The organism is Pseudomonas paraversuta (genome assembly GCF_904067025.1).
GTDB lineage: Bacteria > Pseudomonadota > Gammaproteobacteria > Pseudomonadales > Pseudomonadaceae > Aquipseudomonas > Aquipseudomonas paraversuta.
On the sequence record NZ_CAJFDA010000001.1, the window covers coordinates 4,691,545 to 4,806,887 of the forward strand.

Below are 115,343 nucleotides of genomic sequence, written 5' to 3' on the forward strand. Positions count from 1 at the left end.
TTGAAGATGTCTTCAAGCTCTGAAGGGTCGATGCCCGCCCCCCGGTCCATCACACTCAGCACCACATACGGCGCACTGGTGTCGCCGGAGACGTAGGCGGCCACTTCCACGTTATCCCCCGCATGGTGCAAGGCATTGCCGATCAGGTTATTGAGCAAGCGCTTCATCGAGACCCGACGCAGCGCAAACGGCTGAATCGGCTGCAGGCGCAAACTCACTTGATGTTCGTTCTGGTTGTAAGGCGCCACGACTTCGCGAATCAGTTCACACAAATCGACCTCTTCGACCGGCTCATCGCGCCCGTCACGGATAAAGGCCAGGAACTGATCAAGAATCGCGTCCATATCTTCAATGTCGCGCACCATGTCGTCGGACAGGTCGCTGTGGTTGCCCATCAGCTCCAGAGACAGGCGCAAGCGGGTCAACGGCGTTCGCAGGTCGTGGGACACCCCGGCGAGCATCAGTTCGCGTTCACGGCCAGCCTGCTCCACATCTTCTGCCATTTGATTGAAGGCGCTGTACACCTCGGTCATTTCGCTCGGTGTATCACTGATCGGCAGCCGTACACTGCGCCCCTGCCCCAGTTGCCGGGCGGCATAAACCAGACGCTTGAGCGGCTGGTTGAGCTGACTGACGAATATCCATGCCGACGCCGTCGATAACAGGCCGATGGCCAGGAACCAGCCCAGCACACTCCAGATTTTCTGTCCGCGTAACGGATGCGGGTACAGCGGCACTTTCAGCCAGCCATCGCCAAGGCTCGGGGCACGTACCCACAACGCGGGCGGCGCATGCATGCGCAAGCGAACTTCGGTATCGGCACCCAGCTCTGCCTGCATCTGGCGCTCATAAATCTCACTGTACGGCCAGTGCTGCTCGCCTTCAGGTACGCCACCGCCGACCACCCGGATCAAACCGGCCGCATCGGCAATTTTTTCGCGATTTTCTTCATCGGCTGCCCAATAAGCGCGCAGGGTCAAAGCCACGCCATGGCTGTACTGGCGGTCGACCAGCATGTCTTCGTTCATCAGCAGATAAACCAGGGTCAGGGCCTTGGAGAACAGTACGACAATGAGGACCAGCCACAGGGTGCGGGAGAAAAAACTTTGGGGGAACCACAGAGGGGTTTTCATAGACAGCCGTCTTAACACTTTGCAGGAGCGAGTTGTGAGGCTCGCAAAATTTGGAATCGCGAGCCTTCGGGCATCCGGGTACCGGAAAGGCTCGCTCCTACAAATGATCCGTCACTTGGTCGCGTTGCCGTCCGGCACGAACACATAGCCTACGCCCCAGACAGTCTGGATATAGCGCGGTTTGGACGGGTCAGGTTCGATCATGCGGCGCAAGCGGGAAATCTGAACGTCGATGGAACGCTCCAGGGCATCCCATTCACGGCCACGGGCCAGGTTCATCAGCTTGTCGCGGGTCAACGGCTCGCGGGCATGCATGACCAGCGCTTTAAGCACGGCGAACTCGCCGGTGGTGAGCATGTGAACTTCATCGCCACGCTTGAGCTCGCGGGTTGCCAGCGACAACTCGTAATCACCGAAGGTAACGCTTTCGTCTTCGCTGCCCGGTGCACCCGGTACCGGCGCTGCCTGACGACGCAATACCGCACGCACCCGCGCCATCAGCTCGTCAGGGTTGAACGGCTTGGCCAGATAATCGTCCGCGCCCAGTTCCAGGCCCTTGATGCGGCTCAGTTCGTCACCTTTGGCGGTCAGCATGATGATCGGCACACGGTTGCCCGCAGCACGCAGGCGGCGGCAAGCGGACAGCCCGTCTTCACCGGGCAGCATCAGGTCCAGCACCACCAGGTTGAATACCTCGCGGGCCAGCAAACGGTCCATTTGTTCCACGTTCGGCACAGCGCGGGCGCGATAGCCCTTGCTGACGAAGAAACGTTCCAGCAGGCTGCTCAGCCCCGGATCGTCGTCAACGATGAGAATTTTTTCGCCTTCTGCCGCTTGTGCAATGCTGCTCATTAGATGCTCCTGTGATCTCGGCGCGCATTATGGCTTAGCTGCTGTCATGCGCATGGAGTGCATTGTTAGCAGATTTTTCCTCCGCGAACAGCACGCAGACCAATGTGCGCCGTAGCGTAGCCCCCTGAATTCGGGAACGCTGGTTATAATGCGCCGCCTTTTGTGTCGGGCAACCTTGGATTTTCAAAGATCGCGCCAGAATTTATTTTTTCAAGTCCTGGCGTAATGTGCTGATTTCGCGGGTCAACAGGCCGCCCTTTTGGCCCAGGCAGCGGCCCCGTTAAGGTCGCTCAACCAGCCTCGCAAGCCAAGAAACCCGGGCATGCGAGCCTGCTTCACAATTTGTCAGGTGGTTTTATGGACAGCATCAACAGCCGCATCGCCGAAGAACTTGGCGTGCGCCCGCAGCAGGTCGAAGCGGCCGTCGCGCTTCTGGATGAAGGCTCCACCGTACCCTTCATTTCCCGCTACCGTAAGGAAGTGACCGGCAGCCTGGATGACACCCAGTTACGTCATCTGGAAGAACGCCTGCGCTACCTGCGTGAACTCGACGAACGGCGTATCAGCATCCTCGCCAGCATCGAAGAACAAGGCAAATTAACCCCGGAACTGGCCCGCGACATCAAACTCGCCGAGACCAAGACCCGCCTTGAAGACCTGTACCTGCCGTACAAACAGAAGCGCCGCACCAAGGGTCAGATCGCTCTGGAAGCGGGCCTGGGTGAACTGGCAGACGGTCTGTTCAACGACCCGACACAAACCCCTGAAATCGAAGCAGCACGTTTTGTCGATGCCGAAAAAGGCGTGGCAGACGTCAAGGCAGCACTCGACGGCGCCAAGTACATCCTCATGGAGCGCTTCGCCGAAGACGCCAGCCTGCTGGATAAACTGCGCAGTTTCCTGAAACAGGAAGCGATCCTCAGCGCCCGGGTGATTCCCGGCAAAGAAGAGGAAGGCGCCAAGTTCCGCGATTACTTCGAACACGACGAGCCGCTCAAAAGCATGCCGTCGCACCGCGCGCTGGCGATTTTCCGTGGCCGCAACGAAGGCATTCTCAGCTCCTCGCTTAAAGTCGGCGAAGAGCTGCCGGGCACCATGCACCCCGGCGAAATGATGATCAGCGAGCGTTTCGGCCTGCAAAACCAGAACCGCCCGGCTGACAAATGGCTGGGCGAAGTGGTGCGCTGGACCTGGAAGGTCAAGCTTTACACCCACCTTGAAACAGACTTGCTGGGTGAGTTGCGCGACGGGGCAGAAACCGAAGCCATCAACGTGTTCGCCCACAACCTGCATGACTTGCTGCTGGCCGCACCTGCCGGCCCGCGCGCAACCCTGGGCCTGGACCCGGGCCTGCGTACCGGCTGCAAGATTGCCGTGGTCGATGCCACCGGCAAAATGCTCGAATACGCCACCGTGTACCCGCACGTGCCGCACAACAAGTGGGATCAAACCATCGCCGTCATGGCCGCCCTGTGCGCCAAGCACTCGGTCGAACTGATCGCCATCGGTAACGGTACCGCCAGCCGCGAAAGCGACAAGCTGGTGATTGACCTGATCAAAAAATACCCGGCTCTGAAAGTCACCAAAGTGATGGTGTCTGAAGCCGGTGCTTCGGTGTACTCGGCGTCAGAACTGGCCGCCAAGGAATTCCCCGACCTCGACGTATCGATCCGTGGCGCGGTGTCGATTGCCCGCCGCCTGCAGGATCCGCTGGCAGAGCTGGTGAAAATCGATCCTAAATCCATCGGTGTCGGCCAGTACCAGCACGACGTATCCCAGCTCAAGCTGGCACGCGGCCTGGACGCCGTGGTTGAAGACTGCGTAAACGCCGTGGGCGTTGACGTGAACACCGCATCGGTGGCGCTGCTGGCCCGCATCTCGGGGCTCAATGCCACACTGGCGCAAAACATCGTCAGCCATCGCGATGAAAACGGCGCGTTCAAAACCCGCGCGGCACTGAAAAAAGTCAGCCGTCTGGGCGAAAAAACCTTCGAACAGGCTGCCGGTTTCCTGCGGGTAATGAATGGCGACAACCCGCTGGACGCTTCTGCGGTTCACCCCGAGGCCTACCCGCTGGTCAAGCGCATTGCCTCGGACACCGAGCGCGACATTCGCTCGCTGATCGGCGACGCGAGCTTTCTCAAGCGTCTTGATCCGAAGAAATTCACTGACGAAACCTTCGGCCTGCCGACCGTCACCGACATTCTCCAGGAGCTGGAGAAACCTGGCCGCGATCCGCGTCCCGAGTTCAAGACTGCCGAGTTCCAGGAAGGCGTCGAAGACCTCAAGGACCTGCAACTGGGGATGATTCTGGAAGGCGTGGTGACCAACGTGACCAACTTCGGTGCCTTCGTCGATATCGGCGTCCATCAGGACGGCCTGGTGCATATTTCGGCCCTGTCCGAGAAATTCATCAAGGACCCGCGTGAAGCCGTAAAAGCCGGTGACGTGGTCAAGGTCAAGGTCATGGAAATCGACATTCCACGTAAACGCGTGGGTCTGTCGATGCGCATGAGCGACACCCCCGGCGAGAAGATCGACGGGGCTCGTGGCGCGCGTCCGGGTTCGGCACCGCGCCAGCAAAACACTGCGCCGCGTAAGGAAACCGTGGCTGCGGCCCCGGCCAATAACGCGATGGCATCGCTGTTTGCCAACGCCAAACAGCTGAAAAAACGCCCATGACGCTCCCCGACGGCCTGACCCAAAGCGCCTTCAGCGAGCTGATCGGTTGCCGCGTGCAGTCGGTGCAAGACGGTATTGCGCAGGTTGCACTAAGCCTGGAACCGCAACTGCGCAACCGGGGCGGCAAACTGCACGGCGGGGTTTTGTTCAGCCTGGTGGATATCAGCATGGGGCTGGCGTGTTCCAGCGTCCATGGCTTTGACCAGCAGAGCGTGACCATCGAGTGCAAAATCAACTACATCCGGGCAGTGTCCGAAGGCGAAGTACTGTGCATCGCCAAAGTCATTCACCCCGGAAGGCGCACCCTGGTCGTCGAGGCAGACGTGCTGCAAGGCGACAAACTGGTGGCGAAAGCCCAAGGCACCTTTGCCGTCCTGTAGCCGCCGGCAGGTGAATTGAGTTAATTTCGGCGCTGCAAGGGGCAACAGGCCCTGATGCAGTGCCGGAATTCGCTTGAAGCGCCGGGACCGAAACAAAGACGGGCGACACATTACAAGCCAGGCGACAACGCCAGTTTCAACTTCACCCTTGTAGACCGTCCTGACCACCCCCATATTGGGGCGACTGACGCGTGAAGGAATCCAACTTGAGCCAACTTCTCAACCGCCGCCTGGCTCTGCTCAGCGAGCGCGCTAACCTCTCACTGCTGGAGCAGTGCCTGCACGGTATCGAGCGCGAATGCCTGCGCGTTACGGCCAATGCCCGCCTGGCGCAGACCCCGCACCCCGAAGAACTGGGCTCGGCACTGACCAACGATCAAATCACCACCGACTATTCCGAGTCGCTGCTGGAGTTCATCACCCCGGCCCTGCCTGATCCGGCAGAGACGCTGGCCAGCCTCGACAAGATTCACCGTTTTGCCTACAGCAAACTCGGCAACGAGTACCTGTGGAGTCCTTCGATGCCGTGCCCGTTGCCGGCCGAAGAAGATATTCCGATTGCCTACTACGGCACCTCCAACATCGGACAGCTCAAGTACGTGTACCGCAAGGGCCTGGCCCTGCGTTACGGCAAGACCATGCAGTGCATCGCCGGCATTCATTACAACTTCTCTCTGCCTGAAACACTGTGGCCGGTGCTGATGAAGGATGAAGGCTTTGTTGGCACCGATCGCGACTACCAGTCCAACGCCTACATCGCGTTGATTCGTAATTTCCGTCGTTACAACTGGCTGCTGATGTACCTGTTTGGCGCTTCCCCTGCGCTGGATGCGGGTTTCCTGCGCGGCCGTTCCCATCAGCTGGAACAGCTGGATGCCGATACGCTGTACCTGCCCTACGCCACCAGCCTGCGCATGAGCGACCTGGGTTACCAGAGCAACGCCCAGGCCGGCCTGACGCCATGCTACAACGACCTCAACAGCTACACCGACAGCCTGCGCAAAGCTGTGGCCACGCCTTACGCGCCCTATGTCGAGATCGGCACCCACAAAGATGGCGAATGGGTGCAGCTCAATACCAACATCCTGCAAATCGAAAACGAGTACTACTCCAACATCCGCCCCAAGCGCGTGACCTACACCGGCGAACGGCCGATTCAGGCCCTGGTGTCACGTGGCGTGCAGTATGTTGAAGTGCGCTTGCTCGACATCAACCCGTTCCTGCCCGTGGGCATCGATTTGCCTGAAGCACGTTTTCTGGATGCGTTTCTGCTGTATTGCGCGTTCCAGGAAAGCCCGCAATTCGACAATACGACCTGCAGTGATTGCTCATCGAACTTCCTCAGCGTGGTCAAGGAAGGTCGCCGTCCGGGCCTGCAATTGCAGCGCAATGGCCAGCCGGTCGACATGAAGGAATGGGCGGCAGAACTGCTGGAACAGATCGCGCCACTGGCCGCACTGCTCGATGCAAGCCATGGCGGCGACGCCCACAGCAAGGCGCTGGACGAACAGCTGGCGAAGGTCAATGACGTGTCACTGACGCCTTCAGCCAAAGTCCTGGCCAGCATGATCGAGCACAAGGAAAGCTTCTCCCAGTTCTCGATGCGCCAAAGCCTGGCCCATGCCGAGTTCTTCCGTAACGAACCGCTGAGTGCTGAAGATCAGGCTGCATTCGAAGAAAAGGCCCGCAGTTCGCTGGTACAGCAAACCGAACTGGAACAGAACGAAGTCGGGGATTTTGATTTGTTCGTCGCCTCGTATCAGGCGAGCATTCTGGCAATCAGTAACTAAAAACCCTTACCCGACCCTGTCCTTTGAGACGGGGCCGGGGTGAGGGAGCGCGGGTTACAGCGCCTTCTCGAATATCTTGGAATTACGCTGAAAGTTGTACAGCGACGCACGCGCTGCCGGCAGTCGCTCGACGCTGCTCGGCTCAAAGCCACGTTCGCGGAACCAGTGGGCCGTGCGGGTGGTCAGCACGAACAGGGTTTTTAGCCCCTGGGCCCGGGCACGGTTTTCGATGCGTTCCAGCAGCTCGTCACCACGACGGCCATGGCGATACTCAGGATTCACCGCCAGACACGCCAGCTCCCCCGCATCCGAATCGGCAATCTGATACAGCGCCGCACAGGCGATGATCATGCCTTCACGCTCAACCACACTGAACTGCTCGATCTCGCGCTCCAGCACTTCGCGCGAGCGGCGTACCAGAATGCCCTGCTCTTCCAGCGGGCTGATCAGGTCGAGCAAACCACCCACGTCTTCAATCGCCGCTTCGCGGGTCACTTCGAATTGTTCCTGGGCCACCAGCGTACCGCCGCCGTGACGGGTAAACAGTTCGGTCAGCAACGCGCCATCTTCGGCGTAGCTGACGATATGGCTACGGGCCACGCCGCCACTGCAGGCCTCGGCAGCCGCCTCCAGCAGTTCGGCCTGGTAATCGCTACCCAGACGCTTCATGTGCGCCGGTACCTGTTGCGGACGCAACTCACGGACCAGATGCCCGGTCTCGTCGAGCAGGCCCGATTCGGCACCGAACAACAGCAGCTTGTCAGCCCCCAGGTCGATAGCGGCGCGGGTAGCGACGTCTTCGCAAGCCAGGTTGAAAATCTCCCCTGTCGGCGAGTAGCCCAACGGTGACAACAGCACGATCGAGCGCTCGTCCAGCAGGCGGTTGATGCCCTTGCGGTCGACCCGGCGCACTTCGCCGGTGTGATGATAATCCACACCCTCGAGCACACCGATCGGGCGCGCCGTGACCAGGTTGCCGCTCGCCACCCGCAGGCGTGAACCCTGCATCGGCGAAGAGGCCATGTCCATCGACAGGCGCGCTTCAATGGCAATTCGCAGCTGGCCGACGGCGTCGATTACACACTCCAGGGTCGGCGCATCGGTAATGCGCATGCCTTGGTGGTAACGCGGCACCAGGCCACGGGCTTCAAGCCGGCTTTCGATTTGCGGGCGCGAGCCATGGACCAGCACCAGCCGCACGCCAAGGCTGTGCAACAGCACCAGGTCGTGAACTATGTTGCCAAAATTGGAATGCGCCACACCGTCGCCGGGGAGCATGACGACGAATGTGCAGTCGCGGTGAGCATTGATGTAAGGGGAAGCATGACGCAGCCAGTTAACGTAATCGTGCATAACCAGAGCCTGTAAAAAAATGAGCAGCCTGAAAAGGGCAAAAACAGCGAACGCACAACGGGCTGGTGGTTATCGTCGAAACATACTTGGCAACACGCGTGTTCTCCTTGTGTATGGAAATGGCGAGAAGCTGGCTTGCCAGCTCCCACCTTTTTGCTAGGTCAGGCAATAGTGTCCGATCAGCTGACTCAATAGACGAACTGTCGGCTGCAAACGTGACATTTCCAGGTGTTCTCCCGGTTGATGGGCGCAGGCGATGTCGCCGGGGTCCAGCACTATGGTTTCGCAGCCAAGTTGCTGAAGATAAGGCGCTTCGGTACCAAACGCCACTGCTTGCGCGCGATGCCCGGTGAGGCGCTCGGCTACCCGCACCAATTCAGCGTCGGCAGCCTGTTCAAATGGCGGCACACCACCGGCAATCGGCGCGAAGTCGATCTGCACTTGATGCCGCTCCGCCAAAGGCTGCAGCTTGCTGCGAATGATTGCCCGCAGCTCGTTCGGGTTCATGCCCGGTAAAGGCCGCAGGTCAAACTCCAGCGAACACTGACCGCAAATCCGGTTGGGATTGTCGCCACCGTGAATGCAGCCAAAGTTCAGGGTCGGTTGCGGCACGCTGAACTGCGGGTTGCGAAACTCGTTGAGCCATTGCTGGCGCAGGCCTTTAAGCTCGCTGATGGCATCGTGCATGGCTTCCAGCGCACTGTGGCCTAGGGCAGGGTCCGATGAATGGCCGCTGCGCCCCAGAATATCGATGCGTTCCATCATCACGCCCTTGTGCATGCGGATCGGCTTGAGCCCGGTAGGCTCCCCGATCACGGCAGCGCGCCCGAGGGGACGTCCGGCTTCGACCAATGCCCGGGCGCCTGCCATCGACGTTTCTTCGTCGCACGTGACCAAAATCAGCAGTGGCTGTTTGAACGGCTGATCAAGCAGCGGACGCACAGCCTCGATCACCAGCGCAAAAAAACCTTTCATGTCACAACTGCCAAGGCCTACCCAGCGATTGTCGACTTCCGTCAGCTTCAGTGGATCGGTCTGCCACAACGCTTCGTCGTAGGGCACGGTGTCGCTATGCCCCGCCAGTACCAGCCCGCCGGGGCCGCTGCCAAAGCTGGCGAGCAAATTGAACTTGCCCGGATTGACCTGCTGGATATCGCAGTTGAAACCCAGCTCGGCGAGCCAGGTCGCCAGCAAGTCGATCACCCCTCGATTGGATTGATCCAGATGGGGCTGGGTGCAACTGACCGACGCGGTGCCGATCAAGGCAGCGAACTGCTCTTTCATGGAAGGTAAAGGCATGCGCTGACTTCCTGTTGGCTGGGCGAGGCCCATCATAGAGCCATCCAGCAGGCAGAATAAACCCGTGCGACGCGCCGGGGCGGCTTGTCCTGTACACTGCACGGCCTTGGCAGCCACACTTTTCCCGGCTGCGCACCGATCCTGGATTTTCCGGCCATGCAAAAAGAAACTGAAATCAAACTCCGCGTCAGCCGCGAAACCCTCGCCGCCTTGCGCGAGCACCCACTGCTGAAAAAGCGCAACAAAAGTGGCTGGGAAAGCCGTGAGTTGTTGAACCAGTACTTCGACACGCCTGAGCGCGACCTGGCCAAGGCCAAGGTTGCCCTGCGCCTGCGCCGTGATGGCGAAGAAGTTATCCAGACCCTCAAGACCCGCGGCCAGAGCATTGCCGGGCTGTCGGAGCGTAACGAATACGACTGGAAGCTGGCGAAAGCCAAGCTCGACACCAAAAAACTCGACGGCGAATGCTGGCCCGAAGAGTTGGCCGAGCTGGACAAGAAAACCCTGAAACCGATCTTCACCACAGATTTTGTCCGCGAACGCGCTGAAATTTCCTGGGGCCGCGGCAAAGCCAAAGTCGTGATCGAAGCGGCGCTGGACTTCGGCCATGTGATTGCCGGCAAGCAGAAAGAAGAAATCTGCGAGCTGGAACTCGAACTGCGCGAAGGCGAGCCGGCTGCATTGCTGGAACTGGCAGCCGAGCTGGCCGAGAAGCTGGCCCTGATGCCATGCGACATCAGCAAGGCAGAACGCGGCTATCGCCTGTTCGACGCCAACAGCTATGCCGTCAGCCTGCCGGCACCTGTTCTGACCCCGCAAACACCGCTGGACGACGCCTTTGCTGCGCTGGCCTGGCACCTGTTGGGCAGCAGCCAGCGTCTGGCCGAGCAGTACCGTTTCAATGGCCACTGGCGTTTGCTGCAAGACTGGGTTCAGCAACTGACTGACCTGCGGGCACTGGTCAGCAGCCTGGGTCAGGCCGCACCACGTCAGTCCACCAGCGCGTTGCGTGCCGAACTCGATGCCTTGCTTGAAGACTGGCGCCCGCTGGTACAAATCGGCCAGGACGACGAAGACGTGCGTAAAGCCGCGCCGGAGCAGTTCCTGGAAGAGCTGGAAGATCCACGCTGGGGTCAGTTCTCGCTGAACACCTCGCGCTGGTTGATGGCCCGCAGCTGGACCATTGATCGCGGCACAACCCGTGGCAATCGCCAGGGTGCTGCGCAGCTGGCCAGCTGGTTGCCGCGTCTGCTGTCGGACGAAGCCATCGCCCTGCGTCTGAACCGCTACCAGCAACAACCCGAAGATCTGGCCGAGCAACTGCCACGCATCGAACGGATTCAGGCATGGCTGCGCCTGGCGCGTAACGTGCTGGAAATCCCGGAAATCGATCGTTTGTACGGCGAAATGAACAAACTGCAGGAACTGGCCAACCAGCCAATCTCTGAAGATGCCGAGAGCAACGACTTGCTGCTCAACGCTCGCAAGCAGCAAGCGATTGCGGTGTACCAGAACCGCGCCTGGAAAACCCTGCTGCGCGGCTAAGTACCCGGCCTCTGCAGGAGCGAGCTTGCTCGCTCCTGCAGCTGCAGCCCTACTTCGTGCCTTTGGGCATGTCCGCGTCAGGGGTACGCCAGATCAACCGTGTGGTGTCATAGCCCTGTTGTTGAGCCTTGTTCAGCAACTCCTCACGGGTTTGCTGATCGATCTGCGGCTTGCGTGACAGCAGCCACAAATAACGCCGGTCCGGATTACCCACCAGCGCCGTGCTGTAGCCATCCCCCAGGTACAACACCCAGTAATCGCCCTTGGTCACCCCCGGCAGCAGGGATGACACCCAGTTGTCGAACTCGACCCACAGCTTGTCGGTTTTCCCCGCAACCTGGGGCGTCGCTGTGCCCGTGGCTTCTTCCCACTTGCCTTCTGCAGTCCGGCAACGGTTCAGTACTGCAACGTTACCGTCCGGCTTGAGACTGTAGTGCGCCTCGGATTGTGCACAGTTGCGCTGGAAGAACATCGGCAACCTTGCCTGTTCGTACCAGGTGCCCTGATAACGCTTGAGATCGACGCTTTCGACGGTTTTGGGGGCCAGCGAATCAGTGTCGGAAGTGGCGCATCCGGCCAACAGCAGCGCAGCGCCGAGCGAAGCTAAAAGACCTTTCATCGCAAACGCTCCTTAGTCCTTACTTCAGACCCTGACCCGAGAAGATCAGTACTTTATCGCCCGCATATTGCACGCTGATAAAGCTGGTCTTGTCACCCCAGGTGCAGCTCGACATACCCAGTGCACCGGAACAATCGGTCGGGCTACCCAAGAGTTTTTCGACCTCGGCCTTGGTCATGCCGGCCGACAGTTTTGCGTAATTTTCCTGATTGACCTTGCTGCATGCCGCCAGCAAAACGCAGAACGACAACATCGCCAAAGAACGCAACTTCATGGAAAAGCTCCTGATTGAGAAAGTCGGCCGAGCCGCCTGATGCAAGCTTAGAAGAGAAAAGTTCGGGGTGGTTCCCGGAGGGCGGGGGATTTGTTCCAGGGCCGGAAACAACTGTAGGAGCGAGCTTGCTCGCGAGCTGTTTTGAAAAGCTCGCGAGCAGGCTCGCTCCTACAGGAGGGTAACGCGGGGTTTTACTTGGCGTGGTACGAGGTCACGCGCGCCACTTCTTCTTTCGAACCCAGGAACACTGCTACACGCTGGTGCAGGCCTTCCGGCTGGATGTCGAGGATGCGCTGGTGGCCGTCAGTGGACGCACCACCCGCCTGCTCCACCAGGAACGACATCGGGTTGGCTTCGTACATCAGACGCAATTTACCCGGCTTGGACGGCTCGCGGCTGTCGCGCGGGTACATGAACAGACCGCCACGGGTCAGGATCCGGTGTACGTCGGCAACCATCGCGGCAACCCAGCGCATGTTGTAGTTCTTTTCCAGCGGCCCTTCTTCGCCAGCCAGCAACTCGTCGACGTAGCGCTGTACCGGAGCTTCCCAGTGACGCTGGTTGGACATGTTGATGGCGAATTCCTGAGTGGTTTCAGGAATGGTGATGTCTTCGTGGGTCAGCACGAAGCTGCCCATTTCGCGATCCAGAGTGAAGCCTTTGACGCCGTCACCCAGGGTCAGTACCAGCATGGTCTGAGGGCCGTAAATGGCATAACCGGCCGCTACCTGTTGTGTACCTGGCTGCAGGAAGGCCTTTTCATTCAAAGGCTCGTTCTGGGTCAGATATTCGTTCGGGCAACGCAGTACCGAGAAGATAGTGCCGACCGGCGCGTTGATGTCGATGTTCGACGAACCGTCCAGCGGGTCGAAAACCAGCAGGTAGGCGCCTTTCGGGTATTTGCCCGGAATCTGGTAGGCATTGTCCATTTCTTCGGACGCCATGCCGGCCAGGTGACCGCCCCATTCGTTGGCTTCGAGCAGGATTTCGTTGGAAATCACGTCGAGTTTCTTCTGCACTTCACCTTGTACGTTTTCAGTGCCCATGCTGCCCAGAACACCACCCAGGGCGCCTTTGGACACGGCGTGGTTGATCTCTTTGCAAGCACGCGCCACCACTTCGATGAGGAAACGCAAATCAGCAGGAGTGTTGTTGCTGCGGGTCTGCTCGATCAAATAGCGACTCAGGGTAACGCGGGACATGTAAGGCTCCGAACAATGGGGAGGGGGCGAAAAACCCGCGCAGTTTAACGCGTGTTGCCGTGCAAATCTTCTAATCAGACTCAGAACCGGCCGAGCGGGTTCAGCTGAATCCTTAAATCAGGCAAAAATCTGTAGCCGCTGCCGCAGGCTGCGATACGTCCCGCAGGGGCCTGGCTCTTGAAAGCACGGGCCCGGCGGTCTCGATCGCAGCCTGCGGCAGCGACTGCAAGCGCTCTACATGGCTTTCCAGATTTCAGTCGCATACTCACGAATGGTCCGGTCCGAGGAGAACCAGCCCATGCGCGCCGTGTTCAGTACCGCCTTGCGCCACCAGGCGTCCGTGTCATGCCACAGGGTTTCGACCCGCATCTGGGCCGCCCAGTACGCATCGAAATCGGCACAGACCAGAAACCGGTCGTAATCAATCAGCGAATCGACAAAACCGGTGTATCGCGCCGGGTCATCGTGGGAGAAGACCCCGCCACGTATGGCCTGCAATACATCATCAAGTCGATGTGAGGCTGCAATATCGGGCCCGGCGTGAAACTCGCCATTACGCTTGCGGGCTTCGACCTGCTCCGCACTGAGGCCGAAAATAAACATGTTATCGGCCCCCACCCGTTCGCACATTTCCACGTTGGCTCCGTCCATGGTGCCGATGGTCAGCGCCCCGTTGAGACCGAACTTCATATTGCTGGTGCCCGATGCCTCATAGCCCGCAGTGGATATCTGCTCGGACAAGTCAGCTGCCGGAATGATGCTCTCGGCCAGGCTGACGTTGTAGTTGGGGATAAATACCACTTTGAGCAGGCCGCGCACGGTCGGGTCGTTGTTCACAGTACGGGCAATATCATTGGCCAGTTTAATGATGAGCTTGGCCTGCTCATAACTGGCCGCCGCCTTGCCCGCGAAAATCTTGACCCGGGGTACCCAGTGGTTGCCCGGTTCGGCACGAATGGCCTGGTACAGCGCAACGGTGTGCAACAGGTTGAGCAGTTGGCGCTTGTACTCGTGAATCCGTTTGACCTGCACATCGAACATCGCTTCAGGATTGACCACCACCCCCAGCCGCTCATATATGAGCGCTGCCAACGTGCATTTGCTTTGCAGACGCTGCTCGGCGAATTGCTTGCGAAAATCTGCGCGCTCGGCAAAAGGCTCCAGCTTGATCAGCTTGTGCTCGGTTTCATCGAGGACATCAGGCCCCAGCGCGTTAACCAGCATCACGGTCAATGGCGGATTGGCCTGAAACAGCCAGCGGCGGAAGGTAACGCCATTGGTCTTGTTGTTGATCCGGTCCGGGTAAAGCTTGTGCAACTCGGAGAACACCGTGCTGCGCATCAACTGCGTGTGCAGTCCGGAAACGCCGTTGACACTGTGGGAACCGAGAAACGCCAGATTGCCCATCCGCACCCGGCGGCCATGCTCTTCTTCAATCAGGGACACGGCACGCAGCACATCGAAATCATGCACCCCCTGGTTGCGCAGTGAGTCGATGTGATAGCCGTTGATCAAGTAGATGATCTGCATATGACGCGGCAACATGCGCTCCATCAACCCCACGGGCCAGGTTTCAAGCGCTTCGGGGAGCAGGGTGTGATTGGTGTACGACAAGGTATCGACGGTGACTTTCCAGGCCGTCGGCCACTCGATGCCGTGTTCATCAACCAGGATGCGCATCAGTTCCGCAACGGCGATCGAGGGATGGGTGTCGTTGAGCTGGATGGAAACATGCTCGGCCAGATTCAGCAGCGTGTCGTGAACGTGCAGGTGTCTGCGCAACAGATCCTGCAGCGAAGCCGAGACAAAGAAAAACTCCTGGCGCAAGCGCAGCTCCTGCCCGGCCTCGTTGCTGTCTGCCGGATACAGCACACGGGAGATGCTTTCGGCACGCACCACCTCGGCCACTGCACCCAAATGGTCACCGGCGTTGAAACGCCCCAGGTTCAAGTCATGCAGGGCCCTGGCCCGCCACAGGCGCAAGGTGTTGACACTGGCACCGCGCCAGCCGACGACGGGTGTGTCATAGGCGATGGCCCGCACCGTCTCGCTGGGCTCCCACACCTGGCGTGACTGGCCGTGTTCATCCTGCCGGGTTTCAACCGCTCCGCCAAAACCTATCAAGTACGTCACTTCGGCGCGCTCAAACTCCCACGGGTTGCCGAAGTCCAGCCAGTTCTCGGTTTGCTCTTGCTGCCAGCCGTCGACGATGCTCTGGCGGAACAGTCCGTGTTCATAACGGATGCCGTAGCCGTGGGCGGCAACGCTCAGGGTGGACATGCTTTCCATGAAACAGGCAGCCAGCCGACCCAGCCCGCCGTTGCCAAGCGCCGCATCGGGCTCCAGCAGGCGGATACGTTCCAGATCGACCCCAAGCCCGGTCATCGCCTCACGCGCCACCTCCAGCAGCCCCAGATTGTTCAGGCTGTCATAAAGCAGGCGACCGATCAGAAACTCCAGCGACAGGTAATACACCCGCTTCTGATCCTTGCGATAAATCTGCCGCGTGTGGTCCATCCAGTGCTCGACCATATGGTCGCGGGCAGCCAGTGCAATGGCTTCAAACCAGTCATGGTCAAACGCGTGTTCCGGGTCCTTGCCCACCGCGTAAGTCAGTTTGGCTACTACGGCGGCCCGAAAAGCCGCCACCTGTGCGTCACGAACAAGCGGTTCCTGGGGCATCGATACAACCTCGAGCGAGATGGAGCGATTTGAAGAACGGGTGGATTCAGCCTAGACCTTTCGACAGGAACTAAACGCTTTGATTCGGGCTTTTATGGCGGTTTCCATAAAAAAAACTGACGAAATGAACATTGCCCCAAAACGATGCGCATACGAGAAAGGGCGCCTTAAAACATGGCCCTGATCGAAAAACCGGCAAATGGTTGTTCACAGATTCACCAACCCCGGTATGATCGCGCGCCCTGATGCACGCCGGAAAACAAGCCTGATGAAGTCCAACCTGATCGCCGCCGCGGAAATCGACCGTATCGATACCTGGGCCAAATACTCCGCGCCCATGTGCGGCTCCTGCATTTCCAGCTGCTGCACGCTGCCGGTGGAGGTCAAGATCAAAGACCTGATCCGTATCGGCATCGTCGATGAGTTCGAGATGGGCGATCCGCCGAAGAACATCGCCAAGCGCCTGCAGAAAGAAGGGATCGTGGAGCGCTTCAACCAGAAGTCCGGGATTTTCACCCTGCAGCGCATGAGCAATAACGACTGCCTGTACCTGGATCGCAAGTCGCGCATGTGCACCATTTACGAGAAGCGCCCGGACACTTGCCGCAATCACCCGCGGATAGGCCCGCGCCCGGGTTATTGCGCCTATGTGCCCAAAGCGGTTGAACGCAAAAACAGCAGCGAGAAGCTGATGGTGTTTTAACCCGAAGGGGCGGCTTGCGGCGATGATAATCCTGCAACCTGCCCCATCGCTGGCAAGCCAGCTCCCACAAGGCCTGCACTGCACCCATTACCTGTGGGAGCCGGCTTGCCGGCGATGATGATCCTGCAACCTGCCCCACCCCTGGCCTGCACTGCACCTACTATCTGTGGGAGCCGGCTTGCCGGCGATGCTTACCCTGCAACCCGCCCCATCCCTGGCCTGCACTGCACCCAATATCTGTGGGAGCCGGCTTGCCGGCGATGCTGACCCTGCAACCCGCCCCATCGCTGGCAAGCCAGCTCCCACAAAGCCTGCACTGCACCCAATATCTGTGGGAGCCGGCTTGCCGGCGATGCTGACTCTGCAACCCGCCCCATCCCTGGCAAGCCAGCTCCCACAAGGCCTGCACTGCACCCAATACCTGTGGGAGCCGGCTTGCCGGCGATGCTGACCCTGCAACCTGCCCCATCCCTGGCAAGCCAGCTCCCATAAGGCCTGCACTGCACCCATTACCTGTGGGAGCCGGCTGCCAGCGATGCTGACCCGGCAACCCGCCCCATCGCTGGCAAGCCAGCTCCCACAAGGCCTGCACTGCACCCAATACCTATGGGAGCCGGCTTGCCGGCGATGCTGACCCTGCAACCTGCCCTGGCCGGCGATGCTGACCCTGCAACCCGCCCCATCCCTGGCAAGCCAGCTCCCATAAGGCCTGCACTGCACCCATTACCTGTGGGAGCCGGCTGCCGGCGATGCTGACCCTGCAACCCGCCCCATCGCTGGCAAGCCAGCTCCCACAAGGCCTGCACTGCACCCAATACCTGTGGGAGCCGGCTTGCCGGCGATGCTGACCCTGCAACCCGCCCCATCCCTGGCAAGCCAGCTCCCACAAGGCCTGCACTGCACCCACTATCTGGGGGAGCCGGCTTGCCGGCGATGCTGACTCTGCAACCCGCCCCATCCCTGGCAAGCCAGCTCCCACAAGGCCTGCACTGCACCCATTACCTGTGGGAGCCGGCTGCCGGCGATGCTGACTCTGCAACCCGCCCCATCCCTGGCCTGCGCTGCACCCATTACCTGTGGGAGCCGGCTTGCCGGCGATGATGATCCTGCAACCCGCCCCATCCCTGGCCTGTGCTGCACCCATTACCTGTGGGAGCCGGCTTGCCGGCGATGCTGACCCTGCAACCCGCCCCATCCCTGGCCTGCGCTGCACTCAAATCCCGGACACAAAAAAACGCCCCCGACCGCAAGGCCGGGGGCGTTTTTTATTCAGCTAAATAAATAGCTTATTTGCTGCTTTTCTTGCTGGCGCGGGTACGCTCGCTTTCGCCCAGGATCTTCTTACGAAGACGGATGGACTTAGGAGTCACTTCGCACAATTCGTCTTCTTGAACGAATTCCAGAGCTTGCTCCAGGGTGAAGCGGATAGGCGGAACCAAAGCGATGGTTTCGTCTTTACCCGAAGCACGCATGTTGTCGAGCTTCTTGCCTTTGGTTGGGTTAACGCCCAGGTCGTTGTCGCGGCTGTTGATGCCGACGATTTGACCTTCGTACACGTCTTCACCGTGACCCAGGAACAGTTTTCCGCGAGCCTGCAGGGTTTCCAGCGAGTAAGTCAGAGCCTTACCGGTAGCAACCGAAACCAGAACGCCGTTCTGACGGCCGGACATGTCGCCCGACTTCATCACGTCGTAACGGTCGAAGATCGAGGTCAGGATGCCAGCGCCCGAAGTCAGAGTCAGGAACTCGTTACGGAAACCGATCAGGCCACGTGCAGGGATGTTGTATTCAAGACGAACACGGCCCTTGCCATCCGGAACCATGTTGGTCAGATCGCCTTTACGGATACCGATCTGTTCCATGATTGCGCCCTGCGATTCTTCCGGCAGGTCGATGGTTACGTTTTCGTACGGTTCGTGCTTAACGCCGTCAACCATGCGGATGATTACTTCCGGACGACCAACACCCATTTCGAAGCCTTCGCGACGCATGGTTTCGATCAGTACCGACAAGTGCAGCTCACCACGACCCGACACTTTGAACTTGTCAGCGGTGTCGCCTTCTTCAACGCGCAGAGCAACGTTGTAGAGCAGTTCTTTGTCCAGACGTTCCTTGATGTTACGGCTGGTTACGAACTTGCCTTCACGGCCGCAGAACGGCGAGTCGTTAACCTGGAAGGTCATCGAAACGGTAGGTTCGTCAACAGTCAGCGGCTTCATCGCTTCGACGTTCAGTGGGTCGCACAGAGTGTCGGAGATGAACAGCTGGTCGAAGCCGCTGATGCAGACGATGTCGCCGGCAGCTGCTTCTTCAACGTCGATACGGTGCAGACCGTGGTGACCCATCAGCTTCAGGATACGACCGTTACGGCGCTTGCCGTCAGCATCGATAGCCACAACCTGGGTGTTCGGCTTGACGCGACCACGAGCGATACGGCCAACGCCGATGATGCCCAGGAAGCTGTTGTAGTCCAGTGCCGAGATTTGCATCTGGAAAGGACCGTCACGGTCAACTTTTGGAGCCGGAACGTGGTCAACAATCGCCTGGTACAGCGGGGTCATGTCTTCAGCCATGTCGGTGTGGTCAAGACCAGCAATACCGTTCAGGGCAGAGGCGTAAACCACTTTGAAGTCCAGCTGTTCTTCGGTAGCACCCAGGTTGTCGAACAGGTCGAAGATTTGATCCAGAACCCAGTCCGGACGCGCGCCTGGACGGTCAACCTTGTTGATAACCACGATTGGACGCAGGCCGGCTTCGAAAGCCTTCTTGGTCACGAAACGGGTTTGCGGCATAGGGCCGTCTTGAGCGTCAACCAGCAGCAGAACGGAGTCAACCATCGACATCACGCGCTCTACTTCACCGCCGAAGTCGGCGTGGCCCGGGGTATCCACGATGTTGATGTGGTAGCCGTTCCAGTTGATAGCGGTGTTCTTGGCAAGAATGGTAATGCCGCGCTCTTTTTCCTGGTCGTTGGAGTCCATCACGCGCTCGTCGTTGAGCTCGCCGCGTTCCAGAGTGCCGGATTGACGCAAGAGTTTGTCTACCAGGGTGGTTTTACCGTGGTCAACGTGAGCAATGATGGCGATGTTACGTAGATTTTCGATCACTTGTGTATCTCGATCAGAGGATTCGGTGTGCTGACAGGTCGTGGCAGCGATTAACAGTAGAGTCAGGTCAAGCCGTTACAACTTGACCTCGGCGTCGGGGGGCCGGTGACGCAGGCCACAGGCATACAGCCCCGGGCTCTTAGCTCGGTCGATAAACGCGCACATTGGCATGCCCCTCACTGAGCAAATGGTGAGCATGCAGGCGACTCATCACGCCTTTGTCGCAATACAACAGGTACTGACGGGTGTCATCCAGTTCCTTGAAGCGGCTGTTCAAAGCATAAAACGGCAACGCTTGTACTTCGATGCCAGCCAGTTCCAGCGGTTGATCTTCCTGAGCATCCGGGTGACGGATGTCAATCACGATCTGGCCCGCCAGCACTTCGCTGACTTCTTCGACTTGCAAGTCCTGGCCCAACTCATCGATCACCCGATCAATCGGCACCAGTTTGGCCCGCTCCAGCGCACGCTCGAGCACGGCCATATCGAACTGTTGTTCTTCGTACTCCACGCGGTTGCGTTTGGCGTGGGTCTTGGGGTTGACCGAAATCACCCCGCAATATTCAGGCATGTGCTTGGCAAAATCGGCCGTACCGATTTCAACCGCCTGATCAATGATGTCCTGCTTGTGGCTAGCGATCAGCGGACGCAGAACCAATTTGTCAGTAGCCGAGTCGATCAGCGACAAATTGGGCAGGGTCTGGCTCGAAACCTGGGAAATCGCTTCACCGGTAACCAGCACTTCGATATCGAGCCGCTCAGCGATACGGGTTGCAGCGCGCAACATCATACGCTTCAAAATGACGCCCATATGACTGTTATCGACTTTGCCGAGAATTTCCCCCAAAACTTCTTCGAAAGGAACGCTGACAAACAGCACGCGCTGGGAGCTGCCGTACTTCTTCCATATATAGTGCGCGACTTCCATCACGCCCAGTTCGTGGGCACGCCCGCCGAGGTTGAAGAAGCAAAAGTGGCTCATCAGGCCGCGGCGCATGATCTGGTAGGCGGCAACGGTGGAGTCGAAACCACCGGACATCAACACCAGGGTCTGCTCCAGCGAGCCCAGCGGGAAACCGCCGATGCTGTCGTGCTGGCTGTGAATCACAAACAACCGTTGGTCGCGAATTTCGAAGCGGACTTCGATTTCCGGTTTTTTCAGGTCGATTCCTGCCGCACCGCATTCACGACGCAGCTTGCTGCCGACGTATTTCTCGATTTCCATCGAGGTAAACGGGTGCTTGCCGCCGCGCTTGCAGCGCACGGAAAAAATCTTGCCTGCCAGCGCATCGCCGAAGTGCAGTTTGCACTTCTCGACCACGTCATCGAAGTCACCCAACGGGTACTCGTCGACCTGCAGGAAATGCGTGATGCCCGGCATGCAGCTCAGGCGCGCAGTCATCTCCTTCAAGGCTTTGGGGTCGGTCACGCGCGTTTGCAGCTCGATGTTGTCCCACACGCCCGTCACCACCACAGCCGGGTCCAGATCGCGGAGCACAGCGCGGATGTTTTTAGCCAATTGGCGGACGAAACGCATCCGAACCGGACGGCTCTTAATAGTGATTTCGGGGAAGACTTTAACGATTAGTTTCATGAAAACAGCGCGCGAGCAGCCTGCCAAAAAAGGGGGGCGCGGATTATAGCGGAAATTGCTCAAGGTTTAACCAGTTATCGTACAAACGGTTTTCGATGCACCAAAACAGGTCAAAAGCGTCGGTTTTCGCTTCATTTGAGTGCGGCAAGACGCCTTAATCGGTAGTCTGCGGCCCTTATCTGCTTGAGATTGGGGCATTACGCCCAAGTCGGGGCACTGGCATGCAATTTGCTCCCTTGTGAGGCAGGTTGCCTTGGCAGAGTATTCGCGCCGGCATCAACCACCTTTAACGGGCTCTCCACTACCTAGCCCGAAGCCACCCCGGAGGACACTATGTCGAAGTCGGTTCAACTCATCAAAGATCATGACGTCAAGTGGATTGATCTGCGCTTCACTGACACTAAAGGCACTCAGCACCACGTGACCATGCCGGCCCGTGATGCGCTGGATGAAAACTTCTTCACCGACGGCAAAATGTTCGACGGCTCCTCCATTGCTGGCTGGAAAGGCATCGAAGCGTCCGACATGATTCTGCTGCCGGACGACAGCACTGCCGTTCTGGACCCGTTCACCGAACAGCCAACCCTGATTCTGGTGTGCGACATCATCGAACCCTCGACCATGCAAGGCTACGATCGCGACCCGCGCGCCATCGCCACCCGTGCCGAGGAATACCTGAAGTCCACCGGTATCGGCGACACCGTATTTGTAGGTCCGGAGCCAGAGTTCTTCATCTTCGACGAAGTGAAGTTCAAGTCCGACATCTCCGGTTCCATGTTCAAGATCTACTCCGAACAAGGTTCGTGGATGTCCGACCAGGACGTGGAAGGCGGCAACCGTGGCCACCGTCCAGGTATCAAGGGCGGCTACTTCCCGGTTCCTCCGTTCGACCACGACCACGAAATCCGTACCTCCATGTGCAACGCCATGGAAGAAATGGGCCTGGTCATCGAAGTGCACCACCACGAAGTGGCAACTGCCGGCCAGAACGAAATCGGCGTGCAGTTCAACACCCTGGTGAAAAAGGCTGACGAAGTTCAGACCCTGAAGTACTGCGTACACAACGTGGCAGACGCCTACGGCCGTACCGCTACTTTCATGCCCAAGCCTCTGTACGGCGATAACGGCTCGGGTATGCACGTTCACATGTCCATCTCCAAAGATGGCAAGAACACCTTCGCAGGCGAAGGTTATGCCGGCCTGTCCGACACCGCCCTGTACTTCATCGGCGGCATCATCAAGCACGGTAAGGCCCTGAACGGCTTCACCAACCCGGCCACCAACTCCTACAAGCGTCTGGTACCAGGCTTCGAAGCTCCGGTAATGCTGGCCTACTCGGCTCGCAACCGTTCCGCTTCGATCCGTATTCCTTACGTGTCGAGCCCTAAGGCGCGCCGTATCGAAGCACGTTTCCCGGACCCGGCAGCCAACCCGTACCTGTGCTTCGCAGCACTGATGATGGCTGGCCTGGACGGTATCCAGAACAAGATCCACCCGGGCGACGCAGCTGACAAAAACCTGTACGACTTGCCGCCTGAAGAGGCCAAAGAGATCCCGCAGGTTTGTGGCAGCCTGAAAGAAGCCCTGGAAGAGCTGGATAAAGGTCGTGCGTTCCTGACCAAAGGCGGCGTTTTCAGCGACGACTTCATCGACGCTTACATCGCACTGAAAAGCGAAGAAGAAATCAAGGTTCGCACCTTCGTACACCCACTGGAATACGAGCTGTACTACAGCTGCTGATCCAGCAACGCCTGCCCGTGCAGGCGTTACCAAGAGGCCTCCTTCGGGAGGCCTTTTTTATGCCCGGCACTTTATCCCTGGCCGATTGCGCGACCACAAAAATTCCGACAGGAACGGCTGCCATTGACCCGGCCGAGAAAGGCCCCGCCCTACATTAAAGCCATCAGCACTGCCCCAGAATGACCGCCTTTTCTTCCCACGGGATGGCGGCCTGCGATGATGCCGAAAGTACTGTTGCTGCTTGTTTTTGCCCACCCGGCTGGCGCGCAGGTCTATCGCCAGGCCCCCGACAACGCCAGCTTGATCTTCAGCAACGTACCCCTGGCAGGAGTCCAGGCAGAGCCGATATCCGTGCAACCCGCAAACCGGATCGCAGCATTCAAGTATTCGTCGACCTTGATCCCCTCCTCCATGCTGTTGCCCGAACAAGCGCCCGGGCCAGCGATCAAACCTGATCGCGACCCGCATCGTCAGGCGGTACAAGACCGTCTCGCAGAGAACTGAATCTATTCAGCAAATCTGCACTATATTGGTGCAACAACAGAGCGAAGACACACTTGCCAGCCCAATTTGGTTCAAAACGACTCACTCCAAGCGCATAAACGCCATCTAAAAGGGCTGCAACCCCCTATTTCAGGCGAATAACGCTTCTTTTCGGAGCCTTGGTTTGTTTTTTGCATTTTCCTAGTCTCAGCGCCTCACCCGCGCATGCAATCCGGGATCGGCCCATGACCATCAGTGATGCCCTGCACCGACTGCTACTCGATAATCTGACCACAGCCACACTGCTGCTCAATGCCGACCTGCGTCTTGAGTACATGAACCCGGCGGCGGAAATGCTGCTGGCCATCAGTGGCCAACGCAGTCATGGGCAATTCATCAGTGAACTGTTCACTGAGTCCACCGAAGCCTTGCACTCGCTGCGCCAGGCGGTTGAGCAAGCGCACCCGTTCACCAAGCGCGAAGCCATGCTGACTTCGCTCACCGGCCAGAACCTGACGGTGGACTACGCCGTGACCCCGATCCTGAGCCACGGCAGCACCATGTTGCTGCTTGAAGTGCACCCCCGCGACCGGCTGCTGCGCATCACCAAGGAAGAAGCCCAGCTGTCCAAGCAGGAAACCAGCAAGATGCTGGTGCGCGGCCTGGCCCATGAAATCAAGAATCCGCTGGGCGGCATTCGCGGGGCGGCCCAGTTGCTGGCCCGCCAGCTACCCGATGAAAGCCTGCGGGACTACACCAACGTCATCATCGAAGAAGCCGATCGCCTGCGTAATCTGGTAGATCGCATGCTGGGCTCCAACAAGCTGCCATCGCTGGCCATGACCAATGTGCATGAAGTGCTGGAGCGGGTGTGCAATCTGGTCGAGGCCGAAACACAGGGCAGCATCACGCTGGTGCGCGACTACGACCCGAGCCTGCCCGACCTGCTGATCGACCGTGAACAGATGATTCAGGCAGTACTCAATATTGTACGTAACGCCATGCAGGCCATTGGCAGCCAGAACGAGCTGCGCCTGGGCCGCATCAGCCTGCGTACCCGGGCCATGCGCCAGTTCACCATCGGCCATATCCGCCATCGACTGGTGACCAAAATCGAAATTATCGACAACGGCCCGGGCATCCCCCCCGAGCTGCAAGACACTCTGTTCTTTCCAATGGTCAGCGGCCGCCCTGACGGCACCGGGCTCGGACTGGCCATTACCCAGAACATCATCAGTCAGCACCAGGGATTGATCGAGTGTGAGAGCCACCCCGGCCACACACTCTTCTCGATCTTTCTACCACTGGAACAAGGAGCCGCATCGACATGAGCCGAAGTGAAACCGTGTGGATCGTCGACGACGACCGTTCTATCCGTTGGGTCCTGGAAAAAGCCTTGCAACAGGAAGGCATGACCACACAAAGTTTCGACAGCGCCGACGGGGTGATGAGCCGCCTCGCCCGCCAGCAGCCCGACGTGATCATTTCGGACATTCGCATGCCCGGCGCCAGCGGTCTGGACTTGCTGGCCAAGATTCGCGAACAGCACCCCCGCCTGCCCGTGATTATCATGACCGCCCACTCCGACCTCGACAGTGCGGTGGCGTCCTATCAGGGCGGCGCGTTCGAATACCTGCCCAAGCCGTTCGACGTCGACGAAGCCGTGTCCCTGGTCAAGCGTGCCAACCAGCACGCCCAGGAACAACAAGGCCTGGCCGTCCCTCCAGCGCTGGCACGCACGCCGGAAATCATCGGTGAAGCCCCGGCGATGCAAGAGGTGTTTCGCGCCATTGGCCGGCTTAGCCACTCCAACATCACGGTGTTGATCAATGGCGAGTCGGGCACCGGTAAAGAGCTGGTGGCCCACGCCCTGCATCGCCATAGTCCGCGCGCAGCATCGCCTTTTATTGCGTTGAATATGGCGGCCATCCCCAAGGACCTGATGGAGTCCGAGCTGTTCGGCCACGAGAAAGGTGCCTTCACCGGAGCCGCCAACCTGCGGCGCGGCCGGTTCGAGCAAGCCGATGGCGGAACCCTGTTTCTGGACGAAATCGGCGACATGCCCGCCGACACCCAAACGCGCCTGCTGCGGGTCTTGGCCGATGGCGAGTTCTACCGGGTCGGCGGTCATACGCCGGTCAAGGTCGATGTGCGGATCATTGCCGCCACCCACCAGAACCTCGAAACCCTGGTCCAGGCCGGCAAGTTCCGTGAAGACCTGTTCCACCGTCTGAACGTGATCCGCATTCATATCCCGCGCCTGTCGGACCGTCGCGAGGATATCCCGACCCTGACCCGCCACTTTCTCAGCAGCGCCGCGCAAGAGCTGTCTGTCGAGCCCAAGCTGCTCAAGGCCGAGACCGAGCAATACCTGAAAAACCTGCCATGGCCGGGCAACGTGCGCCAGCTGGAGAACACCTGCCGCTGGATCACGGTGATGGCCTCGGGCCGCGAAGTGCATATCAGCGACTTGCCACCCGAGCTGCTGAACCTGCAGCAGGACACGTCGCCGGTCACCAACTGGGAACAGGCCCTGCGTCAGTGGGCTGATCAGGCGCTGGGCCGGGGTCAGTCCAACCTGCTCGACAGTGCCGTGCCGACGTTTGAACGGATCATGATCGAGACCGCCCTCAAGCACACCGCAGGCCGTCGTCGCGATGCAGCCGTGCTGCTGGGCTGGGGCCGCAACACCCTGACCCGCAAGATCAAGGAGCTGGGGATGAAGATTGATAGCGACGAGGATGACAGCGACGAGGCATGACTCGGCGGCGCGATGATGGGGGAGCCGGCTGGCCAGCGATGGCACCCCTGTGATCGGCCTGAACGATCGCGAGCAAGCTCGCTCCTGCAGGACCGCACCAGCTTCAGGCAACACGCACTATTTGTGTGCACAGCTCTGGATCAATGGTTACAGCAACATCGACAACCCAAAACAGCAGTCCCAGAAAAGCCCCGGATTCCGGGGCTTTTGCATATCAAGGAAAAAAATCAGGCAGAAAAACCAGAACTGGCATGCACCCTGCAATAACCCTGATAACGCTTTAGGGGACCTTGATACAGGCAGGTCAAGACTCCCCACTTTTACACCCGCAGCCTTGATGCCTTATGCATCGAGGCGCACAACGATTTTGGGGAACCGGTACAGGCAGGCCGCAATTCCCTCTTTTATTACTCCCGCAGGTTTACCTGCAGTCGCCAGCGCCCGTCCCGGGACGCTCCGGCCCAGTCGCCCTGCAGCGCACGGGCCGCCACCAAGGTCAGCAGCAACCCGCCATCGGTATGCCGTAGCCGCCAGTTCACCACCTTGTCACCCAGCTTTAACTGGCCGTTCTGCGGCTTGCCCCTGGCATCGAACAGCAACCCCAGCGTGCCATCAACCAGCTCGCCATGCAGCTTGGGCTCATCGCTGAACCACACCACCAGCGCACCGGGCAACACCTCCACTTGCTGCAGCTCAACCGGCACAGGCGCGGTCAAACGCCCGATCATCATGCCCACCATTACACCGACTATCACCAAAGAACCTAAAACCCGTGGCCATAGTTTCGGCCGCGGGTCTTCTTCAGGCGTAGAATGCTGCCTATCTTTAAGTTCGGAGCCGTGCATGTTTCACGTCATCCTTTTTCAACCAGAAATTCCGCCGAATACCGGCAACATTATCAGGCTGTGCGCCAACAGCGGCTGCCACCTGCATTTGATCGAGCCTATCGGTTTTGAGCTGGACGACAAGCGCTTGCGCCGGGCCGGGCTCGATTACCACGAGTACGCGCCGCTCAAGCGCCATGCCGATCTGGCCAGTTGCCTCGAAAGCCTGGGCCATCCGCGACTGTTCGCCTTTACCACCAAAGGTTCACGGCCGTTCCACGACGCCCGGTTTGCCGAAGGTGATGCCTTTATCTTCGGCCCGGAAAGCCGGGGCCTGCCGCCAGAAGTGCTGGATGCGCTGGACGGCGACCACCGCCTGCGTCTACCGATGCGTGAAGGTTGCCGCAGCCTGAACCTGTCCAACACCGTGGCCGTGGCTGTGTACGAGGCCTGGCGCCAGCTGGACTTCAAGTAGTACGCAAAAAAACCTGTAGGAGCGAGCTTGCTCGCGAGCTTTTCCATGCGCCAACAGCTCGCGAGCAAGCTCGCTCCTACAGGTTGCCTTTGGACAAGGGCAATAAAAAAGCGCCATCAAGGCGCTTTTTTATTGGGCATCGACTGTTTATTGAACAGTCGGGCTGCCTTCTTCCTGCATGCGCTGCAATTCTTGCGCGTACAGGGCATCGAAGTTCACCGGAGCCAGCATCAACGCCGGGAACGAGCCACGGGTAACCAGGCTGTCCAGGGTTTCACGGGCGTACGGGAACAGGATGTTCGGGCAGAACGCGCCCAGAGTGTGGTTCATCGACGCCGGATCAAGGTTTTTGATCAGGAAGATGCCAGCCTGCTGAACTTCAGCAATGAACGCCACTTCGTCACCGTTTTTCACGGTAACCGACAAGGTCAGGACCACTTCGTGGAAGTCGCCTTCCAGCGGCTTTTGACGGGTGTTCAGATCCAGGCCAACGCTCGGCTCCCACTGCTGACGGAAGATCGCCGGGCTTTTAGGGGCCTCGAACGACAGGTCGCGCACGTAGATACGCTGCAGGGAAAATTGTGGAGCGGTGTCTTCATCGCTAACAGCAGCGGTGTTCTGTTGGTCAGTCATCACAGATCCTTGTTGATCTTGGGGCTTATAGAGAATGAGAGTCAGACGTTCAGCAGCGCATCCAATTTACCTGCGCGCTCCAGGGCAAACAGGTCATCGCATCCGCCAACGTGTTTCTCGCCAATCCAGATTTGCGGCACCGACGTACGACCTGCCTTCTGAGCCATTTCGGCCCGTACTTGAGGCTTGCCGTCGACCTTGATTTCTTCAAAGGCTACACCCTTGTTTTCAAGCAAAGCCTTGGCTCGGATGCAGTAAGGGCAATAATCGCTGGAGTAAACGGTGACCTTGGACATTTTTACTTCACCACTGGCAGGTTGTCGGCGCGCCAGCTGCCAATGCCGCCGGACAGTTTGGCAGCGTTGTAGCCGGCCTTGAGCAGCTCACGGGCGTGGGAGCCTGAATGCTGGCCCTGGGCATCAACCAGGATAATGGTCTTGCCCTTGTGCTTGTCCAGCTCGGCAATGCGCGCCATCAACTTGTCTTGCGGAATATTCAGCGAACCCACGATGTGGCCGGCGGCAAAGTCTTTTACCGGGCGAATATCAATCACCACGCCTTCGTCGCGATTGACCAGACCGGTCAGTTCGCCCGTGCTGATGCTGCGCCCGCCTCGGCTCATCTCGTGGGCGATCAACAGCGCCAACAGGATGACAAACGCGCCTACAAGCAGGTAGTGAGAAGTCGCAAATGCAATCAGGTGCTCAACCATCAGAAGGTTCCAGGGTCGTAAAATGTGGGCCAGTATACACAGCCGCCTTGGTCGGCCAAACCCCGCCCGGCGGTGACGTCACATGAACTTCGCTTTAAACTGCGCGTCTTCTTCACACCTTCCAATAAACCAGCCACAAGTGGGATCTATGACTACCACGCCTAAACCTTTGGTCCTGATCATCCTGGATGGCTTCGGTCACAGTGAAAGCCACAAGGGCAACGCCGTCTATGCGGCCAAAAAACCGGTGCTCGACCGTCTTTGCGCGAGCATGCCAAACGGCCTGATTTCAGGCTCGGGCATGGATGTCGGTCTGCCAGACGGCCAAATGGGCAACTCCGAGGTTGGCCACATGAACCTCGGCGCCGGCCGCGTGGTGTATCAGGATTTCACCCGCGTCACCAAGTCGATCCGCGACGGTGAGTTCTTCGAGAACCCGACCATTTGCGCCGCGGTCGACAAAGCCGTGGCTGCAGACAAGGCCGTGCACATCATGGGCCTGCTGTCCGAAGGCGGCGTTCACAGCCACCAGGACCACCTCGTGGCAATGGCCGAACTGGCTTTCAAGCGCGGCGCCGAAAAAATCTACCTGCACGCGTTTCTCGATGGTCGCGACACTCCGCCAAAAAGTGCAGGTTCGTCCATCGAACTGCTGGACACGGCCTTCAAGGCCCTGGGCAAAGGCCGTATCGCCAGCCTGATCGGGCGCTACTTCGCCATGGACCGCGACAACCGCTGGGACCGCGTATCCCAGGCCTACAACCTGATTGTCGACGGCAAGGGCGAGTTCAACGCCGCCACCGCCCAGGAGGGCCTGGAAGCTGCCTACGCCCGTGGCGAGAGCGACGAATTCGTCAAAGCCACCACCATTGGTGAGCCGGTCAAGGTCGAAGACGGCGACGCCGTGGTCTTCATGAACTTCCGTGCCGACCGGGCCCGCGAACTGACCCGCGTATTCGTTGAAGACGATTTCAAGGAATTCGAACGTGCACGCCAGCCGAAACTGGCCGGCTTCGTGATGCTGACCCAATACGCCGCCAGCATCCCGGCGCCTAGCGCATTTGCTCCCGGCAGCCTGGAAAACGTACTCGGCGACTATCTGGCGAAAAACGGCAAAACCCAGCTGCGCATTGCCGAAACCGAAAAATACGCCCACGTGACCTTCTTCTTCTCCGGTGGCCGCGAAGAACCGTTCCCGGGTGAAGAGCGCATTCTGATCCCGTCGCCGAAAGTGGCGACCTACGACCTGCAACCGGAAATGAGCGCACCCGAAGTCACCGACAGGATCGTCGATGCCATCGAGCACCAGCGTTACGACGTGATTGTCGTTAACTACGCCAACGGCGACATGGTCGGCCACAGCGGTGTATTCGATGCTGCGGTCAAGGCTGTTGAATGCCTGGATGCCTGTGTCGGCCGCATCGTCGAAGCGCTGGACAAGGTCGGTGGCGAAGCCCTGATCACCGCCGACCACGGCAACGTGGAGCAGATGTCCGACGACACCACTGGCCAGGCGCACACCGCCCACACCTGTGAACCGGTCCCGTTCATCTATGTAGGCAAGCGTGCATTCGAGGTCCGTGAAGGTGGCGTATTGGCCGACGTGGCACCGACCATGCTCAAGCTGCTGGGCCTGGCGCAGCCGCAAGAAATGACCGGCAAGAGCATTTTGCTCGACGCTTAAAGCCATGCACCTGCAGGAGCGAGCTTTCAAGGCTCGCGAGCAAGCTCGCTCCTGCAGGAATTTCGCGTACAGGATCTGCAGCTACTATTTCACTTCCATCCATTTCTTATAGGTAACGATGGCGGGCATACTAGGCCGTCCCGTTCCCCAGGTGTCGCCCGCCCCATGCTTCGCGCCCTTATAGCCCTGACCCTCGCATGCCTGCTCCAACCGGCGTTTGCCGACGAGCGCGCACAAACCCAACAACAGCTGGAAGCTACCCGCCAGGACATTGGCGAGCTAAAAAAACGCCTTGGCCAGCTTCAGCAAGAACAATCCGGCGTGCAAAAAGACCTGCGCGGTACCGAAACCGAAATCGGCAAGCTGGAGAAGCAGGTAGAAACCCTGCAAAAAGAACTAAAAAAGAGTGAAGGCGAGCTGCTGCGCCTAGATAGCGAGAAAAAAAAACTCCACAGCGCAAAACTTGAACAGCAACGCCTGATCGCCATTCAGGCCCGTGCCGCCTATCAGGGCGGACGTCAGGAATACCTGAAGATGCTGCTCAACCAGCAAAACCCCGAGAAGTTCGCCCGAACCCTCACCTATTACGACTACCTGAGCCAGGCCCGCCTGGAGCAGCTCAAGAGTTTCAACGAAACCCTGCGCCAACTGGCCAATGTCGAAGCCGACATCAACTTGCAACAGGCCCAGTTGCTGACCCAGAAAAGCAGCCTCGATGAGCAGCGCGCCGCACTGGATAAAGTCCGTGCAGAGCGCCAGCTAGTGCTGGCCAAACTGAATTCCGACGTTAAAGACCGCGATCAAAAGCTGCAGGCTCGCGAGCAGGATCAGGCCGATCTGGCTAAAGTCCTCAAGACCATTGAAGAGACCCTCGCCCGCCAGGCCCGTGAAGCCGAGGCAGCTCGGCAAAAAGCCCTGATTGCCCAGCAGGAAGCAGAGAAGAAACGTCAACGGGAGGCTGAAGCGGTTGCCACCGACGCCCCGCGCAAACCGGTCAAATCGACGCCGGGCGCCCTGGTTTCGAGTGCCGGTGTGTCCTACGGCGGACCTTTTTCTCAGGCACGGGGCAAACTTCCATGGCCAGTTGATGGTCGATTGCTTGCGCGCTTCGGTGAAAGCCGTGGTGATGATGCCCGTACCAAGTGGGACGGGGTGATGATCAGCGCCGGTGCAGGCACCCCGGTGCATGCGGTACATGGTGGTCGCGTAGTGTTTGCCGACTGGCTGCGCGGCGCCGGCCAGCTGGTGATTCTGGACCACGGCAACGGCTACTTGAGCCTGTATGGCCACAACCAGACACTGCTCAAGTCGGCCGGCGATATCGTTAAAGCCGGAGAGGTGATTTCTACCGTCGGTAACAGCGGTGGTCAGGCGACCCCCGCACTGTATTTTGCTATTCGTCAGCAGGGCCGCCCCAGCGACCCTGCACAATGGTGTCGCGCTCAAGGATGAGCCCATCACTTTTAAAACGTAGGAGTTCGTTCAACATGCAGCATTTGTCCCGCCTCAACTCGCTGGCCCTGATGATCGCTCTGGTGATCGGCTCGCCTCTGGCATTTGCTGCCGAGCCGGCTGCTCATCCGGTGCCTGCCAACAGCGCCAAGGCGCCACTGCCGCTGGACGAGCTGCGCACATTTGCCGAGGTCATGGACCGGATCAAGGCTGCGTATGTTGAACCTGTGGATGACAAGACCCTGCTCGAAAACGCCATCAAGGGCATGCTCAGCAACCTTGACCCGCACTCCGCGTACCTGGGCCCTGAAGACTTCGCCGAACTGCAAGAGAGCACCAGCGGCGAATTCGGCGGGCTTGGCATCGAAGTCGGCTCCGAAGACGGCAATATCAAGATCGTCTCGCCAATCGACGACACCCCGGCGAGCAAGGCCGGGATTCAGGCCGGCGACTTTATCGTCAAGATCAACGGCCAGCCCACCCGTGGCCTGAGCATGACCGAGGCGGTCGACCTGATGCGCGGCAAGATCGGTCAGAAAATCACCCTGACCCTGGTGCGTAATGGCGGCACGCCGTTCGACGTGACCCTGACCCGCGCCAACATTCAGGTCAAAAGCGTCAAGAGCCAGCTGCTTGAAGACGGCTACGGCTATATCCGCATTACCCAGTTCCAGGTCAAGACCGGCGAAGAAGTCGCCGCCGCGCTGTCCAAGCTGCGTCGGGACAACGGCAACAAAAAACTCAAGGGCATCATTCTCGACCTGCGCAACAACCCGGGCGGAGTCCTGCAATCGGCCGTTGAAGTGGTGGATCACTTCATCACCAAGGGCCTGATCGTTTACACCAAAGGCCGCATCGCCAACTCCGAGCTGCGCTTCTCCGCGACCGGCAAAGACCTGAGCGAGGGCGTTCCGCTGGTGGTGTTGATCAACGGCGGCAGCGCCTCGGCATCAGAAATCGTCGCCGGTGCCCTGCAGGACCAGAAACGTGGCGTGGTGATGGGTACCACCAGTTTCGGCAAAGGCTCGGTGCAAACCGTACTGCCACTGAACAATGACCGCGCACTGAAGATCACCACCGCGCTGTACTTCACCCCCAACGGCCGTTCGATCCAGGCCCAGGGCATCGTGCCGGACATCGAAGTCAGCCGCGCCAAGATTACCCGCGAGCAAGACACCGAGTACTACAAAGAGGCCGACCTGCAAGGTCACCTCGGCAACGGTAACGGCGGTGCAGACAAGCCCAGCGGTTCGGGCCCCAAAGCCAAGCCGATGCCGCAGGATGACGACTTCCAGCTGAGCCAGGCCCTGAGCCTGCTCAAAGGCCTGAGCATTACGCGCGGCAACTGAGATGCGTTTTTCGTCGCTGCTTGCCCTGCTCTGCTGCCTGACCGGTGCCGCCCACGCGGCGCCGGCCAGCCCGGCCGCAACACCGCACAAGGCTTACCTGAGCCTGATCATTGATGACCTTGGGCAAAACCTGCCACGGGACCGCCGCGTGCTGGCGTTGCCCGGCCCGGTCACCACCGCCGTGATGCCCGACACCCCCCATGCCGCCGAATTTGCCCGTGAAGCCCACAAGGCCGGCAAGATCGTCATCTTGCACATGCCCATGGACCCGGCGACCGGCCCGTTTGCCTGGCACCCCGACTTGCCGATCGACGAACTGGCAAAGCGCCTCGAGGCTGCCTTCAAGGCCGTGCCCTACACCAGTGGAATCAACAACCACATGGGCAGCCGCATGACCTCACAGCCGCAGGCCATGGCCTGGCTGATGGAAAACCTGCAGCAACGGCACAAGTTCTTCGTCGACAGCCGCACCAGCGCCCAGACGGTCGCCGCGGCCCAGGCGCAGAAGATTGGCCTGGCCAGCGTGTCGCGGGATGTATTTCTGGACGATGTGCGGACCGAAGAGGCGATTGCCGTTCAACTGCAAACTGCGATCAAGCTGGCGCATAAACAAGGATCGGCAGTGATGATCGGTCATCCCTACCCCCAGACCCTTGCCGTACTTGAACGCGAATTGCCCAAGCTCAAGGCCCAGGGCATTGAGTGGATCGATATCAGGCAAATGATCGGCGTGCGCAGCAACAAGGCCATGGCCGGACACGGCAAGGACGGGGTTTACCGCTAAGCCCCCTGCCCTGCCTCCCTACCTCCCTGTAGGAGCGAGCTTGCTCGCGAGCTCTTCAATGCAAAGCTCGCGAGCAAGCTCGCTCCTACAGATCAGATCAGATCAGGGTCAAGGTCAGGTCAGGTCAGGTCAGGTCAGGTCAGGCTCAGAGGTATTTGTCGCTGATCTTGTCGACCACACCTTCGGCCCGCAACTGATCCAGGGCCTTCTGCAACCTGGCCACCACCTCATCCGGCACCTCTTTATTCAACGCCAGATAAAGCTGCGCCTGATTGAAACGCAGTACGGTCTTGAACCCCGAAATACCTACCTGACGCGCCAAAAATCGGCCTGCCGGATCACCTGTGGCCCACAGGTCAATCTGACCGGCCTGCAGCTTTCTGGCGTTGTCCTGATCGCGCAGCACAATCACCGGCGCCATCCCTTTTTCTTCCAGGGCCAGGGCAATGGCATCACCCTTATAGGCGCCTACCTTGTACTGCCGGGCCTGCTCAAGGGAGGTCAGGGTAATAGGGCTATTGGCCCGGGCCAGCAACACCCAGTCATCCGGGCCGATGGGCCCGACCCATTTGAACAAGGCTTCGCGCTCGGGGATCCGGGCCGTGACGAACACGCCATAATCGGGATTATCCAGGGCAAGGTGATAGATGCGCTCCCAGGGGAAACGCAGGGTCATGCTGTAACCGATATCGGCCCGTTTGAAGGTTTCGCGCAGAACTTCGACGGCAATGCCTTCCAGGTTCTGGTTTTGGGCAAAGTTCTTGCCGTTCTTGGCCATGTTGTACGGCGGGAAGTTTTCAGTCAGCAGCACCAGCGAGTAACGCGAAGTATCAGCTGCAAAAACAGCACTCGTCAGGCACAGGGCAGAAGTGGCGAGAGCGAGCAACAAAGGTTTGAACATGACAGACGACCTAAATCCATGGCGTGCCCAAGAGTGCCGTGGGCCCGCCATGCTGTCCAGTGCCTAGCGCACCACAATCCCGCGCTCAGCCATGTAGGCCTTGGCCTCTGGCACGGTGTATTCGCCAAAGTGGAAAATACTCGCCGCCAGTACCGCGCTGGCATGGCCCTCGAGGATGCCGTCCGCCAGGTGCTGCAGGTTGCCGACACCGCCCGAAGCGATCACTGGAATACCCAGCGCATCGCTGATGGCACGGGTCACGCCCAGGTCGAAGCCGCTTTTCATGCCGTCCTGATCCATGCTGGTCAGCAGGATCTCACCGGCCCCCAGGCCTTCCATCTTCATCGCCCACTCGACTGCATCGAGCCCGGTCGGCTTGCGCCCGCCATGGGTGAAGATTTCCCAGCGCGGGGTTTCGCCCGGCAAGGAAACCTTCTTCGCATCAATTGCCACCACGATGCACTGGGAACCAAAATGCTGCGCCGCCTCCCCCACGAACTCGGGGTTGAACACCGCTGCAGTATTGATCGAGACCTTGTCGGCACCGGCATTGAGCAAGTTGCGAATGTCTTGAATGCAACGCACGCCACCGCCCACGGTCAGCGGGATAAACACCTGGCTGGCCATGCGCTCGACGGTATGCAACGTGGTGTCACGGCCGTCGACGCTGGCAGTGATGTCGAGAAAGGTAATCTCGTCGGCACCCTGCTCGTCATAACGACGGGCAATTTCCACCGGGTCACCGGCATCGCGAATGTTCTCGAACTTGACGCCCTTGACGACCCGACCGTTATCCACGTCCAGGCAAGGGATGATGCGTTTGGCCAGCGCCATGCCGTTCTCCTCAGGCCTTGTAGGCGTCGCAGAAGGCTTGCGCCTCAGCCACGTCCAGGGTGCCTTCGTAAATCGCACGGCCGGTGATGGCGCCGACGATACCGGGCGCTTTGGCGTCCATCAGGGCTTTGATATCACCCAGGTTATGGATACCGCCCGAAGCGATCACAGGAATGCTGGTGGCTGCTGCCAGGGCCGCGGTGTAGCTCACGTTGCAGCCCTGCATCATGCCGTCTTTGGCAATGTCGGTATAAACGATGGCCGATACGCCGTCGGCTTCAAAACGCTTGGCCAGGTCGATGACCTGAATGGTGCTCACTTCAGCCCAGCCATCAGTGGCGACGAAGCCGTCCTTGGCGTCCATGCCGACAATGATTTTGCCGGGGAAGGCGCGGCAGGCTTCAGCCACAAACTCAGGGTTCTTCACCGCTTTGGTGCCCAGAATCACGTAGCTGACGCCAGCCTTGACGTAATGCTCGATGGTTTCCAGCGAACGGATGCCGCCACCGATCTGGATCGGCAACTGCGGGTAGCGCCTGGCAATGGCAGTCACCACCTCGCCATTGACCGGCATGCCTTCGAAGGCGCCGTTCAGGTCAACCAGGTGCAGGCGGCGGCAACCGCCCTCTACCCATTTGGCGGCCATGCTCACCGGGTCATCGGAGAACACGGTGGAGTCTTCCATACGGCCCTGGCGCAGACGTACACAGGCACCGTCTTTAAGATCGATAGCGGGGATAATCAGCATGCTTTTTCCTTCGTCAAAAGAGCTGCAAGCGTTGAGCTTGAAGCTGCAAGAAAGAGCGGAGTGCGATCTTGCCCCTAACTTGCAGCTTGAAGCCTGGAACTTGCAACTGACTCAATTCTTTTCGAGTGCCCACAGGTCGCTTTCGATGCTCTCGAACCTCTCTTTGAGGTGCGTCTGCACATCGAAAATCGCGCGATTGTAGTAATGCGGCGCGATTTCGCGGGTGAACAGTTCAAGGATTTCAGCCGCTTCAAATGAACCCAGGTCCAGTTCGAAGCGGTCCTGCATAAAGCGTTTGATCTTGCTGTTGGCTTCGTTCTCTTGCTCGGGGGTGAGCGTGAGAATCGGCGGCTTCTTGCGAGGCGCCATTACCAGCGTCCGTCCCAGGCCGCGAAATTTTCCAGCAGTTGCAAGCCGTGGGTATGGCTCTTCTCTGGATGGAATTGCACCGCGAAACGCGAGCCGTCAGCCAGCGCGGCCGCAAAATCGACGCCGTAGTGCCCGCCACCGACCACCTGGCGAGGATTGCCCGCCGCAATGTAGTAGCTGTGGACGAAATAGAAGCGCGACATGTCAGGGATACCATGCCACAGAGGGTGATCGACCTTCTGCTGCACTTCGTTCCAGCCCATGTGCGGCACCTTGAGGTGCTCGCCGTCTTCGTGCAGATCCTTGCCGAAAAACTTCACCTGACCGGGAAACAGGCCGATGCAATCAACCCCACCGTTCTCTTCGCTGCTGTCGAGCATGGCTTGCATGCCGACGCAAATCCCGAGAAAAGGACGGTCCTGGCTGACTTCACGCACCAGCGAGTCGAAACCCAGGCGACGGATTTCGGCCATGCAATCCCGAATGGCGCCCACACCGGGGAACACCACGCGGTCAGCTTCGCGAATCACATTGGCATCGCTGGTAATCAGTACCTTCCCGGCGCCAACGTGCTCCAGCGCCTTGGCCACCGAGTGCAAGTTACCCATGCCGTAATCGATCACCGCCACTGTCTGCATCAGAGCACGCCCTTGGTCGACGGCATTTGCCCGGCCATACGTTCGTCCAGCGCGACAGCCATGCGCAGCGCGCGGCCGAATGCCTTGAACACGGTTTCGATCTGGTGGTGGGTGTTGGTGCCGCGCAGGTTGTCGATGTGCAGGCTGACGTTGGCGTGGTTCACGAAGCCCTGGAAGAACTCCTGAAACAGATCGACATCGAAGCCGCCCACGGTGGCGCGGGTGTATGGCACGTGCATTTGCAGGCCCGGACGGCCCGAAAAGTCGATGACCACGCGCGACAGCGCTTCGTCCAGCGGCACGTAGGCGTGACCGTAACGGGTCATGCCTTTTTTATCGCCGACGGCCTGGCTGAAGGCCTTGCCCAGGGTAATGCCAACATCCTCGACGGTATGGTGATCGTCGATATGCAGGTCGCCTTTGCACTCGATGTCCAGGTCGATCAGCCCGTGTCGGGCGATCTGGTCGAGCATGTGCTCAAGAAAAGGAACGCCGATATCGAATCGGGCCTTACCGGTACCATCCAAGTTGATCGAGGCTTTGATCTGGGTTTCCAGAGTATCGCGCTCGACTGACGCCTTACGTTCGGCCATCACCAGCTCCGCAAAATCATTGGGCGAAAAAGGTGGCCATTATAGGCACGGGTCAGGCAAACAGAAACATGGAAGGGAATATGACTGACGGACTGAGTCATTCGGTAGGAGCGAGCGTGCTCGCGAGCCCTTTAAAAGCTCGCGAGCACGCTCGCTCCTGCGGGTCAGGCAGCGGTATTAATGGAACAACACCGCAGTCTTCTGCACTGTCACCCACACGCCCCACAGCAGCGGAATGCCCACTGCCAGCCAGGCAGCGATGACCAGCGGCAGACTGCCGGAGGCCGCTTTCCATTCCAGCGAGGTGCTGGCATCGGCTCCCTTGTCGTGCCCCAGCGCCTGTTCGGCCGCCAGTTGCGCGTCAGTCATGAAGTACTTGTCAGCCACCGGGCGTACCAGCAAGTTGCAGATAAAGCCCAGCACCAGCAGACCGGCGAGGATATACAGGGTGATGTCGTAGGCCGCCGCACGCTCGACGCCGATGCTGAGCTGGTACTCACGCAAATAGTTGACCAGCACCGGCCCCAGCACACCTGCCGCAGCCCACGCAGTCAACAGCCGACCGTGAATCGCCCCCACCATCTGCGTACCGAACAGATCCGCCAGGTAAGCCGGCACTGTGGCAAAGCCGCCGCCGTACATCGACAGGATGATGCAGAACGCGGCCACAAACAGTGACACGTTGCCCAGATGGCCCAGGTTCGGAATCAGCGCATACAAGGCAAAACCCAGGGCAAAGAACACAAAGTAGGTGTTTTTACGCCCCAGGTAATCGGAGAACGAAGCCCAGAAGAAGCGCCCGCCAATGTTGAACAGGCTCAACAGACCGGTAAAGCCGGCCGCAATCGCCGCGATTTGCGCCAGCTGCGCCGCATCCAGCTGGCTGAATGTCAGGTCATTACCCAGCAATTTGCCCGCGAACACTTCCTGCAACAACGGCGAAGCCATACCCAGAATGCCGATACCGGCAGACACGTTCAGGCACAGCACCAGCCACACCAGTGCAAACTGCGGGGTTTTCCAGGCAACACTCACATGTACATGGCGCTGGGTAATCATCGCATTGGCGGCTTTTTTCGCCGGCGCAGTCCAGCCCTCAGGCTTCCAGCCGGTAGGCGGCACGCGGTACGACAAGGCGCCACCAATCATGAACACGAAGTAAATCGCGGCCATGACTACAAAGCTCTGCCACACGCCCACGCCGTCCGGGCCGGCAAAATGGCCCATCAGCGCAGCGGCCAACGGCGCGCCCACCATGGCGCCACCGCCAAAACCCATGATCGCCATACCGGTCGCCATGCCGCGCTTGTCCGGGAACCACTTGATCAGCGTCGACACCGGCGAGATATAGCCCAGACCCAGACCGATACCGCCAATTACCCCCGAGCCCAGCCACATCAGCCAGATCTGGTGGGTATAAATGCCCAGTGCGGAAACCAGCAGGCCACCACACCAGCACAATGCCGAAACCACACCGGCCTTGCGCGGCCCGGCATGTTCAAGCCAGCCGCCCCATACAGCTGCCGAGCAGCCGAGGAAGATGAAAAACAGGGTGTAGATCCAGCCGAGCATGGAGATCGGCCAGTCACATTGCGAAGAGAACACCTGGGCGATAAAACTCATGTCCGGCGCACAAGCCACTGGCGCAGTCACGCCCAGGGCTTTGGACAGCGGCAGCCAGAACACGGAAAACCCGTAGGCCATGCCGATACACAAGTGAATGGCCAAGGCGGCCGGCGGAACCAGCCAGCGGTTGAAACCGGGCCTGGCGATGATGCGCTCCTTTGACAGGAACGCAGGCTTTGAGGCAAGACTGCCTTCAGCGGTGCTGGTACTCATTATTGTTTCCCCCATGGATGAAGTGCTCCCCGGACGCGCGGAACCCCCGACTTTGGTGCCCTGCAGCACGAGTCATTTTTTGTAGGATTCATTTCAAGGCGCGACAATGCGCCGCAGAAGGCCCGAAAAACAGCCGAAGATTACCACTTGAACACAGGAAAATGCCCACGCTTATGCCGTGTTTGCTCAGCGGACCGATCCGGCACTATCCACCCCCAGTCGGCCTGCCCGTGACGCTATACTCTGCGACCAACTTTAAAATTTCCCTTCACTCAGACTTACAAGGACTCGCCCATGAAAGCGTTCGGCAAAATCCTGGGTCTGGTGCTTCTCGGATTGTTGCTGATCATCGTGGCTCTGGGCTTTGCTCTGAGCCATCTGTTCGATCCCAACGACTATAAAGACGAGATCCGCCAGATAGCCCGCGACAAAGCCCACATTGAGCTCACGCTCAATGGCGACATCGGCTGGAGCCTCTTCCCCTGGCTCGGTCTGGAGCTGCACGACGCCAGCGTCGCCACCCTGGCGGCACCTGATAAACCTTTTGCCGACCTGCAAATGCTGGGTCTGTCAGTGCGCGTACTGCCACTGCTGCGCAAAGAAGTGCAGATGAGCGATGTGCGGGTCGAAGGCCTGAACCTGCGCCTGACCCGGGACAAGGACGGCCACGGCAACTGGCAGGACATCGGCAAGCCGGCACCTGCGGGCGTGAGTACCGAGACCCCGGTCGCCAGCACTGAAACCGTGAGCAAGCCGGACAGCGTCAGCCAGCCGCTGAAACTGGATATCGACAGCCTGACCGTGAACAACGCCCGGGTTGAGTACAACGATGAGCAAAACGGCCAGCAATTCAGCGCCGAAAGCATCCAGTTGAGTACCGGCCCGGTTCACGAAGCCACCAGCACCCCGGTCAAACTCACTGCGTTTCTGGGCACCAACAAGCCGGTGATGCGGGTCAAAACCGAAGTCGACGGCAAGCTGCGGTTTGACCGTGTGCTCAAGCGCTATCAGATCGAAGACCTGAAAGTGGTGGGCGAAGCCTCAGGCGAGCCGCTGCAAGGCAAGACCATGACCTTCGCTGCCCAAGGGCAGATACTGGTGGATCTGGCAGCCAACGTCGCCGAATGGAGCGGCCTGAAGATATCAGCCAACCAACTGCGCGCCCTGGGTGAACTCAAGGCCAATAATCTGGACAGCACGCCACAGATCAGCGGCGGCGTGTCGATTGCCCAGCTCAACCTGGCCACCTTCCTCGACAGCATCGGCCACACTCTGCCGCCAATGGCACCGGGTAGCCTGAGCAAAGTCGAACTGGTCAGCCGCCTCTCCGGCAGCCCCACCAGCCTGGCCTTCGACGAACTCAACCTGAAAGTCGATGACAGCAGCTTCACCGGCCGTATCGCCATTGAAGACTTCGCCAAACAAGCCCTGCGCATTCAGCTCAAAGGCGACACGTTCGACGCTGATCGCTACCTGCCGCCCAAATCGGCCGAGGCCAGCAGCGCCAGCGCCGCACGTAAAACAGAAGTGCAAGGCAACGAAGCCGGCGCATTGGCCGCATCAGGCGATACGCCATTGCCAGAGGCTCCAACCAAAAGCGGCTGGAGCACGACCAGGATCATTCCTGTCACGCGCCTCAAGACACTGGACCTGGATGCCGATCTCAGCTTTGGCCAGCTGACCGTAACGAAACTGCCGATCCAGAACGCAGCCCTCAAGGTCAGTAGCAAAGACGGCCTGCTCACTCTGCAGAACCTCAGCGGCAACCTCTACAAAGGCACGTTCGCCGCCAACGGCAGCCTCGATGTACGTCCGATGCTGCCACTGGCCAACCTGCAAACCCGGATCAACAACGTACCGGTGGAAAAAATCCTCCAGAGCCAGGGTCAAAAACCGCCGGTGACCGGCCTGTTGACCCTCAACAGCAACGTTACAGGCAGCGGCGACAACCAGAACGCACTGGTTCAAAGCCTCAACGGCACGGCAAGCTTTGTGCTCAACAACGGCGTGCTGCTCAACGCCAACCTTGAACAACAGCTGTGCAAAGGCATCTCCGTGCTTAATCGCAAAACCCTGAGCGGCACGCCACCGGGCAAAGACACTCCGTTCAAGGAACTCAAGGGCAGCCTGGTATTCCGTAACGGCGTGGCCAGCAACCCGGACATGATCGTGCGCATTCCCGGCATGAGCGTAAAAGGTGATGGCGACATCGACCTGCGCGTGCTGGGCATGGATTACCGCATCGGTATCACCATTGAAGGCGACACCCGCGCCATGCCGGACCCGGCGTGTCAGGTCGGCAAGAACTTTGTCGGCATCGAACTGCCATTGCGCTGTCGCGGTCCGCTGGAGCTGGGCGCCAAGGCCTGCCGTCTGGACAAGGAAGGCCTGGGCAAAGTCGCCGCCAAAGTGGCGGGCAATAAAATCAGCGAGAAGCTTGAAGAGAAACTCGGCGACAAGGTCAGCCCGGAACTCAAAAACGCCCTCAAGGGGCTGTTTAACCGATGAGAGACGAGCAATTTTCTGTGGCGGTACTGGACTGGTATGACCGCCACGGCCGCCACGACCTGCCCTGGCAACAGGGCATCACCCCATACCGGGTATGGGTCTCGGAAATCATGCTGCAGCAGACCCAGGTCAGCACTGTGCTCAACTACTTCGACCGGTTCATGGCCTCTCTGCCTACGGTCCAGGCCCTGGCCGCCGCCCCGGAAGACGAAGTGCTGCACCTGTGGACCGGGCTGGGCTACTACACCCGTGCGCGCAATTTGCAGAAGACCGCGAAAATCGTCGTCGCTGAATATGGCGGCGAATTCCCGCGGGATGTCGAAAAACTGGTGGAGCTGCCCGGCATTGGCCTGTCCACTGCCGGTGCGATCGCCAGCCTGAGCATGGGCCTGCGTGCACCGATCCTCGACGGCAACGTCAAGCGGGTGCTGGCGCGCTATACGGCGCAAGAGGGATATCCCGGCGAACCCAAGGTTGCCAAACAGCTGTGGGCCACCGCAGAGCGCTTCACTCCCCAGGACCGGGTCAACGCCTATACCCAGGCGATGATGGACATGGGCGCCACGCTTTGCACTCGCAGCAAGCCCAGCTGCCTGCTGTGCCCCCTCGAAAGCGGCTGTGAAGCGCACTTGCTGGGCCTGGAGACCCGCTACCCGATCCCCAAGCCACGCAAGACCATCCCGCAAAAACGCACCCTGATGCCAATGCTGGCCAATGCCCAGGGGGCGATTCTGCTGTACCGCCGCCCCTCAACCGGGCTGTGGGGCGGACTCTGGAGCCTGCCCGAACTGGATGACCTGAAAGACATCGAACATCTGGCACTGCAGCACGCCCTTACGCTGGGGCTGCAACAGGAACTGCCCGGCCTTACCCACACCTTTAGCCATTTCCAGCTGGCCATCGAACCCTGGCTGGTCCACGTCGAAGAGTCCGGCCATCACGTGGCCGAGGCCGACTGGCTCTGGTATAACCTCGCCACCCCGCCGCGCCTGGGCCTTGCCGCCCCGGTCAAGAAGCTGCTCAAACGCGCAGCCGAGCTATTGAATCCAGGAGAGTCGTCATGACCCGCACCATCATCTGCCGCAAGTACAAAGAAGAATTGCCCGCTCTTGAGCGCGCTCCGTTTCCGGGCGCCAAAGGCCAGGACATTTTCGATCACGTCTCGGCCAAGGCATGGGCAGACTGGCAAAAACACCAAACGCTGCTCATCAACGAGAAGCGTTTGAACATGATGAACGCCGAAGACCGAAAATATTTGCAGGGCGAAATGGATAAGTTCTTCAGCGGCGAGGAATACGCACAAGCTGAAGGCTATGTTCCGCCGACCGAATAATCCCCGGTTTTATTGGGTTTGGCCCGTAAGCGACGGTAATAGTTAAATATTTTTCAAAAAAGTGTTTGACGGATAATCGAAAAAGGCTTCTAATGCGCCCCGTTGCCCAGATAGCTCAGTCGGTAGAGCAGGGGATTGAAAATCCCCGTGTCGGCGGTTCGATTCCGTCTCTGGGCACCACATTCAGCATTGATGTGGTGTTCGCACCACCTCAAAGCAAACAAGAAACCCGCCTAGTGCGGGTTTTTTGTTGGGCGCGATTTATACCCGGTGGCGCCACCTCTCTTGGCGATTGCAAAGAGATGGGGTTCAATCCTCTCCTCAGCCTGCAAAGGACACACGTTCATGGCAACGCCAAAGAAACAGCAAAAGCACGCGCAGCGGGCCAAATCCAAAGCCAAACAGAACCGCGTCGGCAAACCGGCCAAAGCTTCGGCTGCGACCCTGATCGACAATCCGTTCGATGACGTAAAAATCGACCTCAGCACCTTCAACTTCCAGGACATCCTCGACAACGGCTTTGACCCGGCCGATTACGACGATCTGTTCCAGGTCATGAAGGCCGCCGAAGCCATCAGCCTGCAAACCATGTGCACGGTGTTCCTGCAATACCCGGTACTGGAGCTGGTGATCTCGGAAGAGGAAGAAGAACCGGCGACCGACTTCCTGATGGGCCTGCTGATCGAGTACCGGATTGCCATCCATGGCGACGATGAAGACAGTGCCGTGGCCTGGATCGAAACCCCGGCATTCCACAAAGCCTACGTCGAAGCTTCGCGCCTGCTGCAGGAACGCAGCACCCGGAGCGCCCACTGACAGCTGCCCTGCCCCGACCTGTCAGCCGGGCATTCACCGAGCCTGCTGCTGACGGTTACTTGCTGGGCGGTCTTGAATGGCGCCAGCCCGCGGCGGATGCCACGCGCGCCGTCGTCATCATCAACGCCGCCACCTCGGTGCGCTGCAGCTACTACGCGCGCTTTGCCGAGTATCTGTTCAGCCATGGCATGGACGTGATGCTGTTTGACTACCGCGGCATCGGGGCTTCGCGCACAGGATCACTGCGCGGCTTCAAGGCCTCGTGGTCGGACTGGGGATCGCTGGACTTTGAAGCCCTCCTCAAGCGCGCACAGCGCGAATGCCCGGGCCAGCCGATCGATGTGGTCGGTCACAGCTTTGGCGGCTGTGCAGTGGGCCTGGCGGCCTCAGGAGCGGTTATTCGCCACGTAGTGACAGTGGGGGCGCAATTTGCCTGCTGGCGCGACTATGCGCCGGCACAGCGCTGGCAGATGTTCGCCAAGTGGCACGGGGTCATGCCGCTGCTCACCCGGCTCTGCGGCTTTTTCCCCGGTACCCGCCTGGGCTGGCTCGAAGATACCCCGGCAGGTGTGGTGCGGGACTGGGTGACCTGCAGCACGCACTACGGACAACTCCCCAGCGCTCGCCAGCTTGCCACCCTGCCCTTTGCCTCAGTAAGCGCCAGAACCCTCGCCATCAGCCTTAGCGACGATCCGTTCGGCACCGTAGCGGCCATCGAGCGCCTGCTCAGCCATTTCAGCGCCAGCTCCCGCACACATTTGCGCATCAGCCCCGAAGATATCGGTGTAACAGAGATCGGCCATTTCGCGTATTTCCATAGCCGATTCCAGGACAGCCTGTGGCCGATTGCCCTGCAATGGTTACAGGCCGGAGAGTTGGCGGACGATGTACCCGGCGCCATACACCCGCCCCTCCGGACGCAAAAAAACCTGTAGGAGCGAGCTGTTGGCTGATTGAAAAGCTCGCGAGGCAAGCTCGCTCCTACAGCGCCAGCCCCCGCACACATTTGCGCATCAGCCCCGAAGATATCGGCAATGGTTACAGGCCGGAGAGTTGGCGAACGATGTACCCGGCGCCATACACCCGCCCCTCCGGACGCAAAAAAACCTGTAGGAGCGAGCTTGCTCGCGAGCTGTTGGCGGACTGAAAAGCTCGCGAGGCAAGCTCGCTCCTACAGCGCCAGCCCCCGCACACATTTGCGCATCAGCCCCGAAGATATCGGTAATGGTTACAGACAGGAGAGCTGGCGGACGATGTACCCGGCTCCATACACCACCCCTCCGGACGCAAAAAAACCTGTAGGAGCGAGCTTGCCTCGCGAGCTGTTGGCGGATTGAAAAGCTCGCGCCTACAGAGGGCTGCCTCCCAATCGCACGGCCAGTGCCGCCAAAGTGATCAAGAGCACCGGTAACGTCAGCACGATCCCGACCTTGAAGTAGTAACCCCAGCTAATGCGGATCCCCTTGCGCGCCAGTACGTGCAGCCACAAAAGAGTGGCCAGACTGCCGATCGGGGTGATTTTTGGCCCCAGGTCGCTGCCGATCACGTTGGCGTAGATCATGGCGTCCCTGATCACCCCGCTAGCGTTGCTGGCGTCAATGGACAGGGCTCCGATCAGTACGGTTGGCAGGTTGTTCATCACCGATGACAGCAACGCTGCCAGCAGCCCCGTCCCCAGGGTCGCGCCCCACACACCGTAGCGGGCGAAGCCGTCGAGCCAGCCCGCGAGGTAATCGGTGAGCCCGGCGTTACGCAGGCCGTAGACCACCAGGTACATGCCCAGGGAAAAAATCACGATTTGCCAGGGGGCTTCCCTGAGCACTTTGCGGGTGGAGATTTTGTGCCCGCGGGCCGCGATGCCCAGCAACAAAGCCGCGCACAGGGCCGAGATGGCACTGATGGGAATCCCCAGCGGTTCCAGGGCGAAACAGCCCGCCAACAGGATCCCCAGTACCCACCAGCCCGCCACGAAGGTGGCTTTGTCATTGATGGCACTGGCCGGATCAGCCAGCTGCGCAGGGTCGTAGGCGGCGGGAATGTCGCGCCGGAAATACCACAGCAGCATGCCCAGCGTGGCAGCCACGCTCACCAGGTTGACCGGCACCATCACCGCGGCGTACTGGTTGAAGCCGATTTTGAAGTAATCCGCCGAGACGATATTGACCAGGTTCGACACCACCAGCGGCAAGCTCGCGGTGTCGGCAATGAAGCCGGCCCCCATCACAAATGCCAGGGTCGCCGCCGGTGAAAATCGCAGCGCCAACAACATGGCGACCACGATCGGGGTGAGGATCAGCGCCGCGCCGTCGTTGGCAAACAATGCCGAAACCAGGGCCCCAAGCAACACCATGCAAGCGAACAAGCCTTTACCGCGGCCCCTGCCCCAGCGCGCCACATGCAAGGCCGCCCAGGCAAAGAACCCGGCTTCATCGAGCAACAGGCTGATGATGATCAGCGCCACGAAAGTGCCCGTGGCATTCCAGATGATCGCCCATACAACAGGCACATCGCCCGACTGCACCACACCAAAGATCAGGGCCAGCAACGCACCCAGGGAAGCGCTCCAGCCCACCCCGAGCCCTCGGGGCTGCCAGATGACCAGCACAATCGTGAACACAAAAATTGCAACTGCAGCCAACATAAAACTCTCCCGACCCGGCTTAGCAGCAGCGGTTGCGTTGAGGGCGATCGCCCATGGCTGCAAGGCGCAGCATATCGTCGCGCAGCCATTGGCCGTTGGCGTTCAGGGTGGTGTCGAGAACCGCCACGACCCACTGCGGCAGCGCCGGATTCAGCCGGTAATAAACCCACTGGCCCTGACGCCGGTCCAGCAGCAGCCCGCTGCTGCGCAATTGCGCCAGATGCCTTGAGATTTTGGGCTGGCTGTCATTCAGCGCGCACATCAGCTCACACACGCACAGCTCACCTTCTTGCACGATGAGCAGCGCCGAGCGCATGCGGGTGGCATCAGCCAGACATTTAAAAATCGCCGGAGGGGAAAAATCGTCCGTCATCTCGCATCGCCTTGCATATGGGAATCCGAATATATGAATTTCCATATGTAATAACAACCAGGATAAACCGCCCAGGTCAGTTGCGGGTGCTGCATCCTTCAGGCTTATTCACTCGGGTTTTGGATGCAGGGTTGTTGCCCAGCTTGTTGTCCGGCCGACGCGGCCGCACCACCAACTCGCCGCCGCAGTTAGGACAAAGCCCGCCCAGCTTTTGCTCCGAACAGGAGGCGCAAAACGTGCATTCGAATGAACAGATCCGCGCAAGGGACGAATCAGGCGGAAGGTCACAATCACAGCATTCGCAATTGGGGCGTAATTCGAGCATGAGCACCTCGGCTGGACGAAAACATTCGTTGTTGCAGTTAAGACGCTTCCAACAAAAAGCCAATCGTTAATTTGCGCGTAAAAATGCCGGAGCTGTGCGTGAGATCAAAACCTTCTATCTGAATGAATGGCACTTTTTGATTTTCACGCCTTCATATCTTGATCAGCGCTCCTTTCAAAGCGTACACAGAGAGCCCCGTCACACGGCATGCCATACGAATCCAGCTCCCCGCCAACGCCTTCGGTTTTGCACGAGCTCCGCTCCGGCACCCAGACCCTGCATGTCGCGCTTGAGAAGCGCCTGCCGTTTTTCTCGGACAGCCTTGACCTGCAACGTTACACACGCTTGCTGGCGGCCTATTACGGGTTCTATCAGGCCATGGAGAGCAGGCTTGCAAACAGCCCATTGATCCCGCCGGGCTTTGACCTGCACGCACGCCTCAAGACTCAGGCCCTGGAGCAAGATCTGCAGGCCCTGGGCATCAATCCCGGGACACTCTCGCTGTGCCCGACCCTGCCGCAGTTGAACAGCGAAGCCAGTGTGCTTGGTGTTTTATATGTGCTTGAGGGTGCCACGCTGGGCGGCAATATCTTGCGCAAACAAATATCCGAGCGCCTGGGGCTGCAAGCCCATGACGGTGGCGCCTTTCTCTATGTATATGGCGAAGCCACCGGCCGCAACTGGAAATCGTTCCTGGAGTTTCTCTGCGCAATGCCGCTGGACGCCGGGGCACGCGCCGAGGCCGTCAAGGCGGCCTGTTTTACTTTCAGCTGTTTCGAGCAATGGTTAGAACGTCAGGAGGTGTTGTTATGAACCCACTGGATACTGAAGCTTTTGAAGTCTTGCTGGCCAACTGCGCTGACGAGCCCATTCGTTTTCCGGGGGCCATTCAGCCCCACGGTATTTTGGTGACCCTCTGCGGTCCCGAGCTGCTCATCCAGCAGGTCAGTGCCAATGTCGAGACGCTGTTCGGCATGCTGCCTGCAGCCCTGTTGAATCAACCGCTGTCGATGCTGACCGGCCCGCAGGCAGCCGCCGCGGTGCAACAAGCCAGCCACTTCGTCGAGCAAATCGATATGCCGCCACTGGAGCTGAATCTGCAGGGGCTGACCTGGGAGGGCTTGTTACACCGCAGCAACGGCACCCTGATTCTGGAACTTGAGTTAAAGCCCGATGAAACCGAGCTCAACAGCACGATGGCCAAAGTGCGCAACCTGAGCCGCGTACTGCAACGCCTGCAGGCGGCCAGGACACTGCCCGCGCTGTACGAAATCTGCGTCAGCGAGATTCAGGCGCTGACCGGGTATGACCGGGTACTGATTTACCACTTCCATGAAGAGGGTCACGGCCAGGTCATCGCCGAAGCCTCAGCCCCTGCGATGGAGCTGTTCAACGGCATGTTCTTTCCGGCCTCGGACATCCCGGTGCAGGCGCGCGAGCTGTATCGCACCCATTGGCTGCGCATCATTCCCGACGCGGCCTATGAGCCGGTACAGCTGGTCCCCAAACTGCGCCCAGACACGGGGCAAGCCCTGGACCTCAGCGGAGCGGCCTTGCGCAGCGTGTCGCCGATCCACTGCCAATACATGCAGAACATGGGCGTACTGTCTTCGATGAGTATCTCCCTGATGGATGGCGAACGGCTCTGGGGCCTGATCAGTTGCGGTCATCGCACCCCCCTGCATGTGCCGCACGAGCTGCGCATGGCGTGCCAGACTATTGGCCAGGTCCTGTCCTTACAGATCAGTGCCTTGCAAACCCTGGAAATCAGCCGCCAGCGAGAAGCAAAAATAGACGCTCTGGTGCACCTGAACAGCGCCATGGAGCAAGGCCCGGAAAATGTGTTCGACGGTCTGGCACTGGAGCCACGGTTGTTGATGGAACTGACCCGGGCCAGCGGTGTAGCCATCATCGAAGACAAAGTGCTGCACCGTTATGGCCAATGCCCGCACCCCGAACAAATCCGTGATCTGTACCGATGGTTCAAGCATCCGGCGACCCTGTATTTTCCACCCACAGCCTGTCGACGGTTTATGCCCCGGCCACCGAGTACAAGGACGTCGCCAGCGGCCTGTTGGCCATGTGCCTGCCCAAGCCTGTGGACAATGCCGTGCTGTGGTTTCGCAGCGAGATCAAAGAAAGCATCCCGTGGAGTGGCGACCCGAATAAACCTCTGAACCTGGAACACAGCGCTACCGGTTTGCGACTGAGCCCGCGCACCTCGTTCGAGCTGTGGAAAGTCGAGGTGGACGGTATCTGCGAAAAATGGAGCCACGGCGATTTGTTCGCCGCCAACGACCTGCGTCGCTCGGCACTGGAAAATGACCTGAGCCGTCAGGTTCTGCGCGAGCAGCAGGCAGTACGGGCGCGGGATGAGTTGGTGGCGGTGGTGTCACACGACTTGCGCAACCCCATGACCATCATCTCCATGCTGTGCGGGATGATGCAGAAAACCTTCAGCAGTGACGGCTCCCATGCTTCACGGCGCATCACAACCGCCATCGACACCATGCAACAGGCCACCAGCCGCATGAACATCCTGCTCGAAGATTTGCTCGATACGTCCAAGATAGAAGCCGGGCGCTACACGATCTCCCCCCAGTCACTGGACGTGACCCAGATCTTTGAAGAAGCGCTGTCGTTGCTGACGCCATTGGCCACCGACAAGGGGCTCGAGCTGACCTTCCACTCAGAGCCCGATCTGAAAATCCATGCCGACCCCGAGCGTCTGTTCCAGGTGCTGTCGAACTTGATCAGCAACGCGATCAAGTTCACCCCTGCTCAAGGCACCATCAAAGTGGCCGCCATAACCAGCGGAGACGACATTGTGTTCAGCGTACGCGACTCCGGCAAAGGCATCCCGGCCGAGCAACTGCCGCACATCTTTGAACGCTACTGGACGGCGAAGGAAGGAAATACCTCTGGCACTGGCCTTGGGCTGTACATCTCTCAAGGGATCATCAAGGCCCACGGCGGCCTGTTGAGTGCACAAAGCACCCTGGGCCAAGGCAGTGAATTCCGCTTTACCGTGCGCCGCGTAGAGCCTGTCGAAGGCAGCCAGCTCCCACAAGAGCTGGCCTGACATCACCTGACCTTAGCTGAACGCGTTGATAAACCAGGTGATCATGGGGATGGCCACAATGTCGATCAGCACTGCGCCGCATAACGGCACGATGATGAAGGCCTTGTAGGAGAACACTTTGTAGTGGTCACAGATGGCACCCATGTTGGCCACGGCATTGGGTGTCGCTCCCAGACCGTGCCCCATGAAGCCTGCACACAGGACTGCGGCGTCGTAGTTGCGGCCAAACAGGCGGAACAGGACGAACACGCAGAGCAGGATCATGATCACCACTTGCACCACCAGGATCACCAGCAGCGGCAACCCCAGCTTCTCCAGTTCCCAGAACTTGAGACTCATCATGGCCATGGTCAGGAACATGCCCAGGCTCACGTCGCCAATGGTGCTCACGGCATGATCGGGCATCTCTACAGCCTGGGTGCGGTCATTGATATTGCGCAGAATGATGGCCACGAACATCGCGCCCACATAGCTCGGCAGTACGATGCCCAAATGCTGCTGCAAGCTGCCGCCCAGCCAGAAGCCCAGGACCATGATCACCACGATGCAGGTCAGCAACCGCAGCAAGGTCGCAGCATCCAGAGCCGCCGGCGGGGTGTGGACCACTTCTTCGAAAGCCTTGAGGTTGCCCACTTCCTCCGCCTTGACCGTCAATTTGTTGCGCTCGATCAACCAGCGCGCCAGCGGACTGCCCAGCAAACCGCCGGCCACCATGCCGAAGGTCGCGGCCGCCAGAGCGGCAGTGGTCGCGCCTACCGCACCGAGGTTCTCGGCAATCGGGCCGAACGCGGCCGCGGCACCGAAACCACCTTCCAGCGACACCGCACCGGCCATGATCCCCAGCAACGGGTCGATACCCAGCAGCTTGGCCACGCTGACACCCACCACGTTTTGCACCAGGGCCAGGCCCCAGCACGCACCCAGGTAGATAAACAGCAACTTGCCGCCCTTGCGCAGCAGCCCCAGGCTGCCCCCCAGGCCGACGGTGGTGAAAAACGCCACCATCAACGGCGTTTGCAGGCTGGTATCGAGGGTCAGGTCGAGCAGTTGCCGATCACGTAACAGCCAGATCACCAAGGCAAAACCAAAGCCGCCAATCACCGGTGCCGGAACACAGAGTTGGCGCAGCCAGTAGCTGCGTTTTTTCAATTGGGCACCCAGGCCCAGCAGGAGCAGCGCGAGAGCAAGGGTGCTCAACGCATCCAGTTCGAATGTCAGCATGGCGAATTTCTCTTTTTCTTATGATTCAACAAGCGGTTTCAGGGATATACGGAAAAACTCAATCAATCAGGCTGGCGAGCAGACGCGCGCCGATACGGGCGGTTCGGTTATCGGTGTCCAGGCTCGGATTGAGCTCGGCAATGTCGGCCATGCGCAATTTGCCGCTGGCTTTGGCATGGCGTACCAGATGCTCGACGATCTGCATGTCCACCCCATGGGCAGACGGCGCGCTGACCCCGGGCGCCTGGCTGGCGGGCAAAACGTCAAGACAGATGGTCATGTAGAGGTGGTCGACCTCTTGCAAAAATTCGTCGATCAGGGCTTCGCAGGCAGAGATGTCCCAGCTGTTCATCTGCCGGTCGAGGCGGTAACGCACCTTCAGTTGCTCGGCCTGTTCAAACAGCGCAGCGGTGTTATTCAGCTGGCTGACGCCCAGGCAACAGTAGGTAAAGGGCATGTCGGCACGCTGGCAATACTCGGCAATCTGCCGGAAAGGAGTGCCCGAGCTGCTTTGCCCGGCATGCCGCAAATCAAAGTGGGCATCGAAGTTCAGAACCCCGATCCGCGCCTGCGGACTGCGCTGACGCAAGTGATCGGCCAGACCGCTGAAGCTGGCAAAGGCGATTTCATGGCCGCCACCCAACCCCAACGGCAAGTGCCCCTGGTCGAGCAGGAAGCTGACGTGGGAGGCGTAGATCTGCTGTGCGCCTTCAAGGTCGCTGTCGGTACAGCCCACATCGCCCGCGTCATACAGCGGTGCCTGGCCGTGCCAGGCCAGATTGGCCAGGGCCTTGCGCAAGGCCGGCGGCCCCAGGCGGGCACCGGTGCGGCCTTGATTGCGCTTGACCCCTTCATCGCAGGCCAGTCCGATCAGTGCCGCGCCCGCAGGCTGGCTCCGGGCAAAGGGCTTGACCCATTGATGCCAGCGCAGTGCGCCCTGCCCTTCGGCAGCGTCTACGCGGCCTGTCCACACCTGCATCTCGGGAACCATGGTCATGCTTGAAACTCCAGTCAAATTCAGTCGAGCCGGGCGCTCAGGCGCAGCGCTACATCCTGGGTCCAGCGGATCAGGCGTTCACTGCGGTGTTGTGCCCGGATGGCCGGGGCCATGAGGCTGATAGCACCCAGCAGGCGATTGCGGCTGTCGACCACCGGCGCACTGACGCCCCAGATGCCGTCGTCAATTTCACTCAGGCTCACGGCATAGCCGGTCGCGCGAATCTCGGCAAAATTGCGCTGATAAGTGGCGATTTCTTCACTTTCGATGCCCTGCGCCTGAAGAATCGGCAGGCTTTGTGCCTCATCCATGTACGCCAGTAACACCCGTGCCGAAGCACCGACCAACAGCGGCTGGGCCAGCCCTTTCTGGTAACAGCAGCGCAGCGGTTGCGGGCTGTCGACCAGCTCGATGCAAATCGCCTGGCCATTACTCGGCACCATCAATGCCACGCTTTCCTGGCTCTGTTCGGCCAGGCGCTTGAGTTCAGCCTTGGCCAGCGTCACCAGCAAGGCTTCGCGATCGAACTTCTTGGCCAGCTGCAAACAGGCAGGCCCCGGCAAATAGCGGCCCTGACCGTTTTCTTCGGCCAGGCCCCAGCGCAACAGGGTCTTGAGGTGTCGATAGGTGCTGCTGAGCGGCTGTGACAGCTGCTCGGACAGTTCTTTGGCGGAGATCGCCTCGCCGGATTGCCCCAGGGTGACGAGGATCTGCAGCAAACGATCAGTGGGCGTGTTGTAGTTCATATCGGCCTCATGCTCTTGCGGGCATGGTGCACGGAGTTTCCCATTAGCTGAAACTTGATTCCCACTGAGTGGGAAAAATCCGCCAGATAACGATCAGCGGTAAGCAATTCACCTGCTTGCGCCCACAAAAAAGGCCGCCATCCTGAGGGATGGCGGCCCGCTGTACTGAAGGTGGAACGCCGTCCTGGCGTCAGTTCAGTACGGGTGCCCCCAACTTCTCGATACGTCGGCGACGTGCCACCAACAGGCCCGCCACTACCACCAGAATGCTCAGCAAACCGGTGGCCATGATTTCAACTCGATGCGCTTCCTGGAACAGCATGATGGTCAGGATGGCGACGATAAACACGATGACCGCCCAGGTCAGGCCCGGGAACAGCCACATTTTGAAGGAGATGGTCTCACCCTGCGCCGTACGTTTCTGACGCATGCGCAGTTGCGAGATGGCAATCACCAGGTACACCAGCAGCGCAATGGCGCCGGAGCTGGCCAGCAGGAACTCGAACACGGCTGCCGGTGCGACATAGTTGGCAAACACGGCCAGGAAGGCTGCACCGGTAGACATCATCACCGCCCAGTAAGGGGTGCCGCTGGCGTTGGTACGCTTGGCAGCCGCCGGCGCATCACCGCGTTTGCTCAGGGAGTAGAGCATGCGCGACGAGGTGTAGAGGGCCGAGTTCAGGCAGCTGGTAACTGCGATCAGAACCACGATATCGACGATCAGCTTGGCATTCGGAATGCCCATGCGATCAAGCACGGTCTGATAGGAGCCGAACTGGGCCAGGCCCGGATCGTTCCACGGCACCAGTGCCACAACGATGAAGATCGACACCAGGTAGAACAAGCCGATACGCCAGATCACCGAGTTGGTGGCCTTGGTGATCTGCTTGCTCGGGTCTTTGGATTCAGCCGCCGCGATGGTCACGATTTCCGTGCCCATGAACGAGAACATGGTGGTCAGCATGGCGGCCAGCACAGCGCCCATGCCGTTGGGCATAAAGCCCATATTGTCCACCAGATGCGAAACGCCGCTGACCTGACTGTTTGGCAGCAGGCCGAAAATCGCCATTAGCCCCAAAATGATGAAGCCGATAATCGCCAGCACTTTGACCAGCGCAAACCAGAACTCGAATTCGCCGTAGTTCTTGACGCTGAACAGGTTGGTCGCGGTCAGCAACAGAGTGATGACCAGGGTAAATACCCAGATCTCCGTGCCGGGGAACCACGCATGCAGGATGGTGCCGGCGGCGACGGCTTCCAGCGGGATGACCAGCACCCAGAACCACCAGTACAGCCAGCCAATGGTGAAGCCGGCCCAATGCCCGATGGCACGGTCGGCGTAGGTGGAGAACGAACCGGTGTCAGGGGATGCGACGGCCATTTCGGCCAGCATGCGCATCACCAGCACCACCAACGTACCCGCTGCGGCGTATGCCAGCAGCACTGCAGGACCCGCCTGTGCAATCGCGTGTCCGGAGCCGACAAACAGACCGGCACCGATGACCCCGGCAATCGACAGCATGGTCACATGCCGTGGTTTGAGCCCTTGCTCCAGGCCGTTAGGAGTTTGCGTATTGCTCATTGGGACTACCTTTGCAGTGAAAGCCATTCCGAGCGCCGCGCCTGCTTACCTTCTCGTAAAAAGTAACCAACGGGGCGTTTAGAATTATTTACGCAATAAATGAGCCAAAATGTGACAAGTGCACGGTTTGCGCGGGCTGCATCGATTCATCTCTGGCGTTGCAACCCGTTGAGAGTAATGGCTTTTTGCCAAAGCGTTACCGTAACACTCAGTCACAGGCACCAAAACGCACCAAAAATACTCAAAACTGCCCGTATGGCCCAAAAGCGGTGCGCATCTGTGCCCTTTAGTAGGTTCACGCTTCCAACACAGGGCCAAAGCTGGCAACATCGCGACCTTTTTTAAGCGACACCTGTCTGGCCGAGCGGCAAATTACAGGGTCGGTTGTTGTCCGCGCGACAGTCTGCTGTCGGGATGCGACAAACGGCCACCCTCTCGCCTTTTGTTCCTTTAGAGCAGCTGGTTGCCTTTGTGGCCCTATGCTAGCTTGGCCGCCACACAGCAGGATCGCTCCCGAACACAATGAGGAACGCACATGGCTTTGGCCACGCCCGCGCTTGAAATCCGCAACTTGCATAAACGCTACGGCGAGCTTGAGGTACTTAAAGGTATCTCGCTGACCGCACGCGACGGTGACGTGATCTCGATCCTGGGTTCTTCCGGCTCCGGCAAGTCGACCCTGCTGCGCTGCATCAACCTGCTGGAAAACCCCCATGAGGGCCAGATCCTGGTCGCAGGCGAAGAACTCAAGCTCAAGAAAGCCAAAAATGGCGAACTGGTCGCAGCCGACGGCAAGCAGATCAATCGCATGCGCAGTGAATTGGGTTTTGTATTTCAAAACTTTAATCTGTGGCCGCACATGACCATCCTCGACAACATTATCGAGGCTCCCCGTCGTGTCCTGGGCCAGAGCAAGGCTGAGGCAATCGAAGTTGCCGAAGCGTTGCTGGCCAAGGTCGGCATCGCCGAAAAACGCCATGCCTATCCGTCAGAATTGTCCGGCGGCCAGCAACAACGTGCCGCAATTGCCCGCACATTGGCCATGCAGCCCAAAGTAATCCTGTTCGATGAACCCACATCGGCACTTGACCCGGAAATGGTCCAGGAAGTACTTAGTGTTATCCGCGCGCTCGCCGAAGAAGGTCGCACCATGCTGCTGGTCACCCACGAAATGGGCTTTGCCCGTCAGGTGTCTTCGCAAGTCGTGTTTTTGCACCAGGGCCTGATCGAAGAGCAAGGGTCGCCAGAACAGGTGTTCGACAACCCGGTTTCAGCGCGCTGTAAACAATTCATGTCCAGCAACCGCTAACGGAGCAACACGAATGCAAAACTATAAAAAGCTTCTCCTGGCCGCTGCCGCCAGCCTGGTATTCAGTGCCAATGCCCTGGCTGTTGATAAGTACAAAGTGGGGATCGAAGGGGCCTACCCTCCGTTCAACAACAAGAACGCCAGCGGGCAAGTGGTCGGTTTTGACTACGACATTGCCATGGCCCTGTGCGCCAAGATGAAAGCCGAGTGCGAAGTTGTGACCTCGGATTGGGACGGCATCATTCCCGCACTGAACGCCAAGAAGTACGACTTTATTGTCTCTTCCCTGTCGATCACTGACGACCGCAAACAGGCTGTCGACTTCACAGACCCGTACTACTCCAACAAACAGCAGTTCGTGGCCAAGAAAGGTGTCGATTTCAAAACCGACATTGAATCGCTGAAAAGCAAAAAACTGGGCACCCAGCGCTCAACCCAGGCCGCAACGTGGCTGGAAGATAACGTGGGTGGGGACATCGCCTTGTACGATACCCAGGAAAACGCCTATCTCGACTTGTCCTCGGGCCGTGTAGACGCACTGCTGGCTGACAAGTACGCCATCTATGGCTGGTTGAAGGATGATCCGGCGGGCAAGGACTATGAGTTCAAGGGCAACCCGATCAACGAAGACGACAAGGTCGGCATTGCTTTGCGTAAAGGCGAAAGCGACTTGCGTACCAAGTTGAACCTCGCGCTCAAAGAAATCAAAGAAGACGGCACCTACAAAAAGATCAACGACAAGTATTTCCCATTCAGCATTGAATGACCTGCCTGACCGGCGCGCCGCAAGGCTGCGCCGGTCCCTAGCAAAGCCTGCCTAATTTATGACTATCGACTTATACGGATTCGGCCCGGCGCTTGCCGCTGGCGCGCTGATGACCGTCAAACTGGCACTCACTGCGCTGTGTCTGGGCCTGGTGCTCGGGTTGCTCGGTGCACTGGCCAAAACTTCGTCCTACAAACCATTGCGATGGCTGGGCGGCGCGTATTCGACTCTGGTGCGCGGCGTTCCGGAGCTGCTGTGGGTCTTGCTGATTTACTTCGGCAGCGTGAATGCCGTACGTGCCCTCGGCGAATTCATCGGCATGCCCGACCTCACCCTCAGTGCCTTCGCGGCGGGTGTGCTGGCTCTGGGACTGTGCTTTGGCGCTTACGCCACTGAGGTTTTTCGCGGTGCCATTCTGGCCATCCCCAAAGGTCACCGCGAAGCGGGCCTGGCGCTGGGCCTGTCGAGGCCGCGGATTTTCAGCAAGCTGGTGCTGCCGCAAATGTGGCGTATCGCCCTGCCCGGCCTGGGCAACCTGTTCATGATCCTGATGAAAGACACCGCGCTGGTATCGGTCATCGGTCTGGAAGAAATCATGCGTCAGGCACAGAACGCCGTGACCTTCGCCAAACACCCGTTCACCTTCTACATGGTGGCTGCCGTGATGTACCTGGGCCTGACCGTACTGGCCATGGGTACCATGCATGTGCTTGAAAAACGCGCGGCGCGCGGCTTTGTGAGGAGAACGTAATGCTCCTGGAACTCTTCATCAAGTGGCTGCCCAAGCTGATTCAGGGCGCAACCCTGACACTGGAGCTGACTGCCCTTTCGGTCATCGCCGGTCTGATTGTCGCCATTCCACTGGGTATCGCCCGCTCATCCAGCCTGTGGTACGTGCGTTCGCTGCCCTATGCCTACATCTTTTTCTTCCGTGGCACGCCGCTGCTGATCCAGCTGTTTCTGGTCTATTACGGCCTGTCGCAGTTCGATGTAGTGCGTGAAAGCGTGTTGTGGCCGTACCTGCGCAGCCCGTTCTGGTGTGCGGTGATCACCATGACCCTGCACACCGCGGCGTACATCGCCGAGATCCTGCGCGGTGCAATCCAGGCCATCCCGCCGGGTGAAATCGAAGCCGCACGCGCCCTGGGCATGTCGCGCTTCAAGACCCTGGTGCATATCGTGCTGCCCCGTGCTGCGCGTATCGGCCTGCCGGCCTACAGCAACGAAGTGATCCTGATGCTCAAGGCCAGTTCGCTGGCGAGCACCGTGACCCTGCTGGAACTGACCGGCATGACCCGCACCATCATTTCCCGCACCTACCAGACGGTGGACATGTTCCTGATAGCCGGTGTGATCTATCTGGTGATGTCGTTTGTGCTGATTCAGGGCTTCAAATTGCTGGAGCGCTGGTTGCGCGTCGATGCCTGCCAGGGGCGTTAACCAAAAGGGCGAGCCCCTGCTCGCCCGCTTCGAGGCACTGGACAGGTTTTTGCGCGACCACCAGCACCTGTGGCGCCCACGGCCATTCACCGAACTGAATATGCCGTGGGAAGCGCAACATCCCGAATTGGCCCGGTGGCTGCGCGGGCGCTCCCTGCAAGACGCCGAAGCCAGTCACAACCAGCCCCAATACCTGTCTGCCCCGGCGCCGTTCCCGCAACTGGCCGCCACCTCCCTCGCCCTCGGCAGCGTCGAGCGCCTGCCCGGGCAAACCCTGGCACCGGCCCCCCAGCGCTTGCAAGTGGACGTCCCGGGCCGCAAATGGCAGCAAATAGAAGCCTTCGCCCAAAGCCTTGACTTCAGGCAGGCCCCCGTTCACTGGCTGGACTGGTGCGCGGGCAAAGGCCATTTGGGACGCCGGTTGTTAACCGGTGAGCAGCAGCTGACGTGTCTGGAATACGACCCGGCCCTGATCGACGCAGGTCAGGCGCTGAGCCAGCGTCACCACTTGCCGGCCCGGCACGTACAACAGGACGTCCTCGCCCCTGACGTCGAATTACACCTGCGGGCCGACATGACCCCCGTCGCCCTGCATGCCTGTGGTGATCTGCATGTGCGCCTGCTGCAACTGGCCAGCGCCGCGGGTTGTGCACAACTGGCGATCTCGCCCTGCTGCTACAACCGTATCAGCGCCACCCACTATCAGCCGTTATCCACAGCGGCCCGCACCTCGACCCTGCATCTGTCACTGCAGGACCTGAGCTTGCCGATGAGCGAAACCGTGACCGCCGGCAGCCGGGTGCGGCGCCAGCGCGATGAGTCAATGGCTCGACGCCTGAGCTTCGACCTGTGGCAACGCCAGCACCGTCAGTGCGACCAGTACTTATCCACACCCTCGCTGCCCGGAACCTGGCTCAATAAGCCTTTCGCTCAATACTGCCAAGACCTGGCGCAGCTGAAGAACTTATCCACAAACGGCGAAGAAGACTGGCCTGCACTTCAGGCAGCAGGCTGGAAACGGCTGGCACAGGTGCGCAATCTGGAGCTGGTACGCGGGCTGTTCCGCCGCCCGATGGAACTGTGGCTGGTGCTGGATCGGGCCTTGTACCTGAGTGAGCGCGGCTATGAGGTGCAGCTTGGGGAGTTCTGCGACAGCCACCTGACCCCGCGCAATCTGATGTTGCTGGCCCAGCGCTGTGGATAACTTGTGGGAGCCCCGCTCCCACAATGATTGGCTGCGGTTTAGGATCCGCGATAGGTCGAAAACCCGTAAGGGCTCAGCAGCAACGGAATGTGATAGTGCTGATCCGCATTTTTCACTTCGAAAATCACCGGAATTTCCGGAAAGAAAGTATCCCGCCCCGCTTTTTTGAAGTACTCGCCGGTTTTGAAAACCACCCGGTACTGACCCGCTTCCATTGCCTGTTTCTCCGGGAACAACTCGCCGATGCGCCCCTGTTCGTTGGTCACACCCTGTGCCAGCGGCTGCCAGTTCTGGCCAACGTGTTTTTCCAGGGTTACGTTAACCCCTGGCGAAGGCAGGCCGTTTTCAAGGTTGAGCACATGCACGCTCAAAGGGTTGCCCGCCGCCAGTGCCAGGCTCGATATTGCACTCAGGCTCAAGGCCGTCAAAGTGATTCGCAAAGCTTTCATCGGTCTTCCTCAATGGTTAAAAAACACTCAACTCAGCGTTGAGTCGTCAGGCCAATCTGTTCAGCGGCCTTGATTGCGCAGGCCTCGTCCTGCTCCGCACCACCGGCCCCCGCCACACCCAGCGCGCCCACCAGCTCACCGTCTGCAAACAGCGGCACACCACCGCCCAGCAGCAACAATTCAGCAATGGAGTTGAGGTTCGCAGCTTCGGGATTGCTGCGCGCACGCTCGGCAAACAGACGGGTCGGGGTTTTGCTCGACAGCGCGGTAAAGGCTTTACGCTGGCTGGCCAGCAGGTTGTGCGGGCCTACCGCCTCGGGGCGCATGGCCGTCAGTACGTTGCCACCGCGATCCAGCACGCTCAGCGCACCGGAGCAGTGCTGGAGCGTGGCATCGGCCAGCTGGCGGGCGGTGGCCAGGTCCAGATCAGCATGACGCGCCAGGTTTGGCGCAGCCTGGGCCGCACCGGCAACGCCCACCGCAGTCCATAACAGCAAAGTTTTCAGCATCATCGGCAAGCTCCTTAACGAGTGCCGACACCTTAGCCAGAGAGCTCCGTCAAAACCCCGTCAGTTGCATTACAAGTTTGTAATAGGCAATGCCACAGAAGACGCCTAGCCTGTGCAGACGATTGATCGAGGTGTGCGATGCGTTTGTTACTGGTTGAAGATGAAGCCAAGACGGCCGATTTCCTGGCCAAAGGCCTGGGCGAGTCAGGCTTTGCGGTAGATGTGGCGCTGAACGGGCTGGACGGACGCTACTTTGTTGAGCAGCAGGAATACGACCTGATCATCCTGGACGTGATGCTGCCGGGGCTCAACGGCTGGCAACTGCTGCAGTTGATCCGTCAGCGTGGCGCCACCCCGGTACTGTTCCTGACCGCCAAGGACGCCATCGAAGACCGGGTTCGCGGCCTGGAACTGGGGGCCGACGATTACTTGCTCAAACCCTTCGCCTTTGCCGAATTACTGGCCCGGGTGCGCACCCTGCTGCGTCGCGGGCCGTTGCGCGAGGCCGAGTCTTACACCATTGCCGACCTCGAAATCGATGTGCTGCGCCGGCGCGTCAGCCGTGGCGGTCAACGCATCAGCCTGACCAACAAGGAGTTCGCATTGCTGCACCTGCTGGCCAGCCGCCAGGGTGAAGTGTTATCGCGCACCTTGATCGCCTCCCAGGTCTGGAACCTCAACTTCGACAGTGACACCAACATGGTTGAAGTCGCCGTACGCCGCCTGCGCTCCAAGGTCGACGACCCGTACATGCCAAAACTTATCCACACCGTACGCGGTGTCGGCTACCAGCTCGAAGCCCCGGATGAATAGATCCATCGCCTGGCGTCTGGCCCTGGCGATTGCCTTGACCTGCGCTCTGGTGCTGAGTGTGATCGGAGTGTTTCTGTATCGCTCGCTGGCCTCGGAGCTGACCTTTCGCGACGATCAGGCACTGCTCGGTCGTCTCGAGCAGGTCCGGGCCCTGCTGCACGACAGCGACAGCCTCGAAGCCCTGCAGGAGCGTCCGCGCCTGTATCAAAACATGCTGGGCAATCTGGACAGTGTGTTGCTGGTCAAACGTAGCGATGGGGGTCGGGTCATCGCCATCAATCCGCATCAGCAAGCACTGCCCGAACTGACACCCATTGCTCAGGATTCGTCGCCGCTACGGTCTGACATCCAGACTGTGGATAACATCGCCTTGCTCACAGGGGTGGCACAAGGCCCGGGTGACGAGCGCTTGATTGTCACCGTCGGCAAACGCCTGCAAGAGCGTGAGCAAATGCTCGCCAGCTACCGGGGGCGTCTGTACATGGCGGTAGGCTTTGGCGCAGTACTCGCCTTCGGCCTTGGCTTGCTGCTGTTGCGACGCGGTCTGGTGCCTCTGCGTGAACTGGCGCAGGCCATGCGCGACATCACCCCCCGCAGCCTCGATCAACGCATGCCCGCCGACAATTTTCCGGCAGAGCTGAAAGAGCCCGTACAGGCACTTAACGCAATGCTGGTTCGCCTCGAAGACAGCTTTGGCCGACTGTCACAATTCTCTGCCGACCTGGCCCACGAAATTCGCACGCCGCTGCACAACTTGCTGGGCAGTAACAGCCTGGCACTGAACCAGCCACGCAGCCCGGACGAGTATCAGGAACTGCTGGCGTCGAATATCGAAGAGTACGAACGGCTGAACCGCATGGTCGAAAACCTGATTTTCCTGGCCCGTGCCGATCACGGCCAACGGCCCCTGCAACTGCAAACCCTGGACTTGCAGACCGTGGGCGAGGAGTTGTGCGATTACTTTGAAGCCTTGGCAGAAGACCGTCAGTTACAGCTGATCAACTCACTGACAGGGGTGCTGAACGTTGACCAGCAGTTGCTGCAACGGGCCCTGGGTAACTTGCTGGCCAATGCCGTGCGCCATGCCGAAGCCGGGACAACCATCACCTTGCAACGCCGTGATGACGCCCAATATTGCTGGGTTGGCGTACATAACCAGGGCCCGCCCATCGACCCGCAACATCTGGACAGACTGTTCGACCGGTTTTACCGCGTCGATCCCTCCCGTGCAGAACCCGGTGACAGCGGCGGGCTGGGGCTGGCGATCGTGCGCTCGATCATGCTGTTGCATCACGGACAGGTGCGGGTACGCAGCGACGCTCAGGGAACGTTGTTTGAGCTGGGGTTCCCCGCGTTGCCCATGAGTGCTTGAAAGGTCAGCGCGTCGTTGATGGCGAAACCGCTGGCCGTGTTATCGAAAATGAACCAGTACTCGGTCGTAGACGCTGCGCCCATGAGCACCTGTTCTGCCAGCGCCCTGAGTCGGGCTAAGCCATATTCACTGTGATAAATGCGCGGCGAGCCATGCAGGCGCCAATATTGCACCCCAGGCCACCCGCCCGTTTGAAAGCCCGTGCTTAATACCGCCGGATCAGCGGCAACCCGGCCGATATGCAATGTCTGTAACAGCTCATCGGCCGCCAGCCATGAGTCGTTACGCGGCTCCAGCACCAATGAACCCTTGTACCGAAGGCGCACCTCCTGGAAAAACGCCCGTGCAATTTGCGGTTCATACATCAACCCGGGCGGTAATTGCACCAACACACAGCCCAGGCGATCGCCCAACTGCGTGCATTGCGCAAAAAAACTGTCCAGCTCCTCTTCGCAGCTCTGCAAGCGCCGATCATGGGTGATCGATTTGGCTAATTTGACCGAGAATCGGAAGTCCGGCCCTACGCTGTCAGCCCACCGCTGGTAAGTCTGCGCACGATGGGGCCGGTAAAATGAACTGTTGATTTCCGTGGCCGAAAAGCGCCCGGCGTAACGCTGCAAATGCGTACCGTCACGGGCAAAACGTGGCCAGTATTCACGGCCGATGCTCCATCCGGCGCAGCCCACGAAGATGCGGTTCAAAACAACACCTCAGCGGCATCACGCATAAAGATTTCCACAGTCTTGGGCCCCACACCGTCGAATTCCAGCAAGCGACGTTCAAAGGTGTGGCGATCTTTACCGGTACTACAGAGGGCGGCGAATTTACCGTCATATTCATCGAGCAGTTTCCTGGCCAGGGCAGACAGACGGGTGGCGGTAGTTTCGTCGTAACGCACGTAATGTGCCTTACCGAGAATCGACACCAGTTCCCGATGGGAAAGCTGCGCCAGACGCCGGGCCGAGTCACAGCCGTGCTCTTCGACCAGAACCTGATAAGCCCTGGCGGCAATCGGTGCCTGTATTCGCTTGCCCATCAAAAAACTGGCAACAAACCATTTGAACAGGGCGGTTTCATCGCTGGCCTGCAACCTGATGCCCAGATCGTTGGCGGTGATCACTTCAGTCATGACGCGCTCCCTCATCAGCCCTGTGTAGATATGAAAAACACCAGGAGCGGAAGTTCGTTTTTTCGGGTCCGCTGACGCGCGCGTAAAAATAGTCAGTTATCAGGGGTTTACAACTAAAAACATCCGGGTATACTCGTCGCCCATAACGCCGGTATAGCTCAGTTGGTAGAGCAACTGACTTGTAATCAGTAGGTCCCGAGTTCGACTCTTGGTGCCGGCACCATACAAGGTTCCAAAGACAGCCAACACAGTCTTTGAAACCACCGAAAAACCCGCCTTCTGGCGGGTTTTTTCGTTTTGGGGTTCCAGGCCTGGCGCTAAAAGGACGCCCGTTAACTGCTAGCTATTGTGCAGATGCTTTTTCAGGAACGACCGGGTTCGCTCCTGAACCGGGTTCTGCAGGATCTCGCCCGGCGCCCCTTCCTCGACCACAACCCCGCCGTCCATAAAGATAATCCGGTCTGCAACTTCGCCTGCAAAACGCATTTCATGGGTGACGATCAACATGGTCATGTTCTCCGCGGCGAGCTGCTTCATGACCAGGTTGACCTCTTCGACCAGCTCGGGGTCCAGCGCCGATGTGGCCTCATCGAACAACATGACTTTGGGCTGCATTGCCAGCGCCCTTGAGATGGCAACCCGCTGTTTCTGTCCGCCAGAGAGGCGGGAGGGATATTCATCAAATTTGTCGGCCAGTCCGACTTTTGCCAAATATTCCAGCGCCAGTTCACGCGCGGCTTTTTTCGTCAGCCCCTTGAGCTTAAGCGGGCCCAGCGCAATGTTTTCATATACGGTCAAATGCGGAAATAAATTGAAGTGCTGGAAGACCATGCCCATTTGCTGACGCACGGCATTTATATGCTGTTCATAGGCACGGCCTTTCAATGGCCGGTTAACTTGTTCTCCATCTAACCAGACCTCGCCATCATTCAGCACTTCCAGGTGATTGATGGAGCGCAGCAGTGTGCTTTTGCCAGATCCACTGGGGCCGATGATGGCGATGATTTGCCCGCGAGCGACACAAAGATCTATGCCCTTGAGTACTTCTAGTGCTCCATATGCCTTACGGGCACCCTTGACCTCAACCATATATGTATTATTGATCATCGTGACATCTCTACTTTCTTTTCGAGAAGATGCAGGCCGGCTTCGAGAACAAGATTGGCCGCGTAATAGATAACCGCAACAGTCAGATAAAACTCGAACGGGCTATAAGTTTCGCTGACTGCCAGTTGCGCGCTGTATACCAGCTCTGCAATCCCGATCATTGACACCAGTGAAGTGTCCTTTAACAGGACAATCAGATTATTTCCCAGCGGCGCAAGGGTCCTGCGCAGTGCTTGCGGCACTATGACGTAACACTGGGTCTGTCCACGGCTGAGACCGATAGAACGGGCACCTTCAATCTGACCGGGGTCAACCGAGACCACGCCGGCACGTATCACATCGGCATTGTAGACAGCGAAGTGCAGGCTAAGGCCAATGATCCCGGCCACCGGTGCAGGAATATCGATGCCCACTTGCACCAGACCATAATAAATCACGTACAACTGCAAAAGCAGTGGCGTGCCCATGAGCAGCCACGTCATAAAACGCACGGGCAATGCCACAACTTTGGGGGCATAAAGAACGATCAGGGCAAAGGCGATCCCGGCCAGCAGACTTACTACGCTGGACGTTACAAACATTATTAGCGTCCACCACAGCCCCATCGCCAGCATCTCGGAATAGGGTGTAACGATACTCAGATCCAGGCTTTGCATATGAATGCTCTCACCTTGCTGCGAAGCGATTGTCGAGATAATCCACAATAAATCTGACCGAGTAGACCATCACAATATAAAGCAGTGCCGACACCATAAAGATTTCGAATGGCTTGTAGGTTGAACTGATAAAGCGTTGCGCCGTATATGAAAGTTCAACCACAGAGATCGTCGACACCAGTGCAGACCCTTTAATCAGTGCGACAGCGTTAACCCCCAGCGGCCGGATCATTAACTTTGCAGCTTGTGGCAGGGTGATGAACCATAACGTCTGGCTGCGCCCGAAACCAATTGAACGTGCAGCCTCTTCCTGGCCCGGGTCCACGTTGGAGATAGCGCCACGAATGGATTCCGCCATATAAGCGGCGATGTTCAGGCCCAAACCTATGACACCTGCGGCAAACGGCTCCAGTTCAATTCCGATCTGCGGGCCGCCGAAGTAGATGATGAACAGCTGAACCAGGCAGGGGGTGCCACGAAAAACACTGATGTAGAGCCTTGCCAGCCAGCGAAATATGAGGACTGTGGATAACCGCGCAGCCACCAGCACGATGGCCACCAGAAAACCAAGCAACAGTGCGAGCACGGAGATTTGCACCGTAATCCAGGCCGCCTCCAGGAAAAACGGAAATGTGCGCTGTATGAGAGTCAAATCCATGGGCACGCTCAGAAAAGTCAGATGACTGGCCCGACGACAAGTCGGGCCAGGCTAACGCCGAATCAGCGGATATCTTTGCCAATCCACTGCATCGAGATCTTTTCGTAAGTACCATCGGCGAGCATGTCTGCAAGCGCGCCCTGCAGCGCCGCCTTGAGCTCGGGGTTATTTTTGCGCAGTGCAATGCCCATGCCTTCAATCCCGCCATCGCTCTGCGGTGGCGTAATGATGCGCACCTTCTGCCCGGTTTCCTTGACTGCGACCAGCACCGGAACGCTGTCCATCACTATCGCATCGATACGCCCGGCATCCAGATCGACCAGCATTTCGGGCAGACCTTTATAGGCTCGCACCTTCAGGTTGCCGCGCGCCCTGGCCCATTTATCGTGGGCATCCCCGAGCGTGACGCCAACCACCACATCTTTAAGGTCATCAAGGCTTGTGATCGAAGAGTCGTCCTTCACCACGATCGTGCGGCCCGCATGGTAATAGGGCCCCACGAAATCCACGGCCCTCTGGCGTTCCGGGGTAATGGTCATGGAGGCGATAATGGCGTCATATTTTTTCGCCAGCAGACCGGCAATTATCCCGTCGAACGGCGTGGTAATAATCTTCACCTTTACCCCCAGGCGCTCGGCCAGGGCCTCGCTGATGGAGGCATCGAAGCCGACAATCTGGTTCTGCTCGTTGGCAAAGCTGAAGGGAGAGTATTGGCCGCTCATCGCGATACGGATTTCTTTGGAGTCCTGGACCGACGTCAAATCATCGGCCTGAACAGCTGACGTGCAAAACAGTGCCGCAGCCGCAACTGTGGACGCGGCAATCAATTGCTTGAGCTTTGTAGTTAGCATTGGAGGCACCTTGGAAGAATTGTTTTTTATTTTTCTTGGGATTACTCACCCAGCCTTCACCAAAGCTTTGCATAGGTCATTGCGCAAAGCACCCTGCAAGGTGTCAGCCTGACTGACACATTGCCGGAGTTGGCCGACACAATGTCGGCCGAGGATTTACTCAAGTGCAGCCTTAAAGCTTTCGTCCAGAACCTCAAGCAGAAAATCAGCATTGGTCTGACTGAAAATCATCGCCGGGCGCATTTTCAGAACATTGTCATGGGGGCCTTCCGTACCGATCAAAATGCCTCGCTCCCGGGCACCGTCGGCGACTTTTCTGGCCAGCGCGGTGGCGGGAACCCTGGTTTTTCGATCCGTGACCAGTTCGATGCCGAGGAACAGCCCCTGACCGCGCACATCGCCTATGGCCTCGTAGCGTAGCTGCAGCTTGCGAAAGCCATCGAGCAGATAGTTACCCATGGTCAGTGCGTTGAGCTTCAAGTTATCGCGCTCGATCACATCCAGCACCGAGAGCCCTATGGCGCATGAAACCGGGCTGCCGGCAAAGGTATTGAAGTACTCCATGCCGTTGTTGAAGCTGTCGGCAATTTCACGGGTGGTCACCACCGCCGACATGGGATGCCCGTTGCCAATGGGTTTGCCCATGGAGACTGCATCGGGAACCACACCCTGGGTTTCAAACGCCCACCAGTGGCTGCCGACCCGACCAAAGCCGACCTGGACTTCGTCAGCCAGGCACAGACCGCCCTCTGCACGCACCATGGCATAGACTTCTTTGAGGTAGTTTTCCGGGAAGAACAGTTGCCCGGCGACGCTGGGAATGGACTCCGCCAAAAAGAACGCCGGGGCTCTGCCCTGCTTGCGCATGATCTCGATCTGGTCCGCCACGCTTTCAGCGAAACGTTTGCCCAGCTCCTCGAACGGCCAGTCAGCCGCAGCACGGTAAGCATCCGGTACAACCGCCTCAAACACATGCTCTGCACGGCCCTTGCCGGCTTTGCGCTTGTACTTGTAAGGGCTGAGGTCGATCAGTTCCTGGGTCGTGCCGTGGTAAGCCCAGTCCAGCACAATCGCATCGTTGCGACCCGTGTGATTGCGCGCCATACGGAGCATCAGGCTGTTGGCTTCACTGCCTGAACAACCGAAGGAAGCAACCGCCAGACCTGCGGGTAACGTGGCGGTGAGCCGCTCTGCATACTCCACAATATTGTCGTGCAGGTAACGGGTATTGGTATTGAGCCGGGCGGCTTGTTGCGACAGCGCTTGCACCACATCCGGATGGGAATGGCCGAGATGGCACACGTTATTGAAGCAATCCAGGTAGGCCCTGCCGAAGTTGTCTATCAACCAGACCCCGTCCCCGCGTACGAACTTGATCGGATCTGAATACGAAATCGACAAGTTAGGCAGCAACAGCTCTTTACGCTTCGCCACAATCTCGGCCTTGCTGCGCCCGTCCTGGCTGTAGGTTTCCGGAGGAATGCCGGCGAGCGCCGAAGGGTCGGGGAACACGTCAGCCCAGACCTCAAGATAAGCCCGCTCACCTACGCCGATGAACTCGCTGGCTTGCAACCCTGTGTCAGTGGACATCTGAAAATGCACATGGGGGATCCAGCCACCATTTTCCGCATCCGTGCCCATATACCCCACAAGCGCACCCGCCTCCAGGCGATCACCGGGCTTGAGCCGCGCCAGCGCTTCATGGGCCATGTGCCCCCACAGCGTCAGGAATGGCGGACAGGCTTCTGGCGAATGCTCGAGCATGATCAAACCACCGTAGCCCAGCGGGTCGCCCTCGACTTCGACGCTGCGCACCACCCCGGCAACAGGGGTATACAGAGGCGTCCCCGCGGGCATGAGCAAGTCGACACCAACGTGAATGATCCGACGCTGCCCTTCAATGAACCGCGATTCGAACGCCGTGTCGGTATAGATGGTTCTGGCCTCGCCCCATGGCCCGATGCCCAGCGGCACCTTATGCCCGGCAGAAAATTCATTCCACCACCTGGCGGCCTCTGCAGGACGCTGCTCGGCGGAAGCGATGGTCATCACGTGGGATGCATCTGCAAACGGCGCAATGGCCTTGTTCATGGTCGCCGCAGACGGATGCACGATATCCGCGAAGGATTTGCTGTTTTCGCCCATCCAGCGGCGAACCGCACCGGCGCCCTCGATCGCATCAAACCCGCAGGCTTTGCGCAGGATCGCCGTCGCCAGGCGCGGGTTCATCCGGTCCATTCGCTCCAGAAGGCGCCAGGCCGGCGCTTCGCTGATGGCCAGGTAGGGATTGTCCTCGGTCTGGCCGCAGCGCAAAGCCGACAAGGTGACGCTTGTCACCAGGCGCATGGCAATCAGATTGAAGAGAACATCAAGCTCTTGCGGTTGCAGCGGGTACTTCTCATGGAAACCGGCAGTCAGGGCAGCTGCTGCGCCGACCGGATCTTCCATGTCGAGAATGGAATACGCGCAGGTGATGGCGACTTCGGCAATCAGAATGGTATGGACCGCATCGCCAAAGTCGATGATGCCTGAGACCTTCTGCGGGTTCCGCGGATCGACCAGGATGTTCCAGTCATTACCGTCGTTGTGAATGACCTGGGTGCGCAGACGCGCAAGCCGGGGTTGCACGGAGTGTTCAAAACGATCGATGAAGCGTTCCAGAATGGCTCTTCTGGCAGGGTCCTTGATGAAGTGCAGGCGTGAACGCGAACGTGCGGCGTGACGCAGATCCCAGTCCAGATCCCGTACCGCGCCGGGATGGATGAAGCCTTGAAGGGCCCGGTCTATATCACCGAACGATTGGCCCAGGCTGCGCATCAACTCGAACGTGCGCGGAACCTCGGCCAGGGGCGTGCCGTGCAACCAGCTAACCATGCGCACTGCATGGGTTTCACCGGAGGGCGCCACTACAGAGGCCAGAAAGTCACCTGTCAGGCTTTTCTTGAGTGAAGGCACGGTGAGTTCGGGGCTGTAGCTGGCGAGGTGGCTGAGAATGGCGGCCTGAAACTCGCTTTCGACTCGCGGTTCAGTCGAGTTGACCACTTTCAGAATCCATCCCGCACCGGTTCCTGTCTGCAACCGGTAGTTGCGGTCGCGCTCGCCATCCAGAGGCGCAGCCGTACCTGTAACGTTGAAAAGCTGCTCGCCGAGCTTTTCGGCATCAGCCATCGAGAACCGGGGGGCGGGATGGGAAAGATTAGTCATGGTAATTGTTTTCCAGGCCATTTTTTTCAGATAGCTTGGCATGCGAAACCTTGCAGGACAGTAGGTATGCGGTCGGCTTTGGCCTGCATATTGCCGGAATCAACCGGCACAAATTCGGTAGCAGAATCGGGGAGTTCCAATGCGCGAGCTGGACACGAAAGATCGCGAAATACTCGAAATTCTTTCTAAAGAGGCTCGAATTGCCCTGAAGGCCCTGGCAGCGAGAATCGGTCTTTCAAGAAGTGCTACCAGCGAGCGGGTCATCAACCTTGAACGCAACGGGGTGATCAGAGGCTACCGGGCCGATATCGGCGAAATCGATGCCAACGTGATTCGCGCAATCCTCCTGGTGTGCCTCAAGCGCACGCCTGCAATGGGCCTGCTTGACCTGCTTGCACAAAACTCCCAGGTGCGACGCATCTCTTCGGTCAGCGGTCAGCTCGACCTGGTGATTGAGGTCGAGTCACGCACCATTGATGATCTGAACCGGGTGCGGGATGCAGTCGCCAGCCATGAATCCGTTGAAGACATCACCACCGCCGTGGTGCTTCGCCGCGATATTGACCGGCAGTCCTGAGGCGTCAGCGACTCCAGATTCAAACCGTTACCCGGGGTCTCATAGATGACCCCACGTCATCTGTCCCTTGAGGATCCATCCTTTGTCAGCCCCCTGAGATGTAACTTCTAATTGCTGGAAGCAAAGTGACTCCGATCACTGATTTCAACAATAAAAGCGCTTCCAGGAGATTCCATGCACAGTGCTACCACTCTATTGCTGGTGTTGTTTTGTGCCATTGCTCTGATTGTTTTTCTGATCGTCAAAGTCCGCGTCCACGCCTTTCTGGCCCTGACTGCCGCCAGCTTTGTGGTGGGTATTGGTTCAGGCATGCCGCTGACGCAACTGGCTGCTTCCTATGAAAAAGGTGTCGGCGGCACGCTCGGGTTTCTGGCAACCATCATTGGTCTGGGCGGGATTCTCGGCAAGATGCTGGAAGAGTCAGGCGGCGCCGAGCGCATCGCTCAGACACTGCTCAAGGCCCTGGGTAAGGAGCGCGCCTCCTGGGCCATGATGCTCGTAGGATTCATAGCCGGCATCCCGGTGTTCTTTGAAGTAGGTTTTGTTCTGTTGATTCCGTTGATCTATGTGGTCGCGAAAGAAACCAGAATCAATCTTTTGTACCTGGGCGTGCCCCTAGCCGTGTCGCTGATGGCCGTGCATTGCATGTTGCCGCCCCACCCGGCCGCGATGGCAATTACCGGGTTGCTGGGTGCCGATGTCGGCAAAGTGATCATCTATGGCCTGATTGTCGCCCTGCCGACCGCCATGATCGCCGGACCGCTGTGGGTCAAGCTGGTCTGCAAGCGCGATGCGCCGGACTCTCAGGAAGCGTTTTTGAACGAGCATTGCGATGACAGCAAAACCCGGGAGCTGCCAGGCCTTGGCCTGACCCTGCTGACCATTATGTTGCCCCTGCTGCTGATGGTGGGGAAAACCTTCGCTGCCGGGCTGCCCCACGACTCCATGGCATTCAGCGTTATTTCATTTCTGGGCACTCCCCTGATCGCCCTGTCCATTGCCGTGGTGTTTGCCTATTGGTCGCTGGGCTTGCGCCGCGGGCTGAGCATGGCTGAGCTGCTGGCTCACACCCAGAAGAGCTTCCCGCCTCTGGCCAGCATTCTGCTGATCATCGGTGCCGGCGGGGCCTTCAACGGCATTCTGGTGGACAGCGGCGTGGGTGACGCACTGTCCGCCACCCTGACCCAATTGAATATGAACCCCATCGTTCTGGCATGGCTGGTGGCCGGCCTGATGCACTTCGCCGTCGGTTCGGCAACGGTGGCCATGATCAGTGCGGCGGGCATGATCCTGCCCATGCTCGGTGCCCATCCCACGGTGAGCAAGGAAATCATCTGCGTAGCCATCGGCGCCGGTGCCATGGGCTGGACCCATGTCACGGACTCGGCCTTCTGGGTGGTCAAGGAGTACCTGGGGGTCTCGCTGACCGACGCACTGAAGATATTTACCACCGCCACGGTACTGGCCTCGTTGATCGCACTGGGCCTGACCCTGGTGCTGTCGCACTTTGTTTGATCCAACCCGTATTTTTCAGCCTTATTGTTTAAAGGGACCACGTCATGATTTTGGGAAAAACCCTTGAAAGCTGGTGTGCCAGCTACCCTCTGATTCGCGATCTGGTCGCGCTGCAAGAAACCACCTGGTTCAATCCCGGCGTGGCCCCGGTCGCCCAGGCCATTGGCGATGTGGGACTGACCGAAGCCGATGTCGCCGATGCCAGCGCCCGGCTCACGCGATTTGCTTCTTACCTGCGCCAGGCGTTCCCGGAAACGGCCAGCAGTGGCGGGATTATCGAGTCGGACATTGTGCCGGTGAGCCATCTGCAGCAACTGCTCGGCGAGCGCTACAACCAGGTATTGACGGGCTCGCTGTGGCTCAAGCGCGACAGCCATCTGCCCATCTCGGGTTCGATCAAGGCGCGCGGCGGGATCTATGAAGTGCTCAAGCATGCCGAAGATCTGGCACTGGCCGAGAATTTCCTGACCCTCGAAGACGACTACGCGGTGCTGCACAGCGACAAGGCCCGGGCGTTTTTCGGGCAGTACAAAATAGCCGTCGGCTCCACCGGAAACCTCGGCATGTCGATCGGGATCATGGGCGCAGCCCTGGGCTTCCAGGTCACCGTGCACATGTCGGCCGATGCCCGCCAATGGAAGAAAGACAAATTGCGCGCTCACGGCGTAACCGTCATCGAATACGCCAGCGATTACAGCGTGGCCGTGGCCCAGGGCCGTGAACAGGCAGAGGCCGACCCGGCCTGCCATTTCGTCGACGATGAAAACTCGGTCAATCTGTTTCTGGGTTACGCCGTCGCCGCCGAGCGTCTGAAGCAACAATTGGCAGCAGCGCAAATTACCGTAGATGCGCAACATCCGCTGTTTGTGTATTTGCCCTGTGGCGTGGGCGGCGCACCGGGTGGTGTGGCGTTCGGCCTGAAGCTGGCGTTCGGTGATGCCGTGCACTGCATCTTCGCCGAACCCACCCATTCACCCTGCATGATGCTGGGCGTCTATACCGGCCTGCACGATGAAGTCAGCGTGCAAGACTTCGGCATTGATAACGTAACCGCTGCAGACGGCCTGGCGGTTGGCCGCGCTTCCGGTTTTGTGGGCAAGGCCATGCAGCGCCTGCTTGATGGCTTTTACACCGTCAGCGATGAAGAAATGTACAGCCTGCTGGCACTGATGGAGCGCAGCGAAGGTCTGCGCCTTGAGCCCTCCGCGCTCGCCGGCGTACCCGGGATTGCCAGGGTGCAGGCCGATCAGCAGGGCTACCTGGCCCGCGCAGGCCTGGACGCCCATGCCATGGCCAATGCCACTCACCTGATCTGGGCTACGGGCGGCAACATGGTGCCTGGCGACGAGATGGACGCTTATCTGGGCAAGGGCCGTGAATTGCTCGCCAGGGGCTGATCCTGCCCGCTGACTCAAAGGCTGGACCGGATGTGGCAAAATGCACCCATTGCCACATCCGGCAAGCCTTACCGGTCTTTTGGCTTGAGGGGAAACAGCCGTGCTCAACCTTCCGCCCCGCATCAGTTCCAGACTCAACAGCAGCCAGTTCGCCAATTTGCATACGTTTCTGGTTGCCGCACGCCATCTGAGCTTCGCCCGCGCCGCAGAGGAACTGTGCCTGACCGCCAGCGCCGTCAGCCACCGTATCAGCCGGCTGGAAACAGCCCTGAACATGAAGCTGTTCCAGCGCCTGACCCGCCAGGTCAGTCTGACCGACGAAGGCGAACGCATCTTCGAAATACTGCAGAACGCGATGGGCGAACTGTCCGAGGCCCTTGAACAATCGTCACAGGCAGAAATTGCCGGCTCCATTGCGCTTTATGTCCGGCCTTCGGTCGCCCAATGCTGGCTGGTGCCCAGACTGGCGGATTTCGTCGAGCGTTACCCGCTGGTCTCACTGGATCTGCGGGTGGGCAATGACAATGTCGACTTCCGCACCCGCAAAATTGATCTGGCCCTGTATTACGCCAACGGTGAATTTCCCGGCCTGACCAGTCACCGCCTGATGCAGGAACGTCTGGCCCCGGTATGCAGCCCGCAATACGCGCAACGCCACGGCCTGCTGCAAAGCCCGGAGAACTTGAGACACTGCACGACCCTGCACGACTCCCTGGCCTGGGATCATGCCGCCTTCGATGCCGAGTGGACGTTGTGGGCCGAACAACACAACATGCTTGCAGCCCTGCCCAAGCGAACCCTGACCTTCGATCGCTCCGACCTGAGCGTGACCGCAGCCATGAACCACGCCGGCATCGCCATCGGCCGCCAGCAACTGGTCCAAAAACGCGTTGATCGTGGCGAACTGGTGCTGCCCTTCGCCGACTTCAGCGTGTGCGGCCACTACGATTATTATCTGGTTCACCCTCCCCTCAGCACCCTCCCCAAGCGCTTGCTGGTGTTTATGAACTGGCTCAAAGAATGTGCGCGGCAGTCATCGCCACCACTCTGACCCGCGCGCCGGGCTCGCGCATCATGGCGCCCGGCCTGAATCGAAGGACGCCGGGCCGCTGTCTGCAAGCGCCGCCACGCAGCGACCCGATCCATCCCGTCAAAAACGCCCTTGCATAAACAGCGTGCCATCACGACAATGCGATCGATTACCATTTACTCACTGGTGGCATTCTCATGTCGGCGCTCGATCGCTCAGCTCTTCATCAGTTGTACAACGACCACAACAGTTGGTTGAAGGGCTGGTTGCGCGTGCGCCTGGGCAATGCTGCCGACGCCTCTGATCTGGCTCAGGATACGTTCCTGCGGGTCATGACCGCTCGTAACGCGGCCCCGATTCGCGAACCACGAGGCTACCTGTGTGCCATCGCACGTTCACTTTTGATTGATAAATCTCGCCGGCGCACCATTGAGCAGGCTTACCTTCACGCGCTGTCGCAAAGGCCGGAGCCCATGGATGTTTCACCAGAGATCCGTTTGTCGATCATCGAAATGCTGGTCTCCATCGATCGCCTGCTCGATGAACTGGGTGCCCGTACCCGGGAGATTTTCCTCGCGGTCCAGCTTGAGGGATTGACCTATGTAGCCGCGGCCGAACGGTTCGGTGTGTCGGTCACGACGGTGAAAAATCATTTGATTCGCGCCATGACCCGGTGCCTGTTGCTGGTTGATAACTGATGAGCGTTAGCCTGGACCTGAAAACACTTGAGGCTGCCGCCACGTGGTACGTGCAGCTCAATGACGGTGAACTCAGCGAAGCCAGGATCCGTGCCTGGCAAGTGTGGATGCAATCCGGTCCACAGAACGCTGCAGCCTGGGCCCGGATCGAGAAGCTCCAGCAGCAATGGGCCCTGATACCCCGCCGGGCAGCCTTGTCCAGCCTCGGTGCAGCCAGTACGCAACGCCGCGATGTATTGAAAATACTTGGCCTGCTGCTGGCCACCGGCGCCTGTTCATGGCTGGCCGTTGAGCAATTGCCCTACCGCCCGATGCTGGCTCAGCAACGCACGGGCTTGGGCGAATGTCGCTCGCTGCAACTGGAAGATGGCTCGCAACTGCAGCTGAACGCGGACACGGCGCTGGATATCCGCTTCGACGCAGAGCAACGGCTTATCCAGCTGTGGCGTGGCGAAATTCTGATCGAGACCGCCAGGGACCCCGCACGGCGTCCATTCATCGTGGATACCGGCGAAGGGCGCGTGCGGGCACTTGGCACCCGGTTCAGCGTCCGCCAATTGGCCGGGCGCACGCGAGTCGGGGTGCTGCAAGCCGCGGTACAGGTCTGTGCAAACCGGCATCCCGATCGGGTCGTGCGGCTGGAGGCAGGCCAGCAAGTCTCGTTTGACCGCGATGCGGTGCATGACATTCACCTTTTACCCGCCGGCTCGACCGCGTGGGTACAAGGCATGCTGAGTGTCGACAACTGGCGCCTGGGCGACTTTATCGAGGAGCTGGACCGCTATCGGCCGGGTGTTGTGCGTTGTGCGCCAGGGGTGCAGAACTTGAACATATCAGGCGCTTTTCGTCTCGATGACACGCAAACAGTGCTGGATAACCTGAGCAAAACCCTGCCGGTGAAGGTCCGCTACCTGACCCGCTACTGGGCAAGTATCGAACCGGCGTAAGCCCGGCGACAAATGACTGGACGGTTAACCTTGCTGATTTAGATTCTCATCCGTCAATGACATAAGCCGCGATCGCAGCGAGTTTCTGACATGACAACGCAAGGATCCCCGAATGCCCCTGCTCGCCCCCAGCCCCACAACTAAAATAACCCGCGCTGTTCGCCTGGCGGTGTTTGGCGTAACCCTTGCCAGCCTGTCCGGCCTGGCGCTGGTGCCCACCCGGGTTTGTGCCCAGAGCCAGGCGACGTACCAGATCAGCGCCGGCCCGCTGGGTAGCGCCCTTACCCAATTTGGCATACAGGCGGGGGTCACGATTTCGTTCGATCCCAAACAGACCGGCCACCTCAATAGCGCCGGCCTGCAGGGCCAATACAGCGTCGATGAAGGCCTGCAACGGTTGCTCGCCAACAGCGGGTTGCAAGCAGAGCGCCAGAGTAACGGAGGCTATGTACTGGTCGCCGGCAGCCCTGAAACGGCACTGGAACTGGGGGCGACTCAAGTTTCCACCAACCAGCTGGGCACTGTTACCGAAGGCACCGGTTCTTACACGCCGGGCTACATCGCCACCGCCACCCGCATGGTGCTCAAGCCCCGGGAGACGCCGCAATCGATCAGCGTGATCACCCGTCAGCACATGGATGACTTCGCGCTCGACAATGTCGACGACGTGATGCGCCACACACCGGGCATTACCGTATCGGCCTACGACACTGACCGCACCAACTACTACTCCCGCGGTTTTTCGATCAACAACTTCCAGTACGACGGCATTCCCTCTGCCGTGCGCAACGTCGCCTATTCAGCGGGCAACACCCTGAGCGACATGGCGATCTATGACCGTATCGAGGTGCTCAAGGGCGCTTCAGGCCTGCTCAGCGGAGCAGGTTCGCTGGGTGGCACCATCAACCTGGTACGCAAGAAACCGACCAGCGATTTTCACGGCCATATCACCACGGGAGCAGGCTCCTGGAACAATTACCGCACTGAAGCGGACGTCAGTGGTCCCTTGACTGAATCCGGTAATGTGCGCGGGCGCGCAGTGGCGGCCTATCAGGACCGACAGTCGTATATCGACCGCTACTCGAATCAGAGCTCGGTGTTCTACGGCATCCTCGAAGTCGACCTGTCGCCCGACACATTGCTGACCGTGGGCGCCGACTATCAAGACAATAAACCCCAGGGTTCGACCTGGTCAGGCAGCTTTCCGCTCTACAACTATGCGGGTGAGATCAACAGTGCCAAGCGTTCCTTCAGCAACGCCACCGACTGGAGCAGCTGGCAGCAATACACCCGCACCGTCTTCGCCACCCTGGAACAGGATCTGGGCAGTGGCTGGGTAGGCAAGTTGCAGCTGGACCACAAGCTCAATGGCTACGATGCGCAGTTGGGAGCCATCCAGTTCGACCAGCCCGCGGCTGACGGCACCGCCAAAATCAACGCCCAACGTTACAAGGGCGAAACCACCAGCGACGCAGCCGATCTGTATGTCAGCGGCCCCTACGAATTTCTGGGCCGTGAGCACGAACTGGTGCTGGGCGGCTCGATCAGTACCGCGAACTGGAAAGGCAAAGGTTACTGGGACGTGACATTCGGCACGCCGAACATTGTCGATTACTTCAACTGGAACGGGCACCTGGCCAAACCTGACTGGGGCAATGCGTCGCAAATCAGCGATGACACCGTGCGCCAGACGGGCATATACGCGACCACGCGCCTTAACCTTACCGATGAGCTGAAACTCTTTGTGGGCGGGCGGGTAGTCGACTACACACTGACGGGCACCACCAACACTTACCGCGAGTCGGGGCGCCTGATTCCCTACGCCGGCCTCACCTACGACCTCACCGACTTCCTGACCGCGTATGCCAGCTACACCGATGTGTTCATGCCCCAGGAGTTCTACAACCTGGACCGCCACAGCAAGATGCTTGACCCGGACCAGGGCGAGAACTATGAAGTCGGGCTCAAGAGCGAGTTTTTCGATGGCCGCCTGAATGCCAGCCTGGCGTATTTCGAGGTCAAGGAAAGCAATCGCCCCATCCCCGACGATGCCTGGAACAACCTGTCACCCACCCCGCCCAACTACGCCTTCAAGGGCACTGCCGCGAGAACCAAGGGCTACGAGCTGGAAATATCCGGAGAGCTGAGCCCTGGCTGGAGCCTGCAGGCCGGGTACACCCACAAGGTGGTGCGCGATGACAGCGGTAAAAAGATTTCGACCTTTGAACCCGAGGATCAACTGAGCTTCTACACCATCTACAAACTCAAGGGCGACCTGAACAAAGTCTCGGTGGGCGGTGGCGCACGCTGGCAGAGCACTGCCTGGCAAGAGATGTACAACAGCCCCAAGGACAGATACGAAGATTTTTCGCAGAAACCCTACTGGGTGGTGGATCTGATGACCCGTTATCAATTCACTGAAAACCTGTCGACCACCCTCAACGTCAACAACGTTTTCGACAAGTATTACTACACCAACATCGGGTTCTATAACTCTGCGATTTATGGTGAACCGCGCAACTTCATGCTGACCACGCGCTGGGACTTCTGACCCCAATGCGTCTGCAGGAGCGAGCTTGCCTTGCGACAGGTGCCAACGACAATCTGTGTGTCGTTGAGAACACCGCGAGGCACGCTCGCTCCTGCAATTTGTGGGTTGAGGAAGAAAACACGACCCATCGTTTCAAATTACACAACTATCGTATCGAATCCGGCCTCATGAACAAATCCCATATCAATATTGCCGAGTCTGATCTACCACGTACTGTTTTGCTGATAAACAATGGCACTGTAATTCTTCGGCAAAGCATTGCCCCCGCCAAGCGCGACCTTACTTATACAATCAATGGCGAACAGGTTTTTTACAACATCTGTACACGGCCCCCCAAAAAAGCAGGATACCTTTCCTCTCGTTGTGAGGGGCTCAAGACTCGACACGCACAATAACTCACGCTGAAACTAAAACGCCCCGAACATCAGGACCTGATGTTCGGGGCGTTTCTTGTTCAGATGTCCGGCCTGTTCAGCAGACCGGTGGCATCAGAAAATGCTGATCGGGTAATCAACAAATACCCGTACTTCGTTACCGCCGACGTTGTAGTCGCTGGCGTTGTTCGACACACGCAACCACGAACCGCGCAGACGCACGCTCAGATCCTTGACCGGGCCGCTTTGTACGACGTACTTGGCCTGGTTGAAGATTTCACGCTCGGTACCACGGCCACGGTCGGAACCGTCGTCGATGTTGGTGCCGCGCACGTAGGCGATGTTGTAGGTCAGGCCTGGAATGCCAACGGCACCGAAGTCGAAACCATAACCCAGCTGCCACGAACGTTCGTCCTTGGCGTTGAAGTCGGACCAGTAGGAGTTGGCCAGCAGGATGGTGTTGCCGCCATCGCCCACGCCGCCTGCATTGCGGTAGCCGCCATACGGGTAGCCGATTTCGCCGGTGCTGCTCTGGTAAGCCAGGGTCAGGGTGTGTGCGCCAAACGCGTAGGTGGTCGCCAGGCTCCAGATCTTGTTGTCCTGACCGTCTACTTTCAGCACGTCGCGAGCGTAGTCCTCTTTGACGTGGGTACGGTAGCCGTTGAAGTCAAACGTCAGGGACTGTTTGTCTTGCAGCGGCATGACGTAGTTAACACCCACGTACTGCTTGTTCAGCTCGTCTTCCATCTGCGAGCCGTACAGCGAAGCCGACAGATTGTCGGTGAACTTGTAGCTACCGCCGAACACATTGATGCTTTTCAGGTCGCCGCTGTCACGTGCGTCAGCGCTTTTACGCGATTCGGCGGTGAAACGGCCGACGTTGAGCTCAAGGCCGTTGATTTCCTTGGAGGTCAACAGTGTACCGGTGAAGCTTTCTGGCATCAGACGCGAGTTGTCGTACATCAGTACCGGCAGAGCAGGCATCTGGTCGCCGTACTTGAGTACAGTGTTGGATACCCGGAACTTCACTGCAGCGCCAGCCTTGGAGATATCGTCAGCGGCTTTGCCGTCGGCACCCTGCTTGAAGAAGTCGATGCCGCCCGCGCCGCTTTTGCCACGGCCGCCATCCAGACGCAGTGCGTAAATGCCGAAGGCATCCACACCCACACCCACTGTGCCCTGGGTGAAGCCCGAGCTGAACGTGCCGAGGAAGCCCTGGCCCCATTCAGCCTTGTCCTGTTTATGGTTTTTGTAGTCACGGCTGATGTAGGCGTTGCGCGCCAGTACATTCAGGTGGCTGTCTTCTACAAAACCTTTTGCATCAGCTTGATCGTTAGCCATGGCCTGGGTAGCACTAAGTACGCCCAACGCGAGCAGGCCTATCCGTTTGTTCAACATATTATTTTCCTTATTTCTGAATACGAAGCGCGCTGTGGGTATCAAGCTGAAACATTGAGTGGTGGTTGCTTCACATAAACAAAAAAGACCCGCGCGAAGACTCGTGCGGGTCTTTCGAAAAGTTGGTGTATGGCTAGTCGCCACAGGCGTTGGCGGGAATCCTATCCGGCGTGAAGGCAAAGTGTCAATTTCGTGAAAAATTTGTTAATTGCCAAAGTTTTCCTGAAGTTTGTCCAAGACGTCAGCAATTACTCATCACAGCCATTCAGGCCGCAGGCGGGAGCTGAAACGTTTGAGTCGCACACAGCTACACCATCCAGCTGGCGCAACCAGTCGGCAAAGGCCCGGGGCTGGCCCAGATACTTCCCTGAATCGATCACCTGATACTGACCGGACTGCTCCAGTACGAGCGTCGGGAACCCCTGAGCACCGACCCGCGCCAGCAGCGCCCGACTGTCTTTGAAGTGCGCTTGTGTCATGTCACCCCTGGCCGCAATAAAAGCCGCCTTGAATGCCTCGGCATCCAGTCCGATTTCAGCCGCCAGCTCCAGCAACAGATTTTCATCGGCAATACGCCGGCCTTCCACGTAGTGAGCCGTTTGCAGACGCCCCAACAGCTCAAGTCCGCGCCCTGCCACTTGCTGCGCTGCCAATATGGCGGTGGTCGGCGGCTCTGAATCAAAAACCGCCGTGGTATCACGCAGGAGACCGTCAAAGTACGCCTCGCCAAAGGGCTGGCCAGTCAGTTCGGCAATCCGCCGATCGTGGGGCATCACGTAGTCCCGCAACTGGGCCGTCACCGGGCGGCGATGGGCACCGGTCATCATGCCGCCGCCATGGGCCACAACCGGCAAGATGCCGCGTGCAGCTTCAATCAAGGGTTTGGCGCCATAGCACCAGCCGCACAAAGGGTCGTAGATGTAATGCAAGACAGGGGTGGTGCTCACGGGTCGCTCCAAATGTTCAACAAGACAGGGCGCCAGCTTAGCTTTGGCTCACAAGGGGAAAAACGCCGGTATGGCTTTTAGTGTGTTTCGCGAATCGGGCGAATCAGATACAGCAAGGGCCTGGCGCCGGTGAAACAAATTGATACATATCTGCCGGACGGGCTAATGGCAATAATTAACATTAAGCAACAAGAACCATTACCATTCGCACCCTAAAAAATATAACCCCCGATCCCACCCGCCCGGACACTTCTCAACCATGCTCTCCCCTTGCCGCTTCACGCCTCTGAATCTGGGGCTGTGTGCCTTGCTGTACGCCGGATTTGGCACGGCTGCCACCACCCTCCCCGAGCTGTCGATTAACGCCAGCGAAGCCGAGGCCGATGACCCCCGGGTCAGAGATGTCACCACTGCCACCCGTACCTCGACCCCTGCGCGTTATGTGCCGCAAGCCATCGATTCGGTGAAAACCAGCAATGTGCTGGATTACGGAATCAATACTCTGGGCGAAGCCCTGAGCGGTATTCCCAACGTCAGCAGTACGGCTGATACCCGTTTCGACAGCCTGCGCATTCGCGGATTCGACGCCAGCAACGACTTCTATCTGGATGGTATTCGCGACGACAGCCAGTACGTTCGCGACTTGCATAACATCGAGCGCATTGAAGTGCTCAAAGGCCCGGCAGCGGTACTGTACGGGCGTGGCAGCCAGGGCGGGATCATCAACCGCGTGAGCAAGATGCCGCAATTCGGGCGTCAATCAAGCATTCAGGCCCAAGGTGGCAGCGAAGACTTGCGCAGCCTCTATGCCGACCTCAGCGCGGACCCGAGTGACACCGTCAGCCTGCGTTTGAACATGGGCAACGAAGACAAAAACAGCTTCCGTGATCACGTCAGCGGCAATCGCCAATTGTTCGCGCCATCGATGAACTGGCAGATCACCCCGGACCTGAACTGGCTGGTGCAATACGAATACAGCCGTTACAACCGCACCCCGGATCGCGGCATCCCAAGCATCAACGGCCGGCCGGCAGATGTCAGTCGCGGCACATCCTATGGCGGGCAGAATGATTTTATCGATGACAAAACCCAGAATCTGCGCTCACGCCTGAGCTATGAATTGAGCGACAACTGGCAACTGCGCCACACCTTGGGCGTGTTCAAGCTCGACAGCCAGTTCGAGAACACTTACCTGGTGGGCTACGACCCGAAAACGGACAAGGTCAATCGTCAGAGCTGGCAGCAGGACATGACCACCCGCAACCTTTTCAACAACCTTGAAATCGAAGGCGGTTTTGACACCTTTGGCCTTGAGCACCGCCTGTTGACCGGCCTGGAAATCGGCAGCCAGCGCCGTGACCCGAAGCTCTACAGTGCCAAGGACGTACCCGCAGTCGACGTCTACAACCCGGATCGAAACCTGCGCCCGAGCGGACCGATGCTGATTTCCAGCGACAACCACACCGAAGTCGAAAGCCAGGGCCTCTATGTTCAGGACCAGATTCGTCTCAACGATCAATGGCAAGTGCTGGCAGGCTTGCGCTATGACCGCTTTGAAGTCGAGTCCACCAGCAATCTCAAGGACATCACCGAAGAACGCAAAAGCCACAGCACCAGCCCGCGGCTTGGCGTGGTCTGGACACCGCTGCAAAACCATTCGTTTTACGCCTCCTGGACCAAGACCTTTTCGCCAGTGGGTGGTGGCCTGATCGGCATCACGCCGGGCGCAGCAGGGAACGCCAACGATCTGAGCCCGGAGCTGACCAAGCAGAAGGAAATCGGGGTCAAAAGCGACTGGCTGGATGATCGTTTGAGCACCACGCTGGCCGTCTACGAACTGGAACTCTACAACCGTCGGACCAAGGATCCGGATGACCCGACCATCACCCTGCTCTCGGGCCTGCAACGTTCACGGGGCATTGAGCTGACCGCCAGCGGCAAACTGGGGGGCAACTGGTACATGCGCGGTGGCATTGGCCTGCAGGATGCAACGGTGGTCAAGGACAACAACGGCTTTGAAGGCAAGCGCATCAACGGCGTAGCCAAGCACAATGGCAGCGTGTTTTTGACCTGGAAACCGGAAATGGGCTGGTACGCAGAAACAGGCCTGACCCTGGTGGGCCAGCGCTATGCGGACAACCAGAATACCGTGGTATTGCCGGGGTACGGCCGCTGGGATGCACTGGCGGGCTATCGCGAAAAGGACTGGGATGTAACCGGTGCGCTGACCAACCTCACCGACCGTTACTACTACGCCTCAGCCACCAGCGGCTCCCAGATCATGCCGGGCGAGCCCCGCAGTCTGGTGATGACCGGGACCTATAAGTTTTAAACCCTGTAGTCGCTGACGAGGCTGCGATCGGGCCTCATCCGCGGCTACAGGAGTCGTGCATCAGGCCTTGCGCGGCGCCGGTTGTTGCTGGGTCAGGCAATGGATATTGCCACCGCCCAGCAGCAATTCGCGGCCCGGCACCATCACTACTTCGTGTTGCGGGAAGAGGTTTTGCAGGATGACTTTGGCCGGCGCGTCCATCGGGTCGTCAAAGCTGGGGGCGATAATGCCGCCGTTGACGATCAGGAAGTTCACGTAAGACCCGGCCAGACGTTCTGACGGGTTGCGGTCCTGACTGCCTGCCACTTTATCCACGCCGTCGCATTCTTCCTGGGTCGCATACATCGGGCCCGGGATCGGCATTTTGTGCACGACAAAAGGGCGACCCTTGGCATCGGTACTGCTTGCCAGTACGTCCATTGCGGCGTGGCAGCGCGCATAGTTGGGGTTCTGTTCATCGTCAGTCCAGGCCAGCAACACTTCGCCCGGAGCAACGTAGCAGCAGAAGTTATCCACATGGCCGTCGGTTTCGTCGTTGAACAGACCGTCCGGCAGCCAGATGATCTTGTCCACCGCCAGATGCGAGCGCAGCACGTCTTCGATCTCTTCACGGGACAGGTGCGGGTTGCGGTTACGGTTCATCAGGCACTCGGTCGTGGTGATCAGCGTGCCTTCACCATCCACGTGGATCGAGCCGCCCTCAAGCACGAAACCTTCGGTGTGATAACGCGCACTGCGTTCGATTTCGAGGATCTTGCTACCCACCTGGCGGTCGCGGTTCCACGGGGAGTACAAACCGCCATCAAACCCGCCCCAGGCATTGAAGTCCCAGTTAACGCCGCGCACTTCACCGCTGTCATTGATGACAAAGGTTGGCCCGCTGTCACGCACCCAGGCGTCGTCGCTGGACATCTCCACCACTCGAATATTCGGCACATCGAGGTGCGCGCAAGCATTTTCGTACTGGCCGGCCGACACGCCGACGGTCACCGGCTCGAAACGCGCAATGGCCTTGGCCACAGCGACGTGTGCCGCCTGTGCCGGTTTGCCTCCCAACCGCCAGTTGTCCGGACGCTCGGGCCAGATCATCCAGGTCTGGGTTTGCGGAGCCCATTCGGCCGGCATGTGAAAACCGTCAGCGCGGGGCGAACTGTGCAAAGTGGTCATCGGGATCAGGACTCCAGGGAGGCGGTATAGGGGAAATCGAACACGACTAATTCTGAAACAGTGGACACAGGGCAACCATGCGTCAACCACAGGTGCTTTTATAATCGATAAATATCGGCAATAAAACGTTTATTTAATTATTTTCAAAAACCTCGACAGGCGGTTCATCCGGGGCTTTGGCCCTCCCCTTGTCGCGCCCTGCAGGCCACTGCCACCAAGCACGTAGCCATTGCCACCCAGTTTGTGGGCGGCGCTCAGCCCCATGCCCCGTGAATGTTGCTGGCCAGAGAACAGGATCAGACATAAATACCGATATAAATCGATATTCATAAATACCTCCCTTTCAGGCGCGGCCCTGCCCGCAATGACGGCTGTCAACTTGTACTTGCACCACCTCGCACCTGCCCACAAGCTACGCGCCATACGTTTGAAGTCCATCTGGGAATAAGGGATATCCACATGCGCATTTTAGTCACCGGCGGCGCCGGATTTATTGGTTCGGCACTGATCCGTCATCTGATCCGGAACACTGCGCACGAAGTGCTCAACCTCGATAAGTTGACCTACGCCGGTAACCTTGAATCGCTGCAAAGCATTGCCACCGACAGCCGCTACGAATTCGTCCAGGCCGACATCGTCGACCAGGCCGCGGTCAGTGCAATCATCGAACGTTTCCAGCCCCAGGCCATCATGCACCTGGCTGCGGAGTCCCACGTTGACCGTTCCATCGACGGCCCGTCGGATTTCATCCAGACCAACATTGTCGGTACTTACAGCCTGCTGGAAGCCACCCGCGCCTACTGGCTGACCCTCCCGGAGCCGGCCAAGAGCGAATTTCGTTTCCACCATATTTCGACTGACGAAGTGTATGGCGACCTGCATGGCGTCGACGATCTGTTCACCGAAACCACGCCTTATGCGCCAAGCTCGCCGTACTCGGCCAGCAAAGCGGCCTCCGACCACCTGGTCCGCGCCTGGAACCGCACTTACGGCTTGCCGGTGTTGCTGACCAACTGTTCGAACAACTACGGTCCTTTCCATTTCCCGGAAAAACTGATTCCGCTGGTCATTCTCAATGCGCTGGCCGGTAAACCGCTGCCGGTGTATGGCAACGGCCTGCAAGTGCGTGACTGGCTGTTCGTTGAAGACCACGCCCGCGCCCTGCTTAAAGTGGTGACCGAAGGTGTGGTCGGCGAGACTTACAACATCGGCGGCCACAACGAGCAAAAGAACATCGACGTGGTGCGCAGTATTTGTGCCCTGCTCGAGGAACTGGCGCCAGAGCATCCGCCAGGGGTTGCACAGTTTGCCGACCTGATTACCTTCGTGACTGACCGCCCTGGCCACGATCAGCGCTACGCCATCGATGCCAGCAAAATCGAACGTGAACTGGGCTGGGTTCCTGAAGAAACGTTCGAAACCGGCCTGCGCAAAACCGTGCAGTGGTACCTGGATAACCTGGAGTGGTGCCAGCGCGTTCAGGATGGCAGCTACCAGGGCCAGCGCCTGGGGTTCACCGAGGCCAAGGATCTGCTGGCATGAGTAACGGCGCAGCGCCCTTGAAAATCCTGATCAGCGGCAAAACCGGTCAGGTCGCCATCGAACTGCAAAAGCACCTTGCCGGCCTGGGCCAGCTGATAGTGCTGGGTCGTGACGAGCTTGATCTGAGCAAGCCCGAGCAAATCCGCGCGCAGGTTCGGGCCCACCAGCCTGACCTGATCATCAATGCGGCCGCGCACACCGCGGTGGATCTGGCCGAAAGCGAGCCTGAGCTGGCATTTGCCATCAATGGCATCGCGCCCGGAGTGTTTGCTGAAGAAGCGGCGGCCCTGGGCATTCCGCTGATTCACTATTCCACTGATTATGTGTTCGACGGCAACAAGCCTGCGCCCTACACCGAAGACGATGTTCCCAACCCGTTGGGTGTCTACGGCAAGAGCAAGCTGGCGGGCGAGCAGGCAATTGCAGCGACCGGTGCTGACTGTCTGATTTTGCGCACCAGCTGGGTGTACTCCACCCACGGCAAGAACTTCCTGCTGACCATGCAGCGCCTGCTGCAAGAAAGGCCGGAGCTGCGGGTGGTGGCGGATCAGGTCGGCGCGCCTACCTGGGCGGGCACCATTGCCCGCAGCACGCGCCTGTTGATCGAGCGCTGGCAAGCCGCAGAAGCCGGAGCATGGGGGATTTACCACCTCACGGCCCAGGGCGAAACCTCGTGGTTTGGTTTTACCCAGGCCATTGCCGAACACCTGTCAGCCCAGGGCAAGCCTTGCGCAACCCTGGAGCCGATCCCGGCCAGCGCCTATCCGACACCGGCTGCCCGGCCACAAAACTCGCGTCTTGATTGCAGCCGCCTTGAGCGCGAGTGGCACGTCGCTCAGCCCGCCTGGCAAAACGCATTACGTGAGTGCCTGGCCGCGCAGCACTGACCTGCGCAGAAACTGCTGCCAGCATCGCTGGCAAGCCAGCTCCTACAACAAAGGCCGGGTATAACTGCCCTGCGCAAACCCTGTGGGAGCTGGCGCTACAACAAAGGCTGGGTTTACTGTGGGAGCTGGCTTGCCAGCGATAGCCGCAACGCGGTCCGCCAGTGCACCCTCGCCGTCTGCATCGCTACAACAAAGACCGGATATAACTGCCCTGCGCAAACCCTGTGGGAGCTGGCGCTACAACAAAGGCTGGATTTACTGTGGGAGCTGGCTTGCCAGCGATAGCCGCAACACGGTCCGCCAGTGCACCCTCGCCGTCTGCATCGCTACAACAAAGACCGGATATAACTGCCCTGCGCAAACCTGTGGGAGCTGGCGCTACAACAAAGGCTGGGTTTACTGTGGGAGCTGGCTTGCCAGCGATAGCCGCAACGCGGTCCGCCAGTGCACCCTCGCCGTCTGCATCGCTACAACAAAGGCTGGGTATACTGCGCCGTACTCTCGCGGCGCATTATTCGATGATCACGACCCCTTCAGTTCCTCGCAGACCCCGCTGGCGCAGCCTGGCCTTGCTGGCATTGTGTCTGGCGCCTTTGCTGTGGCCGCTGCAACACCTGGCCGAGCGCTATTACCGCAGTGAACTGGCCGGGCAAAATCGCCAGACCCTCGATCTCTATGTCGCCAACCTGCTGGGCACCCTGCATCGTTATGAAGTGCTGCCGCAGATCCTCGGCGAGCTGCCTGCGCTACGTGCCGTGCTGGCAAATCCGGAGGACCCGCGGGCCCAGGCCAGGGCCAATGAGTTGCTCAATGACATCAGCACCCAGACCGGCGCGGTGGTGATGTACCTGCTGGACACCCATGGCGACACCCTGGCCACATCGAACTGGGATAAAAACGACAGTTTTATCGGCCGCAATTTCGCCTTCCGCCCCTATTTCAGCGAAGCGATGGAAGGCAAGCTGGGGCGTTTCTTCGGGCTGGGTACCACCTCCGGCAAACGCGGCTATTACTTTGCCGCACCGGTCCTGGAAGGCGATAAAAAAATCGGTGTACTGGTGGTCAAGGTCGACCTCGATCACACCGAACAGCTGTGGGGCACGACCCCCGAACAACTGCTGATGACCGACCACAACGGTGTGGTCATTCTTACTTCCCGTCCGGAATGGCGTTTCCGCGCCACCCGCGATTTGTCACCAGAAGAGCGCGAGGCCATTTTCGCCATCCTGCCCTACCCGACCCGCGACCCGCAGCCGCTCAAACTCGACTTGAGTGCCTGGCTGGTACAGACCCAGAAAATCGACGAAACCGGCTGGAGCGTCAACATTCTTGCCCCACGCACCCTGATCGACCGGCCGGTACGCACGGCACTGGCCATCGGCGGCGCAACCTTGCTGGTGGTGATGCTGTTGATCAGTTTGATGATGCAGCGCCGGCGCCATTACCTTGAACGCATCGCCTTCGAGGGCAAGGCGCGCCGCGAACTGGAAATGCGTGTGGCAGAACGTACCAGTGATCTCGAAGGCCTCAACCAGCGGCTGCGCAAGGAAGTGCTGGAGCGCGAACAGGCGCAACAGGAGCTGGTGCGCGCTCAGGACGATCTGGTGCAGGCGGGCAAACTGTCAGCGCTGGGTACCATGTCCGCCAGCATCAGCCACGAACTCAATCAACCGCTGGCGGCCATTCGCAGCTATGCCGAAAACGCTGAAGTGCTGCTCGATCACCAGCGCATCGAAGACGCGCGCGGCAATCTCAAACTGATCAACGAACTGACTGGCCGCATGGCGTCGATTATCGCGCACCTGCGCGCCTTCGCCCGCCGTGATCGGCATGCGCCGGAAAGCGTCGCCCTGCAACCGGCGCTGGACGATGCCCTGGCGTTACTGGCCAAGCGCCGGCGCAGCATGGAGGTGGAGCTGATTCGCGACTTGCCTGCCGCCACGCTGTGGGTCGAGGCCGGTGAAACACGTTTGCGCCAGGTGCTGGGCAACTTGCTGGCCAACGCGCTCGATGCCCTGACCGAGAAAGGTCCGCCCCGACGCTTGTGGCTAAGTGCCCAATCCACCCCGGAAGGCGTCACCCTGTACATTCGCGACAATGGCCCGGGGTTTTGCATGGAAGCTCTGGGCCGCGCCGGTGAGCCTTTCTACACCACCAAAACCCGTACTCAGGGGCTGGGGCTGGGACTGGCCATCTGCGACACGCTGATCCGCGCGTTTGGCGGCGAGTTGTTGTTCGCCAACCACAAGGAAGGCGGTGCCTTAATTACCCTACGTCTGCGCGCAGGTGCGCCGGGCGTCAGCTTGCAAGCTTCCGAGGACTCCAGATCATGAGCCAGCCCATCGATCCCCACGTACAGATCATCCTGATCGATGATGACCCGCATCTGCGTCAGGCCCTGTATCAAACCCTGGACCTGGCGGGCCTCAAGGTCTTGCCACTGGCACAGGCCAGCGGCCTGGGTGAGCGTATCGGCCGGGACTGGCCCGGAGTGGTGGTCAGCGATATTCGCATGCCGGGCATGGACGGGCTTGAGTTGCTGGCCCAACTCCACGCCCAGGACCCGGAACTTCCAGTGCTGCTGATTACCGGCCACGGCGATGTGCCGCTGGCAGTGCAGGCGATGCGTTCAGGGGCCTATGACTTCCTGGAAAAACCCTTTGCCAGCGATGCACTGCTCGACAGCGTGCGCCGGGCACTGGCCCTGCGCGCCCTGGTGCTGGACAACCGCAGCCTGCGCCTGGCCCTGAGCGATCGCCAGCAACTGAGTACCCGACTGGTGGGCCATTCACCGGCCATGTTGCGCCTGCGCGAGCAAATCGGCGCACTGGCCGCGACCAAAGCCGATGTACTGATTCTGGGCGAAACCGGTTCTGGCAAAGAAGTGGTCGCACGGGCACTGCATGATCTGTCGAGCCGGCGCAATGGACCTTTTGTGGCAATCAACGCCGGTGCACTGGCGGAGTCGGTGGTTGAAAGCGAGCTGTTCGGCCATGAACCCGGGGCGTTTACCGGTGCGCAAAAGCGTCGTATCGGCAAGTTTGAGTTTGCCAATGGCGGCACATTGTTCCTCGATGAAATCGAAAGCATGAGCCTGGACGTGCAAGTCAAACTGCTACGCATGTTGCAGGAGCGGGTGGTTGAGCGCGTGGGGGGCAATCAGTTGATCCCGCTGGATATCCGGGTGATCGCCGCCACCAAGGAAGACCTGCGCCAGGCCGCTGACCAGGGACGGTTCCGCGCCGACCTGTATTACCGGCTCAATGTCGCCCCCTTGCGCATAGCCCCCTTGCGCGAGCGCGGTGAGGACGCCTTGATGCTGTTCCAGCATTTCGCCGACGAATCCAGCAGTCGCCACGGCCTCACACCCAATGTGCTGCAGCCGGCGCAACGCGCACTGTTATTGCGTCACAACTGGCCGGGCAACGTGCGCGAACTGCAAAACGTGGCCGAACGCTTTGCCCTGGGTCTTGAGCTGGCGCTGGACGATGACTCTGCCGATGGCTCGCCCTCGTCCGCCGGTGAAGTTTCGGGAGGCTTGAGCGAGCAGGTCGAACACTTTGAAAGAAGCCTGATCGCCGCCGAACTCGAGCGCTCCCACAGTTCCATGCGCAGCCTGGCTGAAGCGCTGGGTGTACCGCGTAAAACCTTGCACGACAAACTGCGCAAACACGGGCTGAACTTCGAGAGTGGCAGTCACCCGCACACCGATGAACTTGATTGAAGAGGCCATGGCATGAATCGCGACAGTCGTTATCTGGAATCCGTCCTCCATCACGACATTCCGCTTACCCGTGAAATGGGCCTGAAGGTCATAGGCTGGCACCAGCACCAACTGCGCCTGCAGATGCCGCTGGCGGCCAACATTAACCACAAAAGCACCATGTTCGGCGGCAGCCTGTACTGCGGCGCGGTGCTTGCAGGCTGGGGCTGGCTGCACTTGAGCCTGCGCGAGGCGGGGATTGAAGACGGGCATATCGTGATTCAGGAAGGTCACATCAGCTACCCGCTGCCCGTGACCCGGGACGCTATCGTGCTATGCGATGCACCTGCCGATGCGGCCTGGAACAAGTTTCTGGCCATGTACCAACGCCATGGCCGCGCACGCCTGACCCTCGAGACCCGGGTCATCAATGCCGAGGGTGCAGAGGATGCGGTGAGGTTCAGCGGGCAGTATGTGTTGCACCGCTAAATCACTGATCCTGTAGGAGCGGGCTTGCTCGCAAGCTGGCAGAAGATCGCCGGCAAGCTCGCTCCTACAGCTTGTTTTGCGCCAGGGCCAGCAGCTGTTGGCGCCACGGCGCCCTGGCCGGCAATGCCAGAAAATGGTCATTGAGCAGCGACTCACGCGGCGGATAGCAGAACGGTTCGCCATCCAGTTGCAGCACCACCCCTCCTGCACCTTCGAGCACGCCTTGAGCCGCCGCCGTGTCCCACTGTGAAGTCGGCGCCAGACGCGGATAACAATCGGCGGCTCCCTCGGCCAGCAAGCAAAACTTCAACGAACTGCCTACGCTGGTCAGCTGCAACTCGCCCAGCTGCTCGCTTAAACCCGCCAACAAGCGCTCTTGCTGAGGGCTGGAATGCCGGCGACTGGCGACCACCGTTAACGGCTGGCCTGCAGGCGGGGTGTTGCGCACGCTGATGGGCGAGCTCACGCCGCCATCCTCACGCCATGCACCCAGCCCTGCACCACCGTAGTAACAACGACCGCTGGTGGGCATTGAGACCACGCCGAAGACCACACGACCGTGTTCGATCAGCGCAATATTGACGGTGAATTCTTCACTGCCTGAAATAAATTCCTTGGTGCCATCCAGCGGATCAACCAGCCACCAGCGGGTCCAGCCGGCGCGCACGCTCTGTGCAATATTGGCGTCTTCTTCAGACAGTACCGGGATCTGCGGGGCCAGCGCCGTCAAGCCATCGAGCAGCACATGGTGGGCTGCCAGATCGGCAGCGGTAACCGGCGAATCATCCGCCTTGGCGGTCACGGCAACGTCGGCACGCCAGAACGGCAAGATCGCGTCCCCTGCGGCATGGGCCAGGGCGATGACGCCTGCAAGCAACGGGTGGGGAAAATCGCTCACGGCACGAATACTCCGCGCTGGGTCAACAAATCCCGCGCCAGATACAGTGCAGCCAGAGCACGGCCTTCGCTGAATTGCGGGTTTTGCACCAGACTCGACAGCTCACGCAGATTGACCCGCTCAACCCGCATCGGCTCGGGTTCATCACCTTCCAGACGCTCTTCATAGAGGTCGGTGGCCAGCACCACCTGGATCTTCTGACTCATGTAACCCGGCGACAGCGACAGCTCGGTGAGGTGTTCCAGCTGGCGGGCGCCATAACCGGCCTCCTCCTTCAGTTCACGCTCGGCGGCGGCCAGTACATCTTCGCCCGGCTCAATCAGGCCTTTGGGTAAAGACACTTCGTACTCATCGGTACCGCCGCAGTACTCTTCAACCAGAATCGCGTGTTCGGAATCGATCATGGCCACAATCATGACCGCGCCATAGCCGTTGCCACGCCCCACCAGCCGCTCGTAAGTGCGCTCGACACCATTGGAAAAGCGCAACTGCACTTCTTCGACGCGAAACAATCGGCTACTGGCAACAATTTCACGGGCAAGTACGGTGGGTTTTTGGCGCATAGCGGCTCCTCAATATGAACGGGTTACTATACCCCGGCTTTTCCGATTGTCTGTGTCGGAAGTTTTTCAACTGCGGGAGAAGTTTTGCATGACAGCGTTACCTTGGGGCGACATTGATACCGTACTGCTCGACATGGACGGCACCCTGCTCGACTTGCATTACGACAATCACTTCTGGCTGGAACACCTGCCCCAGCGCTATGCCGAGTTGCATGGCATCAGCCGGGCAATGGCCGACCTGGAGCTGACGCCGCTGTTTGAGCGCAATGCTGGCCAGTTGCAGTGGTATTGCCTGGACTTCTGGAGCACCGAGCTGAAGATCCCGGTGCGCGAACTCAAGCTCGAAACCGCCAACCTGATTGCCTTGCGGCCCGATGCCGACACCTTTCTGGCAGCGACCAGACAGGCCGGCAAGCGGGTGATCATGATCACCAACGCGCACCGCGATTCGTTGTCGTTAAAAATGGAGCGGATCGAGCTGGCGCCGTACTTCGAGCGCCTGATCAGTTCCCACGATTATGGGTTCCCCAAGGAAAGCCCGGCTTTCTGGCATGCCCTGCAAGCCGATATCGGCTTTGACCCATCCCGCAGCCTGTTTATCGATGACACCTTGCCGATCCTGCGCAGTGCCCGTGATTTTGGCGTGGCCCACTTGCTGGCGGTGAAACAGCCGGACAGCAAAAAGGGCCCGAAAGATACCGAGGAGTTTGCTGCGCTGGGGGATTACCGGGATTTGCTGCAAGGGCTTTGAGAAATTACGCCCTGTCCATGCAGGAGCGAGCTGTTAAAAGCTCGCGAGCAAGCTCGCTCCTGCAAATGAGTGACGGGGTTACTCAGGAATCCGCAGTGTCTGCCCCGGATAGATTTTGTTGACGTCTTTGAGCAGTGGCTTGTTGGCTTCAAAAATCTTGTTGTACTGGTTGGCATTGCCGTACACCCGCAGCGAAATCGCGCTGAGGGTGTCACCTTTTTCTACCACTACAAATTTGGAAGCCACAACCACCGGCCCGGTGACGGTGATCTTGTCTTCAACACTGGCTACACCGGCAATGTTGCCCGCGGCCAGAATGATTTTTTCTTTCTCTTCCTGAGTGGCCACTTCACCGCTCACCGTCACTTTGTCGCCGTCAACAGTGGCCGTAATGTTCGGGTTGCCCAGACCTACCTGTTCAACGTGTTTCTTGAGCTCTTCACTGGCATTGGCATTGCCCGGGGTCAGCAGGTCGATCAATTTCTCGCCGGCTTCTTTCACAAAGCTAAAAATACTCATGAATCACGCTCCAAGGGTTGAGATATCCAGATCCACTAGCGTAGACCATCATTGGCGAAGCAGGCTGCGAACCAGGCGCGCTAGAATCGGCCCGTGAATAGCGCGTGGAGCGACGATGGACATTAAACAGCTGAAATTCCTCATAGCCCTGGACGAAACCCGGCACTTCGGCCAGGCCGCCGCCCGCTGCCATATCACCCAGCCCACCCTGTCCATGCGCCTGCGCAGCCTTGAGCAAGAACTCGACCTGCAACTGGTCAACCGCGGCCAGCGTTTCGAGAGTTTTACCGCTCCCGGCGAGCGGGTGCTGGCCTGGGCCAGAACCGTTCTGGCCGCCTACGACGGCTTGCAGGCAGAGGCCGCTGCATGTCGCGGCAATTTGATTGGGACGTTGCGTCTGGGGGTGGTGCCGCTCTCAAGTTTTGATCCGCTGCCTTTATTACAGCGCCTGCATCAGGAGCACCCCGAACTGCGTTTTGAGCTGTCAGCCCTGAGCTCCGAGCAAATCCTTGAACAGCTGGCCAGTAACCGGCTGGACGTGGGCGTGTCCTATCTGGACCGCCTGGATCAGGAGCGCTTTGATTTTCAGGCCCTCGGGGAAACATGCATGGGGCTGCTTTACGACCAGCGGCACTTCAACTTCGGCGAGCAACCCCTTAGCTGGGAGGCACTGATTGAATTGCCCCTTGGCCTGCTGAGCAGCGGTATGCACTTTCGCCAGTCCATCGATCACAACTTCCATAGTCGTGGCCTCACGCCCCGGCCCATCCTGCAAACCGATGCCGTTCATCAACTGTTGCAGGCCGTACACGGCGGTTTTTGTTGCGCGGTAATGCCGCTGGAGGGCGGGCTTGAAGCTCTGACCGACAACCTGCGCCTGCACCCGATTCAGGACGCCAATACCTTGTCCCGCCTTGGCCTGATCATGCGCCGGGCCGCCCCCCGTTCGGCGTTGGCCGAGGCCTGCTTCGGGATGTACCAACAATCAGCCAAGCCTTCTTGATCGACACCATCTATCAATAGATAAGGACTAGCGATTAGACGTGACACTGTGTCGCGCCTAGGCTTGTACTGACCCAAATGTCGGTACTGCCCTATGAACGCCAAGCGCCCCCAGTGCGCGGCACCCGCCTCTGTGACTCCCGCTGCCAGCCAGAACTACCACTACGTCTCGCTGGACCACAGCAGCGGCGCTGAAACCGCACTGGCCGAAGAAGTTGCCCTGGCCATCGCCTATAACGGCATCAGCCAGGCAGTGATGCTGGTCACGCCCACTGACCTTGAAGACTTCATCGTCGGCTTCAGCCTGGGCAGCGGAATCATTAAAGACGCCAGCGAAATCTACGACCTCAAGCTCACCGGCGCAGGCCCGGCCCAATACGCACAGGTCGAAATCGCCAGTCGGGCGTTCTGGAATCTCAAGCAGCAGCGCCGGCAACTGGCGGGCACCAGCGGCTGCGGGCTGTGTGGGGTGGAAGCGGTGGAACAGGCCCTGCCCGAGCTCAACGTACTTGCGGGGGCGCCCTTGCCGCCCGCCCAATGGCTTGAGGGTTTGCGACAGCGCATCAGTGAATTCCAGCCGCTGGGCCAACACTGCGGTGCGGTCCACGCAGCTGTTTATATGGACGCGCGGGGTGAGTTGCTGATGGGTCGCGAGGACATCGGCCGACACAACGCCCTCGACAAATTGATCGGCGCACTGGTACGCCAGAACATCGACTTCAGCGGCGGTGCGGCAATAGTTACCAGCCGTTGCAGCCTTGAACTGATTCAAAAAGTGTTGCGCGCCGGTATCCAGACCCTGATCAGCCTGTCCTCGCCTACCGGCCTGGCGCTGCAATGGGCCCGACGCCACAACCTCAACCTCATTCATCTGCCACAAAAAAGCGCACCACGGGTGTACAGCCCGGCGCAGGAGAGTCAAGCGTGAGCACTCATCATCAAGCCGACCAGACCCCTACCCCACGCTACAAGCCCTACAAAGGCCCGGCAGGTGGCTGGGGCGCGCTGATCAGTGTGGCGCAGGCCTGGTTGACCAGCGACAACGCGCTGAAAAACCTGCGCATGATGCTCAAAACCAACCAGAACGGCGGTTTCGACTGTCCGGGTTGTGCATGGGGCGACTCGCCGGAAAGCGGCCTGGTCAAGTTCTGCGAGAACGGCGCCAAGGCGGTGAACTGGGAAGCCACCAAGCGCCGGGTGGATGCCCCGTTCTTCGCCAAACACAGCGTAACGGCCTTGCTCGAGCAGAGCGATTACTGGCTGGAATACCAGGGTCGTCTGACCGAGCCGATGGCTTACAACGCTGAGACCGACCACTACACGCCCATCAGCTGGGACGCTGCGTTCGCATTGATCGCCAGGCACTTGCTGAATCTCTCCAGCCCCAATCAGGCCGAGTTCTACACCTCGGGCCGGGCCAGCAATGAAGCGGCGTATTTGTATCAACTGTTCGTGCGCGCGTTCGGCACCAACAACTTCCCGGACTGCTCGAACATGTGCCACGAGGCCAGCGGCGTAGCCCTGGCGCAGAGTATCGGGGTGGGCAAAGGTACAGTGACGTTCGACGACTTCGAGCACGCAGACGCTATATTCGTGCTCGGGCAGAATCCGGGCACCAACCACCCGCGCATGCTCGAGCCATTGCGTGAAGCGGTTAAACGCGGTGCCCAGGTGGTCTGCGTCAACCCGCTCAAGGAGCGCGGTCTGGAGCGTTTTCAACATCCGCAGCATCCACTGGAAATGCTCACCAACGGCGACCGGCCAACCAACACCGCCTACCTGCGCCCTGCACTGGGCGGTGATATGGCGCTGTTGCGCGGTATGGCCAAGTTTCTGCTGCAATGGGAGCGCGATGCCCAGGCGGCCGACCTGCCTGCCGTGTTTGATCACGCTTTTCTGAATGAACATACCGATGGCGTGCTCGATTACATCGCCAGCCTGGATGCCACCTCGTGGGATCACATCGTCGAGCAATCGGGCCTGACCCTGGTCGACGTCGAACGTGCTGCGCGCATGTACCTCAAGGGCAAAAACGTAATCATGTGCTGGGCAATGGGTATCACCCAGCACCGGCATTCGGTGCAGACGATCCAGGAAATCGCCAACCTGATGTTGCTGCGCGGCAATATCGGTCGCCCGGGTGCCGGGCTGTGTCCGGTACGTGGCCACAGTAACGTGCAGGGCGACCGCACCATGGGCATCAACGAGCGCCCGCCGGTGGCTTTCCTTGACTCCCTGGAGCGTCGCTTCAAGTTCAAGGTACCCCGTGACAATGGCCACAACGTGGTCGAAGCCATTCACGCCATGCTCGAAGGACGCGCCAAGGTGTTTATCGGGCTGGGCGGCAACTTTGCCCAGGCCACCCCGGACAGCCCGCGCACCGCCGAGGCGCTGCGCAATTGCGACCTGACGGTGCAGATCAGCACCAAGCTCAACCGCAGTCATCTGATGCACGGCAAGCAAGCGCTGATTTTGCCGTGCCTGGGCCGTACCGATATCGACATCCAGGCTGAAGGCCCCCAGGCGGTCACAGTGGAAGACTCATTCAGCATGGTCCACGACTCCAATGGCCAGTTGCAGCCATTGTCGAATCAGATGCGCTCGGAACCTTCGATCATTGCCGGTATCGCTGCCGCCACCCTGGGCACCCATCCGGTTGACTGGAACTGGGTGGTGGCCGACTACAGACGCATTCGGGAACTGATTGCCGACACCATCCCCGGCTTCAAAGATTTCAACACCCGGATTCAGCACCCGGGCGGCTTCTACCTTGGCAACTCTGCCGGGGCGCGGCAGTGGAATACCCCGACCCTGCGCGCCAACTTCCGGCCTAACGTGCTGCCCCAGGATCTGGTGGATGCCCGCACCCGTGCGACCGGGAAACTGCCTGACCTGATCCTGCAATCAATGCGCTCCCACGATCAGTACAACACCACCATTTATGGTCTGGATGACCGCTATCGCGGGGTTAAAGGTCAGCGTGACGTTCTGTTCGTCAACGAAGCCGATATCATCCGCCTGGGCTTCAAGCCGGGGCAGAAAGTCGACATCGTGTCGATCTGGAACGACGACCGTGAGCGCCGGGTCAAAAACTTCACGCTGCTGGCTTTCGATATACCCGCAGGCCAGGCTGCCGCCTACTACCCCGAGGTCAATCCGCTGGTGCCGCTTGAAAGCACGGGGGATGGCAGCCATACGCCGACTTCCAAGTTCGTGGCCATATGCCTTGAAGCAGCGAGCCCGTCGAAGCTGATCATGGCCAGGACGGGTTAACCCGTACTGAATCTGCAAAGCTGGATTGCTCGCCCCTGCAGAGCGGTTGAGGAATTCCAGGCACAAAAAAGGCCGTTTCCTGTGAAAACGGCCTATGCCAACTAATTAAAAGACCCCCGAAAACCCATTAAGTTCCCGATAAAAAACAACAAGTTATATAATTGTGTACAACTCGTGTTACTGGTCGGAATTCGATTGTCACCACTCCCCGGCAGCCTCAGGATCGCGTCGTCATCCCTTTGAGGCTCACTTATGAAGCTCACCTCGATTCTCTTGTTGTCCCTTGGCCTGGTCAGTGGCGTAGCCTCGGCCGGTGGCACCACCGAAGCCGGTGTAGGCGGCGCATTAGGCGGGGTACTCGGTGCCGTAGTCGGTCAACAACTCGGCGGCTCGACCGGATCAGCGATTGGTGCTGGCGTCGGCGGCGCAGCGGGTAGTGCCGTAGGCGCCGACAAACGCAGCCGTGGCGAAGCGGCCATTGGCGGCGCCCTCGGCGCAGCTGGCGGCAACGTACTGGGCCGCAGTGTCGGCGGCAGCACTGGCGGCCTGGTCGGTGCAGCGGCTGGCGGCGGCGCCGGTGGCGCGCTGGGTAACTACATGGGCAATAAAAGCGACGCCGATGATCGCCGCTACAACAGCCGCGATAACCGCCGTTACTACCGTGACGACAACCGTGGTCGCGGCCATGCCTATGGCCATCGCAAGAAAAACAAGCATCGTCATCATTGATCGACCGCTTGAGAACGGGAGCCGCAAGGCTCCCGTTTTTCGTTTCGGTTCAGCCCTCTCCCGCAAAATTGTTTCAATGCATTACGCCCGCCTGTTTACCCCCAATCATGCAACCTGCATGACCGTGCATTTCGTTAAAACTTCTAACTAATTGAAAAATATGAAACTGCTGCCAAATATTTAATTGGCATATCCCCTGCAATCTCTTGAATGAACGCTGCACTTCCTTCCATTCAGGAGCACAACAACAATGATCGGGACAACTGAGCACTATCCCGCTGCCCTGCAAGACTCTTCTGGCCACTCAGGTGTTTCCTGGGCCGCCATTTTTGCCGGCGCAGCAGCAGCTGCCGCACTCTCCTTGCTACTCATCATGCTGGGTGCCGGCCTGGGCTTCTCGGCGGTTTCACCCTGGGCGAATGAGGGAGTGGGAGCAAAAGGTCTGGGCATTACTGCCATTATCTGGCTGGCCGTGACGCAGATCATCGCCTCAGGCATGGGCGGCTATCTGGCAGGCCGGCTGCGGGTCAAATGGGCCAACATGCATGGCGATGAGGTGTACTTTCGCGATACAGCCCACGGCTTTTTGGCCTGGGCAGTAGCCACGCTGGTTACCGCCATGTTAATCGCCAGCTCGGTCAGCAGCGTGATTGGTAGCGGCGTTCAGGCCGGAGCCAGCGTTGCCTCGGGCGCCGCCACCGCCATGAGCAGTGCCGCCGGCAGCGCTGCAGGCAGCAACGCCAGCCACGGTTCGGGCAATAGCTCGGACTATTTCATCGACACGCTGTTTCGCGATGATCGTGGCACCGCCGTCAGCGAAGACGCGGCCCATGGTGTGGTGACCCGCATCTTTGTCCGCAGTCTGGGCAACGACGGCCAACTGAGTGCAGAGGACCGTACTTACCTGGCACAAATTGTCGCCCAGCGTACCAACCTCAGCCAGCCTGAAGCCGAACAACGGGTTGACCAGGTCTATGCCAAGGCCCATCAAGCAGTTGCAGACGCCAAAGTAAAAGCCAAGGAAGCAGCAGACACCGCTGCCAAAGTAGCGGCCTGGACCACCCTGTGGATGTTTATCAGCCTGTTGCTCGGTGCGTTCTTCGCCAGCCTGTGCGCCACCTTTGGCGGCCGTCGCCGCGATGCAGTGACGTATCTGACCACTACCACCACACCCCTTGTTTAACCCCGGACCTTTTGCTTACTGGAGAATAAAATGCGCTCACTTCTGCTGCTATTTCTCGGCATTCCCATCCCGATCATCATCCTGATTGCGCTATTTGTTCACTGATTCAGCGGATCAACCTGACAACGGCCTTCCTTGTGAAGGCCGTTTTTTATACCGGCAAGCAAGTGGTGGATTTGATCTCGGACAAGGCAACAATCGAGTTCACCTCTTGAATGCCGGGCACCATCGACAGCTTTTCGAAGAAAAACCGTTCATAGGCTTCAATGTCAGCGGTGACGATACGCAGTAGAAAATCCACCGCGCCCATCAGCACGTAACACTCCAGGACCTCAGGAAAGCCGCGAATGGCATCGGTAAACTCGGTGAAGTTGGAACGACCGTGGGCGTTGAGTTTGATCTCGGCAAAAATCTGCGTATTGAGGCCGATTTTCTTACGATCGAGCAGGGTCACCTGCCCGCGGATAATCCCTTCGTCTTTCATCCGCTGAATCCGCCTCCAGCAAGGCGATTGCGACAACCCTACCTGCTCCGCGATTTGCGCACTGGACAGCGAGGCGTCCTCTTGCAGCAGCGCGAGAATGCGCCGGTCATAAGCATCCAGCTCGATTCGCATAGAAATACCTCTTTATGACGTATTTAAGACTTGATCCAGTCTTAATTTCGTTTAACCCCTGCATCTTAGATAAAAAATTCCCGCCCTGGCGTGTAAATATTTCTCCAGCCTAATCAGGAGTTTTAGCATGCCGCCTCTGCAAGCCGTCAGCCACTCAGTCCGCCCCGACGTCTGGGCCAGCAACGCCGCCCCATGTCCGGTGCACTTTTATATTCAGGCCGAGGCAGAGGCCGATGTGCTGTGCCGCGTACTGAATCTGTTTGCCTTGCAGCAACTGACTCCCCGATCGGTCAACGTAGAGCGCGACAACGACAGGTTAAGCATTGAAATTCTGAGTGATGAGCAAAGCTGGCACCGGGCTCAGGTGATTGGCGAAAAACTGCGCAACCTGGTCAGTGTCTTCGAAGTGCAATTGCTACCGGCCAAATCCCGGGACGCTGATTTCAAGGGTGGCGCCATGAACCACCAGCGCGTTGCCGGGTAATAGCTCGCAACCATTGTCCAGGCCTGGGTGATGGGCCAGCAACTAGGCTTTGGACTTCACGGCCCGGACAGGGATATGTCGGGCCGATGCTTTAAAGCCCAAGGAGCTTGTATGCACTTCGCCCCCGCCCATGACCACTGGCTGGATCTCAACGACCTGGTCACCGCACTCCTCGCCCAGGGCCGCCTGCACAAAGGTGGCGCAGAGCAGGCATTGAACGCCGGCCGCGAGCCTCGTCACAACGCCGTGCATCCGCTGGTGTTGCTGGCCAGCCTGCAGCTCATCGACCCCGGTCGCCCCGGCAAGGCCCTCGACCTTGAGACCCTCACCGCCTGGCTGGCGGAGCAATGCCAGCAGCCTTACATGCGCATAGATCCACTGAAAATTGATGTCGTGACGGTTACCGGACTGATGTCCCTGGCATTTGCCCAACGGCATGAAATCCTCGCGGTGGCGGCAGATCAACAGTCCATTACCATCGCCAGCGCTCAACCCGGGGTCAGCCGCTGGGAAGCGGATCTCAAGCAAGTGCTCAAACGGCCCATCAAGCGTGTGGTTGCCAACCCTCTGGATATCCAGCGCCTGAATGTGGAATTTTTTCAGCTGGCCAGATCGGTCAACGGCGCCACGCTAAATGATCATAAAACCAGCAAGCAGGCCAACCTCGAACAACTACTCACCCTCGGCGGCGGCCAGACGCCCGATGCCAACGACGCGCATATTGTGAATATCGTCGACTGGCTGTTTCAGTACGCCTTCGAGCAACGCGCCAGTGACATCCACATCGAGCCGCGTAGTGAGCAGGGCGGCGTACGCTTTCGCATTGATGGCGTGCTGCATAACGTTTACCAATTTCCGACACAGGTGACGACGGCCGTTGTCAGCCGCCTCAAGAGCCTGGGCCGGATGAATGTCGCCGAAAAGCGCAAACCCCAGGATGGCCGGATCAAAATCAGAACCCCGGCCGGGGCACAGGTTGAACTGCGGCTCGCCACCTTGCCCACCGCCTTTGGCGAAAAAATGGTGATGCGTATTTTTGACCCGCAGGTGCTGCTCAAGAGTTTCGACCAGCTCGGTTTTACCCCGCAAGACCTGCAACGCTGGCAGCACATGACCCGCCAGCCCCACGGCATTATTTTACTCACCGGCCCCACCGGTTCGGGTAAAACCAGCACCCTCTACGCAACCCTCAAACAGCTGGCCACAGAACAGATCAACCTGTGCACCCTTGAAGACCCCATCGAAATGATTGAGCCGGCGTTCAATCAAATGCAGGTGCAACCCGGCATCGACCTGACTTTCGCCAGTGGCGTACGCGCCCTGATGCGCCAGGATCCGGACATCATCATGCTCGGCGAGATACGCGATCTGGAAACTGCCGAAGTCGCGATTCAGGCCGCCCTGACCGGCCATCTGGTGCTGTCGACCCTGCACACCAACGATGCTCCCAGCGCCATCAGTCGCCTGCAGGAACTGGGCGTCGCGCCTTATTTGATCAAGGCCACGCTGCTGGGGGTCATGGCACAACGACTGGTGAAAACCTTGTGTCCCGAATGTAAAAACGAGGAGCCATTGACGCCGGACGACTGGCAGAGTTTCGTCAAACAATGGCCGGGACCAGCACCGGAGCGTACCTGCAGGGCGACGGGCTGTGCTGTGTGCCGGGATACGGGCTACCGTGGCCGGGCCGGTATCTACGAAATAATGCTGATGAATGACAGCCTCAGAACCCTGATCGATTCCCGGACCGACTTGAACGCCGTACATCGCGCAGCGTGCGCCGCAGGCATGCAGCCCTTGCGACTGGCGGCAGCCCATAAAGTGGCCACAGGCATGACCACGCTGGAGGAAGCTTTGCGCGTTACACCTGCGTGATGATTCGTTTTGACTAAAATCTAAACAGTTGCACCGTTTACATGCAGGAGTGAGCTCACGAGCCTTGGCCGTTGAGTGCATACAACCAGGTCGGTTCTTTCCCCTTACACCTCGAACAAGGAATTGTCATGCAAGTGGGTACAGTGGTCCTGTTATTTGTCGCCTTGGCTATCGCCGTGCTTTTCATGGGGTTCAAGGTCGTGCCCCAAGGTTATCAGTGGACAGTAGAACGCTTCGGCCGCTACACCAACACCCTGAAACCGGGCCTGAATATCATCATTCCGGTCATGGATCGCATCGGACGCAAGATCAACGTGATGGAAAGCGTGCTGGATATCCCGCCCCAGGAAGTCATTACTGCCGACAACGCCACCGTACAAATCGATGCCGTGTGTTTCTTCCAGGTGGTCAACACGGCCCAGGCGGCATATGAGGTCAATAACCTCGAGCATGCCATCCGTAACCTGCTGCAAACCAACATCCGCACGGTGCTCGGCTCCATGGAGCTGGATGCCATGCTCAGCCAGCGGGACGGCATCAATGAAAAACTGCTGCGCACTGTTGATGAAGCCACGGCGCCATGGGGGATCAAGATCACCCGTATCGAGATCAAGGACATCAGCCCGCCTGCAGACCTGATGGCCGCCATGTCCGGCCAGATGAAAGCCGAACGCATCAAGCGTGCGCAAATCCTTGAGGCTGAAGGCCTGCGGGCCTCGGCAATTTTAACCGCCGAAGGTAAAAAGCAGGCGCAGATCCTCGAAGCTGAAGGCGGCCGCCAGGCGGCTTTTCTCGAGTCCGAAGCCCGGGAGCGCCAGGCCGAAGCCGAAGCCCGGGCGACCCAGGTAGTGTCTGAAGCCATTGCCAATGGCAACGTGCAGGCAATCAACTACTTCGTCGCGCAAAAATACATCGATGCCCTGGGCAAGCTGGCCTCTGCCAATAACAGCAAGGTCATCCTCATGCCGCTGGAGGCCAGCCAGGTCATCGGCGCGGTGGGCGGTATCGGCGAAATCGTTAAAGCCACCTTCGATAACAAAAAGGTCTGAGGCATGTGGGAGTTCCTGCAAAACCTGAACTACTGGGACTGGCTGGCACTGGGTACGGTGCTGCTGATTCTGGAAGTGTTCGGCGCCGGCGGTTATCTGCTTTGGGCAGGCATTGCCGCGATCATCGTCGGGGCCGTGACCTTCCTGATACCGGGCCTGACCTGGACCCTGCAGTTCCCTCTGTTTGGCGTACTGGCGATTCTCACCGCGCTGTACTGGTGGAAACGCCAGCGTGGCGCTATCGCCAGTAGCGATCAACCGGACCTGAATCACCGGGGACACGAGCTGATCGGTCGCACCTTTGTCGTTCAACAGGCGATAGTCGGGGGAAGGGGTAAAATCAAGGTCGGTGACGGGGTATGGATGGTGACAGGGCCCGATGCTGACGTCGGCACCCGGGTTCGGGTAACAGCCCAGAACGGGACGGTGCTAAGCGTAGAAGTTACTGCATGAGGTTACGGAACTCCCGGCCGTTAACTAGAATCAAAGTTGGTAATTAACCTATTCGGAGTCACTGTCATGCGTCTCAAATATGCTGTTGCCGCGATCGCCCTGCTGTCCCTTCCTGTTGGTTCTGCAATGGCCGACACTTTTTGGCGCAATGTGCTGTCTTCCGGCGCGACCACCGGCTCCACCTACCTGACCTTCAAAAAAGACCGCAAAGTAATCGCCGCCCAGGATGACGCCGGGAGCTTTGTTGCCAGCAACGGTTCGATCCGCGGCCCTTATCTGGAATCCGCCATGCAGCAAGTGCGTGCCGATAACCCGCAACTGAAAGTCAGTGACATGGATCTGGCCAACGCCATCCTGGCGAAAAACGCGACTGTCGAGTAACGCCTCTAGCCACTGGCGCTGGTTGCCATGGAATTGCTGGGCCGCTGCCCCTGGCGGCCCTGAAGACCAGGCACCCGGGCCAGCAGCTCAGGACTGGTCATTCAGCCCCTAGACAGAAATTTCACCCGATGTGAGCCATGCTATGGGTATGCTTTGCCCACCCAAACTCACATCGGACGTATTGCTTCCATGAGCTCACTGCCTTTCCTGCCGTTTTCCAAACCCACCATTGATGAAGCCACCATTGCTGCGGTTGGCGACGTGCTGCGCTCAGGCTGGATCACCAGCGGGCCCAAGGTTCAGGCTTTCGAAGCACAGCTGTCCGAGTACTTTGGCGGTCGCCCGGTGCGTACCTTCAACTCCGGCACCTGCACCATGGAAATCGCTCTGCGCATCGCGGGTATCGGTGCCGGTGATGAAGTGATCACCACTTCTATTTCATGGGTCGCCACGGCCAATGTGATCCTCGAAGTGGGCGCCACACCGGTGTTCGCCGATATCGACCCGGTTACGCGCAATATCGACCTGGCCCAGGTCGAGGCCGCCATCACACCGCGTACCAAGGCCATCATTCCGGTGTATTTGTCGGGCTTGCCGGTGGACATGGACGCGTTGTACGCGCTGGCCAAAAAATACAACCTGCGCGTAGTCGAAGATGCCGCCCAGGCTCTGGGCTCCAGCTGGAACGGGCAACGCATCGGCGCACGCGGCGATTTCGTTTCTTTCAGTTTTCAGGCCAACAAAAACATCACCTCGTCCGAAGGCGGGTGTCTGGTGCTGAACAATGAAGAAGAAGCGCGGCTGGCCGAGAAATATCGCCTGCAAGGGGTTACTCGTACCGGTTTCGACGGTCTGGATGTCGACGTGCTTGGTGGCAAGTTCAACATGACCGATATTGCAGCGGCTATTGGCCTGGGCCAGTTTGCCCATATCGAAGCCATTACCGCCCATCGCCGGCAATTGGCAAAACATTACTTCGAATGTTTTGGCCCTGACTTTGAAGCCGAATACGGCGCGCAACTGCCGGTGGCTGACTTCAACAATACCAACTGGCATTTGTTCCAGCTGGTGCTGGCGGAGCGCAAAGATGGCGAACCTGCCCGTGCCAGCTTCATGAAAGACATGCAGGCACTGGGCGTCGGCGTGGGCTATCACTACCCGCCGATTCATTTGCTGAGTTTGTATCGTGCGCAAGGCTTCAAGGAGGGGATGTTGCCGATTGCCGAGCGCGTGGGCCGGCTGATCGTGTCGCTACCGATGTTTACCGCCATGACCAAGGCCGATGTGGAACGCTCTGTAGCGGCGGTTAAAGCGGTGTTGAAAGACGCTTGAGTATTTAGAACAACTGCAGGAGCGAGCTTGCCTTGCGCTCTTTTGATCTTCTGAAAGATCGCGAGCAAGGACGCTCCCACAGGAACAGGCCGGGGTTACTCGCCGATTGCGGCTTTGTAACCGGCAGCATCCAGCAGCTTTTCCAGTTCCGCGGTGTTGCTTGGCTTGAGCTTGAAGATCCAGCTGGCGTAGGGTTCGCTGTTCAGCGACTCAGGGCTATCGGCCAGTGCTTCGTTAACGGCAATGACTTCGCCCGACACCGGCGAGTAGATATCCGAAGCAGCTTTTACCGACTCCACGACTCCCGCAGTATCACCGGCGGCAAACACTTTGCCGACTTCGGCCAGCTCAACAAACACCACATCCCCCAAGGCTTCCTGAGCGTGATCGCTGATGCCGACAGTAACCGTACCATCAGCTTCCAGACGGGCCCACTCATGACTTTCAGCAAAGCGCAGGTCAGCAGGGATATCGCTCATATTCAGTGTCCTCAAGAAGAAATTTCAGCGGCTCACACAGCGTGTTTGCCCGCCAGTAAACATTAGATCAAGGCTTTGCCAAGACGCACAAAAGTCGGTTTAACCACGCGAACCGGATACCACTTACCACGAATTTCGACCTCGGCACGATCGGCCGTTGCCACTGGAACCCGTGCCAAAGCAATCGATTTGCTCAGCGTAGGAGAGAAACTACCACTGGTTATCTCTCCTTCGCCAACATCAGCGATACGAACCACCTGATGAGCCCGCAGGACACCCCGCTCTTCGAGTACCAGACCCACCAGTTTGAGCTTCACTCCGCTGGCCTTTTCGGCCTCCAGCGCTTCGCGGCCAATGAATTTTCGCGAGGACGGTTCCCACGCGATGGTCCAGGCCATGTTGGCGGAAAGTGGCGAGACAGACAGATGAATATCCTGTCCGTAGAGGTTCATGCCGGCTTCAAGACGCAAGGTATCGCGAGCGCCCAGGCCAATAGGCGAGATACCGGCGCCCACCAGGTCGTTAAAGAAAGCCGGGGCCTGATCGGCCGGAAGCAGAATTTCCAGACCGTCTTCGCCGGTATAGCCGGTGCGCGCGATAAACCAGTCACCACAGCTCTGCCCTTCGAAGGGCTTGAGTTGCTGGATCAACTGGCTGCGGGCCTGATTCACCAGCTCGGCCACCTTATGCCGGGCCTGAGGTCCCTGAATTGCCAGCAAAGCCAGTTCGGAACGCTCGTGCAGCTCAACGGCATAGCCTTGAGCCTGAGCCGCCATCCAGGCCAGATCCTGATCACGGGTAGCGGCGTTGACAATAAGCCGATAGCCCTCGGGCATGAGGTAGACAATCATGTCGTCGACCACACCGCCCTGCTCATTGAGCATGGCGCTGTAAAGAGCACGGCCGGGCGTGTTCAGACGTTCGACATCGTTGGCCAATAAATGCTGGAGCCATTCCTTGGCCTGATTACCGGTGACGTCAATCACGGTCATATGCGAGACATCAAAAACTCCACAGTCGCGGCGCACCTCATGGTGTTCCTCGACTTGCGAGCCGTAATGCAAGGGCATATCCCAACCGCCAAAATCGACCATCTTCGCGCCAAGGGCGAGATGCAGGTCATACAGAGGCGTACGCTGTCCCATGGGTTTCTCCTTCCGGGCTTGGCGAAGGTGCGGACAGGCTTGTTTTGGGCCCCAGCCCTCTTAAAGAGGGCTTGATGCGTTTAACAGAGAACCTGGCCTGACAGACAGACCGCACCGAATGCCGCGCATTGTATCCACATGGGGAGGGACTGGCACCTAACCGATTCGATGTGCCGAGCGACGGATCAGCCCGATGACCGGCAATAAACCGACCAGCACCAACGTCAGCGCCGGTAACGAGGCCCGCGCCCACTCACCTTCACTGGTCATCTCAAAGATCCGAACCGCCAGCGTGTCCCACCCGAACGGGCGCATCAGCAAGGTAGCAGGCATCTCTTTGAGCACATCGACAAATACCAGCAGCGCAGCACTCAGGGTGCCCGGCAGCAATAACGGCAGATACACTTTGATAAACAGTCGCGGGCCACTCACTCCCAGACTGCGGGCCGCTTCAGGCAAAGAAGGCCGGATGCGCGCCAGGCTGTTTTCCAGCGGGCCATAAGCCACAGCAATAAAGCGCACCAGATATGCCAGCAGCAAGGCCGACAGGCTGCCCAGCAAGAGCGGCTTGCCTGCTCCTCCGAGCCAGCCTGATACCGGGATCACCAGTTCACGATCCAGATAACTGAAAGCCAGCATGATCGATACCGCCAGCACCGATCCCGGCAATGCATAGCCCAGGTTCGCCAGACTGACCCCGGCGCGGATAGCCGGAGTGGGCGCCTGTCGTCGGGCAAACGCCAGCACCAGCGCCACGCTGACGGTGATCAGGGCGGCCATGGCGCCCAGATACAGGGTGTGCAGAATCAGGCCGGTATAACGCTCATCAAGATCAAAGCGCCCGCGCTGCCAGAACCACACCACCAATTGCAGCATCGGGATCACGAAAGCGCAGGCGAACACCAGCAAGCACCAGCTGCTGGCCAGCCACGCCTTGGCCCCCCGCAAGTGATACAAGGCCTTGGCCCGGGGCCGCTCGTTACTGGCGCGGCTGGCACCCCGGGCCCGGCGTTCGCCATAGAGCACGAGCATCACCACCAGCAGCAGCAAACTGGCCAGTTGCGCAGCGGTGGACAGGCTGAAAAAGCCGTACCAGGTTTTGTAGATGGCCGTGGTAAAGGTGTCGAAGTTGAACACCGACACGGCGCCGAAATCGGCCAGGGTCTCCATCAGTGCCAGCGCCACCCCCGCACCAATTGCCGGGCGCGCCATTGGCAGTGCCACACGCCAGAACGCCTGCCACGGACTCTGGCCCAACACCCGGGCCGCTTCCATCAGGCCTTTGCCCTGAGCGAGGAATGCGCTGCGCGCCAACAAGTAAACGTAGGGGTAGAACACCAGAATCAGCACAATAATCACGCCGCCGGTGGAGCGCACCCTTGGCAGCCGCAGGCCCATGCCGAACCATTCCCGTAGCAGGGTTTGCACCGGACCGGCAAAGTCCAGCAGGCCGACAAAAACAAATGCCAGCACATAGGCAGGAATCGCGAACGGCAGCATCAGCGCCCAGTCCAGCCAGCGCCTGCCGGGGAACTCGCACAGGCTGGTTAACCACGCCAGGCTCACGCCCAGCAGCGTCACGCCTATGCCGACCCCCACAATCAGGGTGAGGGTATTGCCCAGCAGGCGCGGCATCTGCGTATCCCACAGGTGGCTCCAGATCTGTGCATCAATGCTTTGCCAGGACAACAGCAGAACGCTCAGCGGCAACAGCACCAGAGCGGCAATGACAAAAACCAGTGGATACCAGCGACGTTGGGCAGGATGGGCCACGAAAAACTCTCGGAAGTTGTTTGGAAGTACCGATAACAAATATGGGAGCGGGCTTGCTGGCGATAGCCTCAGCCCGGTCTCCTACAGAAACCACGCTGATGCTATCGCGGGCAAGCCCGCTCCCACAGGTAAAACTTCAGTTTTTTTATCAGTTCCAGCCAGCACGATCCATCATGCGGATAGCTTCTGCCTGGCGTTTGCCTGCGACTTCAACCGGCAGTTCATCGGCCTTGAAGTTACCCCAGCTGGCCACTTCGGCTGAAGGTGCAACAGTCGGGTTGGCCGGGAATTCCTGGTTGGTCCCGGCAAAAATCGCCTGGGCTTCAGGGGTGGTCATCCACTCCACCAACGCCTTGGCCGCTTCAGGATGCGGAGCGTATTTGGTCAGGCCAATACCCGACAGGTTGACGTGAACGCCGCGGTCCGCCTGGTTCGGCCAGAACAGTTTCACCGCCAGATCCGGCTTCTGCTTGTGCAGACGGCCATAGTAGTAAGTGTTGACGATGCCGACGTCGCACTGCCCGGCGTTGATCGCCTCCAGCACTGCGATGTCATCCGAGAACACATCGGTAGACAGGTTATTCACCCAGCCCTTGAGGATTTCTTCAGTTTTCTGCGGGCCATTCACTTCGATCATGGTGGCGGTCAGCGACTGGTTATAAACCTTCTTGGCGGTGCGCAGGCACAGGCGGCCTTCCCACTTTTTGTCCGCCAGGGCTTCGTAAGTCGACAGTTCTTCAGGCTTGACCCGGTCAGAGGCGTAGGCAATGGTTCGCGCACGCAAACTCAAGCCTGTCCACTCGTGGGAGGAAGAGCGGTATTGAGGCGGGATATTTTTATCGATCACGTCAGATTTGAGCGGCTGCAAAATGCCCATTTGCTCGGCCTGCCACAGGTTGCCGGCATCCACAGTCAGCAACAGGTCAGCAGTAGCGTTCTGCCCTTCGGCCTTGATGCGCTGCATCAGCGGCGCTTCCTTGTCGGTGATGAACTTGACCTTGACCCCGGTTTTGGCAGTGTAGGCGTCAAATACCGGCTTGATCAGCTCGTCGATGCGCGAGGAGTAGACCACCACTTCATCGGCAGCGAAGGCGCTGCTCCCGAAAACAGTAAGGGCCAGGGCAGTCAGTAGACGCTTGGGTACCAACATGGAGGGCGGTCTCTCTTAATGCGAATCGGGCGTAAATGGTAGTGAATCACATTTGCCATCTCAACCTAACTCGCCCTAGAGCCGTTACCAGATGTTGCAAGAAACGCCTTCTGCAGGTCTCAGGCTTTGGCCAGCGGCGGCAAGTCGCCGGTCAGGCCTAGCGCCTGACGCACAAACAGCGCTTTGGCTTCGGGCATTTGATTGACCCATTTCAACCCGCTGTTACGCAGCAAGCGGGCGGTCAACGAATCTGACTGGAACAGGCGCTCAAAACCTTCCATCGCCGCCATCAACGCCAGGTTGTGCGGCATGCGGCGGCGCTCGAAACGGCTCAGTACCCGCACATCCGCCAGCCGTTCGCCACGATCCACCCCGTGCAACAGCACATCGGCCAGCACCGCTGCATCGAGGAAGCCCAGATTCACCCCCTGCCCGGCCAGGGGGTGGATGGTGTGTGCCGCATCGCCGATCAATGCCAGGCCTTCGGCCACATAACGCTTGGCGTGACGCTGGCGCAGAGGCACGCAGACCCGCGGGTCTGCACTCACAACCTTGCCCAGCCGGCCTTCGAAGGCCAGCTCCAGCTCGCGGCAGAATCCGTCGTCATCCAGCGCCATCAGGTGCGCGGCCTGCTCAGGGGTGGTCGACCAGACTATTGAGCACCAATCCTGCTGGCCATCACGCTGCAGTGGCAAAAACGCCAGCGGCCCATGATCGGTAAAACGCTGCCAGGCGGTCTGCTGATGGGGTTCTGCGCACCGCACGCTGGTGACGATGGCGTGATGCTGGTAATCCCACTCACGGGTCTCACAGCCGGTCAGGCGGCGCACAGCCGAGTTGGCACCGTCGGCGGCAATCACTACCGGTGCCCGCAGGGTGCGTCCATCGGCCAGGGTCAGCAGCCAGTCGTCAGCGGAACGACGCATTTGCTCCAGCCGTGCATTGGCCAGCAGTTCGATATTGGTGGCTTGCAGGCACTCCAGCAGCGCATCCTGGATCACCCGGTTTTCAACGATATGGCCCAGCACCTCGGCATGCACACTGGCCGCCGAGAAGTGGATCTGCCCCGTGCCGCTGCCATCCCACACGTGCATGTGCGAATACGGACTGGCACGCCGCCGGGCAATCCCGTCCCAGGCTCCCAGGCGTTGCAGGATGCGCTGACTGGCGGCCGACAAGGCACTGACCCTGGGTTCAAACGGGGCCTGCGGGCTGAACGGTTTGACATCCAGCGGGCTGCCATCGAGCAGCAGAATTTTCAGTCCGCTGTCCTTGAGCGCCAGTGCCAAAGCACTACCGACCATTCCGGCCCCGACAATCAGCAGATCTGCGCGCATTTCCATGCTTTAAGCCTGTCTCGCTAGCGGCATACGCCGCACTTGAAAAATGGTCCGACACGGGGCATGCCCCGGCCGTCATTATTAACTGTCGGCACGGGTGCCCAGCCCCATCGCCTGGCGGGCAAACCAGCGTTTGGCCGGCGGCAACAAATCGAGGCCGAGCAAGCCAAGGTTGCGCCCCAGCGATACCAATGGCTGCTCACTGCCGAACACCCGTGTTACCTGGTCCGAGAAGCCAATTGTCAGTTGCTGGTCGAGTTTTTGCCGCTGTTGATAACTCAGCAGCGTGGCAAAATCACCGGGCTTCTTGTCGCTCGCCAACAAGGCGTCGGCCAATGCCTGCGCATCGCGCAAGGACAGGTTGAAACCCTGGCCGGCAATCGGGTGCAGGCTGTGAGCCGCGTTGCCCAGAATAGTCAGGTGCGGGCGTACCTGCTCTTCGGCTTCGACCAGCGAAAGCGGGTACAAATGCCGTGCGCCGACCTGCTTGAGGGTGCCCAGGCGGTAGCCGAATACAGCCTGCAACTCGCTGAGGAAGCTGCGCTCATCCAGTGCCGCCAGGCGCCGGGCATCCATCCCCAGACGGGTCCATACCAGCGCACAACGGTTGTCGGGCAATGGCAGCAAGGCCATCGGACCTTCATCGGTGAAACGCTCGAACGCCATTCCGGCGTGGGGCTGGCTCGGGGTGATGTTGGCAATTAGCGCACTTTGATCGTATGGCCGCTTGCGCACATGAATCCCCAACTGCTCGCGCAAGCCCGAGCGACCGCCATCGGCCAGCACTGCCAGGTCGCAGTCGAGCGTGGTTTCGTCATTGAGCGTCAAGCGGTAGCCATCTTCGAGCGGCTGCATGTGGATAACTTCAGCCGGGCAACGCCAGCTGATCACGTCCGGGTCCAGACTTTTCCACAGGCTTTGGCCGAGCCAGGTGTTTTCGACCACATACCCGAGCGCCGGAACCCCTTCTTCGCTGGACGACAAACGAGCCGTGGAAAAACGCCCGCGATCGGACACGTGAATGTCCTTGATCGGCTCGGCACGCTCGGCAATCGCTTGCCAAAGCCCCATCCGCTCGTAGATTTGCCGCGCACCATAACTAAGCGCCGACGAGCGGGCATCGTAGCTCGGCTGATAACTGTTGCCGGGAGCAAACGGCTCGATCAATACGATTTTCCAGCCCCGGGCCTTGGCCCCGGCCTGCAGCGCCAAGGCAAGACTGGCACCGACCAGTCCGCCACCGATGATCGCCAGACTGACCCGGTTCATACCGCGCCCGCTCGTGCTGCAGCCATCAAGGCTTCGATATCCGCGACGGTTTTCGGCACGTCGCCGGTCAAGACTTCACAGCCCTGTTTGGTGACCACTACGTCGTCCTCAATGCGCACCCCGATGCCGCGCCATTTTTTGGCGACATTCAGATTATTCGGGCTGATGTAGATGCCGGGCTCAACCGTCAGGGTCATGCCGACTTCCAGCACGCGCCATTCACCGCCCACCTTGTATTCACCCACGTCATGCACATCGAGCCCCAGCCAGTGGCCAGCGCGATGCATGTAAAAGGGTTTATAGGCTTCGCTGGCGATCAGTTGATCCACATCGCCCTGCAACAGGCCCAGTTCAACCAGCCCCGCCGTGATCACCTGAACCGTGGCTTCGTGGGCCTGGT

General features: G+C 59.2%; 105 protein-coding genes, 2 tRNA genes and 1 pseudogene (2 of these 108 only partly in view). 56 read left to right on the forward strand and 52 right to left on the reverse strand.

Annotated elements, in window-relative coordinates; translation table 11 throughout:
* Positions 1–1,133, reverse strand: the 5' portion of a protein-coding gene (locus JQ848_RS21210; protein WP_003438670.1) for an ATP-binding protein. It extends 181 nt beyond the left edge of the window; 1,133 of the gene's 1,314 nt are visible here — the first part of the coding sequence; it begins with the start codon at positions 1,131–1,133; the stop codon falls past the left edge of the window.
* 111 nt (positions 1,134–1,244) lie between these two features.
* Entirely contained in the window at positions 1,245–1,985 is a 741-nt protein-coding gene (gene ompR / locus JQ848_RS21215; RefSeq protein WP_003438667.1) for an osmolarity response regulator transcription factor OmpR, read from the reverse strand.
* A gap of 357 nt (positions 1,986–2,342) precedes the next feature.
* Between ompR and JQ848_RS21220 the strand changes: the two genes are divergently transcribed.
* The 3 genes from JQ848_RS21220 to gshA all read left to right on the forward strand — a co-directional run bounded on the left by JQ848_RS21220 (position 2,343) and on the right by gshA (position 6,837).
* Positions 2,343–4,667: a Tex family protein gene (locus JQ848_RS21220; RefSeq protein ID WP_003438664.1), complete on the forward strand. Its 2,325-nt coding sequence runs from the start codon at positions 2,343–2,345 to the stop codon at positions 4,665–4,667.
* Positions 4,664–5,047 (forward strand): PaaI family thioesterase, encoded by a 384-nt coding sequence (locus JQ848_RS21225; RefSeq protein WP_003438660.1) that lies wholly within the window; start codon positions 4,664–4,666, stop codon positions 5,045–5,047. Before JQ848_RS21220 ends, JQ848_RS21225 begins: the two co-directional genes overlap by 4 nt.
* A gap of 206 nt (positions 5,048–5,253) precedes the next feature.
* A complete protein-coding gene (gene gshA, locus JQ848_RS21230; RefSeq protein WP_010656312.1) occupies positions 5,254–6,837 on the forward strand; it encodes a glutamate--cysteine ligase in 1,584 nt (527 codons plus the stop codon).
* 54 nt (positions 6,838–6,891) lie between these two features.
* Here the strand turns inward: gshA and argA are convergent, their stop codons facing one another.
* Together argA and argE are read right to left on the reverse strand one after the other, a co-directional pair.
* Complete coding sequence (argA, locus tag JQ848_RS21235; protein ID WP_003438654.1) at positions 6,892–8,190, reverse strand: amino-acid N-acetyltransferase; 1,299 nt, start codon at positions 8,188–8,190, stop codon at positions 6,892–6,894.
* 156 nt (positions 8,191–8,346) lie between these two features.
* Positions 8,347–9,489: an acetylornithine deacetylase gene (gene argE / locus JQ848_RS21240; protein WP_202211133.1), complete on the reverse strand. Its 1,143-nt coding sequence runs from the start codon at positions 9,487–9,489 to the stop codon at positions 8,347–8,349.
* A 156-nt stretch (positions 9,490–9,645) separates the two neighbouring features.
* On the opposite strand from argE, the gene JQ848_RS21245 reads away from it, so the two are divergent.
* Positions 9,646–11,034 carry a CYTH domain-containing protein gene (locus JQ848_RS21245; protein WP_003438648.1) on the forward strand — a complete coding sequence of 463 codons (1,389 nt, stop codon included), beginning with the start codon at positions 9,646–9,648 and terminating at the stop codon, positions 11,032–11,034.
* A 49-nt stretch (positions 11,035–11,083) separates the two neighbouring features.
* On the opposite strand, the gene JQ848_RS21250 is transcribed toward JQ848_RS21245, so the two are convergent.
* The 4 genes from JQ848_RS21250 to JQ848_RS21265 all read right to left on the reverse strand — a co-directional run bounded on the left by JQ848_RS21250 (position 11,084) and on the right by JQ848_RS21265 (position 15,811).
* Positions 11,084–11,653 (reverse strand): lipocalin family protein, encoded by a 570-nt coding sequence (locus JQ848_RS21250; protein ID WP_003438640.1) that lies wholly within the window; start codon positions 11,651–11,653, stop codon positions 11,084–11,086.
* A 19-nt stretch (positions 11,654–11,672) separates the two neighbouring features.
* Entirely contained in the window at positions 11,673–11,927 is a 255-nt protein-coding gene (gene bamE / locus JQ848_RS21255; protein WP_003438636.1) for an outer membrane protein assembly factor BamE domain-containing protein, read from the reverse strand.
* Positions 11,928–12,118: 191 nt separating this feature from the next.
* Positions 12,119–13,129, reverse strand: a complete 1,011-nt coding sequence (locus JQ848_RS21260) for a class 1 fructose-bisphosphatase (RefSeq protein ID WP_003438633.1) — start codon at positions 13,127–13,129, stop codon at positions 12,119–12,121.
* 234 nt (positions 13,130–13,363) lie between these two features.
* Complete coding sequence (locus JQ848_RS21265; protein ID WP_003438630.1) at positions 13,364–15,811, reverse strand: glycogen/starch/alpha-glucan phosphorylase; 2,448 nt, start codon at positions 15,809–15,811, stop codon at positions 13,364–13,366.
* Between the two features lie 265 nt (positions 15,812–16,076).
* Between JQ848_RS21265 and JQ848_RS21270 the strand changes: the two genes are divergently transcribed.
* Positions 16,077–16,514: a YkgJ family cysteine cluster protein gene (locus tag JQ848_RS21270; protein ID WP_029612548.1), complete on the forward strand. Its 438-nt coding sequence runs from the start codon at positions 16,077–16,079 to the stop codon at positions 16,512–16,514.
* Between the two features lie 1,286 nt (positions 16,515–17,800).
* On the opposite strand, the gene typA is transcribed toward JQ848_RS21270, so the two are convergent.
* Both typA and thiI read right to left on the reverse strand, forming a co-directional pair.
* A complete protein-coding gene (gene typA, locus JQ848_RS21275; RefSeq protein WP_003438614.1) occupies positions 17,801–19,621 on the reverse strand; it encodes a translational GTPase TypA in 1,821 nt (606 codons plus the stop codon).
* A 139-nt stretch (positions 19,622–19,760) separates the two neighbouring features.
* On the reverse strand, positions 19,761–21,215 hold the full coding sequence (gene thiI / locus JQ848_RS21280; protein ID WP_029612550.1) for a tRNA uracil 4-sulfurtransferase ThiI: 1,455 nt from the start codon (positions 21,213–21,215) through the stop codon (positions 19,761–19,763).
* 333 nt (positions 21,216–21,548) lie between these two features.
* Between thiI and glnA the strand changes: the two genes are divergently transcribed.
* The 4 genes from glnA to ntrC all read left to right on the forward strand — a co-directional run bounded on the left by glnA (position 21,549) and on the right by ntrC (position 26,199).
* Positions 21,549–22,955 (forward strand): glutamate--ammonia ligase, encoded by a 1,407-nt coding sequence (glnA, locus tag JQ848_RS21285; RefSeq protein ID WP_003438610.1) that lies wholly within the window; start codon positions 21,549–21,551, stop codon positions 22,953–22,955.
* Between the two features lie 216 nt (positions 22,956–23,171).
* Complete coding sequence (locus JQ848_RS21290) at positions 23,172–23,459, forward strand: hypothetical protein (RefSeq protein ID WP_202211135.1); 288 nt, start codon at positions 23,172–23,174, stop codon at positions 23,457–23,459.
* 224 nt (positions 23,460–23,683) lie between these two features.
* Entirely contained in the window at positions 23,684–24,769 is a 1,086-nt protein-coding gene (gene glnL / locus JQ848_RS21295; RefSeq protein WP_003438604.1) for a nitrogen regulation protein NR(II), read from the forward strand.
* Positions 24,766–26,199: a nitrogen regulation protein NR(I) gene (ntrC, locus tag JQ848_RS21300; RefSeq protein ID WP_010656315.1), complete on the forward strand. Its 1,434-nt coding sequence runs from the start codon at positions 24,766–24,768 to the stop codon at positions 26,197–26,199. Before glnL ends, ntrC begins: the two co-directional genes overlap by 4 nt.
* Before the next feature lie 407 nt (positions 26,200–26,606).
* Here ntrC and JQ848_RS21305 read toward each other — a convergent pair whose 3' ends face one another.
* Positions 26,607–27,044: a hypothetical protein gene (locus tag JQ848_RS21305; RefSeq protein ID WP_010656316.1), complete on the reverse strand. Its 438-nt coding sequence runs from the start codon at positions 27,042–27,044 to the stop codon at positions 26,607–26,609.
* Here JQ848_RS21305 and JQ848_RS21310 point away from each other — a divergent pair.
* Complete coding sequence (locus JQ848_RS21310) at positions 27,043–27,498, forward strand: tRNA (cytidine(34)-2'-O)-methyltransferase (protein WP_003438595.1); 456 nt, start codon at positions 27,043–27,045, stop codon at positions 27,496–27,498. The genes JQ848_RS21305 and JQ848_RS21310 overlap by 2 nt on opposite strands.
* 147 nt (positions 27,499–27,645) lie before the next feature.
* On the opposite strand, the gene secB is transcribed toward JQ848_RS21310, so the two are convergent.
* The 3 genes from secB to JQ848_RS21325 are packed head-to-tail and all read right to left on the reverse strand — an operon-like array spanning position 27,646 to position 28,843.
* Positions 27,646–28,131 (reverse strand): protein-export chaperone SecB, encoded by a 486-nt coding sequence (gene secB / locus JQ848_RS21315; RefSeq protein WP_003438592.1) that lies wholly within the window; start codon positions 28,129–28,131, stop codon positions 27,646–27,648.
* Between the two features lie 41 nt (positions 28,132–28,172).
* Positions 28,173–28,427 (reverse strand): glutaredoxin 3, encoded by a 255-nt coding sequence (gene grxC, locus JQ848_RS21320; protein WP_003438589.1) that lies wholly within the window; start codon positions 28,425–28,427, stop codon positions 28,173–28,175.
* A 2-nt stretch (positions 28,428–28,429) separates the two neighbouring features.
* Positions 28,430–28,843, reverse strand: a complete 414-nt coding sequence (locus JQ848_RS21325) for a rhodanese-like domain-containing protein (protein ID WP_003438586.1) — start codon at positions 28,841–28,843, stop codon at positions 28,430–28,432.
* Positions 28,844–28,991: 148 nt separating this feature from the next.
* On the opposite strand from JQ848_RS21325, the gene gpmI reads away from it, so the two are divergent.
* From gpmI to JQ848_RS21345, 4 genes are all read left to right on the forward strand, one after another.
* A complete protein-coding gene (gene gpmI, locus JQ848_RS21330; RefSeq protein ID WP_003438583.1) occupies positions 28,992–30,527 on the forward strand; it encodes a 2,3-bisphosphoglycerate-independent phosphoglycerate mutase in 1,536 nt (511 codons plus the stop codon).
* Positions 30,528–30,692: 165 nt separating this feature from the next.
* Positions 30,693–31,979: a murein hydrolase activator EnvC family protein gene (locus tag JQ848_RS21335; protein ID WP_127195690.1), complete on the forward strand. Its 1,287-nt coding sequence runs from the start codon at positions 30,693–30,695 to the stop codon at positions 31,977–31,979.
* A gap of 35 nt (positions 31,980–32,014) precedes the next feature.
* Positions 32,015–33,328, forward strand: coding sequence for a S41 family peptidase (locus JQ848_RS21340; protein WP_003438574.1), 1,314 nt, complete (start codon positions 32,015–32,017; stop codon positions 33,326–33,328).
* Between the two features lies 1 nt (position 33,329).
* A complete protein-coding gene (locus JQ848_RS21345) occupies positions 33,330–34,112 on the forward strand; it encodes a divergent polysaccharide deacetylase family protein (RefSeq protein WP_003438572.1) in 783 nt (260 codons plus the stop codon).
* Between the two features lie 145 nt (positions 34,113–34,257).
* On the opposite strand, the gene JQ848_RS21350 is transcribed toward JQ848_RS21345, so the two are convergent.
* The 7 genes from JQ848_RS21350 to JQ848_RS21380 all read right to left on the reverse strand — a co-directional run bounded on the left by JQ848_RS21350 (position 34,258) and on the right by JQ848_RS21380 (position 40,034).
* Positions 34,258–35,013, reverse strand: coding sequence for a substrate-binding periplasmic protein (locus JQ848_RS21350; RefSeq protein WP_010656320.1), 756 nt, complete (start codon positions 35,011–35,013; stop codon positions 34,258–34,260).
* Between the two features lie 63 nt (positions 35,014–35,076).
* Positions 35,077–35,847 (reverse strand): imidazole glycerol phosphate synthase subunit HisF, encoded by a 771-nt coding sequence (gene hisF / locus JQ848_RS21355; protein WP_003438568.1) that lies wholly within the window; start codon positions 35,845–35,847, stop codon positions 35,077–35,079.
* Positions 35,848–35,857: 10 nt separating this feature from the next.
* Positions 35,858–36,595: a 1-(5-phosphoribosyl)-5-[(5-phosphoribosylamino)methylideneamino]imidazole-4-carboxamide isomerase gene (hisA, locus tag JQ848_RS21360; protein ID WP_003438566.1), complete on the reverse strand. Its 738-nt coding sequence runs from the start codon at positions 36,593–36,595 to the stop codon at positions 35,858–35,860.
* Positions 36,596–36,706: 111 nt separating this feature from the next.
* Positions 36,707–36,964 carry a DUF2164 domain-containing protein gene (locus JQ848_RS21365; protein ID WP_003438564.1) on the reverse strand — a complete coding sequence of 86 codons (258 nt, stop codon included), beginning with the start codon at positions 36,962–36,964 and terminating at the stop codon, positions 36,707–36,709.
* Positions 36,964–37,602: an imidazole glycerol phosphate synthase subunit HisH gene (hisH, locus tag JQ848_RS21370; protein ID WP_003438562.1), complete on the reverse strand. Its 639-nt coding sequence runs from the start codon at positions 37,600–37,602 to the stop codon at positions 36,964–36,966. Before hisH ends, JQ848_RS21365 begins: the two co-directional genes overlap by 1 nt.
* Positions 37,602–38,195 carry an imidazoleglycerol-phosphate dehydratase HisB gene (gene hisB / locus JQ848_RS21375; RefSeq protein ID WP_003438561.1) on the reverse strand — a complete coding sequence of 198 codons (594 nt, stop codon included), beginning with the start codon at positions 38,193–38,195 and terminating at the stop codon, positions 37,602–37,604. The genes hisH and hisB overlap by 1 nt, the downstream gene beginning before the upstream one ends.
* Before the next feature lie 177 nt (positions 38,196–38,372).
* The gene (locus JQ848_RS21380; protein ID WP_003438560.1) at positions 38,373–40,034 is read right to left on the reverse strand and encodes an OFA family MFS transporter; all 1,662 of its coding nucleotides are present in this window, start codon (positions 40,032–40,034) and stop codon (positions 38,373–38,375) included.
* Between the two features lie 294 nt (positions 40,035–40,328).
* On the opposite strand from JQ848_RS21380, the gene JQ848_RS21385 reads away from it, so the two are divergent.
* The 6 genes from JQ848_RS21385 (at position 40,329) to JQ848_RS21410 (ending at position 45,626) form a co-directional block, all read left to right on the forward strand.
* Positions 40,329–42,542: an AsmA family protein gene (locus JQ848_RS21385; RefSeq protein WP_003438559.1), complete on the forward strand. Its 2,214-nt coding sequence runs from the start codon at positions 40,329–40,331 to the stop codon at positions 42,540–42,542.
* The gene (gene mutY / locus JQ848_RS21390; protein ID WP_003438558.1) at positions 42,539–43,606 is read left to right on the forward strand and encodes an A/G-specific adenine glycosylase; all 1,068 of its coding nucleotides are present in this window, start codon (positions 42,539–42,541) and stop codon (positions 43,604–43,606) included. Before JQ848_RS21385 ends, mutY begins: the two co-directional genes overlap by 4 nt.
* Positions 43,603–43,875 carry an oxidative damage protection protein gene (locus JQ848_RS21395; RefSeq protein WP_003438557.1) on the forward strand — a complete coding sequence of 91 codons (273 nt, stop codon included), beginning with the start codon at positions 43,603–43,605 and terminating at the stop codon, positions 43,873–43,875. Before mutY ends, JQ848_RS21395 begins: the two co-directional genes overlap by 4 nt.
* A 104-nt stretch (positions 43,876–43,979) precedes the next feature.
* Positions 43,980–44,055: transfer RNA gene (locus JQ848_RS21400), tRNA-Phe, on the forward strand.
* 165 nt (positions 44,056–44,220) lie between these two features.
* Entirely contained in the window at positions 44,221–44,691 is a 471-nt protein-coding gene (locus JQ848_RS21405; protein WP_161720299.1) for a hypothetical protein, read from the forward strand.
* Between the two features lie 8 nt (positions 44,692–44,699).
* Entirely contained in the window at positions 44,700–45,626 is a 927-nt protein-coding gene (locus JQ848_RS21410) for an alpha/beta hydrolase family protein (protein ID WP_408003745.1), read from the forward strand.
* 413 nt (positions 45,627–46,039) lie between these two features.
* On the opposite strand, the gene JQ848_RS21415 is transcribed toward JQ848_RS21410, so the two are convergent.
* The 3 genes from JQ848_RS21415 to JQ848_RS21425 all read right to left on the reverse strand — a co-directional run bounded on the left by JQ848_RS21415 (position 46,040) and on the right by JQ848_RS21425 (position 48,030).
* Complete coding sequence (locus JQ848_RS21415) at positions 46,040–47,332, reverse strand: arsenic transporter (RefSeq protein ID WP_202211139.1); 1,293 nt, start codon at positions 47,330–47,332, stop codon at positions 46,040–46,042.
* Between the two features lie 19 nt (positions 47,333–47,351).
* A complete protein-coding gene (locus tag JQ848_RS21420; protein WP_003438539.1) occupies positions 47,352–47,705 on the reverse strand; it encodes a metalloregulator ArsR/SmtB family transcription factor in 354 nt (117 codons plus the stop codon).
* 76 nt (positions 47,706–47,781) lie between these two features.
* Positions 47,782–48,030: a DUF1272 domain-containing protein gene (locus JQ848_RS21425; RefSeq protein ID WP_003438536.1), complete on the reverse strand. Its 249-nt coding sequence runs from the start codon at positions 48,028–48,030 to the stop codon at positions 47,782–47,784.
* A gap of 207 nt (positions 48,031–48,237) precedes the next feature.
* Here JQ848_RS21425 and JQ848_RS21430 point away from each other — a divergent pair, with 207 nt between their 5' ends.
* Both JQ848_RS21430 and JQ848_RS21435 read left to right on the forward strand, forming a co-directional pair.
* Complete coding sequence (locus tag JQ848_RS21430; protein WP_127195687.1) at positions 48,238–48,843, forward strand: biliverdin-producing heme oxygenase; 606 nt, start codon at positions 48,238–48,240, stop codon at positions 48,841–48,843.
* Positions 48,840–51,112: pseudogene (locus tag JQ848_RS21435) on the forward strand (ATP-binding protein). The gene JQ848_RS21430 and the pseudogene JQ848_RS21435 overlap by 4 nt, the downstream one beginning before the upstream one ends.
* A gap of 12 nt (positions 51,113–51,124) precedes the next feature.
* Here the strand turns inward: JQ848_RS21435 and gltS are convergent.
* The 4 genes from gltS to gabP all read right to left on the reverse strand — a co-directional run bounded on the left by gltS (position 51,125) and on the right by gabP (position 55,658).
* On the reverse strand, positions 51,125–52,333 hold the full coding sequence (gene gltS, locus JQ848_RS21440; protein ID WP_003438528.1) for a sodium/glutamate symporter: 1,209 nt from the start codon (positions 52,331–52,333) through the stop codon (positions 51,125–51,127).
* 58 nt (positions 52,334–52,391) lie between these two features.
* The gene (hutG, locus tag JQ848_RS21445) at positions 52,392–53,330 is read right to left on the reverse strand and encodes a formimidoylglutamase (protein ID WP_127195685.1); all 939 of its coding nucleotides are present in this window, start codon (positions 53,328–53,330) and stop codon (positions 52,392–52,394) included.
* A 20-nt stretch (positions 53,331–53,350) separates the two neighbouring features.
* Complete coding sequence (locus JQ848_RS21450) at positions 53,351–54,076, reverse strand: IclR family transcriptional regulator (protein WP_202211141.1); 726 nt, start codon at positions 54,074–54,076, stop codon at positions 53,351–53,353.
* A gap of 190 nt (positions 54,077–54,266) precedes the next feature.
* Complete coding sequence (gabP, locus tag JQ848_RS21455) at positions 54,267–55,658, reverse strand: GABA permease (protein WP_010656840.1); 1,392 nt, start codon at positions 55,656–55,658, stop codon at positions 54,267–54,269.
* A gap of 535 nt (positions 55,659–56,193) precedes the next feature.
* Here gabP and JQ848_RS21460 point away from each other — a divergent pair.
* From JQ848_RS21460 to JQ848_RS21480, 5 genes are read left to right on the forward strand one after another with little or no spacing between them, the layout of a single operon-like run.
* The gene (locus JQ848_RS21460) at positions 56,194–56,967 is read left to right on the forward strand and encodes an ABC transporter ATP-binding protein (protein WP_003438521.1); all 774 of its coding nucleotides are present in this window, start codon (positions 56,194–56,196) and stop codon (positions 56,965–56,967) included.
* A 13-nt stretch (positions 56,968–56,980) separates the two neighbouring features.
* The gene (locus JQ848_RS21465; protein ID WP_003438520.1) at positions 56,981–57,733 is read left to right on the forward strand and encodes a transporter substrate-binding domain-containing protein; all 753 of its coding nucleotides are present in this window, start codon (positions 56,981–56,983) and stop codon (positions 57,731–57,733) included.
* Positions 57,734–57,791: 58 nt separating this feature from the next.
* On the forward strand, positions 57,792–58,484 hold the full coding sequence (locus JQ848_RS21470; RefSeq protein ID WP_003438519.1) for an ABC transporter permease: 693 nt from the start codon (positions 57,792–57,794) through the stop codon (positions 58,482–58,484).
* The gene (locus tag JQ848_RS21475) at positions 58,484–59,173 is read left to right on the forward strand and encodes an ABC transporter permease (RefSeq protein WP_003438518.1); all 690 of its coding nucleotides are present in this window, start codon (positions 58,484–58,486) and stop codon (positions 59,171–59,173) included. The genes JQ848_RS21470 and JQ848_RS21475 overlap by 1 nt, the downstream gene beginning before the upstream one ends.
* Positions 59,154–60,377: a methyltransferase gene (locus JQ848_RS21480; RefSeq protein WP_202211142.1), complete on the forward strand. Its 1,224-nt coding sequence runs from the start codon at positions 59,154–59,156 to the stop codon at positions 60,375–60,377. The genes JQ848_RS21475 and JQ848_RS21480 overlap by 20 nt, the downstream gene beginning before the upstream one ends.
* Positions 60,378–60,415: 38 nt before the next feature.
* Here the strand turns inward: JQ848_RS21480 and uraH are convergent, their stop codons facing one another.
* Both uraH and JQ848_RS21490 read right to left on the reverse strand, forming a co-directional pair.
* On the reverse strand, positions 60,416–60,826 hold the full coding sequence (gene uraH / locus JQ848_RS21485) for a hydroxyisourate hydrolase (RefSeq protein ID WP_003438508.1): 411 nt from the start codon (positions 60,824–60,826) through the stop codon (positions 60,416–60,418).
* Positions 60,827–60,858: 32 nt separating this feature from the next.
* Complete coding sequence (locus JQ848_RS21490; RefSeq protein ID WP_010656842.1) at positions 60,859–61,338, reverse strand: GlcG/HbpS family heme-binding protein; 480 nt, start codon at positions 61,336–61,338, stop codon at positions 60,859–60,861.
* Positions 61,339–61,473: 135 nt separating this feature from the next.
* Here JQ848_RS21490 and JQ848_RS21495 point away from each other — a divergent pair, with 135 nt between their 5' ends.
* Positions 61,474–62,148 carry a heavy metal response regulator transcription factor gene (locus tag JQ848_RS21495; protein ID WP_010656843.1) on the forward strand — a complete coding sequence of 225 codons (675 nt, stop codon included), beginning with the start codon at positions 61,474–61,476 and terminating at the stop codon, positions 62,146–62,148.
* Positions 62,141–63,520: a heavy metal sensor histidine kinase gene (locus JQ848_RS21500; protein WP_127195681.1), complete on the forward strand. Its 1,380-nt coding sequence runs from the start codon at positions 62,141–62,143 to the stop codon at positions 63,518–63,520. Before JQ848_RS21495 ends, JQ848_RS21500 begins: the two co-directional genes overlap by 8 nt.
* Here JQ848_RS21500 and JQ848_RS21505 read toward each other — a convergent pair.
* Together JQ848_RS21505 and JQ848_RS21510 are read right to left on the reverse strand one after the other, a co-directional pair.
* Positions 63,469–64,212 carry a DUF72 domain-containing protein gene (locus JQ848_RS21505; protein WP_202211327.1) on the reverse strand — a complete coding sequence of 248 codons (744 nt, stop codon included), beginning with the start codon at positions 64,210–64,212 and terminating at the stop codon, positions 63,469–63,471. The genes JQ848_RS21500 and JQ848_RS21505 overlap by 52 nt on opposite strands.
* Before the next feature lie 5 nt (positions 64,213–64,217).
* Complete coding sequence (locus JQ848_RS21510; protein WP_202211144.1) at positions 64,218–64,649, reverse strand: HhH-GDP family DNA glycosylase; 432 nt, start codon at positions 64,647–64,649, stop codon at positions 64,218–64,220.
* A 147-nt stretch (positions 64,650–64,796) separates the two neighbouring features.
* Between JQ848_RS21510 and JQ848_RS21515 the strand changes: the two genes are divergently transcribed.
* Positions 64,797–64,872, forward strand: a tRNA-Thr gene (locus JQ848_RS21515).
* Between the two features lie 116 nt (positions 64,873–64,988).
* Here the strand turns inward: JQ848_RS21515 and JQ848_RS21520 are convergent.
* The 5 genes from JQ848_RS21520 to JQ848_RS21540 all read right to left on the reverse strand — a co-directional run bounded on the left by JQ848_RS21520 (position 64,989) and on the right by JQ848_RS21540 (position 71,125).
* Complete coding sequence (locus JQ848_RS21520) at positions 64,989–65,756, reverse strand: amino acid ABC transporter ATP-binding protein (RefSeq protein WP_328821692.1); 768 nt, start codon at positions 65,754–65,756, stop codon at positions 64,989–64,991.
* Complete coding sequence (locus tag JQ848_RS21525; protein WP_010656847.1) at positions 65,753–66,412, reverse strand: amino acid ABC transporter permease; 660 nt, start codon at positions 66,410–66,412, stop codon at positions 65,753–65,755. Before JQ848_RS21525 ends, JQ848_RS21520 begins: the two co-directional genes overlap by 4 nt.
* 10 nt (positions 66,413–66,422) lie before the next feature.
* A complete protein-coding gene (locus JQ848_RS21530; protein ID WP_003438446.1) occupies positions 66,423–67,070 on the reverse strand; it encodes an amino acid ABC transporter permease in 648 nt (215 codons plus the stop codon).
* A 62-nt stretch (positions 67,071–67,132) separates the two neighbouring features.
* Complete coding sequence (locus tag JQ848_RS21535; RefSeq protein ID WP_010656848.1) at positions 67,133–67,921, reverse strand: ABC transporter substrate-binding protein; 789 nt, start codon at positions 67,919–67,921, stop codon at positions 67,133–67,135.
* Positions 67,922–68,077: 156 nt separating this feature from the next.
* Complete coding sequence (locus JQ848_RS21540) at positions 68,078–71,125, reverse strand: aminotransferase class III-fold pyridoxal phosphate-dependent enzyme (RefSeq protein ID WP_161720289.1); 3,048 nt, start codon at positions 71,123–71,125, stop codon at positions 68,078–68,080.
* A gap of 139 nt (positions 71,126–71,264) precedes the next feature.
* Between JQ848_RS21540 and JQ848_RS21545 the strand changes: the two genes are divergently transcribed.
* The 8 genes from JQ848_RS21545 to JQ848_RS22805 all read left to right on the forward strand — a co-directional run bounded on the left by JQ848_RS21545 (position 71,265) and on the right by JQ848_RS22805 (position 80,235).
* Complete coding sequence (locus JQ848_RS21545; protein ID WP_003438435.1) at positions 71,265–71,702, forward strand: Lrp/AsnC family transcriptional regulator; 438 nt, start codon at positions 71,265–71,267, stop codon at positions 71,700–71,702.
* 174 nt (positions 71,703–71,876) lie between these two features.
* Entirely contained in the window at positions 71,877–73,217 is a 1,341-nt protein-coding gene (locus JQ848_RS21550; RefSeq protein WP_010656850.1) for a GntT/GntP/DsdX family permease, read from the forward strand.
* 44 nt (positions 73,218–73,261) lie between these two features.
* On the forward strand, positions 73,262–74,614 hold the full coding sequence (gene dsdA / locus JQ848_RS21555) for a D-serine ammonia-lyase (RefSeq protein WP_003438432.1): 1,353 nt from the start codon (positions 73,262–73,264) through the stop codon (positions 74,612–74,614).
* Positions 74,615–74,714: 100 nt separating this feature from the next.
* Positions 74,715–75,665, forward strand: a complete 951-nt coding sequence (dsdC, locus tag JQ848_RS21560) for a DNA-binding transcriptional regulator DsdC (protein ID WP_003438430.1) — start codon at positions 74,715–74,717, stop codon at positions 75,663–75,665.
* A gap of 176 nt (positions 75,666–75,841) precedes the next feature.
* A complete protein-coding gene (locus tag JQ848_RS21565; protein ID WP_003438428.1) occupies positions 75,842–76,342 on the forward strand; it encodes a sigma-70 family RNA polymerase sigma factor in 501 nt (166 codons plus the stop codon).
* Complete coding sequence (locus JQ848_RS21570; protein WP_202211146.1) at positions 76,342–77,289, forward strand: FecR domain-containing protein; 948 nt, start codon at positions 76,342–76,344, stop codon at positions 77,287–77,289. The genes JQ848_RS21565 and JQ848_RS21570 overlap by 1 nt, the downstream gene beginning before the upstream one ends.
* A gap of 112 nt (positions 77,290–77,401) precedes the next feature.
* Positions 77,402–79,840 (forward strand): TonB-dependent siderophore receptor, encoded by a 2,439-nt coding sequence (locus JQ848_RS21575; protein ID WP_202211148.1) that lies wholly within the window; start codon positions 77,402–77,404, stop codon positions 79,838–79,840.
* A 5-nt stretch (positions 79,841–79,845) separates the two neighbouring features.
* Positions 79,846–80,235, forward strand: a complete 390-nt coding sequence (locus JQ848_RS22805; RefSeq protein ID WP_235972501.1) for a TagA domain-containing protein — start codon at positions 79,846–79,848, stop codon at positions 80,233–80,235.
* A 93-nt stretch (positions 80,236–80,328) separates the two neighbouring features.
* Here JQ848_RS22805 and JQ848_RS21585 read toward each other — a convergent pair whose 3' ends face one another.
* Positions 80,329–81,612, reverse strand: a complete 1,284-nt coding sequence (locus tag JQ848_RS21585) for an OprD family porin (protein WP_010656855.1) — start codon at positions 81,610–81,612, stop codon at positions 80,329–80,331.
* Positions 81,613–81,860: 248 nt separating this feature from the next.
* Positions 81,861–82,559, reverse strand: coding sequence for a DsbA family protein (locus JQ848_RS21590; protein ID WP_202211150.1), 699 nt, complete (start codon positions 82,557–82,559; stop codon positions 81,861–81,863).
* Positions 82,560–82,818: 259 nt separating this feature from the next.
* On the opposite strand from JQ848_RS21590, the gene JQ848_RS21595 reads away from it, so the two are divergent.
* Entirely contained in the window at positions 82,819–84,891 is a 2,073-nt protein-coding gene (locus tag JQ848_RS21595; protein ID WP_003438412.1) for a TonB-dependent receptor, read from the forward strand.
* Between the two features lie 60 nt (positions 84,892–84,951).
* Here JQ848_RS21595 and aguA read toward each other — a convergent pair whose 3' ends face one another.
* Together aguA and JQ848_RS21605 are read right to left on the reverse strand one after the other, a co-directional pair.
* Positions 84,952–86,058 carry an agmatine deiminase gene (gene aguA / locus JQ848_RS21600; protein WP_010656857.1) on the reverse strand — a complete coding sequence of 369 codons (1,107 nt, stop codon included), beginning with the start codon at positions 86,056–86,058 and terminating at the stop codon, positions 84,952–84,954.
* A 129-nt stretch (positions 86,059–86,187) separates the two neighbouring features.
* Complete coding sequence (locus tag JQ848_RS21605; RefSeq protein WP_202211153.1) at positions 86,188–86,388, reverse strand: hypothetical protein; 201 nt, start codon at positions 86,386–86,388, stop codon at positions 86,188–86,190.
* A gap of 129 nt (positions 86,389–86,517) precedes the next feature.
* Between JQ848_RS21605 and rfbB the strand changes: the two genes are divergently transcribed.
* The 5 genes from rfbB (at position 86,518) to JQ848_RS21630 (ending at position 92,679) form a co-directional block, all read left to right on the forward strand.
* The gene (rfbB, locus tag JQ848_RS21610) at positions 86,518–87,600 is read left to right on the forward strand and encodes a dTDP-glucose 4,6-dehydratase (protein ID WP_202211155.1); all 1,083 of its coding nucleotides are present in this window, start codon (positions 86,518–86,520) and stop codon (positions 87,598–87,600) included.
* A 17-nt stretch (positions 87,601–87,617) separates the two neighbouring features.
* Positions 87,618–88,487, forward strand: a complete 870-nt coding sequence (rfbD, locus tag JQ848_RS21615) for a dTDP-4-dehydrorhamnose reductase (protein WP_003438405.1) — start codon at positions 87,618–87,620, stop codon at positions 88,485–88,487.
* Positions 88,488–89,005: 518 nt separating this feature from the next.
* Complete coding sequence (locus JQ848_RS21620) at positions 89,006–90,820, forward strand: sensor histidine kinase (RefSeq protein WP_202211157.1); 1,815 nt, start codon at positions 89,006–89,008, stop codon at positions 90,818–90,820.
* Positions 90,817–92,211: a sigma-54-dependent transcriptional regulator gene (locus tag JQ848_RS21625; RefSeq protein WP_003438400.1), complete on the forward strand. Its 1,395-nt coding sequence runs from the start codon at positions 90,817–90,819 to the stop codon at positions 92,209–92,211. Before JQ848_RS21620 ends, JQ848_RS21625 begins: the two co-directional genes overlap by 4 nt.
* A 12-nt stretch (positions 92,212–92,223) precedes the next feature.
* Entirely contained in the window at positions 92,224–92,679 is a 456-nt protein-coding gene (locus JQ848_RS21630) for a YiiD C-terminal domain-containing protein (RefSeq protein ID WP_010656861.1), read from the forward strand.
* Between the two features lie 64 nt (positions 92,680–92,743).
* Here JQ848_RS21630 and cysQ read toward each other — a convergent pair whose 3' ends face one another.
* Together cysQ and nudE are read right to left on the reverse strand one after the other, a co-directional pair.
* A complete protein-coding gene (gene cysQ / locus JQ848_RS21635; protein WP_202211159.1) occupies positions 92,744–93,577 on the reverse strand; it encodes a 3'(2'),5'-bisphosphate nucleotidase CysQ in 834 nt (277 codons plus the stop codon).
* A complete protein-coding gene (gene nudE / locus JQ848_RS21640; protein ID WP_003438392.1) occupies positions 93,574–94,140 on the reverse strand; it encodes an ADP compounds hydrolase NudE in 567 nt (188 codons plus the stop codon). Before nudE ends, cysQ begins: the two co-directional genes overlap by 4 nt.
* 88 nt (positions 94,141–94,228) lie before the next feature.
* Here nudE and yrfG point away from each other — a divergent pair, with 88 nt between their 5' ends.
* Positions 94,229–94,891 (forward strand): GMP/IMP nucleotidase, encoded by a 663-nt coding sequence (gene yrfG / locus JQ848_RS21645; RefSeq protein ID WP_003438390.1) that lies wholly within the window; start codon positions 94,229–94,231, stop codon positions 94,889–94,891.
* 78 nt (positions 94,892–94,969) lie between these two features.
* On the opposite strand, the gene lysM is transcribed toward yrfG, so the two are convergent.
* A complete protein-coding gene (gene lysM / locus JQ848_RS21650) occupies positions 94,970–95,410 on the reverse strand; it encodes a peptidoglycan-binding protein LysM (protein ID WP_003438388.1) in 441 nt (146 codons plus the stop codon).
* 115 nt (positions 95,411–95,525) lie between these two features.
* Here lysM and JQ848_RS21655 point away from each other — a divergent pair, with 115 nt between their 5' ends.
* The 5 genes from JQ848_RS21655 to JQ848_RS21675 all read left to right on the forward strand — a co-directional run bounded on the left by JQ848_RS21655 (position 95,526) and on the right by JQ848_RS21675 (position 101,597).
* Positions 95,526–96,413: a LysR family transcriptional regulator gene (locus tag JQ848_RS21655; RefSeq protein WP_202211161.1), complete on the forward strand. Its 888-nt coding sequence runs from the start codon at positions 95,526–95,528 to the stop codon at positions 96,411–96,413.
* Between the two features lie 93 nt (positions 96,414–96,506).
* Complete coding sequence (gene fdhD, locus JQ848_RS21660) at positions 96,507–97,340, forward strand: formate dehydrogenase accessory sulfurtransferase FdhD (protein WP_202211163.1); 834 nt, start codon at positions 96,507–96,509, stop codon at positions 97,338–97,340.
* Complete coding sequence (locus JQ848_RS21665; protein ID WP_010656863.1) at positions 97,337–99,685, forward strand: FdhF/YdeP family oxidoreductase; 2,349 nt, start codon at positions 97,337–97,339, stop codon at positions 99,683–99,685. The genes fdhD and JQ848_RS21665 overlap by 4 nt, the downstream gene beginning before the upstream one ends.
* A 252-nt stretch (positions 99,686–99,937) precedes the next feature.
* On the forward strand, positions 99,938–100,414 hold the full coding sequence (locus JQ848_RS21670; RefSeq protein ID WP_003438376.1) for a glycine zipper domain-containing protein: 477 nt from the start codon (positions 99,938–99,940) through the stop codon (positions 100,412–100,414).
* A gap of 250 nt (positions 100,415–100,664) precedes the next feature.
* The gene (locus JQ848_RS21675; protein ID WP_010656864.1) at positions 100,665–101,597 is read left to right on the forward strand and encodes a hypothetical protein; all 933 of its coding nucleotides are present in this window, start codon (positions 100,665–100,667) and stop codon (positions 101,595–101,597) included.
* Positions 101,598–101,748: 151 nt separating this feature from the next.
* On the opposite strand, the gene JQ848_RS21680 is transcribed toward JQ848_RS21675, so the two are convergent.
* On the reverse strand, positions 101,749–102,213 hold the full coding sequence (locus JQ848_RS21680; protein ID WP_003438371.1) for an Lrp/AsnC family transcriptional regulator: 465 nt from the start codon (positions 102,211–102,213) through the stop codon (positions 101,749–101,751).
* Between the two features lie 127 nt (positions 102,214–102,340).
* Here JQ848_RS21680 and JQ848_RS21685 point away from each other — a divergent pair, with 127 nt between their 5' ends.
* From JQ848_RS21685 to JQ848_RS21710, 6 genes are all read left to right on the forward strand, one after another.
* A complete protein-coding gene (locus JQ848_RS21685; protein ID WP_003438368.1) occupies positions 102,341–102,697 on the forward strand; it encodes a hypothetical protein in 357 nt (118 codons plus the stop codon).
* Positions 102,698–102,808: 111 nt separating this feature from the next.
* Complete coding sequence (locus tag JQ848_RS21690) at positions 102,809–104,572, forward strand: type IV pilus assembly ATPase TfpB (protein WP_202211165.1); 1,764 nt, start codon at positions 102,809–102,811, stop codon at positions 104,570–104,572.
* A 128-nt stretch (positions 104,573–104,700) separates the two neighbouring features.
* A complete protein-coding gene (locus JQ848_RS21695) occupies positions 104,701–105,621 on the forward strand; it encodes an SPFH domain-containing protein (RefSeq protein ID WP_003438363.1) in 921 nt (306 codons plus the stop codon).
* Positions 105,622–105,624: 3 nt separating this feature from the next.
* On the forward strand, positions 105,625–106,074 hold the full coding sequence (locus tag JQ848_RS21700) for an NfeD family protein (RefSeq protein ID WP_202211167.1): 450 nt from the start codon (positions 105,625–105,627) through the stop codon (positions 106,072–106,074).
* Positions 106,075–106,140: 66 nt separating this feature from the next.
* A complete protein-coding gene (locus JQ848_RS21705) occupies positions 106,141–106,455 on the forward strand; it encodes a DUF2388 domain-containing protein (protein ID WP_003438359.1) in 315 nt (104 codons plus the stop codon).
* Between the two features lie 189 nt (positions 106,456–106,644).
* A complete protein-coding gene (locus JQ848_RS21710) occupies positions 106,645–107,787 on the forward strand; it encodes a DegT/DnrJ/EryC1/StrS family aminotransferase (RefSeq protein WP_060781842.1) in 1,143 nt (380 codons plus the stop codon).
* A 95-nt stretch (positions 107,788–107,882) separates the two neighbouring features.
* Here JQ848_RS21710 and gcvH read toward each other — a convergent pair whose 3' ends face one another.
* The 7 genes from gcvH to pepP all read right to left on the reverse strand — a co-directional run.
* Positions 107,883–108,266 carry a glycine cleavage system protein GcvH gene (gene gcvH / locus JQ848_RS21715; protein ID WP_003438354.1) on the reverse strand — a complete coding sequence of 128 codons (384 nt, stop codon included), beginning with the start codon at positions 108,264–108,266 and terminating at the stop codon, positions 107,883–107,885.
* Between the two features lie 62 nt (positions 108,267–108,328).
* Positions 108,329–109,411, reverse strand: coding sequence for a glycine cleavage system aminomethyltransferase GcvT (gene gcvT, locus JQ848_RS21720; protein ID WP_010656869.1), 1,083 nt, complete (start codon positions 109,409–109,411; stop codon positions 108,329–108,331).
* A 156-nt stretch (positions 109,412–109,567) separates the two neighbouring features.
* Positions 109,568–111,184 (reverse strand): ABC transporter permease, encoded by a 1,617-nt coding sequence (locus tag JQ848_RS21725; protein WP_003438348.1) that lies wholly within the window; start codon positions 111,182–111,184, stop codon positions 109,568–109,570.
* A 148-nt stretch (positions 111,185–111,332) separates the two neighbouring features.
* A complete protein-coding gene (locus JQ848_RS21730; protein WP_010656871.1) occupies positions 111,333–112,334 on the reverse strand; it encodes an extracellular solute-binding protein in 1,002 nt (333 codons plus the stop codon).
* A gap of 119 nt (positions 112,335–112,453) precedes the next feature.
* On the reverse strand, positions 112,454–113,671 hold the full coding sequence (locus JQ848_RS21735; protein ID WP_202211331.1) for a 2-octaprenyl-3-methyl-6-methoxy-1,4-benzoquinol hydroxylase: 1,218 nt from the start codon (positions 113,669–113,671) through the stop codon (positions 112,454–112,456).
* Positions 113,672–113,755: 84 nt separating this feature from the next.
* Positions 113,756–114,943 (reverse strand): 2-octaprenyl-6-methoxyphenyl hydroxylase, encoded by a 1,188-nt coding sequence (gene ubiH / locus JQ848_RS21740; RefSeq protein WP_010656873.1) that lies wholly within the window; start codon positions 114,941–114,943, stop codon positions 113,756–113,758.
* Positions 114,940–115,343: the 3' end of a Xaa-Pro aminopeptidase gene (gene pepP, locus JQ848_RS21745; protein WP_003438337.1), read on the reverse strand. It continues 931 nt past the right edge of the window; only the last 404 of its 1,335 coding nucleotides appear in the window; its start codon lies beyond the right edge, outside the window — the gene reads right to left on this strand; its stop codon occupies positions 114,940–114,942. The genes ubiH and pepP overlap by 4 nt, the downstream gene beginning before the upstream one ends.

Coding starts and splice junctions, on each gene's coding strand:
- ompR (WP_003438667.1), bottom strand. CDS start 1,985: ATGAGCAGCATTGCACAAGCGGCAGAAGGCGAAAAAATTCTCATCGTT.
- JQ848_RS21220 (WP_003438664.1), top strand. CDS start 2,343: ATGGACAGCATCAACAGCCGCATCGCCGAAGAACTTGGCGTGCGCCCG.
- JQ848_RS21225 (WP_003438660.1), top strand. CDS start 4,664: ATGACGCTCCCCGACGGCCTGACCCAAAGCGCCTTCAGCGAGCTGATC.
- argA (WP_003438654.1), bottom strand. CDS start 8,190: ATGCACGATTACGTTAACTGGCTGCGTCATGCTTCCCCTTACATCAAT.
- argE (WP_202211133.1), bottom strand. CDS start 9,489: ATGCCTTTACCTTCCATGAAAGAGCAGTTCGCTGCCTTGATCGGCACC.
- JQ848_RS21245 (WP_003438648.1), top strand. CDS start 9,646: ATGCAAAAAGAAACTGAAATCAAACTCCGCGTCAGCCGCGAAACCCTC.
- JQ848_RS21250 (WP_003438640.1), bottom strand. CDS start 11,653: ATGAAAGGTCTTTTAGCTTCGCTCGGCGCTGCGCTGCTGTTGGCCGGA.
- bamE (WP_003438636.1), bottom strand. CDS start 11,927: ATGAAGTTGCGTTCTTTGGCGATGTTGTCGTTCTGCGTTTTGCTGGCG.
- JQ848_RS21260 (WP_003438633.1), bottom strand. CDS start 13,129: ATGTCCCGCGTTACCCTGAGTCGCTATTTGATCGAGCAGACCCGCAGC.
- JQ848_RS21265 (WP_003438630.1), bottom strand. CDS start 15,811: ATGCCCCAGGAACCGCTTGTTCGTGACGCACAGGTGGCGGCTTTTCGG.
- thiI (WP_029612550.1), bottom strand. CDS start 21,215: ATGAAACTAATCGTTAAAGTCTTCCCCGAAATCACTATTAAGAGCCGT.
- glnA (WP_003438610.1), top strand. CDS start 21,549: ATGTCGAAGTCGGTTCAACTCATCAAAGATCATGACGTCAAGTGGATT.
- JQ848_RS21290 (WP_202211135.1), top strand. CDS start 23,172: ATGATGCCGAAAGTACTGTTGCTGCTTGTTTTTGCCCACCCGGCTGGC.
- glnL (WP_003438604.1), top strand. CDS start 23,684: ATGACCATCAGTGATGCCCTGCACCGACTGCTACTCGATAATCTGACC.
- ntrC (WP_010656315.1), top strand. CDS start 24,766: ATGAGCCGAAGTGAAACCGTGTGGATCGTCGACGACGACCGTTCTATC.
- JQ848_RS21310 (WP_003438595.1), top strand. CDS start 27,043: ATGTTTCACGTCATCCTTTTTCAACCAGAAATTCCGCCGAATACCGGC.
- JQ848_RS21305 (WP_010656316.1), bottom strand. CDS start 27,044: ATGCACGGCTCCGAACTTAAAGATAGGCAGCATTCTACGCCTGAAGAA.
- secB (WP_003438592.1), bottom strand. CDS start 28,131: ATGACTGACCAACAGAACACCGCTGCTGTTAGCGATGAAGACACCGCT.
- grxC (WP_003438589.1), bottom strand. CDS start 28,427: ATGTCCAAGGTCACCGTTTACTCCAGCGATTATTGCCCTTACTGCATC.
- JQ848_RS21325 (WP_003438586.1), bottom strand. CDS start 28,843: ATGGTTGAGCACCTGATTGCATTTGCGACTTCTCACTACCTGCTTGTA.
- gpmI (WP_003438583.1), top strand. CDS start 28,992: ATGACTACCACGCCTAAACCTTTGGTCCTGATCATCCTGGATGGCTTC.
- JQ848_RS21335 (WP_127195690.1), top strand. CDS start 30,693: ATGCTTCGCGCCCTTATAGCCCTGACCCTCGCATGCCTGCTCCAACCG.
- JQ848_RS21340 (WP_003438574.1), top strand. CDS start 32,015: ATGCAGCATTTGTCCCGCCTCAACTCGCTGGCCCTGATGATCGCTCTG.
- JQ848_RS21345 (WP_003438572.1), top strand. CDS start 33,330: ATGCGTTTTTCGTCGCTGCTTGCCCTGCTCTGCTGCCTGACCGGTGCC.
- JQ848_RS21350 (WP_010656320.1), bottom strand. CDS start 35,013: ATGTTCAAACCTTTGTTGCTCGCTCTCGCCACTTCTGCCCTGTGCCTG.
- hisF (WP_003438568.1), bottom strand. CDS start 35,847: ATGGCGCTGGCCAAACGCATCATCCCTTGCCTGGACGTGGATAACGGT.
- hisA (WP_003438566.1), bottom strand. CDS start 36,595: ATGCTGATTATCCCCGCTATCGATCTTAAAGACGGTGCCTGTGTACGT.
- JQ848_RS21365 (WP_003438564.1), bottom strand. CDS start 36,964: ATGGCGCCTCGCAAGAAGCCGCCGATTCTCACGCTCACCCCCGAGCAA.
- hisH (WP_003438562.1), bottom strand. CDS start 37,602: ATGCAGACAGTGGCGGTGATCGATTACGGCATGGGTAACTTGCACTCG.
- hisB (WP_003438561.1), bottom strand. CDS start 38,195: ATGGCCGAACGTAAGGCGTCAGTCGAGCGCGATACTCTGGAAACCCAG.
- JQ848_RS21380 (WP_003438560.1), bottom strand. CDS start 40,034: ATGAGTACCAGCACCGCTGAAGGCAGTCTTGCCTCAAAGCCTGCGTTC.
- JQ848_RS21385 (WP_003438559.1), top strand. CDS start 40,329: ATGAAAGCGTTCGGCAAAATCCTGGGTCTGGTGCTTCTCGGATTGTTG.
- mutY (WP_003438558.1), top strand. CDS start 42,539: ATGAGAGACGAGCAATTTTCTGTGGCGGTACTGGACTGGTATGACCGC.
- JQ848_RS21395 (WP_003438557.1), top strand. CDS start 43,603: ATGACCCGCACCATCATCTGCCGCAAGTACAAAGAAGAATTGCCCGCT.
- JQ848_RS21405 (WP_161720299.1), top strand. CDS start 44,221: ATGGCAACGCCAAAGAAACAGCAAAAGCACGCGCAGCGGGCCAAATCC.
- JQ848_RS21415 (WP_202211139.1), bottom strand. CDS start 47,332: ATGTTGGCTGCAGTTGCAATTTTTGTGTTCACGATTGTGCTGGTCATC.
- JQ848_RS21420 (WP_003438539.1), bottom strand. CDS start 47,705: ATGACGGACGATTTTTCCCCTCCGGCGATTTTTAAATGTCTGGCTGAT.
- JQ848_RS21425 (WP_003438536.1), bottom strand. CDS start 48,030: ATGCTCGAATTACGCCCCAATTGCGAATGCTGTGATTGTGACCTTCCG.
- JQ848_RS21430 (WP_127195687.1), top strand. CDS start 48,238: ATGCCATACGAATCCAGCTCCCCGCCAACGCCTTCGGTTTTGCACGAG.
- gltS (WP_003438528.1), bottom strand. CDS start 52,333: ATGCTGACATTCGAACTGGATGCGTTGAGCACCCTTGCTCTCGCGCTG.
- hutG (WP_127195685.1), bottom strand. CDS start 53,330: ATGACCATGGTTCCCGAGATGCAGGTGTGGACAGGCCGCGTAGACGCT.
- JQ848_RS21450 (WP_202211141.1), bottom strand. CDS start 54,076: ATGAACTACAACACGCCCACTGATCGTTTGCTGCAGATCCTCGTCACC.
- gabP (WP_010656840.1), bottom strand. CDS start 55,658: ATGAGCAATACGCAAACTCCTAACGGCCTGGAGCAAGGGCTCAAACCA.
- JQ848_RS21460 (WP_003438521.1), top strand. CDS start 56,194: ATGGCTTTGGCCACGCCCGCGCTTGAAATCCGCAACTTGCATAAACGC.
- JQ848_RS21465 (WP_003438520.1), top strand. CDS start 56,981: ATGCAAAACTATAAAAAGCTTCTCCTGGCCGCTGCCGCCAGCCTGGTA.
- JQ848_RS21470 (WP_003438519.1), top strand. CDS start 57,792: ATGACTATCGACTTATACGGATTCGGCCCGGCGCTTGCCGCTGGCGCG.
- JQ848_RS21475 (WP_003438518.1), top strand. CDS start 58,484: ATGCTCCTGGAACTCTTCATCAAGTGGCTGCCCAAGCTGATTCAGGGC.
- JQ848_RS21480 (WP_202211142.1), top strand. CDS start 59,154: ATGCCTGCCAGGGGCGTTAACCAAAAGGGCGAGCCCCTGCTCGCCCGC.
- uraH (WP_003438508.1), bottom strand. CDS start 60,826: ATGAAAGCTTTGCGAATCACTTTGACGGCCTTGAGCCTGAGTGCAATA.
- JQ848_RS21490 (WP_010656842.1), bottom strand. CDS start 61,338: ATGATGCTGAAAACTTTGCTGTTATGGACTGCGGTGGGCGTTGCCGGT.
- JQ848_RS21495 (WP_010656843.1), top strand. CDS start 61,474: ATGCGTTTGTTACTGGTTGAAGATGAAGCCAAGACGGCCGATTTCCTG.
- JQ848_RS21500 (WP_127195681.1), top strand. CDS start 62,141: ATGAATAGATCCATCGCCTGGCGTCTGGCCCTGGCGATTGCCTTGACC.
- JQ848_RS21510 (WP_202211144.1), bottom strand. CDS start 64,649: ATGACTGAAGTGATCACCGCCAACGATCTGGGCATCAGGTTGCAGGCC.
- JQ848_RS21520 (WP_328821692.1), bottom strand. CDS start 65,756: ATGATCAATAATACATATATGGTTGAGGTCAAGGGTGCCCGTAAGGCA.
- JQ848_RS21525 (WP_010656847.1), bottom strand. CDS start 66,412: ATGCAAAGCCTGGATCTGAGTATCGTTACACCCTATTCCGAGATGCTG.
- JQ848_RS21530 (WP_003438446.1), bottom strand. CDS start 67,070: ATGGATTTGACTCTCATACAGCGCACATTTCCGTTTTTCCTGGAGGCG.
- JQ848_RS21535 (WP_010656848.1), bottom strand. CDS start 67,921: ATGCTAACTACAAAGCTCAAGCAATTGATTGCCGCGTCCACAGTTGCG.
- JQ848_RS21540 (WP_161720289.1), bottom strand. CDS start 71,125: ATGACTAATCTTTCCCATCCCGCCCCCCGGTTCTCGATGGCTGATGCC.
- JQ848_RS21545 (WP_003438435.1), top strand. CDS start 71,265: ATGCGCGAGCTGGACACGAAAGATCGCGAAATACTCGAAATTCTTTCT.
- JQ848_RS21550 (WP_010656850.1), top strand. CDS start 71,877: ATGCACAGTGCTACCACTCTATTGCTGGTGTTGTTTTGTGCCATTGCT.
- dsdA (WP_003438432.1), top strand. CDS start 73,262: ATGATTTTGGGAAAAACCCTTGAAAGCTGGTGTGCCAGCTACCCTCTG.
- JQ848_RS21565 (WP_003438428.1), top strand. CDS start 75,842: ATGTCGGCGCTCGATCGCTCAGCTCTTCATCAGTTGTACAACGACCAC.
- JQ848_RS21570 (WP_202211146.1), top strand. CDS start 76,342: ATGAGCGTTAGCCTGGACCTGAAAACACTTGAGGCTGCCGCCACGTGG.
- JQ848_RS21575 (WP_202211148.1), top strand. CDS start 77,402: ATGCCCCTGCTCGCCCCCAGCCCCACAACTAAAATAACCCGCGCTGTT.
- JQ848_RS22805 (WP_235972501.1), top strand. CDS start 79,846: ATGCGTCTGCAGGAGCGAGCTTGCCTTGCGACAGGTGCCAACGACAAT.
- JQ848_RS21585 (WP_010656855.1), bottom strand. CDS start 81,612: ATGTTGAACAAACGGATAGGCCTGCTCGCGTTGGGCGTACTTAGTGCT.
- JQ848_RS21595 (WP_003438412.1), top strand. CDS start 82,819: ATGCTCTCCCCTTGCCGCTTCACGCCTCTGAATCTGGGGCTGTGTGCC.
- aguA (WP_010656857.1), bottom strand. CDS start 86,058: ATGACCACTTTGCACAGTTCGCCCCGCGCTGACGGTTTTCACATGCCG.
- JQ848_RS21605 (WP_202211153.1), bottom strand. CDS start 86,388: ATGAATATCGATTTATATCGGTATTTATGTCTGATCCTGTTCTCTGGC.
- rfbB (WP_202211155.1), top strand. CDS start 86,518: ATGCGCATTTTAGTCACCGGCGGCGCCGGATTTATTGGTTCGGCACTG.
- JQ848_RS21620 (WP_202211157.1), top strand. CDS start 89,006: ATGATCACGACCCCTTCAGTTCCTCGCAGACCCCGCTGGCGCAGCCTG.
- JQ848_RS21625 (WP_003438400.1), top strand. CDS start 90,817: ATGAGCCAGCCCATCGATCCCCACGTACAGATCATCCTGATCGATGAT.
- JQ848_RS21630 (WP_010656861.1), top strand. CDS start 92,224: ATGAATCGCGACAGTCGTTATCTGGAATCCGTCCTCCATCACGACATT.
- nudE (WP_003438392.1), bottom strand. CDS start 94,140: ATGCGCCAAAAACCCACCGTACTTGCCCGTGAAATTGTTGCCAGTAGC.
- yrfG (WP_003438390.1), top strand. CDS start 94,229: ATGACAGCGTTACCTTGGGGCGACATTGATACCGTACTGCTCGACATG.
- lysM (WP_003438388.1), bottom strand. CDS start 95,410: ATGAGTATTTTTAGCTTTGTGAAAGAAGCCGGCGAGAAATTGATCGAC.
- JQ848_RS21655 (WP_202211161.1), top strand. CDS start 95,526: ATGGACATTAAACAGCTGAAATTCCTCATAGCCCTGGACGAAACCCGG.
- fdhD (WP_202211163.1), top strand. CDS start 96,507: ATGAACGCCAAGCGCCCCCAGTGCGCGGCACCCGCCTCTGTGACTCCC.
- JQ848_RS21670 (WP_003438376.1), top strand. CDS start 99,938: ATGAAGCTCACCTCGATTCTCTTGTTGTCCCTTGGCCTGGTCAGTGGC.
- JQ848_RS21675 (WP_010656864.1), top strand. CDS start 100,665: ATGATCGGGACAACTGAGCACTATCCCGCTGCCCTGCAAGACTCTTCT.
- JQ848_RS21680 (WP_003438371.1), bottom strand. CDS start 102,213: ATGCGAATCGAGCTGGATGCTTATGACCGGCGCATTCTCGCGCTGCTG.
- JQ848_RS21685 (WP_003438368.1), top strand. CDS start 102,341: ATGCCGCCTCTGCAAGCCGTCAGCCACTCAGTCCGCCCCGACGTCTGG.
- JQ848_RS21690 (WP_202211165.1), top strand. CDS start 102,809: ATGCACTTCGCCCCCGCCCATGACCACTGGCTGGATCTCAACGACCTG.
- JQ848_RS21695 (WP_003438363.1), top strand. CDS start 104,701: ATGCAAGTGGGTACAGTGGTCCTGTTATTTGTCGCCTTGGCTATCGCC.
- JQ848_RS21700 (WP_202211167.1), top strand. CDS start 105,625: ATGTGGGAGTTCCTGCAAAACCTGAACTACTGGGACTGGCTGGCACTG.
- JQ848_RS21705 (WP_003438359.1), top strand. CDS start 106,141: ATGCGTCTCAAATATGCTGTTGCCGCGATCGCCCTGCTGTCCCTTCCT.
- JQ848_RS21710 (WP_060781842.1), top strand. CDS start 106,645: ATGAGCTCACTGCCTTTCCTGCCGTTTTCCAAACCCACCATTGATGAA.
- gcvH (WP_003438354.1), bottom strand. CDS start 108,266: ATGAGCGATATCCCTGCTGACCTGCGCTTTGCTGAAAGTCATGAGTGG.
- gcvT (WP_010656869.1), bottom strand. CDS start 109,411: ATGGGACAGCGTACGCCTCTGTATGACCTGCATCTCGCCCTTGGCGCG.
- JQ848_RS21730 (WP_010656871.1), bottom strand. CDS start 112,334: ATGTTGGTACCCAAGCGTCTACTGACTGCCCTGGCCCTTACTGTTTTC.
- JQ848_RS21735 (WP_202211331.1), bottom strand. CDS start 113,671: ATGCGCGCAGATCTGCTGATTGTCGGGGCCGGAATGGTCGGTAGTGCT.
- ubiH (WP_010656873.1), bottom strand. CDS start 114,943: ATGAACCGGGTCAGTCTGGCGATCATCGGTGGCGGACTGGTCGGTGCC.